Source organism: Rathayibacter sp. VKM Ac-2762, assembly GCF_009866585.1.
Taxonomy (GTDB): domain Bacteria; phylum Actinomycetota; class Actinomycetes; order Actinomycetales; family Microbacteriaceae; genus Rathayibacter.
This window is the reverse complement of the sequence record NZ_CP047419.1, coordinates 2,146,309-2,258,009: the sequence shown is the minus strand read 5'-3', so window position 1 is coordinate 2,258,009 and position 111,701 is coordinate 2,146,309. Positions and strand designations below refer to the sequence as shown.

Sequence of the window (111,701 nt, the reverse complement as noted above, 5' to 3'; positions counted from 1 at the left end):
TGTCCGGCTTCGTCGCGAGCATCTCCAACACCGGCAACACCGCCGCCTCCGGCTCGCTCGTCATGGAGGAGAAGTCGACCGGCGCCAGCCCCATCACCTGCCTCAGCACCGACGGCGGCTCGATCAGCACCAACACCGCGACCTGCGCGACCATCAACAAGTTCGGCGGATCGACCACGATGGTCCCCGGCCAGACCGTCACCACCGCGATCACGCTGAAGAACACCGGCACCGTCAACGCCAACACCTTCACGCTGACCCCCGGCGCCACCTGCTCGCAGAGCAACAACGTCGCGGCCGGCGCCTCCGGCTCCGCCACCGACTTCTGCGGCAAGCTCAACGTCGTGATCACCTCCGGCGGGACCACCGTCTTCACCGGCACTGCCGCGACCCTCGCCGGCTCGGCCGTCAAGACCCTCAACACCGCCCCGGTCACCCCCGGCACCTCCACCCCCTTCTCCATCGCCGTGACCCTCGACTCGTCGGCCACCAACGCCTACCAGGGCCTGTCCGCCTCGCTCCCGCTCACCTGGACCTTCGCGAGCTGATCCCCTCCCCACCCGGCCCGGAGCGCCCCCGCGCGACGGGCCGGGGGAGGAGCGTCCCGCAGCGCTCCTCCTGCACCGCCCCGAGAACCCCCCCTCTCCCCCCGAGAACCGCGCCGCACGGCGCACGCCCCCGAGAACCCCTCTCCCCCCGAGATCCCCCCACCCCCACCACCCACACCCTGAACCGCGAGCGGGGCCGGCCCCCCACGGCCCCGCTCGCACCACGCCGGAGGAGGCGGACACGATGACCCTCGTCGACACCGCCGACCTCCGCCTCCCCGAGTCGCCCGCGACGCCCGAGTCGACCGCCCCGACGGCCCGCCCCCGCACCGACCGCCCCCGCCGGTCCCTCCTCCGCACCGCCCTGATCGGGACGACGACCGCTCTGCTGGCCGTCCTGGTCGCGGCGGCGCTCCTGTTCCACGCGTCCGGCGGACGCTGGTTCATCGTGCAGACGCCCTCCATGGGCACGGCCGCCCCGGTCGGCACCCTCGTCCTCACCGAGCCGACGGCCCTCGAGGACGTCCGGGTCGGCGACGCGGTCAGCTTCCACCCCACCACCACGCCCGACGAGACCTACACCCACCGGGTCGTCGAGATCGCCGACGACGGCACGCTCCGCACCCAGGGCGACATCAACGGAGCCGTCGATCCGTGGGCCACCGGCCAGGACCAGCTCATCGGAGTCGTCACCACGGCGCTGCCGGTGCTCGGCTGGCTCGTGCGCGGCCTGCCGCTGCTGATCATCGGCGCCGTCCTCGTGCAGCTGCTCACCCGCTTCATCGCCTCGCCCACCCAGCGGGCGTCGATGCGGATCCTCGGCCTCTCGCTCGTCGCGTCCGTCACCGTCTTCGTGCTCCGCCCGCTCGTCGGCATCGTCGTCCTCGAGGCCACGGTCGACAGCGGCACGACGAACGCCACGCTCGTCTCGACGGGCGTCCTCCCCATCCGCGTGAGCGCCGAGGGAGCCGACCCCGTCGACCTGGTCTCCGGACAGGTCGGCCGCCTGCAGATCCCGGCGCACGACGGAGACGCCTACGCCCTCTCCTCCGCTCTGCACCTGCCGTTCTGGGGCTGGGTCCTCTTCGTCCTGCTCTGCGCGATCCCGGTGCTCTACACGGTCTTCGTCGGCCTCCCCGGCGAGCCGGAGCGGACCGCCGAGCGCGGCCGCCGCGCCGCCCGCGAGGAGGAGACGGCATGAGCCGGCACCGCCTCTCCGCCGCCTCGCCGGCCGCGCGGCTGCGCACCCTCCTCGCCCGCCCGAGGTCTGTCGTCGCCGCCCTCGCCGCCGCCGCCCTGGCCGCCGTGCTGCTCACCGCCCCTGCCACCTCCGGCGCGTACACCGCCTCGATCCTGAACTCGACCAACACGGTCGGCAGCGCCGCCGCGTTCTTCACCTGCGACGGCGCCCTCGCCGCCGACCGCGGGGCCGCGCTCTTCGCCTACACGCTCGCGCAGCCGAGCGGATCGACGACCGCGCCCGACACGGACTCCGGCCAGTACCCGGGCACCTACCGCTCCACCAGCCTCTTCCCGACCGCGATGGTCAGCTCCGCCGCGACGCCCAAGGCCTGCCCGCGCGACGCGGGCGGCTCGTGGACGCCGAACGGCACCAACCAGTACCTGAGCACGCCGCTGGAGATCAGGAACCCCGGCACCTTCAGCACCGAGATCTGGTTCAAGACCACGAACGCCGGCGGCAAGCTCTTCAGCTTCAGCGCGGGCGCCACCGCTCCCGGCGGCCAGTACGACCGCCACACCTACATCGGTGCCGACGGCAAGCTCGTCTTCGGCGTCTACAACGGCGCCGCGCAGACCATCACGAGCACCCGAGCCGTCAACGACGGGCTCTGGCACCACGTCGTCTCCACGCTCTCGCCGACGGCGGGCATCGCGCTCTGGGTCGACGGCGTGAAGGTCGCCTCGAACAGCACGTACCGCACGGCCGAGAACACGACGGGCACCTGGAAGATCGGATACGACAGCCTGGGCGGCCAGTGGCCGAACGTCGGCTCCTCGTACTTCGGCGGGAGCCTGCGCTACGCCGCGGTGTACTCGACGGTCCTCACGCCGGAGCAGATCCAGACGCACTACGCGGCAGGACGCTGAGCGAACGGCCCGGTCGGCGGCGCCTCCGCAGCCCTAGGGTGAGCGGATGAGCACCCCCGCCCTCTCGCGCCGCGCCCGCTTCCACCAGCGGTTCCTCGTGGAGGAGCGCGTGATGGCCCCGGAGGCGCGCCGCGGCCTCGACCGGGCCGGCTTCGGCCTCATCGGCGTCGGCGTCGTCCTCTTCGCGGCCTTCACCGCGCAGGTCGCGAGCGGCACCGGCCTCACCGTCCTCGATCCGGTCGTCGCCGAGTGGTTCCGCGAGAAGCGCTCCGCCGAGGGCACGGTCGTGATGGACGCGCTCGCCACCGTCTTCGGGCCGGTCTACCTGCCGGTCATCATCCTGGCGGTGCTCGTGCTCTGGTTCGTCCTCGCGCGGCACCTCTGGCGGCCGATCCTCCTGGCCGGCGGCATGCTCGTCGGGATGGTCAGCGTGCAGCTGGCCGCTCACCTCGTGATGCGGATGCGCCCGCCGGTCGAGTACATGCTGCTCGGGCCCGACGGGACCTTCTCGTTCCCCTCCGGCCACGTCACCGGCGTGAGCGACTTCTTCCTGATCACCACGTTCCTCCTCGCCTCCCGCCGCTCCTCCCGGAGCTGCATGATCGGGGGCTTCGCGCTCTCGCTCGGGATGATCGCCGGCCAGATCGTCGCGCGGCTCTACCTCGGCCACCACTGGCTGACCGACACGCTCGCCTCGGTGTCGCTCGCCCTGATCGTGCTCGGCTCGGTGATCGTGATCGACACCCGCCGGACCGCGGTCGTGCGGGGCCACGCGGACTGACCGGCGCGGCGCCTCCCTCTGCGGCGAGGAGCCGACCACGGGAGCAGGCCCTGTCGTCAGCCCCGGTCGGCCGGATCCTCCTCGGTGACGATCGGCACCGGCTCCGTCACGCCGATCGTGCTGACGATCGGGACGATCCCGGTGCGGGTGAACGGCTCCTCGGCGGCCGGCGCCGGCTCGTCGGGCAGCGGTGCGGGGTCGACCGCGGCCGGCGCCGACGGGTCGGACGCCGTGAGGCCGGATCCGCTGCCCGGCGCCGTGACGACCTGCGCGGTGTCCGCCTGCCCGGCCTCGGCGCCGTCGGGGTAGAGGACGTCGGCGGCGAGGGCCTGCTCGATCCCGCGGTCCCGGCGGGTCCGGGCGCGGACCGGCGCCACCGCCCGCACGATCGGGGTGCGCAGGCGGCGGTAGGCGATCCGGCCGAGCGTGACTCCGCCGGCGAGGCCCAGCGCGATCATGCCCGCCTGGAGCAGGAGCTCGATCCCGGCGCTCGGGCCGGCGTTCGAGGTGAGGCCGAGGACGCCGCGGTAGAGGGTGAGGCCGGGCAGGAGGGGGACGATCGCGCACGCGGTCGTCACCACGGCGGGCACCCGCATCCGCTCGGCCAGCATTTCGCCGAGCAGGCCGATCGCCAGCGCCGGGAGGGCGTTGGCCATGAGCGGCGCGAAGCCCGAGGTGGTCAGCGAGTCGGAGACGAGGAACGCGCCGGCTCCGGTGAGGGCGGCGATGAGCGCGGGCCGCGGCGGGGTGTGCGACGAGAGCGCCCAGGCGCCGGCCGCGACCCCGGCGCCGAGCACCTGCACAGCGGCCGGCCAGGGGCGGGCGTAGGAGTCGACCAGCACCAGCTCGACCCCGAGCGAGCGCGCGCCGTCGAGCACCACGGCGATGCCGACGACGATGCCCAGCGTCAGCAGCCCGACCTCGAGCAGCCGGCCGCCCGCGGTGATCGGGAACCCGTTGATCGCGTCGTCCGCCGCTCCCACGAACGAGAGCCCGGCGAGGAGCACGACCACCCCCGACGCGACGACGAGCGCGGGCGGCAGCACCGCCAGCTCCACGGGCAGCCGCGGCACGACCGCGAGCAGCACCACCGCCACTCCGGTCGCCAGCGCGGCGCCCGCGATCTGCTGGAAGAAGGCGGGCAGACCCCAGCGGGCGAGGAGCTGGTTGACCAGGTCGATCGCGGCGGCCGTCGCGGCGGCGAGGAGCACGACGAGGGGTCCGCCCCCGAGCAGGAGCGCGACGCCCGCCGCCATGAGCGCGAGCGTGAGGGTGACGACTCCGCGGCGGTAGCGGTGCGGCTGGACGAGGATCGCGTCGAGCCGATCGTGCGCGGCCTCGAACTGGTGGCGGGCCTCCTCGCGGGCCTCGGCGGAGTCGACGGCGTCGGCGACGCGCACCTCCGGCGAGCCCTCGGTGATGGCGGTGACGAGCGCCGTCACGCGGGCGAGCCGCTCGTAGTCGGCGCTGCGGGAGGGGACGACGCGCAGCACGCTCACGCTGGGGGAGTCGTCGCCTCCGTCGTGCACGACCAGGATCGACGTGAAGGTGAGGTCGACCTGGCACTCGATGCCGTAGGCGCGGCACACCCGCTGGATCGTCTCGGTCACCTCGGCGGCCGCGGACCCCAGCGAGAGCAGCGTCTCGCCCAGTCGCACGGCCAGCTCGAGCACCCCGCGGACCGTCTGCTCGGCGAGGAGCGCGCGCTGCGCTCGACGGCTCACCGGGGCCGCGGGCCGCTGCCCGCCGAGCTTGCCGACGACCTGCTGCAGAAGACGAGGAGAGCGCACCGTCCAGGGTAGGCACGCGGGGGCCGGTCCGGGGACGGGTTGCGCCGGCGGCTTCTGCGCGGATGCCCGGGCAGCAGTCCTCAGAAGCAGGCGAGCACCCGGGTCGTCAGCCAGAGGGCGGCCTCGAGCTCGGTGTGCAGCTCCCGGCCGAGGGCGAGCCAGTGCTCCTCCGCCTCGGCGCTCCTCCAGCCCTCGAACACGTCGCATCCGGCAGCCCAGAGCTCCTGCCAGCGGAGCAGCGGTCCGTGCAGGGCCTCCGGGACGCCGATCGCACCCGGGTCGTCGATCGGGCCGTCGACCGCCCAGAGCGGATACTCCGCGCAGTGGTCCGGGTACAGGCGGAGGTCGGCGAGCCGCCCCTCCCGATCGGCCCGCGCGCGGGCGAGGGTGTCCTCCTCCGTCGCGAACGGCGGGACGATCCACTCGACCTGCGTGACGGGATCGACGACTCGGCGTTCCACGGCTCCTCCTCCGCTCCTCGATGCGCGCACGACGGTAGCAGGGCCGTTCCGCGCCGCATCGGAGGGGGCCTGCCTACACTGGCGAGCGACTGCGTCGGCGAACGGGCGGGCGGGGTGAGGGGTGGGAGCGCATGAGGGTTCACGAGCGCGCGGTGCGGCACGGGCGGCTCCGGCGGCGGTCCGGGGTGCGGACAGTGGTGGTCGGGATCGCGGCGGTGGTCGGCGTCCTCGCCGTCAGCGCCACCTCGCTCGTGGCGATCGCGACGGTGAGCATCAGCCGGAACGTCGCCGACAACGCGGTCGATCTGGGCGTCGCTCCTCCCACCGCCGGGAACGTGCAGATGGGCGCGGTCGAGGGCGGCTTCGACGTCCTGGTGGTCGGCACCGACAACGACGCCACGCAGGGCGACTCCTTCGGCGTCCGCGACGACACGCTGAACGATGTGAACATCCTGCTCCACGTCTCGGCCGACCACCGCAGCGCGACGGTGATCAGCTTCCCGCGCGACCTGATCCTGGACCGTCCCGCCTGCACCGACCCCGAGACGGGCGTCGTCACCGAGGCCGCCGCCGGTGTCCCGCTCAACTCCGCGTTCCAGTACGGCGGGCTCGCCTGCGTCAACGACACCCTGCAGCAGTTCACCGGCCTGACGGTGCCCTACGCCGGCTGGGTGTCCTTCAACGGCGTCATCGAGATGAGCAACGCCGTCGGCGGCGTCCCGATCTGCCTCACGGGTCCGATCCTCGACACCGACTCGGGCCTCGACCTGCCCGCCGGCACCTCCACCGTCTCCGGGTCGATGGCCCTCTCGTTCCTCCGCAGCCGCCACGGCGTCGGCGACCAGAGCGACCTCAGCCGCATCTCGTCGCAGCAGCAGTACCTGGCCTCGCTGATGCGCACCGTCCGCTCGGCCGACACCCTCTCGAACATCCCCGCCCTCTACGGACTCGCGCAGGCGACCTCGTCGAACGTGCACCTGTCGACGTCGCTCACGAGCCCGGCGACGATGATCTCGCTCGCCCTCGCGCTGAAGGACGTCGACCTCTCGAAGATGGTCTTCGTGCAGTACCCGGCGCTCGACGACCCGGACTACCCGGGCAAGGTCGTGCCCAACGCCGAGGTCGGGGCCGAGCTGATGAACCGCGTCCTCACCGACCAGCCGGTGACCCTCGCATCCGACGCTCCGGCGGAGGAGGCGCCCGCAGCGGAGGCGCCCGCGGCGGAGGCGCCCGCGGAGGGCGGCGCGGCTCCGACGGATCCCGCTCCCGTCGCCGTCGACGCTCCGGGCCAGACCGCGGCGGAGGAGACCTGCGCGGTGCCGTCCGACTGACCCGACAGGTCTCGCGACGACGAAGGCGCCCGGGCGGTGTGCCCGGGCGCCTTCGTCGTGCGCGGTGCGCGGCCGTCTACGCGCGGCGGCGGCGCACCGTCAGGGCGAGACCGCCGAGGATGCCGAAGGCGGCCAGGGCGAGCGGCGCGGTCGTCGAGACGCCGGTCGAGGCGAGGACGGGGCGGTGGCCGCCCGTCTGCGCCGCGGGTCCGGAGCCGGCCGGGTGCACTGCGGACCCGGCGCCGACAGGGTGCGCCGTGACCGCGGCGACCGCGGCGGAGCAGTCGGCCTCTCCGGCGATCGGGTCCTCCTCCGTCAGGGTGTAGTCGTAGGAGGTGCTCGCCACGAGACCGCTCGACGTGCCGCGGGCGATGACGCAGTAGATCTCGCTCGCCGGGTCCTGCAGCGGGTACTGGCCGAGGGAGATCAGGCTCCAGCCGAGCGCGTCGACGCCGACCTCGAGGCTCGAGCCGCCGCCCGTGAGCGTCTGGCGCGCACCCGAGGTCGAGAAGACGCCGATCGACACGGTCTCGTCAGCGCCGAAGCCGAGGAGAGCGCCACCGCTGGTGGGCTGTCCGTCCGCCGGGGCGGGCTCGGGCGAAGCCCCCTGGGGCCAGATCCGGATCGCGGTGCGTGAGGGGACCTGCTCCAGCGACGACGTCACGGAGCGTCCGCTGGTCTCTCCCGTGGCGGTGACGGTGAAGGTGCCCAGCTGGTCCGCCATGGTGTCGGCGTCGAGCAGGACGAAGGCCTCGCCCGAGAGCGGGGTCGGCGCGGGGGGCACGAGGGCGGAGGTGCTGCCGTCGGGCGCGGTGAGCGTGACGGACACGTCCTCGCCGCGGTCGAATCCGCGGAACGAGGCGACGACGCCGTAGATCCGGAACTCACCGACCTGGACATCCGCACCGGCCGGGAGCACCCCGCCGTCCTCCCGGTTCTGGAAGACGACGCTCGTGTCGGGCTGCGTCACGGTCAGCTCGACGGCATCGGAGGCGACACGGGCGCCCGAGGCGTCGAGTCCCTCCGCGACGACGGAGATCGTCTCGCCGGGGAGCGGGAGGTGGGGGTCCACCGCGACGCCGTCCGCGTCGGTGGGGAGCCAGTCCTGGAGGCGGAGCTCGCCGGAGGAGGTGATCACGCTGGTGGTGACGGCCTCCTCCGAGTCGCCGTCGCGGAGCACGACGACGGCGACGGTGCCGGGCTGGAAACCGGTCCCGGACACGTCCAGGCCGCCGGCCCAGCCCTCCGCCGACGGGATCGCGGAGAACGCCGAGCCCGCTTCGTAGGTGGTGCGGTCGAGGGCGATCGCCAGGGGCGACTGCGCGCTCTCGACGGGCGCGATGGTCGGAGCCGGAGTGGGCGCCGGAGTCGAGGCCGGCTGCGGCGTCGCCGTGGGCTCCGGAGTCGCGGTCGGCTCCGCGGTGGGAGCCGGCTCGGCCGGTGCAGGACTCGAGGCGGCGTCCGGGACGACCTCGGTGGCCAGAGCGACGGACGGGAACGCGAGCGCCCCCAGCAGTGCCGCAGTGGTGATGACGGTGACGCCGTGGCGTCGTCGCGCAGAGCGCACGATTCCTGCTTCCTCCGAGCCGCTGATCGCGGTCGGCTTCCCCATGAGCGGGGGACGCTCGCCCCCTGTCGCTGAGTGTGTCCTATGCGGAACCTCAGCCGGTGCCGGATCCTGCAACGATCCGATCACGCCGCGCGGCGCGAGGTGACGGTCCGGTCACGGGCGCGCGCGGCGACCCGGACAAGCTGGTGGGCGACGCTCCCCGGGGGTGCTCAGACCGGCGGCACGACCAGCAGCACCACGCCGATCGCGGCGCTCACCGCGGCGACCACGCACCAGCGCTCCGCTCGGGTCCCCGCGGGTCCGCGCGTCCGCGCCACGGCGCCGAGACCGATCGCGAGCACGGCGATGCCGACCTGCAGCGCCACGGTGGTGCGGATCAGCGTCCAGGCCTCGAAGGCGCTCGCTCCGGATGCTCCGGTGGCGAGCAGCGGTACTCCGCCGACGCCCGTCGGGATCAGCAGCAGGCCGGATCCGATCGCCAGCGCCGCGACCAGGTGGGCGAGCACGTCGTCCAGCGCGGTCCGTGGCGGCGCGCCGGCCGGCCCGAGCGCGGCGGCACCGGGCCTCATCGCGACAGTGCGGAGGTGCATGGGGCGAGCGTAGGACCGGACCGCACCGGAGCGGACCCCCTGCGGAGGCCCCTGTCCGGTGGGCATTCCGGAGGAGGATCGGCGCTGAGCGAGTAGTCGAGGGCCCCGGTCCTCCGGTCGCCCGTCGACGCCGTCCGGGCGGCTCGCTTCACGCCCGTCAGTCGCTGCTCCCGGTCCAGGTCCCTTCGATCACCTGGATCAGGTCGTGCCGCTCATCGGGGCCCAGATCCGGTTCGAACTCGACGACGAGCCGGTCCGACCGGTAGACGTCCCTCGTGTTGTACACCGTCGCCTGCCGCGCGAGATCGAGGGAGTGGTAGCGGTGGATCGACGCCCCGGGCCCGTCGACGCCCTCCACGCACCCACGACGATCTCCGCAGGCCTCCCTGCTCGGAGCGGCAGCGCGCTCGAGTCCGTCCAGCTCCGCGCGGGTGACGTCCCGGATCGTGATCCTCGATCTCGAGTCGTCGAGGAGGAGCCCCGCTCCGAAGACGGCGGCTCCGCCGACGACGGCCCCGACGACGAGACCCGCCGCCCCGAAGACGACGGCGGTCCGGCCGACCGTTCCCGTGGCTCTGCTCGTCGCTGTCATGGAGGTCCTCTCTTCGGCCGGCTGCTCGGGCGGACGGCGGAGTGCCACCGCATCTGGAGAACCTCCCAGCGCTCATCGGCGGAGTCAAGAGCGCACACCTCGATGGCAGGAGATGTGGCGCGATCGTCGACGCAGAGGGTGCAGCAGCAGGCTCCGCATCCGCCCGGCGCCTCCGCCTCAGGCGCCGTCTCCGGCAGGATCAGGGGATGCGCCTGCAGACCCTCACCACCGGATCCGGACCACGACACGTCGGGCTGGTGCACGGGCTCGGTGCGTCGGCGGCGACCTGGGGGCCGTTCGTCGAGCGGCTCGTCGCGAACGGCCGCTACACGGTCACGGCCGTCGACCTGCGCGGACACGGCGCGAGCCCGCGGGCGGGGTCGTACCGGATCGACGACATGGCCGCCGATCTGGTCGAGTCGCTGCCGGCGGGACTCGACAGCGTGGTCGGCCACTCGCTCGGCGGCGCGGTGCTGCAGCGCGCCGTCGCAGGACTCGCGCCCGGCCGGGCCGTCTACCTCGATCCCGGGTTCGCCCTGGCGCTCCCGACGAGCGGCCTCGCCGGACGGCTGTTCTGGGCGGCGCCGCTCCTGTCGCTCGGCATCGCCCAGCTCGGGCAGGCGCGGGCGAGCGCCGCGGTCCGCGCCGCCTACAGCCCCGAGACCCGCGCGCTCCTCGACGACGCGAAGAAGCGGTTCGACGCGCGGATGGCCGTCGGCGTGTTCCGGGACGTCGCCTTCCACCCGGTCCCGGTCGAGGCGCCGACGGTCCCGTCGACGATCGTGCTCTCCGACCAGTCCCCGGCGGTGCTGCCGGATGCCCTGGCCGCGCGGCTCGAGCAGCGGGGCTGGCAGGTGCGTCGGCTCCCGGGCGTGCACCACGACATGCAGCTCGAGGACCCTGACCGGACGTTCGCCGCGATCGCGGACGTGCTCTAGCCGCGCACCCCTCCGCGGGTCGGGCGCCGGGGAACGGGGATTCCGGGTGCATCCGTGCTCGCGGATCGAGACGGCGGGCGATCCCGGAGGCCCGCCCGCCGTGCTCCTGCGCCCGCGGTCAGCGGACGGTCGTCGCGGCGGTGTCGGCGTTGCTCCGGATCGACGGGTCCGGTGTCCTGACCGAGAACGCGGCGGCGAAGGCGGTCGCGGTGCCGGTGCCGGTGGCCGTGACGGTGATCCGCTCGGTGACGGTCCGCCCGTTCGCGAGACTCGAGCGCGGGAAGATCACGATGCTCCCGATGCGGCTGTACGAGCCCGTGGCAGAGACGAACTGCACCGTCGGGGGGAGGACCACCTTCGAGAAGACGGACGTCGACGCGGAGGGTCCGGCGTTCTTCGTGATGATTGTGTACGTGAACGTCCTCCCCTTCGCGGCCGTGGTCGGAGCGGAGACGTCGACGCGCAGGTCGGCCCTCGTGGTCGCCTTCTGCGGAGAGACGGTCAGCGTGCTCGCCGCCTCGACGGTGCCCGCCGAGTTCACCGCGCGGAGGGTGAAGCCGTACGTCCCCGCGGTGGTCGGAGTACCGGTGAGGCGACCCGAGCCGTCGAGGGCGAGCCCAGGAGGCAGAGTGCCCGACGCGACGGTGACGACCGGCGCCGGGGATCCGGTCGCCGTGTACGTGAAGTCGTAGGCGGAGCCGACCACGCCGGCCGCGGCCGTCCCCGAGAGGGTCGGAGCGGTCGCCGCCGGTCCGACGGCGAGGGTGTGGGGCGTGCCGGTGGTGGTGCCGAAGGTGGTGCGGGCGGACACGGTGAAGGAGGACGCTCCCTCGACGGTCGGGGTGCCGGAGAGGACGCCCGCGGAGGTGAGGGTCAGGCCGGCCGGGAGGGACCCGGAGGCGAGCTCGAACGTCGACGCGCCGCCGGTGGCGAAGGTGTAGGAGAAGGGCGCTCCGAGAGGCGCCGTCGCCGGAGGGGCGTCGGCCGTGAAGACGGGCCGAGCGCCGAGGGCGAGGCTGTGGAAGCTGCCGCCGGACACGGCGGTGGCGCCGGTGAGTCCCGCCGGCACGGAGGCCTCTCCGAAGCCGTCGTAGCCCCAGGCGGTGACGGTGCCGTCGCGGCGCACAGCGAGGCTGTGGTACCCGCCGGCGGCGACGGCGGTGACGTCCGCGAGGCCGTCGGGGACGTCGGACTGGCCGTCGCTGTCGCTGCCCCAGGCGACGACGGTCCCGTCCGCGCGCAGCGCGAGGCTGTGGGAGGCTCCGGCGGAGACGGCGGTGACGCCGGTGAGTCCCGCGGGCACGTCGGTCTGCCCGAAGGCGTCGTATCCCCATGCGGTGACGGTGCCGTCGCGGTGCAGCGCGAGGTCGTGGAATCGGCCGGCGGCGATGGCGACGACTCCGCTGAGCCCGTCCGGCACGGTCGCCTGTCCGGAGAAGTCGTATCCCCAGGCGGTGACGGTCCCGTCGCCGTGCAGGGCGAGGTTGTGGTAGCCGCCGGCAGCGATGGCGGTGACGTCGGCGAGCCCGTCCGGCACCGTGGCCTGCCCGTCGCCGTCGTCGCCCCAGGCGGTGACGGTCCCGTCCCTCCGCAGGGCGAGGCTGTGGTTCACGCCGGCGTCGACGGCGACGACGTCGTCCAGACCGGTCGGCACGGTGGCCTGCCCGCTGCTGTCCTCGCCCCAGGCGGCGACGGTGCCGTCGCTGCGCAGGGCGAGGCTGTGGGAGCCGCCCGCGGCGATCGCCGTCGCGTCGGTGAGCCCAGCCGGCGCAGCGACCTGCCCGCTGGAGTCGTCACCCCAGCCGACGACACCGGTCGCAGCGGGAGCCGCGGCGACCGCGGACAGGGGAGCCGTGGTCCCGAGGAGGAGCGCGACGGTCGCCGTCAGCGCGAGCAGGCCGAGCGCCGGCCGGGGCCTCGTCCTCCGCTCAGGGGTCGAGCGGGCCGTGCCGGCGTCCGGGTCGGTCGGGCGGGAGGCGGAGGGAGAGCGCATGCTGGAGCCTTCGATCGGGTCGACCGTGGGCGGCCGTCTCCGAACAGTGGCACCCGGTCCCACCGCCGACAACAGCCTCTAGAGGACATGTCCGCAACAGGGCTGGGGCCGGTGCGCGGAGGATGCGTCGGCCTCGGCTCGGGCCCGCGGAGCATCCCCCACCGGCGCCGGGGCCGGTCCCGACGGATCGCGCGCAAGCGTCTCGCGCGGACCGATCGCGGCGAGACGTTCTCCTCCCGGCCACCCGTGCCGGACGCCCCGGCCCCTACCGTGGCCGCATGACAGCAGCGGAGTCAGGACGTCCCGGAGCCCGAGAGCGCAGCTCGAGCCGGATCCTCGCGGCCGGCGCTCTGATGCTCGCCTCGGCCGGGCTGCAGCAGCTCGCCGCCGTTCAGCGCTGGGCCGTCGCCGGGCCGATCCTGGGCGAGCAGGCGATCGAGGACCACCGGTACGACTACTCGTGGCCCTCCGATCCGTGGGAGAACGTCGGATCGGCAGGGCAGCTGCTCGGGATCGGGCACCTCCTCGTCGCTCTCGCCGTCCTCGGCGCGGTCGGTCCGGGACGGCCGCGCCCGGTCGCGGTGATGCGGATCGTGGTCGCCGCGTCGTTCGGCTGCCTCGCCCTGCACGCGGTCCTGTCCGGGATCCTCGGCGCACCGACGATCCTGCAGGCGATGCTCCCGGCGGTCCTGCTGGGACTGGCCGCACCCGCCGGCCTGCTCGTCCTCGCGGTCCTCGTGGCGAGGACGTCACCCCTCCGCGCCGTCTCCTTCGTCCTCCTGATCGGATCGACGCTGCCCGGCTACCTCGTCGCGACGTTCGCGATCGCTCCCGCGCTCGTCGGCTACCAGTCGTACGACACCACGCCCTGGACGGAGTCGGTGGTCGCCGCCGCCGTGGCGCTCGCCGGGGCGGCGCTGCTGCTCGAAGCGCTGATCCGCTCGATCGCGCAGCGCGCGGGGGCCATGCCGCGTCGCGACCGGTCGCCGGGAGCCGCGGCCTCCTGAAGGCGGGCTCACCAGCCCGCTATGGCGGCAGTGCCCGGGCGCGAGGAAGGGCCGCCCCGGGGGACGGCCCTTCCCGCGACTCCGTCGGCCCTGCGCTCCTCGGCAGGAGCGCGGTCGCCGGGGTCGGGTCAGCGCTGGACGAGCGGAACGGCGATGTCCGTGACGTTCGCCCCGATGGCGCCGAGCGGAGTCGCCGTGCCGTTCAGCAGTCCGATCTCGTAGAGCGACCCGTTGACGGCGGCGAGGCCGACCGAGCCGATGGAGCTGCCGTTGCGGAGGACGGAGTAGATGTCGAAGCCGGTCGCACCCACTGCGTCGAGGCCGAGCTTCCCGGTCGGCGCCAGGGTGCCGGCGTTGGCCGGGGACTGGATGGCGATCTGGTCGAGGGCCGTGTCGAGGACGAACAGGGTGGTCGCGCTGTTCGCGTCGAGGTCGTTGTTCGTGTACGCGGCCCCGGCGACACCGGTGGCCACGGCGGGCGCGGCGTAGCTGAGCGTGCCGTCGGCGACCGTCGCGGCGCCCGCGGTGGCGAACGGCTGACGGAGGTTCTGGCCCGTGTCGCTGACCACGCGGAGCGCGTTCGCGGCGGGGTTGAAGTCGACGCCGAAGGAGGTGCCGCTCAGTGCCACGGTGAGACGGGTCACCTGGGTGGCCGCGCCGGTGGACGGGTTGATGGAGTAGACGCCGGCGCTCGCCGCGTTGTCGCCGACGCCGTAGAGGGCGCCGTCCTGGACCCGGTAGTCGATGCCGATGAGCGCGGTGTCGCCGCCGGTGAGGCCGGTGACGGCGACGCGGTTCGTGACCTTGCCGGGCTTGGTCGGGTTGAACTGCACGAGCTTCGTGCCGCCGTCGGAGAGTCCGACGACCCGCAGCTTCGCCGCCACGGAGCGGACCGCGTTGATCAGGTTCCTGTCCGACGCGCTGCTGGAGTCGCTGGTCGCCGCGGCGGGAGCGACGCTGCTCGCACCGGCGAGCACGGGTGCCACCGCCATCACGCCCGCGACGGCGACAGCTGCGATACCGACTCTGATGTTCCTGGTCATCGTGCACTCCTCGAGACTTGCGGTCGCCCGAGATCGGCGGCTCGGAGGGGGATACCGTCCGGAGCGCGCGAGCGTTCATCCGATCCGGAAACCGATCTCCGCGACGACGACCGGATGTCGGAGCCCGACGCGCACGGAACGCCACCGCCACGACGACGGAAGCCGCCGTCGGACTCGTCGCCGTACTTCCGGGAGCCGTGCAGACGGCGGGTACGGCCGAAGCCGCGACGATCCGCCGGCGACGGGCGCTGCTCTGCGGCCGAGCGAGAGGAGCGGCGCCTGGAGGGTGACACGGAGAGGCCCGTGACGGCACTGGTCGTCACGGGCCTCTTCGTGTCGAAGACGCTCGAGCCCGGTCACCGGGTCCGAGCGTCAGCGGCGGGGATCAGTGCCTGATGCTGATGGCGGTGCTGCGGCCCTCGTTGCCGGCGGCGTCGAACGCGCGGGCGGTGATGCTGAAGGTGCCGGACGGGTAAGCGGAGGTGGAGACGGTCAGGCGCCAGGTCCCGTTGGACGCCCTGGTCGCGTCGCCGAGCCTGGTCGAGCCGCTCCAGAAGCTGACCCGGGTCGTGGCGACGTCGTCGGTCGAGGAGGCGACGAAGGTCACGCTCGAGCCCACGGTCGTCCCTGTCGTGGGAGACGTGATGACGACGGACGGGGCGGTCGTGTCCGCACCGGGCGTCGGGGTCGGCGTGGGCGTGCCTCCGGAGTCACCGGAGAGGCCCCAGGCCTCCCAGGTGGTCCTCGCGATCGTCGCCTGACCGGACACGCTGGGGTGGAAGTAGTCCACGGTCGAGACGGCGCTCGCCGGGACGGCCATGCGCGAGAGCGCTCCTCCATCCCATCTGCAGTCGTTCGTCGTCGCGGCGCAGGCGTCGGAGAGCGCCCTGTTGTAGGCGGTCGCGCGGCTCGCCGCTTCTGCGAGCAGGGCTGTGTACTGGGTACCGGTCTGCTGCACTCCGGCCTCGTTCACGCCGCGGAACTTCCCGCACAGGTCCGCCGCCTGCCAGATCACGGCGCCCTTCGTCGCCTTGACGGTGTTCCACTCCGCGGCGATGTTCGGAACCGAGCCGACGAGCACGGTGGCGTCGGGCCAGGCGGAGGCGATCTTCGACATCACGCCCTTCGCGGAGGAGGTGAAGCCCGCGACGGAGGTCATGTCGTACGTCTGGCAGAGGTCGTTCCCGCCGATGAGGAGCGTGACGTAGTCCGGTTCCGCGCCGGCCGCGACGGCCTCGTCGATCTTGGCGCCCACGCCGCCGATGAAGCTGCCCGACCTCGCCGCGTTGACCGTCGTCAGGCTCGTGGTCGAGCTCGAGGCCTCGAGACGCGCAGCGATCGAGTCGACCGCCGGGTTCGTTCCGGTCGACCAGTTGCTCGCGACGCAGTCACCTGTCCCGTTGCAGGTTCCCGCCCCGCGCGAGATCGAGTCGCCCAGGGCGAGCAGGGTCTGCGTCCCGGCGGCCTGCGCCGGCCCGGCGACGAGGAGGCTGCCGAAGAGTGCGGCGGCGCCCAGACCAGCGCCGAGTGCGGCACGCCAGCGGCGATGAGTGGTGGATCGTCGTGATGTGACGGTCATGGTGGAGTCCCCCCGGGATTCGATGATGGAGCACGTAGGAGAGCGCGTGACTGCGATGCCCCCTGATGGGAGGCAAGTGCAGGGGAGTGCGCTCGTCAACCACGAGGGGTCCGTTGACTCTGACGGGGGTGACGGAAGCGGCGACGGAGAGGGAGTGGCGGGGGTCCGTCACTCCGGCGAGCCGTCGGCGAACCGTCGGAGCGCGGCGGCGTAGCGGTCCGGGTCCCGGTGGTCGCTGTCGGTCAGGATCAGCACCGTGCCGGAGACGGCGCGCGTGTACTCGCCGCGGCAGGGGAGGGTGACCACCGTCGTCAGTCCGGCCTCCCAGGCGGGGACGAGGGAGCCGAGGCAGCGCCGCTCGGGGGCGGCGTCCAGAGGGACGTCCCGTGTGTCCATCCGGGCGGACCGCAGCTCGTCGTGCCAGGCGCGGAAGGGAGCTCCGAGGGAGTCGTCGCCGAAGCGCTCCCGCCAGCCGGGGCCGCGCGCGAGGTCGAGGAGGCGTGCGCGCTCGGGCGATCCGTGGGGATGAGGTCGGATCGTGCCGGAGAAGGCTCCAGGGAGGCTGGGCTCGCGTCGGCCGACGCGCCACTCCTCCGTGCTCCCAGCGGCGTCGCCGGTGATCCTCCGCGCCGGCGGTCCAGGACGGCGCCGAGCGCCTCCCGAATGTCGGTGCCCCCGACCTACACTCGGACGCGTTCGAACACACGTTCGATGAGACGAGGAGGGGGCCGACCATGGGCGTGACCGTCGTGGAGCGCATCGCGACCCCGGCCTCGGACGCCGTCGCCGTCATGTTCCTCGTCACCAGCGAGGCGGTGGCGGCCGGATTCCCGTCGCCGGCGCAGGACTACTTCGACGGGTCCCTCGACCTCAACGACCACCTGATCCGCGACAGGACGTCGACGTTCATCGTCCGCGTCTCGGGCGAGAGCATGGTCGGCGCGGGCATCAGCGACGGCGACGAGCTCGTGGTCGACCGGTCGATCACGCCGACGCACGGGAGCGTGGTCATCGCGATCCTCGACGGCGAGCTGACCGTGAAGCGCCTCGAGCTGCACCCCGGGGGAGTGGTGCTGCGGGCCGAGAACCCGGAGTACCCGCCGATCCACGTCGCCGAGCTGAGCGACCTCCAGGTGTGGGGCGTGGTCACCGTCTGCCTCCACCGGCTGCACCGTGCGCTCTGAGCGGCGCATCGCCCTGGTCGACGTGAACTCGTTCTACGTCTCCTGCGAGCGGTTGTTCGATCCGAGGCTCGCAGGCCGGCCGGTCGTCGTCCTCTCGAACAACGACGGCTGCGTGGTCGCCCGCTCCGACGAGGTGAAGAGGCTCGGGATCGAGAACGGCACGCCCTGGTTCCAGATCGAACCCCTGATCCGCTCGGGCCGCCTCCCGAAGGTGATCGCCCGATCGAGCAACTACGAGCTGTACGGCGAGCTGTCCGCGCGCGTGATGGAGCTGCTGGGCCGCTACTCCGCCTGGCAGGAGGTGTACTCGATCGACGAGTCCTTCCTCGGCGTCGACGGCGACGTGGCGGAGCGGGCGAAGATCGGCCGGGCGATGCGGGCGGCCGTCGCGAAGAACGTCGGCCTGCCCGTCTGCGTCGGATTCGGGCCGAGCAAGACTCTCGCGAAGTTCGTCAACAAGGGCGGAGCGAAGAAGCACCCGCGCCTGGGGGGCGTCTGCGACACCGACTGGTACACGCCCGAGCAGCTCGACGTGCTCATGGCCTCGCAGCACGTCACCGAGCTGTGGGGAGTCGCCGGCCGCACAGGGAAGCGCCTCGCGGAGCTGTCCATCCACACCGTCCGCGACCTCCGCGACGCGGACCCCGCGCTGATCCGCAAGAAGTTCTCGGTCGTCCTGCAGCGCTCCGTCTACGAGCTGCGCGGCGTCGACTGCATCCCCCTCGAGGCCGCTCGCACCGTCCGTGACCAGCTGATCTTCTCCCGGTCGTTCGCCACTCCCGTGACGACGATCGCGGACATGGAGCAGGTGCTCTCCGTCTACGCGCAGCGCGCCGCCCACCGCCTCCGAGCGCAGGAGTCGGTCACCAGGACGATGAGCGTGTTCGCGTCGACGTCGCCGTTCGCGGACGCGCCCTACGAGTCCGCCGGCGGCCTGGCCGGCTTCCCCGTCCCCACGGACGACCCGGTGGCGATGGTGAGGGCCGCGATCGGCACCCTGCGCCCGCGGCTGCGGGAGGGCGCGCGCTACGTGCGGGCCGGCGTCATCCTCACGAACCTGTCGCCGCGGAACTCCCACGCGCTGCTCGAGATCTTCGACACCGCCTTCGACACGAAGGGCCTCGGCGCCACCATCGACGCCGTGACGAAGCGCCACGGCCGGTCCGCGGTCGGCCTCGGGCTGGCGGGCATCCGCACGGGGCCGGTGTGGACGATGAAGCGCGACGCCCTCTCGCTCCGGGCGACGACGCACTGGGGCGAGCTGGCCACGGCCCACGCGCGGTGAGCCCGCCGGCGGGGAGATCGGGTCATCCGACGCGTAGGCGCCCGGGGCGCTCTCGGGCAGGCTCGTCGCCATCGACGAGTGTCGGTGCGAGGACGGCGGGAGGACCCATGGCCGAGAGCTGGCAGGACGCGTCGGTGCGGGGCGTCGCGATGATCGAGAACGAGCTGGTCGTGCGCGACTTCCTCGAGGTGTGGAGCGCTCGCGACAGCCGCCAGCTCATCCCGTTCCTGCATCCGGAGGTCGTCTACAGCGCGTCGAGCTCGCAGGAGATCGCGGGGCGGGCGCGGGTCCTCGAGATGTGCGACGAGGTCCACCGGGCGTTCACCGAGATCCGGATCGCCCTCGTCACGATCGCCGTCGCCGGCAGCGTCGTCCTCACCGAGCACGCCCTGCACCTCCGCTCGGACACGGGGGAGGGCCACTGGCTCCGCTGCTTCGGGAGCTACGAGCTCCGCGGCGAGCAGATCGTCACCTGGCGGCAGCTCCATGGGTGAGGGCCGCGCGTGACGGCGGTGACCGGCCCCGCGCGCCTCAGGCTCGCCCTGGTGCTGCTGGCCATCGCCTCGGGCGCGACCGACGCGTTCGCGTTCCTCCTGCTCGGCGGCATCTTCACCGCGAACATGACGGGCAACCTGGTGCTGCTGGGGCTGTACCCCCGCTCCGCCTGGCTGACGACCGCGGCCGGAGCGGTCACGGCGATCGTCTTCTTCGCCGGAGCGGTCTACGCCGGGTTCCGCACGACCCGGGCGCGCACGCCGTCGACCGGCGACGGGAGACGTCCGCTCCGCGCGATCGCGCTCGTGGGGGTCGTCCTGCAGCTCGCCGTCGCGGTCGCCTGGCCGACGGTGCAGGGCGGCACGTCGCTGCTCGTGGACTGCGCGTTCATCGCGACCAGCGCGGCGGCGCTGGGACTGCAGACCGTGCTCGCGAAGCGGATCTCCGGCGCCGCCGGCCTGACGACGACGTTCGTCACGGGCACGCTCACGAGCCTGATGCAGGAGCTCGCCGAGCGCTCGTCCGGGTCGAGGACCCTCCAGGCGCTCATCGTCGCGAGCCTCGCGGGCGGGGCGGTCGTCGGAGCGGCGACCGTGACGCTCGCTCCGGCCTGGGCCCCGACGCCGGCCCTGGTGCTCTCGGCGGTCGCCGTCGTGCTTCTCTTCGCGCACCGCGCGCGAGCCGTGCCCGCGGGAGCGGAGCCCGGGGCCCCGCGTCCCGCGTGACCGGGATCAGGCGTCGAGCGCCCACTTCGGCCGGACCCAGTGGCAGGTGTAGCCGCCGGGGTGCTTGCGCAGGTAGTCCTGGTGCTCCTCCTCGGCGTCCCAGAACTCGCCGGCGGGCTCGACCTCGGTGACGACCGGTCCGGGCCAGCGGCCCGACGCGTCGATCTCGGTGATCGTCTGACGCGCGACCCTCTCCTGCTCAGGCGTGAGGAAGAGGATCACGGAGCGGTAGGCCGTGCCGATGTCGTTGCCCTGACGGTTCTTCGTCGTCGGGTCGTGCACCTGGAAGAAGAACTCGAGCAGGTCGCGGTAGGAGAGCTGCTCGGGATCGAACTCGATCTCGACCGCCTCCGCGTGGTCGCCGTGGTGGCGGTAGGTCGCGTTCGGCGTGCTGCCGCCGGCGTACCCGGCGCGGGTGCTGAAGACGCCCGGCATGTCGCGGATGAGCTCCTGGAGCCCCCAGAAGCATCCGCCCGCGAGGATCGCGCGCTCCTCGGCCATCAGACGCCTGCCTTCGTGTCGTGCGCGGACTCGCGCGGAGAGATCATCATGCGGGCAAGTCCATCACGACCGGGGACGTCGCGGCGAGCGTCGGACGACTCTCGGAGCAGACCGTCGGCGGGGGAGCCGAGCGTGTCCCGCCCGAGCGCTCCGTCACTGCGATCGGTACGCCGCCGGAGATGCACCGGTGGGAACGAGTCATCTGACCGGGTCGCTCCGGGTGCCCCCGTTCCTACGCTCGTCGGTACAACCGAGGAGAGAGCGGAGCGGACCATGGAGCAGCCGAACGTCGAGACGCGCAGTGCACGGCGGGTGATCGAGACCCTGACCGCCAACGGCGTGAAGTACGTCTTCGGGATCCCGGGAGCGAAGATCGACGCGGTCTTCGACGTCCTCGCCGACGAGGGGCCGGAGCTGATCGTCTGCCGGCACGAGCAGAACGCCGCCTTCATGGCTGCCGCGGTGGGACGGCTGACGGGCAGCCCGGGCGTCGTCCTCGTGACCTCCGGCCCCGGCACGACCAACCTCGCCACCGGCCTGCTCACGGCCAACACGGAGCAGGACCCGGTCGTCGCGCTCGCCGGGGCCGTGCAGCTCTCCGACCGCCTCAAGCGCACGCACCAGTCGATGGATGCGGCCGCCTTCCTCTCCACCGTGACGAAGTACACGGTCGAGTCGACGGATCCGGACGACGTCTCGGAGGCGGTCAGCAACGCCTTCCGCGCCGCCGTCACCGAGCCCCGAGGCGCCGCAGCGGTCGTCCTCTCGGCCAGCGTGATGGCCGCGCCGACCTCGCAGGTCATCACCCGGGCGGCCACGGGGTCGACGAGCGGTCCGGCGCGCGCCGAGGACCTCACCCACGCCGCCGACCTGATCAACACCGCGGAGCGGCCCGTCCTCCTCGTGGGACTCCGCGCGTCGGAGCCGGCGACCGTGGCGGCACTGCGGGTCCTGATCAGCGAGTCGGAGCTGCCGGTGATCGAGACGTTCCAGGCGGCCGGCCTCGTCTCCCGCGAGCTCGAGGACCACTACCTGGGCCGCGTCGGCCTGTTCAAGAACCAGCCCGCCGACCTCGCCCTCGCCGAGTCCGATCTCGTCGTCGCGATCGGCTACGACGCTGTCGAGTACGACCCGGTGATCTGGAACAGCGACGTCGACCGCCGGATCGTCCACATCGACTCCGTCGACGCCCCGCTGGACAACCACTACCTGCCGGCGCTGGAGCTGAAGGGCGATCTCGCGCAGACCGTCGCGGCCCTCACGCCGCTCGTCTCCGGCCTGCAGCTCGACGAGGACGCGGCCGACCGGGTCGCCCGGCACCGGAGCGAGCTGGAGCGGATCGACGACGCGGCGCGCACGGCCGAGGCTGCTCCCGGGACCGTCGATCCCGCCCGCCTCGTGCTCCTGATGCGCGACCTGCTCTCGGACGACGCCACCGTGGCCTGCGACATCGGCTCGAACTACATCTTCATGGCCCGGCACTTCCGGGTGTACGAGCCCAAGCATCTGCTCTTCTCGAACGGGCAGCAGACCCTCGGCGTCTCCTTCCCGTGGGGCATGGCGGCGAGCCTCCTGCGCCCCGGGACCCCGGTGGTCTCCGTCTCGGGCGACGGAGGCTTCCTGTTCTCCGCGACGGAGATCGAGACGGCGACGCGGCTCGGCCTCTCGTTCACGCACGTGATCATGCGGGACGACACCTACGACATGGTCGGCTTCCAGCAGCTGCTGAAGTACGGCCGCAAGTCCGGGGTCCAGCTCGGCGACTACGACATCGAGAAGTTCGCGGCGGCGTTCGGCGCCACGGGCAGGCGGGTGAGCGGCCTCGCCGAGTTCGAGGAGGCCTTCCGCGCCTCCCTCGCCGAGCCGGGCGTCTCGATCATCGACGTCGCGGTGGACTACAGCCGCAACGTCGACATCGCCGCCCACCTGGTCGAGGACGCCTTCGAATGAGCACGCACACGGTCGACTCGACCGACGACTACGCGATCTACCAGAGCTCGACCATGGCCGCGCTGCTGGCCGGGGTCTACGACGGGGACCTGACGATCCGCGAGCTGCTCACCCACGGCGATCTCGGCCTGGGCACCTTCAACCACCTGGACGGCGAGATGGTGATCGTCGACGGCGTCTGCTACCACCTGCGCAGCGACGGCTCCGTCCAGGTCGCGGACGGCGACGACCGGACGCCCTTCGCCGCCGTGCTGCCCTTCCACGCGACCACGACGTTCACGGTGGAGGAGCCGACCGGTCTCGCCGGCCTCACCCGGCTGATCGACGACGCGGTCGACGGCGGGAACATCCCCGTCGCCCTGCGGATCGACGGCCGGTTCACCGAGGTCCGAACCCGGACCGTGGGCGCGCAGACCGAGCCGTACCCGCCCCTGATCGAGGCGACCGCCCACCAGAGCGTCACCGGCATCGCCGACACCCGCGGCACGATCGCGGGCTTCCGCACTCCGCAGTTCGAGCAGGCCGTGTCGGTCCCCGGGTATCACCTGCACTACGTCGACGACGCCCGCGAGAAGGGCGGGCACGTCCTCGACGTGACCGTGGCCGAGGTGACGGTCTCGCTCACTACCGTCGCCGGACTGCACCTCGCGCTTCCGGAGACGGACCAGTTCCGCCGGGCGGACCTGGCGATGAAGGACATCGCGGCGCAGGAGGCGCGAGCGGAGGGGTGAGGCGGGCGGGACCTCCGGGGAGACGGGCCGGCCGTGACCCGTCTCCCCGGAGGCCGGTCAGGGCGCGAGCTCCTCGCGGACGATCGCCGCTCCCGCGCTCAGCGCGCTGAGCTTCCCCCAGGCGAGGTCGCGGGGCAGCGGCGCCATGCCGCAGTTCGTGCTCGGGAGGAGCAGGTCCGCGTCGACGAACCGGAGGGCGCGGCGCAGGGTGTCGGCGACCTCCTCGGGCGTCTCGACGGTCCCGCTCGCCACGTCGATCGCTCCGAGCATGACCTTCTTGCCGCGGACGAGCTCGATCAGCTCCATCGGCACGTGGGAGTGGTGGCTCTCCAGCGAGACGATGTCGAGCGAGGACTGCTGGAGGAGCGGCAACGACTCCTCGTACTGCCGCCACTCCGACCCGAGGGTCGCCTTCCAGTCGGTGTTCGCTTTGATCCCGTAGCCGTAGCAGATGTGCACCGCGGTCTCGATGCGGAGTCCCTCCGCCGCCCTCTCCAGCGCGGCCACGCCCCAGTCGTGCACCTCGTCGAAGAAGACGGTGAAGGCGGGCTCGTCGAACTGGACGATGTCGACTCCGGCGTCCTGGAGGGCTCGCGCCTCCTCGTTGAGGATGCTCGCGAACTCCCATGCCAGCTTCTCGCGACTCCCGTAGTGCCGGTCGGAGAGAGTGTCGATCATCGTCATCGGGCCGGGCAGCGCCCACTTGATGGGCTGATCGGTCTGCTCGCGCAGGAACCGGGCGTCGTCGGCGAACACGGGCCTCTCGAGCCCCACGGCGCCGACGACGGTCGGCACGCTCGCGTCGTACCGGTCGCGGATGCGCACCGTCTCGCGCCGCTCGAAGTCGACACCCGTGAGGTGCTCGATGAACGTCGTGACGAAGTGCTGCCGGGTCTGCTCCCCGTCGCTGACGATGTCCAGGCCCCGGTGGTGCTGCTCGTGGACGGCGGCGCGCAGGGCGTCCTGCTTGCCCTCGGCCAGGGCGTCGCCGGTCAGCCGCCACGGGGACCACAGGGTCTCCGGCTGCGCGAGCCACGACGGCTTCGGCAGGCTGCCGGCGATCGAGGTGGGCAGGAGCGGGAGGGACGTCGAGGATCCGCGGGCGCTCATCGGACCGCTCCCGCGTACCCGGCGGCCCACTGCCGCAGCCGCTCCCCGTGCGGCTTCATGAGGTGCTCCTCCGCGAACCGCCCCTGCTCGACCGCGAGCCGGCCGCGCTCCTCGCGGTCGTAGGAGACCGCGGGCCGCACGTAGTCCTGCTGCTCCAGGTCCGGCCGGTAGACGTCAGCGGCGGCCGAGCGCGCGCCGTAGATCTCGGGCCGGTAGATCCTCTGGAACGTCTCCATCGTGCTGATCGTGGCGATGAGCTGGAGGTCCGAGTAGTCCTCCAGCAGGTCGCCGCCGCAGTAGAACGCGAGCGGCGCCGTGCTGCCGGGCGGCATGAAGAAGCGGACCCCGAGGCCCATCTCCGCGAAGTACCGGTCGGTCAGCGAGAGCTCGTCCTGCCGGTACTCGACGCCGAGGATCGGATGGAGGGTCCCGGTGCGCCGGTACGTCCTGCTCGTCGAGACGCTGATGCAGATGACGGGCGGCGTCGACGAGAGCTCCGCGTACTGCGCGGAGTCCCGGAAGTGCTGGAAGAGCGCGCCGTGCAGGACGCCGAAGTCGTCGGGGACGGTGAAGCCGGCCTGCGCGGCGTTGACCGCCGGCAGCCGCACGCTGAAGTCGTGGTCGCGGAGGTAGGAGGAGAAGTTGTTCCCCAGTGTCCCCGGCTGACATCGGCCGGTGCGGCGGTCGAGGATCCGGGTGCGCAGGACCTCCAGCAGGGGGAACTCCCGGTCCTCGCCGTCCGTGGTGAGCCGCAGCCCGACGGAGACGATGTCGAGCCCGACCGTGTAGCGGCCGCGGCTCGGATCGTCGCCCGGCACGAGATCGTTCAACCGGTCGTCGATCATCCGCAGCGCGGTCCGGAGGTTCTCCCGGCGGCGCTCGCCGCGGGCCAGATTCGCGAAGTTGGTGGTGATCCGGGAGCTCCGGGCCGGCGAGTAGTCCTCGTCGAAGGGAGTGAGGGTGGTGCTGAAGGCGGGTTCGTTCGTCATGATCGGCCGATCGGTAGGAGGGACAGGGGCGGGGGCGGGTCCCCTACGTCCCGAAGAGGTTGGCGCGGGTCCCGCCGGGAGCGAGCTCGTCGCGGAGGATCCCGCGGCGGCGCAGGACGGGGACGAGGTCGTCGAGCATCCGGTGCAGGGTGACCGGGTGCAGGTCCCCGGAGAGGAGGAGCCCGTCGCTGCCGCCGTCGTCGCCGAGCTCCTCGACGAAGTCGGCGAACTCCTCCGCGGTGCCGACGAAGCCGGCGCGCTCGGCGACGCGGCCCTTGCACGCCTTCCTGGTCAGCAGCTCCCGCAGCGGAGCATCCTCCGTGCCGCCGTACAGGCCGGCGATGGTGCCGTGCGAGACGTGCTCGCCGAACACCGACCGCGGGACGGGGAGGTCCAGGTCCAGCCCGGTGAGGTCGGTCTCCAGGTCGCTCGACCAGCCGAGCGCGATCCGCCGCAGCGCGTCCTCGTCGGGGTGGCGCGACGCCTCGACGACGCGCGCGGCCTCCTCCGGGCTCGACACGATCTCGGGCTTCACGACGAAGAGCACGCGCAGGTCGTCCGCCGTCCGCCCGTGCTGCTCGGCCGCGGCGAGCACGCGCGCCCGGTAGTCGCGCACCGCCCGGGCCTCCAGAGGGGCGAGCGCGAGCTGCACGTCCGACTGCGTGCCGGCGAAGGCCAGGCCGCGGGGGGAGCCGCCGGGGGAGACGACGATCGGGTCGCCGTTCGCGAAGGGGACGGCGTTCAGGGGGCCGTCCACGCGGAAGTGCTCCCCGCGGTGCCGGAACGCGTCGACCCGGGTGCCGTCGGCGTAGCGGCCCGACCCGGGGTCGGCGACCAGCGCGCCCTCGCCCCAGCTGTGCCAGAGCCGGCGGACGACCGCCATCCACTCGTCGGCCCGGTCGTAGGCCGCGTCGTGCGACAGCGGCTCCAGGCCCACGTGACGGGCGCTGCCGACGTCGGTGACCAGGTTGATCCCGAAGCGGTCGGAGCTGAGGTGCTGCAGCGTCGCCGCCTGCCGGGCAGCGAGGTACGGGGGCGTGATGCCGGCGTTGATCGTCGGGGCCAGCCCGATCCGCTCGGTCGCCGCGAACAGGTACGGCGCCAGGAGGAGCGGATCGTGCTTCGGCCCGCCGTACGCTCCCCGCACCCGCAGGTCGAGCGTCTCCGGGGAGCCGAGCGAGACGGCGTCCTCCATCACGATCAGCTCGAAGCCGGCCTGCTCCAGCTCGCGGGCCGACTGCTGGTAGAGGCCGGGCTTCGTCCAGTCGTGGTTCCACTCCCGGTAGGGGTGCCCCCATCCCTGCGGTCCGAAGCCCCGGGAGAAGAACCAGCCGAAGTGCTGACGGCGCGCCACGCTCACACCTCCGCGAGCGCGGGGAGGGCGCGTGCGCGCACCGCGGCGAGCCCGCGCTCGAGGTCGCGGAGGAGGTCGTCGACGTCCTCGATCCCGATCGACAGCCGGAGGAGCCCGGGGTGGATGCCGGCGGCGGCCCGCTCGGCGGAGGTGCGGCCGGCGTGGGTGGTCGACGCGGGGTGCAGCACCAGCGAGCGCACGTCGCCGAGGTGGGTCATGTGGCTGAACAGCTCGACGGCGTCGATGAAGGCGGCCGCGCCCGCCTCGCCTCCGGCCACGGTGAAGGAGAAGACAGAGCCCTGCCCGCGGGGGAGCAGGCGCTGCGCGAGGGCGAACGACGGGCTCGACCCCAGGCCGGAGTAGTCGACCGACACGACCTCGGGCCGCCCCTCGAGGAAGCGGGCGACGGCGAGGGCGTTCGCGGAGTGCCGCTCGACCCGCAGCGACAGCGTCTCGACGCCCTGCCGCAGCAGGAAGGAGTTCAGCGGTGACGGCGTCGGTCCGAGGCGGGAGACCACGATGTCCCGCGTGTACGAGACGAAGGCGCGCCGGCCGTGCTGCTCGGTCCAGCTGCGCCCGCCGAACGACCGCTCCTCCTGGTTGAGGTGCGGGAAGAGCGCGGGGCGCGCCGCCCAGTCGAACGTGCCGGCGTCGACGATCACGCCGCCGAGGGCGGAGCCGTGCCCGGCGAGGAACTTGCTGGTCGAGTGCACGACCACGTCGGCCCCGTGCTCGATCGGGCGGAGGAGGTACGGGGTCGCGAGCGTGTTGTCGACCACGAACGGCAGCCCGTGCCGGTGCGCGATCGCGGCCAGTGCCGGGAGGTCCAGCAGATCGTTCTTCGGGTTCGGGATCGGCTCGCCGAAGAGGACCCGGGTGTCGGGCCCGATCCGCCGCTCCCACTCGCCGAGGTCCGACGCGTCGTCGACGAAGTCCACGCCGATCCCGAGCCGACCGAAGTTCTGCACCAGCAGCCCGCGGTTGCCCTCGTACAAGCGGCGCGACGAGAGCACCCGGTCGCCGGCCTGAAGGATCCCCAGGAGAGCGGAGGCGGTGGCCGCCTGGCCGCTCGCCACCAGGATCGCCTCGGCGCCGCCTTCGAGATCGGCGAGCCGACGCTCGACCTCCTCGGTGGTCGGGTTCCCGTTGCGGGTGTAGAGGTAGCCCTCGTCCTCGCCGGCGAACCGCTCGCGGGCGTGCTCGAAGCTGTCGAACACGAAGCCGGCGCTGAGGTGCACGGGCGTGACGCGCGCTCCGTGGGCGCCGTCGGGCGCGGCACCGGCGTGCACCTGGCGCGTGGAGAAGCCGGCCGCCGCGGAGGCACGGGGTGCGGGCGCGGAGGTCATGGTCGCAGTGGTCGCCGCAGCGGTGGTCGCGGTGGTCGCCGGTGCAGTGATCGTCACGGTGTGCTCCTGTCCAGACGCCCGGAAGGCGGATGCCGGGAGCCTGTCAGGCCGAGGGGAGTGCGCGCCGGATCGTGACGGAGTGTGACTGCGAGGGCGCGCCGTCGCGGGTCGTGGACGTCGACCGCTCGGAGTCCGCGGGTCGTGACTCAGCTGTGCGTCGTGTTCGCCCGGATCTCCTCGACGGACAGCTCCGGCGCACCGCCTGCCGCGGCCGCCGGGTCCATCCAGACGAAGTCCCAGTGGTGGCCGTCGAGGTCGTCGAAGCTCTTCGAGTACATGAACCCGTGGTCCTGCTCGCCGGCCGGGGTCGCGCCCGCGGCGAGGGCCTTCCCGTGGAGGGTGTCGACCTCCTCCCTGCTGTCGGCGCTGAGGGCGAGCTGCACCTCGGTCGAGGTGGTGGCGTCGATGATCGGCTTGCTGGTGAACTCGGCGAAGAACTCCCTCGTGAGCAGCATCGCGGTGATGGTGTCGCTGATCACCACGCTGACGGCGTTCTCGTCGCTGAAGCCCTCGTCGATCGAGTAGCCGAGCGACTCGTAGAAGGCCCTCGCCCGGGCGAGATCGGCGACGGCCAGGTTGACGAAGAGCATGGTGGGCATCGGTGCACCGTTCCTGTCGGGACGCCGGTGGCGCGCCGCCGCCGGTCGTGACTGCATGATGATGACCGGCCGGCGGCGGTGTCAAGGAAGCGCTGCCGAGTAGGCGGTGGATGCCCGGCGCGGGGCGTCCGGAGGAGGACTCGGCGCACGGATGCCGCGGATCTGCTGGACTGACCTCGAGCACCGCAGCACGAGCAGGAGGGAGCGGACGTGATCCGGATCCTCGTCGCCACCGTCCTCGCGGCCGCCCTCCTCGCGGCCGGCTGGACCGCGATCGGACCCTCGCATCCGGTCTTCGCCGCGGTCGCGCAGATGGTCCTCACCAGCTGGGCGGCACTGACCTTCGGCGGGCGCACGCGTCCGCTCGAGCAGTCCTGGTTCGACGTGGGTCGCCGCGAGCCGGCGCTGCTGCGAGCGCTCGGGGTCGGCGTCTTCGGCCGGCTGCTCGACGTCGTCGGGTGGAACCGCCTCGTCACCCGCGAGCGCGGCTTCGACGGCACGCGCGCGGGACTGACCGCTCTCGATCAGCACACCCGCCGCTCCGAGGCGGTGCACCTCGCGTGCACGGCCGTCGGAGTCGCGCTCGCCCTCGCCGCGACGGTCACGGGTGCGACGGGCGGCGCGGCCTGGCTGCTCGGGTCGACGATCGCCGTCCAGCTCTACCCCGCGCTGCTGCAGCGGCTGGTGCGGGCGCGCATCCAGCGGGCGGGGCGGGCGGCGCGCGGTGCGCTTCACGTCGCGGACTCGGGAGACAGCGCCCCTGGCGGCGGACCGACCACGGCTCTGGAAGGGCGGTGATCACGGGGTCACCGACGCGCCGCGATCGTCACCGGGATCGGCCAGGGGATGGCGGCGCGCGAGGACATCGCGAGCCACGTCGGGCGGATCGCGTCGGTCGTGCTCCGCCGCCGTCAGCAGGAGAGCGAGGGCCGTGTCGGCGGGGACCCCCTGCGCTGCGCTGATGAAGCCGACGGCCTGCAGCACGGCGATCGTCCCCGGCGTGAGCGGGGCGCGGGACGCCGCTCAGCGACGGACCTCGGCGTCGTCCGTGTCCTCGGTCAGAGCGTCGGCCAGGAGGCGTGGAGGGAGGGCATGGGCGGGCCGGTCAGTACCCGAAGCCGTGCTCGAGCTCGACGTCGAAGGTGATGTCGTCCTCGCTCGGCTGCACGGGGAACACTCCCGTGAGCGTCCTGGTGCGTTCGCGGATGCGGGCGACCTCGGCCGTGTTGTCCGGCTCCGGGAGATCGGAGGGAGTGGTCTCGGCGACCAGGGCGGCGCCGGCGTTGAGCAGGAACACCGCCTGCACGGTGCCGCCGTCGCCGCCGATGCCGGTGTACTCCACGCGGTCCGCCGTGCTGCTCACGGCGAGGGCGACGCCGTACTCGATCAGAGCGTCCGCCGCGTCGTCTCCGACCAGCATCGTCTTGTTCGCGAAGAGGAGATGCTTCATGCCCCCAGCGTGCGCAGCGCCGAGGCCGACGGGGGAGAGACTTGACAGCTCCTGGGGCGGTCGACAGACGCGACCGCGGCACCCGGTGACGCCCGGTCGCGCCCGGTCGTCCTCGGCGTCGCCGAGACGGCACCCGTGGCGTCGGCCGTCCTCTGAGCAGGTGCAGATGAGCGCCTTCAGGCCGATCGCTCGGCGGTCAGGCCGACGAGCGACCCTCGGGACGCGAGGAGTCGGGCTCGGGCAGGACGAGCAGCCCTGGCGGGGCGTAGGAGTTCCCGAGGAGCAGTCGCACCCACTCCGCGCTGATCACGGGTGGTCGCCCGCCGTGGTACTTGAACCGCAGCGCGATGGCCGGATGCAGCCAGAGCGACGTCCGTCCGCTGCCGGCGCTGACGGACTCCCTCCAGCTGAAGTAGAACGACTCGTCCTTGGTGAGCTTGGATCCGATCACGATCTGCAGATGCGCGAGGGTGCGGTCGTCGAAGTCGGCGTCGAAGGAGGAGTCGTAGGACAGGCGTCCCATGGGGGCCTTTCGTCAGCAGCACGCGGTCGTGGGGGACGACTTCTCAGAAGGGATCGGACCCGCCTTCGTCGTTCCAGCGGTCGAGGTCCTTCTCCTCCCCGGCGCTGGATGCGGCACCGCGCCATGCGACGGCGGCCGCATCCGCCCAGGCCGTGGAGGAGGAGGGGTCGGTGTCGAAGGAGGCCCGGAATCGGATCTCGCGGTCGGCCCCCTCGCTCGCCTGCGCGAGCAGGTCGTGCCGTGTGGATGTCCCGACCGTCGCCGGCTGGGCGCTTCGATCAGCGTCGCCGTCGGCACGAGCCGGGATCGCGAGGGGTGCGGTCATGCTCGGACTGTACGCCGAAGGAGGTGCCCGGAACGGGATCGGTCGATATCGAGGAGTCGACGGTGAGGACCCGCCCCGAATGCCTCCGAACGCCTCTACCGGTGCGTCGGTGGAGGGCGTACGGTGGGGCGCCGCACCGCGCCGCGGAGGTGCACGAACCCTCTGCCGGACGACCTGGACCTCGTTGTCGGACGGAGAGGGCTTCTCCTCGCCGAACCGAGCAGCCATGTCCCGAGCAGACGACAGCACCGCCCGATCCCGCGCGGCGCTCGACGAGGTGATCGCCGCCTTCTCGCTCCCCGGGGCTGTGGATCCCGGCCTCGCGGCTCTCGTCGTCGCGAACGCCACCCGCCTCCGCGACCGGACCATCCCGGCGCCGGAGGAACGGAGGCGCCGGCGGATGCCGACGCCCCTCGATCGACGCGCAGCCGCGTTCACCGAGCCGGACCCGCCACCCGTCCCTCCGGCGGCGCTGTGAGGGGTGGCGCCTCGCGATCCGCGTCACAGGAACGTGGATCGACGTACCCGTGCTGATGTCGGCCGCCGAGACACCCGGCCGAGAGCAGGGCGACGTGACAGGCGGTGTCAGCGGGACATGCGCCGACGCCCGCGCCGCTTCTCCCCTCTGAGGATCAGGGCGGCGAGGAACGCGGCGAGGACTGCGCCGATGGTGTTCATGAACCAGTCGTTCGTGTCGCAGGAGCGGCCGATCGCCGGAACGCCCGCCTGGACCAGCTCGATCAGGGCGGACAGGCCGGAGACGGCGGCGGCGACGAGCAGGGGCCGGCCGACCGCGACCGCGAGCAGCAGGGCCCCGGGGAGCAGGAGCGCGATGTTCGCGAGGGTGTCGATGCCGTCGAACGGCACCGAGAACTGCACGGTGCAGAAGACCCGCGGCGTCCCGTCGGGCGGATACACGGTCAGCGCGATCCCCACGACGAAGGCGAGCGCGGCGAGGACGAGAAGAGACCTTTCCGCGCCGCGCCGGTGCAGCAGCCAGGCGATCGCCGTGACCACCGCGACCGCGATCCAGAAGGCGATCGGGACGAGCGCGGCGTGGTCGACGAGGAACGTGCTGATCACGGTGCTCCGCTTCGAGGTGTCGGGGTGGCGGGAGAGGAAGAGGTCTTCCGTTGACGGACGGCCCGCTCACTCCAGGTCGGCCTGTGCCGACGGCCGGCAGGCCTTCGGCGCGAGTCAGCTCCGGAGGGGAGAGCCTGCTGCGTCGAAGCGGTAGCCGCCGAAGGCGCCGCTGAGCAGCGGGCGCGCCGTCGCGATCGCGGCCTGAACCCGGGGGAGGGCGAGGGAGGCCCGATGCGCCTCGGCGCTCTCCCACAGCTCGACGACGAAGACGGTGTCGGGCTGCTCGTCGTCGACCCCGACCTCGTAGAGCAGGCAGCCGGCGTCGACGAGGTCGTCGTTGTGCTCGGTGAGGACGGCGACGAGCTCGTCGCGTCTGCCGGGGACGGCCCCGAGGGTGCCGACGTTCACGAAGGTCATGCCGCGAGGGTACCGCCGAGGACACCGGCGGCGGGTGGCCGTCTCGCCGGTCGGAGTGCGGTCGGGACGTCACGCTGGACGGAGTCGCCGTGCTCCCGCCTGCGAACCGCAGACCGGTCGCGCTCGGCCCGACGCCACGCCCGCTCGGGAGGATCGCGTCGCGAGAGAGGATCCCCGGTGGTCTCCGCGATCCCCGTCGGGTCCCACCGGCCAGGCATGGGCGTGCTCGGACCGACGGAGTGCGCCCGATCAGCCGGCGGGCCTGCTGAACAGATTGACGACGTTCCCGTCCGGGTCGCGGACGAGGGTGGAGCGGTTGCCCCACGGCATGGTGCTCGGCGGGAGCACCACGTCCTCGCTCCGGGGTGCGAGCTCGGCGAAGGCGCGGTCGACGTCGGCCACCTCGAACTCGAGCAGGACGGAGCGGTTCGACGCGGGGACGACGGCGCCGTCGAGCATCGCGACCGTCGAGGTGCGGGCGATCGCGAGGGTCGCACCCGCTCCCGTGAACTGCGCGAAGACCGGCGCCGGGCGCTCGGCCGGTCGGCCGACGACCTGCTCGTAGAAGGCGACGAGGCCGTCGAGGTCGTCGGTGACGATGCGGATGGAGGTGAACGACATGGGGCTCCTTCAGGGGCGGGGATGAGGTGATGGCACCAGGCTCGCCGGTCGTCGCGACACCGTCCTGTCGGTGTTTCCGCAGATCGTCCGCGACTCCGCGAGGTCCGCGGCGGCCGTCCCCGGAGCGGGTCAGTCGTCGACGACGGACCGCAGCCGTCCGTACTGGAGCGCGAGGTCCTCGGCTCGCAGGGTGCGCAGCGGAGGCCGCTCGTCGGTCACCTCGACCGACAGCATCCGGTCGCCGCGGAACGCCCGGACCCCCTCCCGCAGCCGGCACCACGCGATCAGGTACCAGTGCTCCTCCTTCCCGATCGAGCCGAGCGGTTCGACGTCGCGGACCGACTCCGCGCCGCTGCTGTCGCGGTAGCGCAGCCGGACGACACGATCCGCTCGGAGGGCCGTCCCGAACTCCGCCGGGACGACCGCCTCCTCCTCGCTCTCGAGGAAGTGCACCCGGGACGCGACCGCGCCGGCGCGGGCGGCCACGTCGTCCGGCAGGACCGCGAGCGTCTTCCGGGCAGCGGTCCTGGCTGCCTGCCGGAACGGACTGCGCTGCAGCGCGCTGAGGCCGATCAGCACCGCGACGGCCTCCTCCACCGTGAACCCGGCCGGACCGAGGGTCGCGGACGCGTCGATGACGTAGCCGCCCGTGCGGCCGGGCTCCGCCCAGATCGGCAGACCCGCCTGCTGCAGCGCGGACAGGTCCCGCTCGATGGTCCGCACCGACACCTCGAACCGCTCGGCGAGACGGCGCGCGCTCCGCGGCCGGGGCGAGACCGCCCGCAGCTCCTCGACGATCCCGTAGAGACGATCGGTGCGGTTCACCCGACCATCATCCGCCCGGGGCCGCCGCGAGCGGCCGCAGCGCTGGGCTCAGTACTGCGCCTGCTCGTGAACCTCGACCGAGCCGTAGAGGGGGGCGCGTCGGGCGTACCGCACGGCGTCGTCCCGGGTCGGGCAGTCGAGCAGGTAGTAGCCGACGAGGGCTGACCGCTCCTCCGCTCGGGACGGGGCCGGAGTGCCGCCTTCTCTTCGCGCCGCGGTCAGATCCGTCTCGACGGAGACGTCCCCGGAGGCGTCGGCGAAGCGTCCGGAGTCGACGAGGACGCCGTCCGCCTTCAGCGACGCGTCGTAGTCCGCCCAGGCCGCGTAGTCCTCGGGCGCATCGCCCCCGGCGTAGCTGCCGTCCGACCGCATCACGAGCATGATCCTCATCGCGCCTCCTGGTCCATCCGACCACCGTTCCCCCGGCGGCCGCCTCCGCGGTCGGATCGCCCCCGGGAACCGGCGCGCCGAGCCTCCGACCATTCTGGGTCGAGGCGACCGTGCGGGGAAGGGATCGCTACGGAGCGGGATCGTCTGCGTCGAGGGCCTGCTGGAGGAGCCGGAGCGCCTTCGGCCCGACTCCGTGGAGGGTTGCGAGACGGTCGAGGCCCACCCGCCTCACGTCGTCCACATCGCGCACGCCCGCGTCCTCGAGCGCACGGGTGGCCGGGGCGCCGACGGCGGGAAGCGGTCGCGGATCCATACGTCCGACACTACGAACCGGACGACCGTGCCGACAGCCGATCATTCGGCGACTTCTGGCGGCGGGTGATTCCGGCGGCTGCCGTCACGACAGCAGCGGCGGCGAAGGCCACCGTCGTGCGCCTCGTGGTCGTGGTCCCGGGTGGATGGAGGGCCCCCGGGGGAGGTCGTCCGCTCAGGCCGCGGGAGTCGGACGCGGAGGCGCCGTGCTGCCGCGTTCGACGATCTCAGGGCCGAGGAGGCGCACGACGTACGCCTCCTCGGTGTCGGTCGCGCCTTCGATCCGGCGGACGAGCTGACGCACCGCCATGCTCCCGAGCCGGTCGGGTGCGCTCTCCACGAAGGAGTAGGGGAGCGAGAAGGTGCGCGCGAACTCCTCCGAGAACCGGCCGAGCACGGAGACGTCCTCCGGGCTCCTCGTGCTCCGCGCTCCCAGAACGCTCGGAAGTGCCGCTGCGGCCGCCTCGTTGTTGACGAGCAGGCCCGTCGCCCGAGGGTGCGCGTCGAGCAGGTCTCCGAGCGCCCGGCCGACGTCCGGCTGGGTGGAGGGCGCGAACGACGTGTGCAGCCGGATGCCGTGGGCGTCGGCGGCCTCGAGAGCGGCGTCCTGCAGGCGCCAGACGTAGGCACCGCCGCGATCGACGACGTGCTGGGGCGGGGACACGAGCACGAGCTCCCGATGCCCGAGGGCGTGGAAGTGCTCGATCATCGCGCGACCGGCCTCCTCGAAGTCGAGGTCGAAGACGTCGACGCCGGAGCAGTCCCTCGGCAGGCCGACGAGGGCGCCCGGCTGCCGGGCGTTGCGCAGGATGTCCAGCCGCGGATCGTCCACGGCGACGTTGAGCAGGACGATCCCGTCGACCATGCGCGAGTCGCTGATGCGTCGCAGGGCGCTCGTGCCGTCGGCGTCGGTGACCAGCAGGATGTCGTATCCGAGCTCGCGGGCCATGTTCGAGACGCCGAGGGTGTACTGCAGCATCGCGGGGGCGAACTCGTCCTCGAGGAACTGCGCCAGCAGGCCGATGACCCGGGTCTGCGAGGTCGCCAGCGATCGCGCGCCCGCGTTGGGTGTGAACTCCAGGCGACGAGCCGCGGCGAGCACTCGCCGGCGCACCTCGGCCGAGATCGGGCGGTTGCCCGAGAACGCGTAGGACGCGGTGCTGCGGGAGACGCCCGCTTCGCGGGCGACGTCTGCGATGGTGGCCACTGTCGTTCTCCTCGGAGGCTGTCGGACGGCGAGGACCGGTCGGACTGCTGCCGGCTCTCCGCTCAGGTGCAGGAGAGCACGCGGCGGTCGCACCTCATGCTCCTGCATCCAGGGGCCGCTGCCGGTCCGGGTGGGGGGCGCCCCGCCTGCGCCCAGCCTGCCGTGGCATGCCCCGCACACGCTCGAGGCGCCCCGTACGGATACGGGGCGCCTCGAGGTCCGGGTCAGTTCAGGGTGAACTGGACGGTGGTGGTGTTCCCGGCGACGTCGTGGACGACCATGGTGTTGGCACCCTTGACCGCGCCGAAGACGCCCGGCTTGATGAAGTTCACGTCGGACCACGCGTTGTCGGTGAGATCCTTCACGCGACCGTTGATGACCGCCCTGTCGATCCTGCCCGCGTCGTACAGCTTGAAGCTCACCTGGTCGTAGACGCCCTTCTCACCGGTGGTGAAGGAGGGCTCGGTCTTGACCGTGGCCGTCGGCGCCGTGCTGTCCAGCGTCACCGCGAAGGTCTTCGTGGGCGCGATGTTGCCCGCGAGATCCTCCGCGTTGTACTTGACGGTGTAGTTCCCGTCGGGCAGCTGCACCGTGGCCGAGTGCGATCCGGTCCTCGCTCCACCGGCGACCGGGGACTGCGTGCTCTTGACGAGCTTGCCGTCCTTGTAGATGTTGGCCACGATGCGCTTCAGTCCGCGGTCGTCCGTCGCGTCGACCTGGACGGCCAGTGCGGAGAAGGGGCCCGCCGTGGTGGGCGACACCAGCGTGACCGCCGGCTTGGTCGTGTCGGCGACGGCGACCGGCGTGAGCGTCCAGAACCGGTCGGCGGTCTGGGCGTCGGTCGCGGTGCTGGTGGTGGCTCCGTCGGTTCCGAGCACGATGGTCCCGTTCCGGTTGTTCCCCGAGGAGTCCTGGAGCGCGGCTCCGGACGCCTCGTCGAACGCGTACTGCGCGACGGTGCCCGCCGCGGCCCGGCCGCCGGCCAGAGCGGCCACGTCGGCCGCGGACAGCGCCCGGTCGTAGACGGCGAAGTCGTCGATCGCGCCGTCGTAGGCCGGGTCCCCGTACTGCGACTTGCCCAGGTAGTTCCGGTTGGTGTTCCCGAGAGCCGACGGCTTCACCGTCATGTTCGGGTTCGTGGCGACGACCGTGCCGTTGAGGTACATCGTGCCCTGCGTGCCCGAGACGGTGACGACCACGTTCGACCACTGGTTGAGCGGGAAGTTCTGACCGCCGTAGGTCAGTCGCTGCTCGCCCCCGGCGCCGGTGTTCGTGATGGCGAACCGCGGTCCGGCGCCCCCGGCGTTGAGGGTGAGGAACATGTTGACGTTCTGGCCCGTGCCGAAGTCGAAGACGCGGGAGTAGTTCGTCAGCGACGCCGGCTTGATCCAGGTCGAGACCGACCAGTCGCCGGTGAGTCCGCTGACGATTCCGCTGGGGAGCGACCCGTACGACGCCGTCTTGCAGAAGTCCAGTGCTGTGCCGAACCTGCCCGGCTGGCGGGCTCCGCTGACCTGGCAGTTGGAGGTCGGTGCGCCGTCGGACCACTGGATGACCGCAGCGCCCGCGTCCTTGCTCAGGTTGAGGACGCCGAGCGTCTTGCCCGTCGCGTAGTTCGCGAGGCGGACCTTCCCCTTCCCGTCGGGGATGAGCTGCCAGAGCTGCTCGTCTCCGCCGTTCGCGTCGGCGATCACCGCGGCTGCTCCGTTGGACGTCGCGGCGCCGGCGATGGTCAGGGCGCGTCCGCTGGGCGTGTGGATGACGCGGTAGAGGCCCTGGCCCGCTGCCGTGATCCTCCACGCCTGTCCGGTCGCGGTCGCGGAGTCGGCCTGGACGACCGGCGTCCCGTTCGCGGTCGCGCCGCCCTGCGTGGCGAGCTGCAGACCGGAGTTCGCGTTGCCCACGGTGTAGTCGCCCGCCAGGCTGGTCGGGCTCTTCTCCGGGGTGACGATCACCTGGTAGCCGTAGGTCGGGTTCATCACGATGGGCACCGTGATCGATCCGTCGGCGGCGACCTCGTAGGTCGTGTTCGAGATGGTGACCGGGCCGTCGGTCTTCACCGTGCGGCCGTAGGAGGCGGTGAAGTCCACCTGGACGTCGACCTTCGAGCCGAGCGACAGCTCGTCGAGCCCGTTGACCTTGATGGACGTGGCTCCGGTGTTGCCGCCGGCGATGACGCGCACTTCGTCGCCCTCGTCGCTGACGGAGGCGGCGCCGTCGAGCGGGCTCTCGTTCGACGGCGGCGTGGTGGTCACCATCTGGCCGGTCATCTGGGCGTACCAGGTGTAGAGCCAGTACGCGCCGTTGGGGTCGCCGTTCCGTCCGGTGAGGAGGTCGCCCAGGGCGCCCGACTGGTTCCAGAACGGGAGCTCGGCGCGGGTGATCCCGTAGCGCTCGAGCTTCGCGATGTACCCGACCAGCGGGCCGGACAGGCCGACCTCGGCGGGTGCCGCGTACTCGGTGATGTCGATGGGCGGCTCGGGGAGGTCGAGGTCGTCGAGGATCGCCCGGACCTTCTCGACGTCGCCCTTGATCTTCGAGGAGCGGATCAGCTCGTGCCACTCGAGGACGTCCGGGAGGGTGTCGGTCGCCTTCGCGTGCTCGTAGAACGCGCGCATGTTCGTGATGTTGTCGGAGTAGGCGGGGCCCTGGATCGGCATCTCGGGGTCGAGGGTGCGGATCAGACGGTAGGTCTCGGTCCAGAGATCGAAGAAGGAGCCGTTCGACGCCTGCCAGGTGATGTCGGGCTCGTTCCAGATGGCATAGGCGACGATGTTCGTCTTGCCGGACGCCTGGGTGTCCTCGACCATCTTCTCGACGGCCGGGAGCCAGGAGGCCTTGTCGTATCGATAGGGCCAGCCGGGCAGGTAGTCCACCAGGCGGACGACGACGCCCGCACCGGCCGACTTCGCGGTGTCGGCGACCGACAGGGCGTCACCGGTCGGCTGCTGTGTGCCCCCCTCTGGCTTCTGCACGAAGGTGTGCGGCTTGATGGGGAGGATCTTGTCGAGGGACGGGACGCCGGCGCTCGCCAGTCCGTACAGGGAGCCGCTGGCCATGTGGGTGACGGGACGGAAGGGCTGGTCGGCCTCCACGACGAGCGTGGCTGCGGCTCCGGGTGCCGCCTCCGCGGGAGCGCCCACGGCGAGGACGCTCCCCGCTGCGACGACCGCCGCTGAGACGACTGCTGCGAGGACACGACGCCCGCGGGTCCGACGGCGCAGTCGCCGCTCATCCGCATCCGTGGGAGGCGTCTCGCGTAGAGCGATGGATCTGTTCATCTGCTGTATCTCCATTGATCGAGCGATTGGTCGAACCTGTCCGCACAGTGCTGCATAGATCATCGAACCGGTTCGATGTGGATTAAAGCACTAAGTGGCCGAGGTATCAATACTTCGGAGCACTTCGGGCCTTGCGCGCCTGATGCGACATGATGCGTTCGTATCTTTCCCACGCTTGTAAGCCAGAAGTTGCGAAAGCTTATGAGCAGGACCGTCGAGTGACGCGGGAAAGAGCTGTCAACGGCGTCTTGTCCTGGGCGCGCGTCCCACGGGGGAGGACCGTGCGGGAGCGGATCCTGGCTGGGCCGTATCGTCCAAGGTCTCGGCCCGGACCGTTCACCGGGGCGGGGTCGAGGGAGAAGCCCCTCCGCCGCGACGAGCGGCAGAGCAGCGACCCTCAAGCGGTTCGGACCTCTACCGTTGCACCCGTGCCCCTCCTTCTCGCCGACCTGCTGCCGTGAGAGCGCTCGTCGCCTGGCTCGAGCACCGCCAGATCCCGCTCTACCTCGCCGCGATCGCCGCCGGCGCCGCTCTCGGACTGCTGCTGCCCGCCGCGCACCACCTCGAGGTCGCGATCGAACCGGTGCTCGCGCTGCTGCTGTTCGCCACGTTCCTCGGGGTCCCGTTCGCCGCGATCGGACGGTCTCTGCGCGACGGCCGCTTCCTCGCCGCGGTCGGGGTGCTGAACTTCGTCGTCGTGCCGCTCGTCGCCTACGGGCTGTCCCGATTCGTCGCCGACACTCCGCTGCTGCTGTTCGGGGTCCTCCTGGTGCTCCTGACGCCGTGCATCGACTACGTGATCGTGTTCGCCGGGCTCGCCGGAGGGGCGTCCGACCGGCTGCTCGCCGCCGCACCGCTGCTGATGCTCGCGCAGATCCTCCTCCTCCCCGTGTATCTGCTGCTCTTCATCGGTCCTGCGGGGGTGGCGGTGGTCGACGCCGGTCCGTTCGCGCGGGCGTTCCTGCTGCTGATCGTGGTGCCGTTGTCTGCGGCCGGGCTGGTGCAGGCCCTGGCGCGCCGACACGTGTCCGGCCGGATCGTCGAGTCCACGATGCTCGGGCTCATGGTGCCGCTCATGACGGCCACGCTCTTCACCGTCGTCGCCTCCCAGTCCGGCGCCGTGGGCGCCTCGGCCGGCCGGCTTCTCGTTCTCGTCCCGCTCTACGCGGGATTCCTCGTGGTCATGACCGCTCTGGGGCTGGGTGCTGGACGCGTCTTCCGACTCGACGTGCCCGCGACGCGCGCCCTCGTGTTCAGCGGCGCGACCCGCAACTCGCTCGTCGTGCTGCCCCTCGCACTCGCGCTCCCGGCACCGCTGTCGCTCGCGCCCGTCGTCGTCGTCACGCAGACCCTCGTGGAACTCGTCGGCATGGTCGTCCTCGTCCGACTGCTCCCTCGGCTCGCCCGAGACCGAGCAGCGCGGGCCGGCCCGGTCTGAGGCGGACTCACCAGCGCCCGAGACGACTCGGGCCTGCAGAAGGGCCGCCCGGGGAGTCGCCCGGGAGGTGTTCGCTGGTCAGTCCTTCTCCGGTCTGCCCGCAGTCCCCGCGTCAGCGGGCTCATCGGCCGGGGCGACAGGAGCTGCGGACTCGACCGCGGTGGGCTGGACCTCGGCTGATCTCGCATTCCTGGCGGCGAGGCGCTTCTTCTGGGACTTGCCGGTGCTGAACGGGCTCACCCACAGCCAGGAGAAGCGCCGCAGCGACTGGAAGATGAACAGCGACGCCCAGAGGGAGAACACCGTCAGGGCGACCGGGAAGACCGTCGCCGGGACCGGCGGGACATTCGTCTCGCCGAGCAGGGGGATGAACGCGACGACGACAGCGATCACGAAGAGGTGCAGGAGGTAGATCTGGAAGCTCTGCTGCCCCATGGTGACGAAGATCTTCAGTGCGCGGACCTTGACGAGGTACTGGGAGCCGGCGATGCCCGCGATGATCGCGACCGAACTGGCGATCAGGATGACGCCCGGGATGCGGTTGGCGTCGAAGGCGACGATCACCGCGATGATGCCGAGGTAGGCCACCGCGAGCGCGAGCGCCTGCCAGAGCTTCACGCGAGCGGCGAAGCGGTAGAACGTGCGGGGGATGAACATCGCCACGAGGAAGAAGATGAAGTTCTGGAGCACCCGGTCCCAGCCGATGTTGTCGGTGTCCAGCAGGCCGGTGGTCGTCGCCGCGACGGCCAGCAGCCCGGCCACCGAGAGCTGGATCCATCGGGGCACCTTGCGGATCAGCCAGGCGAGGATGCTGAAGATCGCGAGAGCCCAGATGAACCAGTAGCTGCTCGACGGCAGGATGGGGAGCACCAGCACGTTGAGCGGGTCCGTCGGCGAGGTCGCCTCCGACCGTGAGAACGGGACGATGAGGTAGAAGACGACCCGGATGAACGACCACAGCAGGTAGAGGTACACCAGCGCGAGCACTCGGCGGCGCCACAGTTCGGCGAACGTCCACGTCAGCATCCGGGCGGCCGTGAGGCCCGCGATGAAGAAGAACACGGGCATGGGGAAGTAGAGGAGCACGGTCCGGAGCTTCGGGACGTACCCCGCGAGGTCGAAGAATCCGAGGAACAACGACGAGTGGTAGAGCACGACGAGGCTGATCGCGATGCCCTTGGCGAAGTCGATCCACTCCCGCGACTCGGGGCGCTTCACCACGGCGCCGGTCGTGCTCGACCCGGTCATCCGCCGCTCCTCGCGTGGGCGCACACGGCGCGATCACTGTTCACCGATTGCTGCGGATCCATTGCGCCCCCAAGATGTCGAATTCGAACCGGATGCGAATGAGCCCCCGGTTCATTCCCCGTACGGGTCCTGAGAGTACGGGAAAGTTTCCGATCACGGACGAGTCGATGGAGTATCGAGGCGGCAAGGGAAGTCCGGACGCCTCGCAGCCGCCTGTCCGCGGCCATCGCCCGTCTGATCCCGGGGTCGCTCGGTGGATCGGGACGGGCGGCGGAGGATCGCAGACGAATGGACCGTCGAGAGACCCGCAGATGGCGCTTTCGTCCAGCCCCGGGGGTCGCGGACCCGAAGAACGAGACGAAACCGGCGTGCGGCCAGGACACCTCGACCTCTCCGGCATACTCCATGACGTGAACGACGCCACCACCGCCCCCAGTCTCGACGGCCGCGAGTTCGTGATGACCTCCTCGACCAACAGTGCGGTCGACCCGGAGTCGCCGTCGCGGTTCCACTACTCCGAGCGCGACGGAGTGGTCTGGGGCGACTACGTCGGCGACACCGTGACCTTCGGCCGGTTCGTGGGCACGCGCACCGGCGACGCGCTGCAGGTCTCGTTCGTGCACCAGCTGCTCGACGGCGGGACCGTGGTCAGCGGCACCGGCGGCAGCCGCGTCGAGCTCGACGGCGAGGGCCTGCTGCGGCTCGTCGAGGAGTTCGAGATCGACGGCGACGACCACGTCAGCATCTGCGTCGAGGTCTGACGCTCAGCGCGCCGCGTCGCGGCCGTTCCCCGCGGTGGTGAACCGCGTCATGCCGAGCCGGTTCGTCGATCCGGAGCGGTCGGGGATGTCGGAGGGCAGCAGGTAGGCCTTGCGCACCACCTCGTCGAGCACGACGACCGAGACCACCGACTTCACCTCGGGCCGGGCCGCGACCACGCCGGTGACGAAGTCGTGCACGCCGCCGATGTCGAGCGAGCGGACCAGGAGCATCGCGTCGTGCTCGCCGGTCGTGATGCAGCAGTACTCGACGTCGGGCATCTGGAGGATGCCCTCGCGGAACCGGTGCCACGACTGCGGGTGCACCGTCACGAACACCAGGGCGCAGACGTCGAGCCCCACCTTCCCCGGATCGACCAGGGCCGAGAACCCGGTGATGACGCCGGATGCGGTGAGCTGCTCGACCCGGTTGTAGACGCTCGCCCGCGAGACGTTCACCCGCTCGGCCAGGGCGGACATCGAGATGCGCCCGTTCTCGCGCAGGACGGCGAGGATGCGCAGATTGAGGTCGTCGAGCCCGCCCGCGCTTTGTCCAGCGACCGCACCGGCGGCCGGATCGGTGATCGACATAATCCACTCCTTCATCGCTGCGGGCGGCAGTTCGTCCACGATAGCGGCCCTCTGGAAACGGAGTGCGTCGCGATGTGCCATCGTTTCGCAACACGTCCAGCCGAACCCTCGCCAGGAGGCCTCCATGGTTGTCCGCTCCACCCGCACCCCGCGCTCCGCCCCGACGCGAGTGGTGATCGCCGCTGCGGCGGTCTCGCTCGCCCTTCTCGTGGCGGGCTGCTCCTCGGGCCGCGTCGACACCGCCGACGGCAGCAGCGCGACGCTCACCATCAACAAGGCGTTCGACCTCAAGACCGCCGACCCGGGCCGCATGTACGAGCCGACCGGCCAAATGGTCGACAAGGCGCTCTACGAGACCCTCCTCACCTTCGAGGGCGGCGACGTCTCGCAGGTCGTCGACGGCCTCGCGAGCCTCGAGCAGTCCGACGACGCGAAGACCTTCACCCTCACCCTGAACGGCGAGCACACCTTCTCGGACGGCACCGCGATGACCGCCGACGACGTGGTGTTCTCGCTGCAGCGCGTGATCGGCCTCAAGGGCAACCCCTCGTTCCTCCTCGACGGCGTCACCGTCACGAAGAAGGACGACACCACGGTGGTGCTGACGACCGAGAACCCGACGCCCGCCCTGCCGGCGATCCTGGCGAACCCGGCGCTCGGCATCCTGAACTCGAAGGTCGTGAAGGAGAACGGCGGCACCACCGACGAGACCGACACCGCCGAGACGTTCCTCAACACCACCTCCGCCGGCTCCGGCCCGTACGTGCTCGACACGCTCGACCTCGCCTCGCAGGTCGTGCTGACCGCGAACGAGAACTACGACGGCGACGCCCCGGGCTACGGCCGCGTGGTCATCCAGAACGTCGAGGGCGCGACCCAGAAGATCAACGTCGAGGGTGGCAGCGCCGATGTGGCGCTGGACCTCTCGGGCACTCAGGCGGAGGCGCTCGGCGACTCGGTCGCGGTGACCAGCGACCCGTCGGCGAACGTGATCTTCCTGCTGCTCAACCAGAACCCGAGCGTCTCGGCGATCACGTCGAACCCCGACTTCGTGAAGGCCGTGAAGGAGGCCGTCGACTACGACGACCTCGTCTCGATCGCCGGCAACGGCACCGCCCAGGCGTCCGGCGTCATCCCGAGCATGCTGCTCGGTGCCCTGCCCGAGAGCGGCGCGCTCACCCAGGACCTCGACGCCGCGAAGGCGGACCTCGCGAAGAGCGGCTACGCCGGCGAGTCCGTGACGCTCAACTTCCCGAGCGACATCAGCCTGAACGGCATCGACTTCCCGACCATCGCGCAGCGCATCCAGTCGCAGCTGAAGGACGCCGGCATCACCGTCGAGCTCGCCCCGGCCCCCGTCGCCACCGAGCTCGACGCCTACCGCAACGGCACCGAGACCATGGGCCTCTGGTACTGGGGCCCGGACTACCCGGACCCGAGCGACTACCTCGTCTTCACCCCGGGCGACGTCGTGGGCCTCCGCTCCGGCTGGACCGACGGTGCGGCCCCCGCGATCTCGGCGCTTGCCGACGCCGCGGCCACCGGCGGCAGCGACGACGAGCGCCAGTCGCGCTTCGAGGAGCTGCAGACCGCGCTGAACGCCGACGGCCCCTTCATCCCGCTGCTCCAGCCCGGCAACAACATCGCCGCGGCGAAGGACGTCTCGGGTGTCGTCTACAACGCGGTGTGGACCATCGACATCGCGGCCCTCGCCGCGCAGTAGCCCGTGTCCACCACCACGACGGCCGTCCGGACCCCGCGTCAGCGCGGGGGCCGGGCGGCCCACCCGTTCCTCCGCTACGCGCTCCGCCGCGTGCTCACCTCGCTGCTGCTGGTGGTGGGCGTGACCCTCGTCACCTTCATCCTGACCAACCTCGTGCCGGGCGACCCCGTGGCGGCCGCCCTCGGCCAGCGCGCTGCGGAGGATCCGGAGATCGTCGCGCAGTTCCGCGCCCAGTACGGTCTCGACCAGCCCCTCGTCGTGCAGTACTTCACCTACCTCGGCAACCTGCTGCACGGCGACCTCGGCGTCTCCACCACCACGCACAACCCGGTGGTCGCCGACCTGGCGAAGGCGCTGCCGGCCACCCTCGAGATCGCCTTCGGCGCCATCGTGCTCAGCGTGATCATCGGCGTGCTGTTCGGCACCGTCGCCGCCTACCGGCGCGGCAGGGCCTCCGACCACGTGCTGCGCGTCGTGTCGCTGGCCGGCCTCAGCGTGCCGACCTTCTGGCTCGCGCTGGTCCTCTACTACGTCCTCTACTTCCAGCTGCGGATCGCGCCGGGATCCGGCCGGCTGAGCAGCGACTTCACCACGCCGCCGACCGTGACGGGCCTCTACACGGTCGACGCCCTGCTCGCCGGCCAGCTCGATACCTTCCTCGACGCGGCGTCGCACCTCTTCCTCCCCGTGCTCGTCCTGACCCTCTACACGGTGGGCCTGCTGACCCGGTTCGTGCGCACCGCGGTGCTCGAGATCCTCGACCAGGACTACGTGCGGGCCGCCCGCGCGAAGGGGCTGCCGAACCGCGCGGTCACCTTCTCCTACGTGCTGCGCGGGGCGAGCATCCCGATCCTCACCGTCGTGGGCCTCGCCTTCGGCAGCCTGCTCAGCGGCACCGTGCTCGTCGAGGCGGTCTTCGGCTGGCCCGGGATCGGCTCCTACGCCTACCAGGCCGCGTCGCACCTCGACCTGCGCGGCATCATGGGCGTCGGTCTGCTCATCGGCGTGATGTACCTGCTCGTGAACCTGATCGTCGACCTGCTGTACGGCGTGCTCGACCCGAGAGTGAGGCTGGCCTCGTGACGGATCCGCGAACCACCCGGTCCGACCCGCGCGACGGCGCTCCGGCCGGTCCGCGCGACGGCGTCGGTGCCGGAGTGCTCGACCCGGTCGCCGCCCCCGGCCTCCGCCTGCGCCGCCCCCGCCTGCGCCTGGGCCGCTGGTCGGCGCCGCTCGGACTCCTCGGCGCTGCCGTCGGCGTGCTCTGGATCCTCATCGCCGTGCTCGCCCCCGTCATCGCCCCGCACGATCCGCTCGCGCAGGACCTGCCCCTCCTCCAGGCGCCCGGCGAGGGCACGCTGATGGGGACCGACGCGCTCGGCCGGGACGTGTTCTCGCGCGTGATCTGGGGTGCCCGGGTCACCATCCCGCTCGCCCTGCTGCTCGTCGTGATGTCGGTGCTGATCGGCGCGATCGTCGGATCCGTCGCCGGATTCTTCGGCCGTGCGGTCGACGAGGTCGCGATGCGCATCACCGACCTCGTGATGGCGTTCCCCACGGTCATCCTGGCGATGGTGATCGCGGCCGCGCTCGGAGCGTCGCTCCTGAACGCGGTGCTCGCGGCGCTGATCGTGTCGTGGCCGTCCTACGCCCGGCTGACCCGCGGTCTCGTGCTCGGCCTCCGCTCGTCGAACTACGTCGTGTCCGGACAGCTGCTCGGCTTCTCGCCGCTGCGCTCCCTCGTCCGCGACATCGCGCCCAACATCGTCGGCCCGGTGCTCGTCCTGGCGAGCCTCGACATCGGCACGGCCATCCTCCTGCTGTCGGGCCTGTCGTTCCTCGGGCTCGGTGCGAAGCCACCGACCGCGGAGTGGGGCTCGATGGTGTCGGACGCCATCCAGAACTTCGACGCGTGGTGGATCGGGGTCTTCCCGGGCCTGGCCATCCTCACCGTCGTCATCGCGTTCAACTTCGTCGGCGACGCCCTGCGCGACGCCCTGGACCCGCGGTCGCAGACGATCCGCGGAGGAGGCGCCACGCTGTGAGCGACGCACTGACCATCAGCGGGCTGCGCATCCGCACCCGCAGCCACGCCGTCGTCGACGGCATCGATCTGGCGCTGCGCCGCGGCGGCATCCACGGTCTCGCCGGCGAGTCGGGCTCGGGCAAGACCATGACCGCCCTGGCGGTGCTCGGACTGCTGCCCGGATCGATGACGGCCAGCGGCAGCATCCGCCTCGCCGACGACACCGGCGACGGCACGACGGAGCTCGTCGGCGCGTCCCGGCAGGTGCTCGGCGCGGTGCGCGGACGCCGGGTCGCCATGGTCTTCCAGGACCCGTCGACGAGCCTGCACCCGCAGCTCACCGTGGGCCGCCAGCTCACCGACCACCTGCGCCACCACCTCGGTCTCGGCAAGGAGGCCGCGCGGTCCAGGGCCGAGGCCCTGCTCGAGCGGGTGCGGGTCCCGGACGCCCGGGCCTCCGTCGGGCGCTATCCCCACCAGTTCTCCGGTGGTCAGCGGCAGCGTATCGCGATCGCGGTGGCGCTCGCGTGCGAGCCCTCCGTGCTGCTCGCCGACGAGCCGACGACCGCGCTCGACGTGACCGTGCAGGCCGGAGTGCTGCAGCTGCTGCGGGAGCTGGTCGACGACGGCGGGCTGAGCATCCTGCTCGTCACCCACGATCTCGGCGTGATGAGCGCTGTGGCCGACGAGGTGACGGTGATGCGCCAGGGGCTCGTCGTCGAGTCGGCTCCGCGGGAGCGGCTCTTCACCGCGCCCGAGGACGAGTACACGCGGGCGCTGCTCGCGGCTCTGCCCGGCTCGAGCTTCGAGGAGAGCCCGGAGGAGCTGGTCGCCGAGCTCGTCGAGGGGCACGAGAGGGCCGCCGCCGCGGACGATCCGGGCGCGACCGCGGAAGGCGACGTCGAGAGGGGTGCGCGATGAGCGCGGGAGTGGTTCTCGAGGCCGATGGCATCGTCGTCGAGTACGGGCGGCGACCGCCGCTGCGTGCCGTCGACGGGGTCGGCTTCCAGGTGGCGGCCGGCGAGGTCGTGGCGCTGGTCGGCGAGAGCGGCTGCGGAAAGTCGAGCCTCGCGCGCGCCGTGGTCGGCATCGAGAAGCGCCGCGGTGGCGACGTGCGCCTGAACGGCGTCGACGTCCCCGCGCTCGGACTCCGTCGGCGCAGTCCGGCGATGACCGGCGTGCAGATGGTCTTCCAGGATCCGAACTCCTCGCTCAACCCCCGTCGCCGCATCGGCGAGCAGATCGGCGACGGCGTCCGGGCGGCTCTCGCCCGGGGAGCCGAGGGCTCGGACCCGGCCGACTGGCTGCGCCGCGTCGGGCTCGACCCGGCGATGGCGAGCCGGTTCCCGCACGAGTTCTCCGGCGGGCAGAAGCAGCGCATCGCCATCGCGCGGGCCCTCGCGGCGCGGCCGCGGATGCTCGTGGCCGACGAGCCGATCTCGGCCCTCGACGCCTCGACCCAGACGAGCGTCGCCGCGCTGATGCGCTCGCTCAGCGTCGAGGCCGGCGCGGGCATGCTGTTCATCTCGCACGACCTCTCGGTGGTCCGGCGCATCGCCGACCGGGTGCTCGTGATGTACCGCGGCCGGGTCGTGGAGTCGGGGGACACCGAGACGGTGTGGCAGAGCCCGCTGCATCCGTACACGCGAGCGCTGCTCGCGGCGATCCCGCTGCCGGACGGCCTGGGGCGGCTGCCGCTGGCTCCACTCGACGCCGACCGGGCGGCCTGGCTCGAGGAGCTGCCCGACGCGCTGGAGCGGACGGGCGCGTGAGCGCGGTGGAGGAGGCCCGGGCCGAGGAGTCCGCTCTCTGGAGCATGCCGAGGGCCGTGAACCGCAGTCCGCTCCCCGGGGACGGCGCGTTCATGACCGCCGGCTGGGCCGATCCGGAGCCGGTGATCGACCCCGACGAGCCGGTGCTCGCCTACACCGCGGAGCGCCGGTCGCGACTGGCGCAGGCGCTGCCCGCCGAGCTGCTGATCATCCCCGCCGGCCTGCCGCGGGTGCGCTCGAACGACAGCGACCACCGCTTCCGCCCGGGCACCGACCACGTGTGGCTGACGGGCAACGGAGTCGCCGAGAGCGTGCTCGTCGTCGACACGACGGGAGGGGAGGCCGGCTCGATCCTGTACCTGCGGGCTCCCTCCGGCCGCGACGGCGACGAGTTCTGGCAGAACGACGCCCTCGGCGACCTCTGGGTCGGACCGCGGCCGTCGCTCGCCGAGACGCAGGCGGCGCTGGGCGTCGAGACCCGGCCGCTGGCCGACTTCACCCGCGACGTGGAGCGGGCCGCGCGGCGGGCCCGGCGCATCCGCGTGCTGCCCACCCTCGACGAGAGCGTCGACGAGCTGGTGCGGAGCATCTGCGGGCCGGAGCTCGGACCGCATCTCGTGCTCAAGGCGACGCTCGACGAGCTGCGCCTGATCAAGAACGACTGGGAGATCGGACGGCTGCAGCTCGCCGTCGACGGCACGACGCGGGGATTCGACGACTGCCTCGAGGCGTGGCAGGTCGCCCGCGCGATGCCCCGCGGCGAGCGCTACCTCGAGGGCACCTTCGCCCGCCGCGCCCTGGTCGAGGGACAGGGGCCGGCCTACGGATCGGTCGTCGCCTCGGGAGCGCACGCCACGACCCTCCACTACACGCGGAACACCGGGCCCCTCGCCGACGGCGACCTCGTCCTGATGGACATGGGCGTCGAGCTGCCCTCGCTCTACGCCGCCGACATCACCCGCACCTTCCCGGTCAGCGGAGAGTTCACTCCGCTGCAGCGCGACGTGTACTCGATCGTGCTGCGCGCGCAGCAGACCGGCATCGACTCCCTGCGCGCGGGAGTGCGCTTCCAGGACTACCAGGACGCGTGCGGGCGAGCCCTCACCGAGGGGCTGATCGACCTCGGCCTGATCCGCTGCTCGGTCGACGAGGCCATGGCCCCGTCCGCGTCGTACCACCGCCGGTGGAGCATCTCCCGCGCCGGGCACATGCTCGGGATGGACGTGCACGACTGCAACCACGCTCCGCACGAGACGTACCTCGGCGGAGTGCTCGCGGCCGGCCACACGCTCACCGTGGAACCGGGCCTCTACTTCCAGCCCGGCGACCTGACGGTCCCCGCCGAGCTGCGGGGCCTGGGCATCCGGATCGAGGACGACCTCGTCGTGACGGAGACGTCGTCGATCCTGCTCTCGGCGGCGATGCCGCGCACGCCCGACGCGGTGGAGGAGTGGATGGCGAGGTTGGCGGGCTGAGAGGTCGGGCGCGCAACGCGAGGGGCTGACGCGTCGAGGCCTGCCGCGAGGCGACCTGCGGCCGAGCCCGCGCCGACGTCGCCGCTTGGACCACCGGACACCGCTGCGTGCCGGGCACGGTCGCCCGCCGCATCGACCGGCTCGATACCGGCATTCGCGGACGCACGCGGAAGATCGAGGGCAGCTCGCACGATTTCGACGGAACCCGCCCCTCCACAGTCGCTCACAGCGACGTGCAGGGACACCACAGCGCCACCGACGCCGAGGGGGCCCGTACCGCGGTCGCCGAGAAGGCCGCCGCGAGCTGAACGGCTGCGAGCTTCCTACCTGGACACCCAGGCAGGAAGCTCGTGAGGGGCGGGCCCCTCACACTCTCTAATGATCTCGGCTGGCCTAGTGCCGGCTGTCAGGCTGGTTCTGGCTCGCTCGGCCGTGACTCATCACACTCTTGACCGCAGTGTCTTGCTGGGGACCTGTCCGTCCGAGCGGCCAGTGCCGGCGTGACGCTGCGATGGCTTGATAGAAGATTGTCCGCGACTTCTGTCGCGTGACTCGTTAGACAGATGCCTCCGCAGCGCATCCACCCGGATGACCCTTGAGGAGAAGAGGCCGCATGATCGTCGCCCACCACTACGACCACGTCGTCGGAGTCGACACCCACGCCCGCACCCACACCTACGCGATCGTCGCCACCAAGACTGGCGAGATTCTCGGAACGAAAGCGTTCCCGGTCACGGCGACGGCGATCGACAGAGCGATCGCCTGGGTGCGAGGTGTCGCGGGCGGTCTGGTCCTGTTCGCGATGGAGGGCACGGGCTCCTACGGCGTATCGCTGGGTCGGGCGCTGCAACGCGACGGAATGGTGTTTTGCGAGGTCCGGCCGCCGAAGAAGTCGAGCCGCGCCCGCGGCAAGACCGACGAGATCGACGCGATCGCTGCCGCGACCTCCGCGATGGGCATCGAGCTAGACGCGATGACCCGACCAAAAGCCGACGGGCTGCGCAACGCTCTGCGTGTCGCGATCGACGCTCGCCGCGATATGGAAACACGTCGCACGAGCGCCCGAAATCAGCTCAATGCGCTTGTCCGGACTGCAGACTTCGGGCTCGACACGAGGCGTGCGCTCACTGACCGTGGTGTGCAAGAGCTTGCTGACCTGGACCCTCGGCATGCGGATGTTGCTGTACGCATCATTCGCGCGGAAGCAGTCCGCTTGGCTTCAACCGTGATGGACCTCGGCCAGCAGATGCGCGAGAATCGCGACGCGTCAGCCGAGCTCGTCGAGTTGCTCGCGCCTGGCATGCAGCAGATCTACGGCGTTGGGCCGGTCACCGCCGCCGCGGCTGTGGCGGCCTACTCGCACCCGGGCCGAATTCGAAGTGAAGCGGCGTTCGCGGCCCTCGCAGGTGTGAGTCCCATCCCCGCATCGTCGGGGAACACGACACGGCATCGGTTGAATCGAGGCGGCGACCGACAACTGAATCGTGCGCTCGATGTGATCGCTCGAGTGCGCATGGTCTCCGATACACGCACTCGCGCTTACGTCGACCGTCGCACCATGGAAGGGCGCACTACACGCGAGATCCGGCGATGCGTGAAGCGCTACATCGCCCGGGAACTCTTCAAAGCGCTGGAAGCGCGGATGGTTCAGCGGCTGTAACCGTTCTCAACGCGGCACGTGATTGGGTCCGCCCCTGAGCCGACACAGACGAAGTACCTCGCGAGGTTCCCATCAGCGGGGGACGATCGTCGTTGATGTCGGCGATCTTTGACCCGGTCGCTACCAGGCGTAGATCCGGTCGATGATCTCAGGTCGCGGGTGCGCGGCCGGTCCGGGGTGGCTGACGATGACAGGTAGGCCGTCCGGGCCCTCTCCTTCGACCAGGGTGAATCCGTCGAGATCGCGGCGCGAGACGCGGTGCGAGTGCTCCCGCAGCAGCTGTTCGCAGCGATCGAGCTCGCCCCGGTCGGACGCCGTCCAGATCAGGTACTGGATCCCGACACCGCCGAGGGGGTGCTGGTCGCGCTCGCTGACCGCACGGAGATAGAGCTGGTCGTTGTCCGGGCTGACGAGGAGAGCTGCCGTGGCGGTCTGAACTGTGGTTCGCGCCGAGAGCAGCTTCTCGTAAAAGCTGACAGAGGCGCCCAGGTCGGTCGTGAAGACGACAGCGGAGGTGAGTTTCACGCGGTGACGCTCCAGCCGGCGGTTGCAGTCGGGCTCAGCGGCCGGATCGGGTGAGGGGGGATCACCGCGAGGGCTGTGTGAGTCGTCATGACCAGTGCATGGCTGATGCGCTCTCCAGCTCGGGAGAGCGCTGGCGCGTCCGTGCCGAGCACGAGGAGGCTCGCGTCGCTCGCCGACGCGAGGAGGCTCTGCACGGTGTCTCCGTGCGTGAAGCGCAGCTCCACTCGGAGGTGGGGGAAGCGTTCGCGGACCGGGGCGAGAGCGTCGAGGGTTCTGAGTCGTCGGTTCTCCGGGATGAAGTCGACTCGGGCTACGGGGATGTCGGCGGAGTCCTCCTCGACTGGCGAGAGCTGCCAGCTGCGGACCACGAGAAGGGTCTCCGAGCAGCGATCAGCCTCCGCGGCGGCGAATTCGAGCGCGGCGAGTGAGGCGGAGGATCCGTCGACACCGACTGCAATGTGGGCTGCACCGTGCTTCGCATCGACGGGAACGATGACCGCGGCGGTCGCGCCGCGCTGCGTGAGGGTCATCCCGAGGGAGTGCTCGAACCGCCGGGGGTGCTCGTTGCGTGCGTCGGTTCCGAGGACGAGGAGGGTCCCGTCGAGCAGGCAGCGGCGTTCGAGCTGTTCGACCGGGTCGCCGCGCAGCAGCTCCGCGGTGAAGCGGATGCCCGTGCGGTCCTGCTGCAGCGTCGCGGCGAGGTCCTCGAGTGCGGCTCTCGGGATCGGACGCTCGTTGTCGGGGGCTGCGACGTGGCAGAGGATGACGTGGTGGTCGAGCAGGTACTCGCGGGCGATGGCCCAGTCGAGGGCGGTGTGGGCGGTGGTGGTGCCGGTCCAGGCGACGAGGGTGGTCATCGGAGTGTCCTTCGGTGGTCGGCGGATCAGTGGGTGGAGAGCGCGTCGACGGCGGCGGTGGCTCGTGCGGTGTAGCCGAGGAGCGCGCCCCAGGCGCGGGCCCGGTCGAGTTCGGTGTGCTCGAGGTCGTTGCGGGTGTCGACGAGGAAGCTCATCGGAGTGATGACGGGGCGCAGGCCGTGGCCCGCGAGGCGGTGGTCGATATGACCTGCGGCGGCCCCGCTGAGGATCCGGGGGATGTCTGTGCGGGTGTCGAACGACGCGGCCATCCCGGTGAACGGCGGCAGGGCGTCGAGCCACTCGCGGATGCCGATGCCGCCCGCATCGCTGTCCAGTCGCAGGCCGCGGCGTGTGCCGGCTGCCCACCTCGAGGCCTCGGCACGGGTACGCGGGGTCGAGAGGGTGCGCACGTGCGTGGGTCCCCCGACCACGAGCAGATCGACTCCCTCGAGACCGGGAGCGGCATGGACACCGACCACGTCGACCTCGACGGTGTCGGCCAGCCCGCGACCGATCGCCTCGGCGATGCAGTGGGTGTTGCCGAACTGGGATTCGTAGACGACGAGCGCGCGCACGGGGTGCCTTTCCGATGAGGGGCGGCGAGGGCCGTCACCTCCACACTGCGCGCGCGCTGAGCAGGGGAGTAGGGCCGTTGGTCCTCGACTGCCACAAGCTCCGTGATCCTGATGCAGCGACGTACGCTCGCCCGATGACGAGCCCGCATCGCACGCCCCTCCACTTCACCTGGCATCAGAAGCACAGCCGGTCGCTGACCTTCGGCGAACGCGCAGCGGACGTGCTGCGCAACTCGATGGCCAGCTGGCGCTTCGTGTTCGGGTTCCTCGTGTTCATGCTCGTCTGGGCGGTCGTCAACTCGTTCGGGGAGGGGTGGGATGAGTACCCGTTCATCCTGCTGAACCTGTTCTTGAGCATGCTCGCGGGGCTGCAGGGGGCGATCCTGCTGATCGCGGCGAAGCGTCAGGACGGCATCGCCTCGGCGCTCTCGCAGCACGATTTCGAGACCGACGTGACCGCGAGAGCCGACATCGAGGTGCTGCTCGAGATCAACCGCGAGCAGGCCGTGCTGTTGGGTGAGATGCGGGCGATCCTGGATCGAATCGACGAGCGTGCGGTCCCCGCGGTGCGGTGACCGGCCTCCCGTTAAGGGACCGTCCTCAGCGGGCGACTGCGGATACGACGTCGATCCCGACGACGTATCGGGTGGCGGTGCTGTACAGGCGGATCAGTGCGCGCCGGGAGGCGGCATCGGACGGTGACTTCTCGACGACGTGTGAGCCGGTGCCGTTGACGTGAATGCGATCGCGGGTCAGGACGATCACCGTGCAATCGGGCACTCCGCTCCAGTCGTTGCCTGTAGCGGGGGAGACGACGATAAAGGCGCCGGGGTGGGACACCTGGAGGGTGATGAGCACGAGCTCGAAGAGGGCGTCGGCGGGTTCCAAGAGAGCGATCGCGACAGCGTTACCGGCAGCGAGAGCAGCGATCACGTGCTCGGTGAGTAGCAGCGTCGGGCAGGACGGTTCGCAAATCAGGGCGACCACTCCCAGCGGTTCGCATTCCTCGACGCGCACACTGCGCGAGGTGACGGTGACCGTCGTGGCCAGATCGGTCCGGTCCGAGTACGCGTCCAGCTGGTCCCTGACGGCCGACGTCTCCGTGCGCCGGCTCTCGAGGGCACGCCCTGTGGCCCGCAGCGCCAAGGTGCGGGAGACTCCGGCGGCTTGCGCGCGCAGAAGCGGACGAGTCGGCTCGGTACGGCGATCGGCGGCCGCCGTTCGAGCGCGACGAGGGCTCCATCGAGTCGGAGCGGGGTAGGGGGCGGTCAGCAGCATCGGCGGACTTTCTCATCGGCGGCCGCAGGTGTCGACTGCGGATGCAGGTCATTCCTGGGACCTCCGAACGATCAGCCGAAGGGTGGGGCTCGGTGTAGGGCCGGAAGTCCCATTCTTGTGAGGGCCGTCACGTCCGATCCGCCTCTGACACCCCGGGACGTTCGGCCCTGTCCCCACGTAACAGCGCGGGCGACTCTGGAGGGAGCCGGATCCGGCTGCCAGCAAGGGATGCCTGATGAATGCACAGCTTGTCGTCGGATGGGACGGGTCCGCTTCGGCGCGACGCGCACTCGAATGGGCCCTGACGCAGAAGGCCGAGTCGATCCTCCTCGTCGAGGTCGTCGACGGTCTCGACCGCTTCAGCGGCGACGACCTCAGCGCCGACCCGCGCGCGAACGGAGGCGTCTCAGTCGAGACCGCGGCCGCCGACGCGGAACGGGCGAATCCCGGTGCCGTGGTGCACACCCGCGTGCTCACCGGGCACCCGGTCGAGCAGCTCGCGAGCCTGTCCAGGCCGGGCACTCTGCTCGTCGTCGGCGACCGCCGGCGCACCCTCCTGCCGATGCGGGGCGGCTGGAGCGTCGGCGCCCGCCTCGTCCGCAAGGCTGCCGGTCCCGTCGCAATCATCACCGAGGACACGGCCGGCGACGGGACCGGCGTGCTCGTCGGGATCGACGACTCCGACGACGCCCGCGGGGCGCTCGAGTTCGCCGCTTCCTGGGCGGTCCGCACGCAGCAGAGGCTGCACGTCCTGCACGCCTGGCGCACCCCGTTCCTCTGGAACGACAGCGTCCCGCCCGCCACTCTCCTCGAGGACATCACGACCCAGCACGCCGAGGTCCTCGCCGATGCTGTCGCCGAGGCCCACCGGCTGCACCCCGGCCTCGTCGTAGAGGGGCACGAGGTCGACGGAGTCGTCGCCCGATCCCTCATCGAAGCCGCGCCTGGGCGTGCGCTTCTCGTGGTGGGTGACGGAGGTGTTTCCGGTCTCGAGCGGATGCTGATCGGCTCCGTGGGCCACGACATCCTCGTGAACCTCGCCGTCCCCACCGTCATCGTCGGCCGGCACAGCCCCGCCCCCGGGCCGAAGCCGGCGCCCAAGCCGGTCGTCGAGTCGCCTGCTCTGCAGCAGACGCCCATCCACACCATCGTCGCGTGGGGCGGCGACGTCCCGTCCCGCTCCGCGGTCGAGTGGGCTCTGACGCGCGAGTCGTCGGGGAGCCCGGAAGTGGTGATGATCGCGGACGAGTCCGCGATCGTTCCCGATTCGATCGTCGCCGCCGAGCAGGTCGCGTTGGATGATCGGGAGCTCTCCCGGATGCTCGAGCAGGTCAGCGCCCTCGCACCCGACGTCGCCCTCTACGGACGTGTCGTCCGTGGGTTCGTTCTGCACACCCTCGCCGGCCTGACCCGCCCCGACAGTCTCCTGGTCGTGGGCACGGAGGACCGCGAAGGGCCGCGCCTGCGCTTCGGGCTCTCCGTCGGCGCCCACCTCCCGGCGCTGGCTCGCGGACCGATCGCGATCGTCCCGGAGACCTTCGACTCAGCCCTGAGTGGCGTCGCGGTCGGAGTCGACGGGTCGACGACGTCGAACGCGGCGATCGTCGTCGCGGCCGCGGAGGCGGCACGACGCGGACAGACGCTGCACCTGGTGCACGCGTGGACCGAGCCGCTCCTCTACGACAGCACCTTCCTCCTCGATGGCGAGTTCCTCCGCTCGGTGGAGGCCGACCACCGCGCGATCCTGCACGCTGCGGAGCAGACCGCGCTGATGAGCGGCTTCGACGTCCGGATCGAGACACACCTGGTCAGCGGCGACCCGGCCCACGCCCTCGCCCACCTCTCGCCCCCGGCAGCGACGATCGTGATCGGCACCCGCGGGCTCTCGGGCTGGCGCCGCCTGGTACTCGGTTCCGTCAGCCGCGACCTGATCCTCAACCTCGACGTCCCCCTCATCGTCGTCGGCCACCCCGACGCCCAGCCTCACGAGGACGCCGCCCTCGACCAGCACGAGGCGGTCTCCGCATGAGCATCCTCGATCTCCTCGAGACCGCCCCGCCGGCCCGATGGCCGTCCCGGACACCGCAGCCCCTCTCCGAGCGCTCGCTCGACGAGCTCGACGCGTGGTGGCGGGCCGCGAACTACCTCTCGATCGGGCAGATCTACCTCCTCGACAATCCGCTTCTGCGCGAACCGCTCGAAGCGCGGCACATCAAGCCGCGCCTGCTCGGTCACTGGGGGACGACTCCGGGGCTGAACTTCGTCTACGCGCACCTCAACCGCGTGATCCGCGACCGCGATCTCAACGCGATCTTCGTCACCGGCCCCGGGCACGGCGGCCCGGGGATGGTCGCGAACACCTACCTCGACGGCACCTACAGCGAGGTCTACGACGACATCGACCGCAGCGTCGACGGCGTTCGGAAGCTGTTCCGGCAGTTCTCGTTCCCCGGCGGGATCCCGAGCCACGTCGCTCCTGAGACCCCGGGGTCGATCCACGAGGGCGGCGAGCTCGGCTACTCGCTCTCGCACGCCTACGGCGCCGTGTTCGACAACCCCGACCTGCTGGTCGCCGCGCTCGTCGGCGACGGCGAGGCGGAGACCGGGCCGCTGGCGACGAGCTGGCACGGCAACAAGTTCGTCGACCCGCTGCACGACGGGGTCGTCCTGCCGATCCTGCATCTCAACGGGTACAAGATCGCCAACCCGACAGTGCTCGCCCGGATCCCGGAGCGCGAGCTCGAGCAGCTCATGCGCGGCTACGGACACACTCCCTACCTCGTCTCCGGAGGCTTCGACGGCGAAGACCCCCGCGACGTGCACCGCCGTCTCGCCACCGCGATGGACCTGGCGCTGAACCAGATCGCCGACATCAAGGCCGACGCCCTGTCCGGGCGCCTCGACGGCCGACCCGCCTGGCCGATGATCATCCTCCGCACCCCGAAGGGCTGGACCTGCCCCGCGGTCATCGACGGGCTGCCTGCCGAGGGCAGCTGGCGCTCCCACCAGGTCCCCCTCGCGAACGTCCGCGACAACCCCGAGCACATCACGGTCCTCGAGCAGTGGATGCACTCGTACCGACCCGAGGAGCTCTTCGACGAGGCCGGCGCACCGGTGCCCCTGGTCACCGCGCTCGCCCCGGACGGTGCGCGCCGCATGAGCGCGAATCCTGTCGCGAACGGCGGCCTGATACGCCGACCGCTCCGACTTCCGGATTTCTGCGACTACGCGGTCGACGTGCCCTCGCCCGGAGCGACGACCAGCTCGGCGACGACCGTGCTCGGCACGTGGCTGCGCGACGTCATCGTCGCCAACCCGCACGACTTCCGCATCTTCGGACCCGACGAGACGGCCTCCAACCGCCTCCAGGCCGTCTTCGAGGTCACCGACAAGCAGTGGGACGCCGAGGTGCGTGTGGCCGACTTCGACAATCACCTCGCCCGCTCGGGCCGGGTCGTCGAGATGCTGAGCGAGCACCAGTGCCAGGGCTGGCTCGAGGGCTACCTCCTCACCGGCCGGCACGGGCTGATCAACTCTTACGAGGCGTTCGTCCACATCGTCGACTCGATGGTCAACCAGCACGCGAAGTGGCTGAAGTCCTCGCGCGAGATCGCCTGGCGCCGGCCTGTCTCGTCGCTGAACTACCTGCTCAGCTCGCACGTCTGGCGGCAGGACCACAACGGCACCTCGCACCAGGACCCGGGCTTCATCGACCACGTGATGAACAAAAAGGCCGACATCGTCCGGGTCTACCTCCCGTTCGACGCGAACACGCTGCTCTCGACCTACGACCACTGCCTCCGCTCCGTCGACTACATCAACGTGGTCGTCGCCGGCAAGCAGCAGGAGGCGAACTGGCTCTCCATGCCGCAGGCGATCGAGCACTGCGCCCGCGGCCTGGGCGTCTTCGACTGGGCCGGCTCCGAGATCGCGGGGGAGGAGCCCGACGTGGTCCTCGCCTGCGCCGGCGACGTCCCGACCCTCGAGGTCCTCGCCGCCGCAGCGCTGCTGCGCGCCGAGGTTCCGACGCTGAAGGTGCGGGTCGTCAACGTCGTCGACCTGATGCGCCTGCAGAGCGAGGGCGAGCACCCGCACGGGCTGAGCGACGCCGACTACGACGCCGTCTTCACCACCGACAAGCCCGTGATCTTCGCCTACCACGGCTATCCCTGGCTGATCCACCGGCTCATCTACCGCCGGCACGGCCACGCGAACCTCCACGTGCGGGGCTTCATCGAGGAGGGCACCACGACCACTCCGTTCGACATGGTGATGCTGAACGACCTCGACCGCTACCGGCTCGTCCTCGACGTGCTTGATCGCGTCCCCGGTCTCGCCGCGCGCGAGGTGAGCTTCCGGCAGCGGATGCAGGACGCGCGCCTCGAGGCCCGCGCTTACACTCGCGAGCACGGCGAAGACATCCCCTCCGTCGCCCAGTGGAGCTGGACCGGAAGCGGACCGCAGGGCGCGACCTACCACCGCGCCGACGTCCACCCGCACGAGCATGAGGCGGCCGAGCGGGCGGCACGGCTGCAGTGACCGTGCACGGATGAATCACGGCGGCGCGGTGGCCTCCTCGAGGACCCCGCGACTCGACGCGGCGGGCCGGCAACGCCCGGCTCGCCGACGACCACCACGACGGAATCGAGAAGCACGACCCTCATCAGAACCCAGGCCGTTGTCACCGTGACGGTGCCTGGTCACGACGTCGCACGCGCCGCCGAAAGTCTGCGGCAAGCACTGATCCCCTACCCGGACGCGCGAATCGTGGCCCTGACACAGAAAACGAACTGGATGAGCTCGTTCCTCGGAACGACAGCACTGATCGCCGCAGTCGACTACACGCCGACGACCTAGTCGCCACCGATGAGGGTGTCGGGCTGAGAAGCCCTCCGCTTGTCTGCACGATTCCCCGCATCACCCGCACAACCCAGATTCGCACCGCCGGCGGGCAGCGCGACGAGCGGTCTATCCGCCGCCGCGGCGGCCCTGCTCTAAGCGGGAACGACGACGGTGGGTGCGGCCAGATTCATCAGAACGTCGTGCGTCGTCGCGCCGATCGTTCCATCGGCGCCCTGCCCGCTCGAGGCCGCCAGCACCACGAGAACACTCGTCGGAGAGGCGTCCGCGAGGGCCACTGCGGCAAGCTGCCGCGCGCCGCGCAACCGCACGGTCAGGCCCGGTGCCGTCGCCATCGCCAACTCGCGAGCAGCGGCGAGTAGCACGTCGGAGCGAGTGACCACCTCGATATCGAGGCCGGTGACGGCCGTGCTCTCGTCGCCGTGGACGAGGAACAGCTCTTCACCGAGCGCTGCAGCTTCTCCTGCAGCGAAGCGGACCGCCGCGTCGCTCGAGCGGGTGCCGCTGACGCCGACCGTGACCCCGCGGCGCCTTCGCCCGGAGGACTCAGGGATGATCGCGACCGGGCACAGAGCACCCCCCACCAGGCGAAGGCTGCGAGAACCGAACACGCGACCGCGCAGGAACCCCGTCTTGTGGCTGCCCACCACGATGATCGCCGCCTGAGTGGACGCCGTGATCAGTTCGGTCATCGCGTCACCCTCGACGGCGAGCCCCCGAACGGTCCCGATCCCCGGACGCGAACGCGCGGCCGCCACAGCCCGATCGAGAAAGCCTGTGGTGACGTCCTCGGAATCGGCCGCCAGCACGGTCGAGTCAAGACGGTCCGAGGCGTGCAGCAGGACAAGATCGAGGCCGAGGCGCACAGCGCGCTCGATCCCCCACTCCATCGCCGCGTCGCTCGGACCCGAGCCGTCGATACCGACGAGAACCAGATCTGGCATCACGTCACCTCCTCCTTCGAGCATGGGCGGGACGCCCGCGGCATCCCAGTGCCGAACGTCCCGCGAGGTCCGACCGGGCGCGATCCGAGGCTGAGAGAGTGGCAACCCGGTTAGCGGCGACGCCACAAAGGGGCGAAGGTGGGGAGGTCAGGTCAGCCGACCTATGGCGGAGCGGAGTCCTCATGCCACAGCTCGACCCCTCGCCCCAGTCCGGGCGCGACGGCGACCATCGCGAAGATGGAGTATCCGGTCACCTCCGAGCGCTCCTGCGCGCCAACCAGGCGATCGTCGAAGACATCGACCTCCCGGCGGTTCTGCATCGCATCGTGGAGGCCGCCGTCGAACTCGTCGACGCCGAGCGCGGCGCCGTCGGCGTCATCGGCACCGACGGGTCCCTCATCGAATTCATCCACGTCGGCATGGATCCAGCTCAGATCGACGCGATCGGGCACCTTCCCGAGGGCCACGGCCTGCTCGGCGCGCTGATCAGCGACCCCCGCCCCATCCGGGTCGAGGACCTCGCCTCGGACCCCCGCGCACACGGGTTCCCGACCGGGCATCCTCCGATGCGATCCTTCTTGGGCGTCCCCATCCGAGTGCGAGATCAGGTGTTCGGAAACCTCTACCTCACCGACGCCCGCGCCGGATCGTTCTCCTCCAACGACGAGCACCTCGTAGTCGCCCTCGCGGCGACCGCCGGAGTCGCGATCGATAACGCGCGCCTCTACACCGAGACCCGTCTGCGTCAACGCTGGGCTCAAGCGGCCGCCGAGATGACGTCGGCGATCCTCGCGGCCGACAGCGACGACGTCATCGGCCTCGTCGCCACGCGCATCCTCGATCTCGGCGACGCCGATCTGGTGGGCATCGTGTTCCCGACGGAGGACCCCGAGCAGCTGCGCATCGGTGTCGCCCGCGGAGTCGGAGCCGAGGCTTTCGAAGGTCGGACGATCACCGCTCGCGACTCGATCTCGGGCAGTGTCCTCACCGGCGGTCAGCCTCGGGTGCTCGATCGGATCCCGCCAGCGACCAGCGGCGGCATGCCCACCTCAGGAGGCCCCGTCCTCGCCGTCCCTCTCCTGGCGGCCTCTCGTTCGCTGGGCGTGCTCGTTGTGACGCGCCGCCCCGGACGCTCCGTCTTCAGCACCGCCGACGTCGACATGGTGTCCGACTTCGCCGCCTACGTCAGCGTCGCGATGGAACTCTCGACCGCACGGGCCGACCAGCAGCGGATGGCGCTGCTCGAGGACCGGGGACGCATCGCGCGGGACCTGCATGACCACGTGATCCAGGAGCTGTTCGCCACCGGCCTCGACCTGCACCAGGCCGCGGGTTCGCTGCCGCCGGGACGGGCGGCGACGAGGATCGAGCGCGCGGTCGAGAGCCTGGACGAGAGCATCTCGCACATCCGCACGGTCATCTTCGCCCTGAACGCGAACAATGACGACACCGGCACCGTCCGGCACCAGATCCTCGACCTCGCCAACGAACTCGCCTCCGTCCTCGTCCGCACTCCGAACATCAGCTTCGCCGGCGCCGTCGACCTGCTCGTCGTCGACGACCTCGCGGCCGACGTCCTCGCTGTGGCCCGCGAGGCGCTCACCAACATCGCCCGGCACGCGGAGGCGAACATTGTCACGCTGCACCTGACGGCGGCGGACGGCATGATCGTGCTCGAGATCAGCGACGACGGCCGCGGGTTCACCGACGACGGCCGGCGCAGCGGCCTCGCGAATCTGCAGCACCGCGCCGAGGTGCGCGGAGGGACGTTCACCGTCACGAGCCGTCCCGGCGACACTCGAGTGCGCTGGAGCGTCCCCTTCCCCTCCACGACGTCCCCGGAGATCCCATGACTCGCGTGTTCCTCCTCGACGACCACGAGATCGTCCGGCGCGGTCTCGCGGAGCTCCTCGGCTCCGAGCCCGACCTCGAGATCGTCGGCCAGACCGGCACCGCCGCATCGGGGCTCCGCGAGATCCTCGCGCTGCGGCCGGACGTCGCCGTGCTGGACGTGCGCCTGCCGGATGGGAGCGGGATCGACGTGTGCCGCGATGTCCGCTCCCGGGATCCGCGCATCCGCTGCTTGATCCTCACCGCCTACGACGATGACAAGGCGCTCTACGCCGCCGTCATCGCGGGCGCCTCCGGATACGTGCTCAAGGACATCCGCGGCCGAGGGCTCATCGACGCTGTCCGCGCGGCCGCCGCCGGCGACATACTCCTCGAACCGGCGATCGTCGCCGCCGTCACGGCACGCCTGCGCGGAGAGCACGCGGTCGACCCGCGCCTCGCGGGCCTTAGCGAGCGCGAGCGGCAGATCCTCGCGCTGATCGCCGATGGCATGACGAACAGGCAGATCGGAGTGGAGCTGTCCCTCGCGGAGAAGACCATCAAGAACTACGTCTCCAGCGTCCTGAGCAAGCTCGGCCTCGAGCGGCGCACTCAGGCGGCTGTCCTGCAGACAGAACTGCGCCCTCCCGCCCCGCAGTAGCGGGTAGGGAGAGCGCAGTGGTGGCGCCGTCCGACTGAGGTCAGGCGGCAGGCTCGGACTCGGTGGTCTTGTCGGTGGGGAGGACGATGTCGTTGATGCGCACGTTCACCGCGGTGACTTCGAGGCCGACGATGGTCTCGACGGCGAGGATGATCGCGGAGCGGACGTCGGAGGCGACCTTCTGCAGGCTCATCGGGTACTCGGCGATGAACGTCACGTCGATGCTCACCGTCTGCTCGGTCACGGTGACGCTGACGCCCTGGTGGTGATTGACGTTGTTCAGGGCGCCTCGAACGACTCCGAAGGCCCGCGTGGCGGCGCCGCCGAGCTCGTGCACCCCGGTGACCTCGGAAGCGGCGAGGCCGGCGACGGTCGCGACGACGTCCTGGTCGATGGTCGTCGTCCCGAGCTCGCCGTCGGTGCCGGTGGTCGAGACGATCGGGTCGGTGGTGGTGGTGGCAGCCATGACGGCTCCTTCTCCGCCCGTCACCGGGCATTACGGAGGCGGCTCACGATCGCGTGTCTGCGATCCTGTCGCCGCTCCTGTCATCGACGCTACGCGGCACGTCCGGCCCGTCGTAGGGCCGAACGTCCCGGCTTGAACGGGAGCGGATCAGGCTTGGAGAGCACTGGAATCCGCCGCAGTCGCGTCGGTGTCGTCGAGGATGAGCACCGTCCCGAGCGGGTCGACGGAGAAGGCGGCGGGGGAGAGCGGTGCGGTGGTCACGGTGAGCTCCTTAGAACAGTGATCGGTCAGGGAATGAGAGCGCCGGCGTCGTCGAGCCGGCCGATCGGGAGGCGGTGCTCGAAGGAACGGCCGCGGAGGCCGTCGGCGTGGACCGCGATCCAGGTGAACCACTCCGTCGGCACCCACGGCGGCAGAACGAGAGCAGCCTGGTCGGCGAGCTCGGAGTCGTCGGGCAGGGCCTCGACGCGTCCTGTGACGACGACGCTCCACGTCCTGCCGGCCGTCCTCGCATCGACCTCGAACACGACGTGGTGATCGTGCGCCATCGCCCTGAACTTCGCGCCGACGTCGGTGCGGAAGACGAGGGTCCGGTCGATGCAGGCGTAGTCGACGGGGAAGATGTCCGGACGCCCGTCCGAGATCACACCGAGGTGCCCGAACGTCCGGCTCGCCAGGAGGTCCCACCCTTCGGAGTCGGTGAGCTCGACGACCGCTCCCTGCGGCGACCAGCCGTACTCGCTCACCTCGTGGGAGTCGGCGAGGGGCTGCTCCGTCTTGACTGGTCGCCCGTCTGCGGCCGCACGAGGATCTTCACCGCGGTCTCCTTGTGGTCGATGAGGGTGTCGAATCCGCCGTCGATCAGGCGGTCCAGCGGGATGCGCGCGGTGATGAAGGGCTCGAGGTCGACCTTCCCTGACTGGACGAGGGCGATCGTCGCGGGGTGGTCGTCGACGTAGGCGATCGTGCCGCGGAGGTCGATCTCCTTCAGCACCAGCTTCTGCATGTCGATGCTCGCCCGGCTGCCCCAGATCGAGACGTTGACGATGACTCCGGCCGGCTTGACGGCGTCGAGGAGCTGGTCGAGGACGGCGTTGACGCTCGTGCACTCGAAGGCGACGTCCACGCCGTTCCCGTCGGTGAGCTCGTGCACTCGGGCGAGGAGGTCCTCGGTCATCGGGTCGATGACGACGTCGGCGACTCCGGTCTCGCGCGCCATCGCCTGGCGGGCGGCGCCGGGCTCGGAGATGATCACGCGGACGCCCTCGGCGGTGAGGACCGCGGCGAGGAGGAGCCCGATGGGCCCCGCGCCTCCGATGAGGGCGGTGTCGCCGCGCTGGGCGCCGCTGCGGGTGAAGGCGTGGTGCCCGACGGCGAGCGGCTCGATCAGGGCGGCCTGGTCGAGCGGGATGTCGCCGATCGGATGCACCCAGCGGCGGTCGACGACGACCTTCTCGCTGAGCCCGCCTCCGCCGCCCGCGAGGCCGATGAAGCCCATGCTGGTGCAGAGGTTGTAGTGCCCGGCGAGGCACGGGGCGCAGTGCCCGCAGACGAAGTAGGGCTCGACGACGACGTTCGCGCCGACCTCGAGATCGGTAACCCCGTCGCCGAGGGCGGTGATCGTGCCGCTGAACTCGTGCCCCATCGTGACCGGTACCTGCTCGTGCGTCAGCGGGTGAGGGTGCCCGGCGGGCGGGATGAAGATCGGGCCCTCGAGGTACTCGTGCAGGTCGGTGCCGCAGATGCCGCACCAGGCGACGTCGATGGCGACGGCTCCGGGGCGCAGAGCCGGCTCGGTGATGTCGTCGATGCGGATGTCGTGCGGGCCGTGGAAGCGTGCGGCTTTCATGGGGTTCTCGATTCGAGTCGTGGCGTGGAGAGAGCGGGGGAGCGGGGCGCGCTCAGTAGGAGGTGACGACGAGGTCGTTCTGCAGATGGGTGATGCTGGGGGAGGACCAGGCGGCGCGCTCGGCGGCGCGGCGCTCGGGCCAGCTGCTGACGGTCCCGCTGAGGGTGAGGCGCGTGCCGTCGAGGTGCGCCTTGATCCGATGAGCGTCGACGGTCGCGTCGCGCACGAGAGCCTCACTGATGCGCTGCAGTGCGTCACTCGCGGAGGGTCGCGCGCGCAGGGTGATCATCGAGGTGATGTCCTCGATGCCGTTCACCCGGGCGAGGGCCTTGCGGGCGCTCTCTCGTTCGTAGTCCCAGTGCACCTCCCCCACGAGGACCACGGAGCGGCCGTGGATCTCGGCCTTCACGCTCTCGGGAACGAACGCATCACCCGTCAGGGCGCTCTGGACGCTCTCGGCGAAGTCGGTCTCGCTGATCGTCAGGGACCGCTCGGAGTGCACCGCCAGGTCGTCGACCAGGGTGCGGACGCCGTGCACGCGCAGCGCGGCCCGGCAGGCGGAGACCCGTTCGACGTAGGTTCTGACCTCGCCGGAGAGCGTCACGGTTCCGTGCTCGACGGCGACGCCGATCTGGGCGGCGTGGACGTCGGAGGTCCAGTTGAGCTCGTCCTGAACGGCGAGCTGGATCATCTGATCGGTGCGTGCGGGGGCGTCAGCAGTCATGGCGATCCGGTTCTTCTCCGCCCGTGAACGGGCATCGCGGAGGCGGCTCACGATCGTGCGGATGCGCTCGTGCCGCCGCTCCTGCCTTTGACGCTAGGCACCCGAGCGGTGTGGTCCCAGGGCCGAAGGTCCCGGGACGTTCGCCTCTACCTCCGACCCCTCCGCCCGCGCAGACTCGCCCCAAGACCTCATCGCCACACCTTGTGGCACCGGGGCGGAAGCGAGTGTCATGAACGCGCCCATCGTCGTCGGACTCTCCGACTCCTCCCACAGCCGCGCCGCGCTCGACTGGGCGCTGCACCGCGCGAAATACTCCGGCACCCCGGTCCTGGCCGTGTTCGTCTCGGACACGAACGCCGCCGCCGGCCACCCCGGCGCAGCCACGATCCAGGCCGCCCACGGCGAGGTCGTCCTCGCCCGCGACGCGTTCGGCGCCTCCTCGAAGGCGCCCGATATCGCCGTCACCACGGCGCTGCGCCGCGGCCGCCCCGTCGACATGCTCACCGAGGACGCGCGCGGTGCCCGGATGATCGTCGTCGGCACCCACGACGACCACGACGGAGCCGAGATGAGCACGCGGCACTCGCCCGCCGTGGATCTCGCCGCCCGCTCCACCGCCCCGGTCGCCGTTATCCCGCTTGCCGAGTCAGGCCACCACGGCGGCATCCTCGTCGGTATCGACGGATCACCGGCCGCACGCGCCGCCGTGCTCTTCGCCGCCCGTGACGCCGTCGACCTCGACGAGCAGCTCACCATCGTCCACGTGTGGACGCCGCTGCAGGCCTGGGTCCCCGGCTTCGTTCCCGACCAGGGCTTCTACGACCTGCTCCGCACCGCCAGCCTCGACATGCTCGCTCTCGAGGTCGCCGCCGTCCACGAGCAGTTCCCGGGACTGCTCGTCCACACTGCGTCCGAGACCGGGGACCCCGCGACCGTCCTCACCCGCCTCGGGAAGGACGCCCTCGAGATCGTCGCCGGCGCCACCTCCCGGCACGGCCTCCAGCGCCTGCTGCTCGGCTCCGTCGCCCACGACACCCTTCGCGGCGCCAGCCGGCCCGTGATCGTCGTCCCCGACCCCGCCGTCTCCGACCCCGCCTGATGGCTCCCACCCGCACCGCGAAGGACACCATGACCACCGACTTCAACACGACCCTGCGCGAGATCACCGCCGAGGAGTGCTGGCGCCTTGCGCGGACCACCGACATCGGCCGTCTCGCGGTCATCGATCACCGCCCGTCCACCCGCGGCCCGAGCGCCACCATCGTGCCCGTCAACTTCCTCGTCCACGACGGAGCGATCTACTTCCGCAGCGGCCCGGGCAGCAAGATGATCGACATCACCCAGCATCCGCGCGTCGCGTTCGAGTTCGACGGACACCGGGGCCGGCGACACTGGAGCGTCGTCCTTCACGGCGACGCCCACCGGCTGAATTCCGACATCCACATCGAGAACTCCGGAATCCAGCAGCTCGAGGCGTTCCACGACGACGACAAGAACAACTTCGTCCGTATCGACGTCGAGTCGATCACCGGTCGGTCCTTCTTCCGCTGGCCCGTCTACCGGCTCCGCCGGGCACTGCGCACCTTCAAGGCGCGCCGCCCCGACGCGACCAGCCTGCGCACCACGAAGTAGACCCGCGACCGCGTGGCGGTCCAGCGACGGCGACGCTCGAGATCTTCGACGTCGCCGTTTCCTGTGCCCGCGAACGCGTCAGGGTCAGATCGTCTTCACGACGGTCAAAAGGATCGCCGAGTCCTCGACCGCAAGCAGAGAGTGCAGGCCGTCGGGGACGATCACGGGATCCCCGACCGATCCGTTCCAGGACACGTCGCCCTAGACGAGGAGCACGCGTCCGGTGAGGACCTGCAGGGTGGCCTCGCCGGGGTTCTGATGCTCGGCGAGCCTCTCCTCAGCGCGCAGCGCGATCACGGTCTGACGGAGCTGATGCTCGTGGCCGCCGAACACGGTCTTCGCGCTCCTCCCGCTCGACGCAACCCGGGCGAGCTCGAGTTCGGTGCGGGCGAGAGCGATGAGGGATGTCTTCTGCACGGGTCTACGGCCTTCCAGTGACGGTCGAGTGCGGGACTGGCCGAGAGGCGAGCAGCCGGCGCTCGACCGCTTTGCCCGTCTCGGTGAGCAGGAAGATCGCCGCCGCGATGCCCGCCGTGTACGCCCACTCGCGAACCCCCAGCGGCGCGGAGTGGAACCACGGGTGCATGAAAGGCGCGTACACGAACACCAGCTGCAGAAGCAGGAGGGTGGCGCCCGAGATCCAGGTCGCACGGTTGCCGCGCAGTACTGCGAGCCGGAGGCTCGAGGCCCGCAGGAACCGGCAGCTGAAGAGGAACGCGAGCTGGCCGAGGGTGAGCATCGTGACGGCGGTGGTCTGCGCCTGGGCGCTGGTCGCGCCGATGCCGATCTCGTAGAAGAAGACACCGATGGCCGCCGCCGTGATCAGCGCGGTCACCCAGACGATGCGTCCGACGTAGCTGCGGTCGAGGATCCCCCGCCCGGGGCGCGTGGGCGGCCTCTGCATGATGCCCGGCTCGGCCGGCTCGGTCGCGAGGGCCAGCGACAGGGTGATCGCGGTGATCAGGTTGACCCAGAGGATCTGCGTCGCCTGCAGCGGCAGGGTGAATCCGATGAGGACCGCGAGGAGCAGGACGAGCGCCTGCGCCGAGGTGGTGGGCAGCAGGAAGAGGATCGACTTCTGCAGGTTGTCCCGGATCCGGCGCCCCTCCTTCACCGCGTGCCCGATCGTCGCGAAGTCGTCGTCCGCGAGGACGATGTCGGCCGCCTCCTTCGTCGTCTCGGTGCCCTTGATGCCCATCGCGACGCCGATGTCGGCCCGGCGGAGCGCGGGTGCGTCGTTGACGCCGTCGCCGGTCATCGCGACGACCTCGCCGCGGGACTGCAGCGCGGCGACGATGCGCAGCTTGTGCTCGGGGCTGGTGCGGGCGTACACGTCGACGGTCGGCGCGGCGTCGGCGAGCTGCTCGTCGGTCATCGCCTCGACGGCGTCTCCGGTGAGCACGGCGGAGCCGGTCTCGGCGATGCCCATCTCGCGGGCGATGGCGAGGGCGGTGCCGGCGTGGTCGCCGGTGATCATCTTCACGCGGATGCCGGCCGCGTGCATGGCCGCGATCGCGGCGACGGCCTCGGGGCGCGGCGGGTCGAGGATCCCGGCGACGCCGAGGAAGACCAGGCCGGCGTCGAACTCCGACGCGTCGAGCGTCGTCCTCTCGTCGGTCGTGTGCGAATGGGCCGCGGCCAGGACGCGCAAGCCCTGAGCGCTGAGCTCGTCGACGATCCTCGCCCACCGGGCCCGGTCGATCGGTGCGGTGCTGCCGTCGGGGCGCAGCTCGTGGCTGCAGCGCTCGAGGACCACCCCGGGAGCACCCTTCAGGAGGATGCGGATCGTGCCGGCGGCGTTTCGGGTGCGGACGGCCATGGACTTCGTCTCGGCGGCGAACGGGACGACGGCGAGCCGCTCGGCTCCGTCGTCGTCGAATCCGGCCTTGCGGGCGAGGGTCCGCAGCGCGCCCTCAGTCGGGTCGCCGACGATCTGCCAGCCGCCCTCGCCGTCGACCAGGTGCGCGTCGTTGCAGAACGCGAACGCCTCGATCAGGGCGGTCAGCTCGCTGTGGCCCGCAACGCTCGAAGTGATCGCGCCTTCGGGCGCGTAGCCCGTGCCGGCGACGTCGTGGCTGCCGGCGCCGGCGACGACCGTGCGGACGGTCATCTCGTTGCGGGTCAGGGTGCCGGTCTTGTCCGTGCAGATCGTGGTCACGGAGCCGAGGGTCTCGACCGCCGTCAGCTTCCGGACGATCGCGTGGTGCGACGCCATCTGTCGCACCCCGAGGGCGAGGGTGATCGTGATCAGCGCGGGGAGCCCTTCCGGGATCGCCGCAACCGCGAAACCGATGGTTGCGGGCACGAGTTCGGCGAAGTCTCGGTCGTGGAGGAGGCGGCCGACGAGGAGCATGATGCCGGCGACGGCGATGATCAGGAGTGAGATCCGCTTGCTGAAGGAGTCGAGCTGGCGGGTGAGCGGTGTCGTGGTGCTCTTCGTGCCGGTGACGAGCGCGTGGATGCGCCCGATCTCGGTGTCGAGGCCGGTGGCGGTGATGACGGCGGTGCCGTCGCCCGCGGTGACGTGGGTGCCCGAGAAGACCATGTCGGAGCGATCGCCGATTCCGCTGGCCGCGGGTACCGGCGCGGTGTTCTTCTCGGTCGGCAGCGACTCTCCGGTGAGAGCGGATTCGTCGACGCGAAGGGTGCTCGCGCCGAGGAGTCGAGCGTCGGCGGGGATCCTGTCGCCCGGTTCGACCCGGACGACGTCGCCGGCGACGAGGTCGGCCGCGTCGATGTTGACCCAGGCCCCTTCGCGCCTGGCCTTCGCCGAGAGCGAGAGCATCGCTCGGATCCCGTCGAGGGCTCGCTGGGTGCGGCCGGCCTGCACGACTCCGACGATCGCGTTGATGACCGTCACCGCGAGGATCACGATCGCGTCGACCCAGTCGCCGACGACGAAGGTGACGATCGCCGAGGCGAGGAGGACGTAGATGAGGATGTCGTGGAACTGCCGGAGGAAGGTCAGGACCGGGTTCGGGGCGCGTTCGGGCGGCAGCGCGTTCGGACCGTGCGCGGCCAGCCTCCTGGCCGCCGCCGTCGTCGACAGGCCACCGGCGCCCGTGCCCAGTGCGGTCAGCACCTCGTCCGCGGTCCGTGCGTGGGCCGCCGTCTCGGGCACGAGCGCCGGTGCCGCCATCAGAGGAGCCAGGGGAGGCGCTGGACGAGGGGAAGCTTCTTCCAGTGGTCCCCGAGCCCCCAGGTGTCGCCCGCCGAGAGCACGGCGACCGCGATGAGCGCGAGCGCGTAGACGATGTGGTAGTCGACCAGCGGATTCGTCGATGCGGCGTTCGCGCCGAACGGCCACTCGGCCAGGTACATCAGCACCATCATGAAGCTCCCGACCGCGGCGCTGACCCTCAGGCCGATGCCGAGCATGACGGCGACTCCGACGCCGAGCATGCCGAGCTGGAAGAGGACGTCGCTCGCGGGGCTCGCGATCGCTGTGAAGAACGGCTTCAGCGGCCCGACGACGCCGTCGCCGAAAAGGAAGCCCTGGCTCGGCGTGCCGCCGGCCACCCACGCGCGGGCGGCGGGGGTCGAGAACCCGAGACCGAACGTCTTGTCGAGGAACGCCCAGAGGAAGATGAAGCCGGTCGCCAGACGAAGCACGGCGAGGACCCGTCGACCGAGTCGGCTGGTCACCGGAGTGCTCGCGGCGAGCGGCGAGGCTCCGCGCAGAGAGGTCGGGCGGCGGTCGAGATCTGTGGGTGCGGTCATGGGAGGGCCTCCGGTTCGTGACCACGGTGCGCGGCCTCACGATCAGATTCCGGTACCGCATCCAGACCAGACAGAGGCGAAGGTCCCTGGTCAAGGTCCCTGCGCGGTGCTTGGCTCAGGAGATGACCTCCTCGACCGATCCAGCTGCCGGCGCGCACCGCGACGAGCCGCACGACGGCGCGATCCAGGCGCGCCTGAACTGGCTGCGCGCCGGCGTCCTCGGGGCGAACGACGGCATCGTGTCCGTCGCAGCCCTCGTCGTCGGAGTCGCCGGCGCCACCACCCAGACCCCGGTCCTCCTGACAGCAGGTGTCGCCGGACTCGTCGGCGGCGCGATCTCCATGGGCCTCGGCGAGTACGTCTCCGTCAGCAGCCAGAGCGACAGCCAGCGCGCATTGATCGCGAAGGAACGACGCGAACTCGCAGACGACCCCGCGGCAGAGCTCCTCGAACTCGCCGGGCTCTACGAAGCCAGAGGCCTGACGGCAGGCACGGCACGACAAGTGGCAGCCGAGCTGACCGAGCACGACGCCCTCGCCGCGCATCTGGAGACCGAACTCGGGCTCTCCGAGGACAGCGTCGCCAGCCCGCTTCAAGCCGCTGGCGCGTCCGCGCTCGCCTTCACCATCGGCGCGATCTTGCCGCTGCTCGCGATCCTGCTCACCCACGCGGAATGGCGCGTCCCGTCCACCTTCGCCATCGTGCTCCTCGCGCTCGCGCTCACCGGATACACCAGCGCCCGCATCGGCGATAGCCCACCGCTGCGCCCCACCTTGCGGGTCGTGGCCGGCGGCGCGCTTGCTCTCACCGCGACGTACGCCATCGGATCGCTGCTGGGCGCTTCCGGCGTCGTCTGACGCCCCAGAACGGGAACCGCTTCGGCCGCCCTTCATCTAACCGGGTCGTGGTCGCGGAGAAGCTGTCGATTGCAGCCGATGCGCGCGCCCGCGATCGCAGGGCCGAGGAGGCCGCCCGCCTCGTCGGGCAGAGCCGCGCGACTCTCTACCGCCACCAGGCCGATGCCGCTCGACGCGCGGCGATAGAGCATCCGAACTCTCCCCGGTAAACCACCCCGCGGTCATGTGCAGACGCGCCCGACTTGACTCGAACCCATAGAAGGGTCCCCGGTAGTCCCGTTCCGGGAGGCGCCGCCTGCGCTCGTGTACTGCCGCCGTATCACCCTGAAGAGTTCGAGAAGCCGTCTCCTTCTGTGACTTCGTCGCAGCGAAGACGACGCCATGATCATGCTCGGCGGCGCCGCGTGGACATGATGACCAGCCCGCCGAGTCCGATCAGGGCGATCGATGTGGCGAGGAGCAGGAGTCCTTCCACTCCGGTGGACGCGAGTCCGCCACTGTCAGCTGCTGGTCGCGGCGAGTGGTCGGTCGGAAGATCGCCGTTCACCGGGCCGCTCGTCGTGGAGGGGGAGGGGCTGGCCGCGGGGTCGGTAGTGGGGGTCGGCGCTGGGTCGGAGGGCCCACCGCCGGGGGTCTCCGAGAGGTTGTCGGACAGCGGCGGCGCCTTCAGGGGTGTGAGGAACAACGCCGCTACAGGCTGCGAGACGGCCTCAGCGAGACCCGTTCCCCCGATGGTCCTGAAGTTGACGGAGCCGTTCGATGGGTCGACGGCGGTCGATTGGAGGTACCAGCGCTGGTTGTCGTCGTCGTCCGCGCACGGCTCGAGTGTGACGATCTGGTTGAAGCTGAGAACTCCCCGGCCTGTCGCGCAGTTCCCGGTGGCCGTGTCCAGGAGGCGGACGATCGGGGTTCCGCTCGGAGAGACGCTCGCCGGTTCGGCGACCGTTCTCCACTCGACGATCGACGAGTCGGGCAGCAGGTCTTGCGGAATATCTGCGCGAACGGACTGGTCGGCTCGAACGAGCACCCACTCGAACTGACTGTCCACGAAGCCGATGGTGAATTCCGGTATGACGACCGGGGTGATGGTCACGGACCCGTTCGTCCCGGAGTCGTTGGAGCCGACGGTGAACGAGGAGCTCAACGCGCCGTCCGCGACGAAGCTGGTGCCTCCGGTTCCGCCGCCGAGACGGCTCGCGCCACCGCCGATGAAACCTCCGCCTCCGCCTCCGCCGAGGCCGTTGTCACTGTACGGATCCTCTCCTTCTCCGTCGGGGGCCGTAGCGCCGGTCAAGTAGCTGTTCGTTGCGAGCGTGCTGTCGCTGTTCGAAGGGATGCAGCCGTTCATCACGCAGGAGTTCCCTCCGTCTCGCGCCGCGTCAGCATCGAAAGCCGACGCGGCGGCGCCGGCGCCGCCACCGCCGCCGGCGACGACCAGCGGAAGGAGGCACTCGTCATCCAGAGCGATGGAGGACAGGCCACCTCCTCCCGCGCCCGCCTGCCGCCCGAGATCGGTGTCGCTGGTCCAGGTGCCACCGCCGCCACCACCGCCGATGCCTCCCGCTGCTCCTCGCTCTCGCTGGCTGCCGTCGACGAATCCACCGGCGCCTCCGACACCGGCGAAGAGCTGTGTGCCCGCGCTGACGGGAAGGACCGCGTTCACCACTCCGCCCCGTCCTCCGTACCGGTAGCTCTCATCGAAGATGACGTCCTCGCCTGCGCGCGAACCACCCGCGGCACCCGAGACCGTGACACTGATGCCGTTGTAGCCCTGCGGCTGGACGTAAGGGTCGTCGGTGTTGCACTGCGCCGGCGCCGTGTACGTCACGGGGCTCGCGTCGCCGATCGCGGAGCTGTTCGAGAGGGTGGAAGCGGACGCGGACGGCGGTGCTGCGGCGCTTGCCGCCTCCTCGACAGCGTCCGCTGCGCGGGAGTCCGCGGACGCGTCCGGGTACAGGGGTGTGTCGGGCGGTCCGACAGGCAGGTCCTGCACGAGCATCAAGCGTCCGCCGAAGCTCGCGGTCGGATCCATGCCGTCCTCGGCGAAGGTCAGGCGCTCCGGGCCGGAGTAGGGGTTGCTGGTGAAGACGAGAACCTGTGCGCTGTCGGAGTCGACGACGACCGGCGGAATGGTGTTCGACGTGTCGATTCCATTGGAGATCGGCTGGTACTGGAGGGCGGGGACGTTCTCGATCTCCGCCCACTGCGAGACGCCGTCCTCGACTCGGGGAATCGTGATCAGGGACGGCGGATTCTTGATGCGCGAGGGACGGGTCATGACGAGGGAGGCGAAGTCGTCGTCCGTGGGGACGCGCCAGCCGGTCAGACCGAGCTGCTCGGCACCGACAGAAAGGCTCAGCGGTGGAAAGTTCGGCAGAACGGAGGCGCGCAGCACAGCTTCGCTCCGAGCGCTCGACGTCGCTGCCCACTCCGGGGCGTAGCAGGTGACGGAGGCCATGCAGTACGAGTTCTGAGCGGAGCCCGCGAGCGTGACCGTCTCCGTGGTCCACAGACGGATGGTTCCCGAGACGTCTCCGTTGCTCGGGTCCGTCAGCTTCTCCTGGAGCAGGTCGACGCTCGTGCCGGCCGGGAGGGTGGGTAGATTGCGATTCCCGAGGAGGGACCACTCCTGGATCGCCGGTACCCAGCTGTTGTCGTAGTACTGCTCGAGCAGTGCGGGGCGCGTCTGAACCTGAGGAGAGTGGACGACCTCGGCGAACGCTTGAAGATGAAGAGTGGCGATGTTCCCGTAGTAGGCGACCTGCGACTGCAAGGTGTTCGCGTCCTCAGCGGACAGGAGTGTCGCGGAGGGGCTCGAGCTGCCGACCGCCTTCACCGACCACAGCACGTCTCGGTACGCTTCGAACAGTCCGCCCGTGATGTCGTCTCCGACGAGCACGGCACTGAGCGCGTTGAAGTTGGCCTGACCGTTCTCGGCGACCTCCTTGAGACTGTCGATCTCCTCCTGCGTCAGCGACTCGGTCACACCCGATGCTTCGGCGTCGTCGCGGTGGAGCTCGGTGATCTCGCACACCTGCTGGATGTCGTCCTCGACCTTCTGCAACGCCGTGTTCGCTGCAGTCGACTTCGTGACGAAGGTCTGCCACTTCGCGTCCTGATCGATCTCGGTCGCGAGGGCACTCACATCGGTCTGGATGGTTCTGCCGAGGTCCGCGATCTCCGCCTGCACCTGAGTGACCTGCGCTTTGAGGTCCGCGAGGTCCTGCAGCTCCTCCGCCTCGATCTTCGTGGGCTTCGTCGGGCCGGTCAGCTCGCTGACCACCCACCCGAAGGCGACGTCACCGACCTTCCCGAGAGCGCTCCCCACGACACTCTTCAGCAGATCCTTCGCGGTGGAGGAGAACAGCGATTCGCCGACCTCGGCTGCGGCAGGCGGGCTTCCCAGGTCGGGCGGCGGACTTCCCACCCCGAGCTCCCCGACGCTCCGCTGAATCGCCGGGCAGTCGATGGAGCCCGTGGCCGAGCCGCCCACCGAGTCCTGAGCGAAGACAGCGTCGACGCCTGACACGGCGAATCCGGATCCCAGGAGCGCGATAGCCGCGACGACGCCGGCTGTACGGTTCCAGCGGCGCTTCGCTCGATGGGCTGGGAAGAACGGCACAGGGGCCTCCGAATCCGAGGCGATCTACACTGCGCCGTCAGCCCACTCTGTCCTATGGTCTGCGCGCACTGCCGCCCCCCAAGCAGGGCTGGCGGTCTCACCGTCTCGACGTGCGTCGAGCCGACTCCGAACCGTCGCGCTCGACGAGAACGACACGACGCGCCCCTGCTTGCCGGTGATCAGCCGAACCGCCTCACACCGAGGCTGGTCAGTGGCCCGGCTCGCGCTCGGCATCGCGTTCCGCCTGCGAGACGCCGGTCCGGCACCAGTGAGGCAGCGGAGTCGATCCTGCCGTCACACGCGTCAGGGGAGCGGGCGGTGGTCGAGACATCGAGAACCGGACGAGATGCGATAGCCGATGCGGACTACGGGAGCTGCGGGGGTGCGATCAGTTCGAGGAATCCACCGAGGGCACCTTCGAGGTAGATGATGCGTGTGCCGGCTCGGGCGCCACCGGTCATCCGGTGAGGTGTCCCGACCGGTCTCCAGCCGTGTCCAGCGCAGAGCTCGAGGACACGATCGAGGTCCGAGACCGTGAGCGCGATGTGCACCGTGCCGACCTGTGCGGGCGAGCCGGCGGACTCGAGCTGTCGGGGCGGGTCGTACTGCAGCAGCTCCATCCGGTGGGGGCCGAGGGTCACCGTCGCTGCGCGGATCACGGCTCCACGGACGCCCGTGGTCGCCGCCGTGACGTCGACGTCGAGCGTGAAGGTGCGCTCGAGCACGAACCCGAGACCGGAGCACCACAGCACCAGCGCGTCATCGAGGTCGGCCACGGTGAGACCGGAGTGAGCGACGTCGGAGACGAGGGGTGATGCCATGACATCAGTATCGAGCTCCGACACGCCTGCCTGAGGATGTGCGGCGCTCCTCACCCTCCCTGGGTGAGGCCGGTGATCAGGTTGATGGCGACGGCGACGACGAAGGTGCCGAAGAAGTAGGACAGCAGGGCGTGGGCCAGGGCTACGCGGCGTGAGGGGGTGGAGGACTGGGTGATGCTGCTCGCGCTGTAGGCCATCCCGATCGAGAACGCGGTGTAGGCGAAGTCGCTGTAGGACGGTTCCTCGTCCTGGTCGAAGTCGAAGCGGTGGCGGTCGTCGAGGTAGTACATGCGCGCGTACTTGAAGGCGTAGACGGTGTTGACGAGCGCCCAGGCCGCGACGACCCCGACGACCGCGAGGATCGCGGCCGCGGATCCGACGGCGTCCTTCTGCTGGCTGCGGAGGAGTGCGACGACCACGAGGACGAGGCTGAAGAAGGTGGCGGCGATGATGAGCGAGTCGACCAGCTTCCGGGACCGGTCCTCGTGGCGGGCGAGGTCGCGGGTGCGTTCCGGGCCGGCCGGCCACGCCGTCGACCAGGCCCAGACGAGGAACACCGCCGCGGCGATCGCCCAGCCGAGCAGAGGCGACAGATCGGGGACACCGAGGAGCGCGGCGATCGCCGCGACGGCGACGCCGACGAGTGCGGCGACACCGGCCTTGACGGACAGGTGGGACATGACGGTTCCTTTCTGATCGGTGGTTCGTCGTCCGGTCGCGCAGTGCAGTGATGCTCCGCGCGGAGCTCATCCGGGCCGGGCTGGCGAGAGGGGGACGTAGAGGCCGGCGCGCTCGGCGCGAACGGCGGCGAGCGTGCGGGACGTGGCGTCCAGCTTGACCAGGATGTGCTCGAGGTGAGCGGCGACCGTGCAGGGAGCGACTCCCAGCGCCCGGGCGATCTCGAGATTGGAGCACCCCTCGATCACGTGACCCAGCACCTCGAGCTCCCGCGGTGTCAGGCCCCGCAGGCGCGTCGCGGGCGAGAGCACGACGACTCCGCGGGTCACTGCGGCGAGTTCTCTCTCGCAGGCCAGCACCGTCACCCGCACGTAGCCGTCCGGCGACTGCCGGCTTCCGCGGGGCCACAGGAACGAGGCGTAGTCCTGCCCCTCGGCGATGACGTCCCTCGCGGCGTCGATCAGAGCCGAATCGGCGGTGAGCAGCTCGTCCGGGGAGAGACCCGGGAGGGAGGTGACGCCGTGGTCGGGGAGGAGGACCACCCCTGCTCCGGCTCCGCCGACGACCGAGGCCGACGCGGCGAGCGAGCGGACGGGGTCGATGCCCGAGGCGAGCGTCGGCACGAGTCGGGAGAGGCGTCGGCGGATCGCCGGCGACGGCGGTTCCGCGCTTCGGAACAGCACCGTCATGAAGCCCACGTGCCGGCCGCCGTCCTCGAACAGAGCGACGGACAGGGTCTCGTGGAAGCCCGCGGGGAGCAGGCACTCCGCCCAGGTCTGCAGGTCCCTCGGGGAGTAGGGGACGTCCGACAGGCTGATGGGGGGCCGTTCGCGATCCGCACCGGTCCTCTCGATGTCGAGCGCCATCTGCGGACCGCTCAGGTAGCGGATGCAGGACTCGTCGAGGTCGGTGCTCGCGACCGAGCGGTATCCCGTGCCGTTCGGCTCGGCCAGCGCCAGCCACGCGCCGTCGAAGGGGATGTGGTGGTGCAGCTCGTCCAGCATCGCCTGCGCCCGCTCGTGGACCGGGCCCGGGCGCGCGGCCGTCTCGGCGAGGTGGCGCGCGGCAGTGCGTGACACGGGACTCGACCACCTCAGGACCAGGGGCAGGGGAAACGAAGGGATTGTCCGAAGACCGTTGCTACCGGGATACCACCGAGAGTCCCTTCACGGGGACCCCCTCGACGGCAGACCGCATCGGCAGTCCTGCCGATGGCGCCTCCCGGTCCGTGGGCGTGAGATCGAGGTGTCGCCGGGTCGACCGACGCGCGGCGGCTTCGACGGAACGTCGCGAACGGGAGGGGAACGAGCATGAGAGCAGTGGTGTACGAGGGGCCGCGCGCAGTCGCGGTGAGAGACGTCCCGGATGCGCGGATCGAGCGCTCCACCGACGTGCTGGTGCGCATCACGACCACGAACATCTGCGGGTCCGACCTGCACATGTACGAGGGGCGCACCAGCTTCGAGACCGGGCGGTGGTTCGGTCACGAGAACATGGGCGAGGTGATCGAGGTCGGCGACGGCGTCGACAAGGTGAAGGTGGGGGATCACGTCGTCCTGCCGTTCAACGTGGCGTGCGGGCACTGCAAGAACTGCGAGCGCGGGCTGACCAACTACTGCCTCACCGCTCAGCCCGTCCCGGAAGGGGCCGGTGCGGCGTACGGGTTCGCCGACATGGGGCCGTGGGCCGGAGGCCAGGCCGAGCTGCTGCGGGTGCCGTGGGGCGACTTCAACTGCCTCCGCCTGGGAGAGGACGCGGAGGAGAAGTCCGCCGACTACGTGATGCTCGCCGACATCTTCCCGACCGGCTACCACGCGACCGAGATGGCGGGGGTGAAGCCAGGAGACCAGACCGTCATCTACGGCGCCGGCCCCGTCGGACTCATGGCCGCGCTGTCGGCCACCATCAAGGGTGCGAGCCGGGTCATGGTCGTGGATCGGCATCCGGATCGACTTCGACTGGCGGAGTCCATCGGGGCGATCGCGATCGACGACTCGAAGGTCGATCCTGTGGAGGCCGTGCTCGAGCACACGATGGGGCTCGGCGCCGACAACGGCTGCGAGTGCGTCGGCTATCAGGCGCACGACCCCGGCGGCGACGAGCAGCCGGACCTCACGCTGAACCGCCTCGTCCAGTCGGTGCGCTTCACCGGGCGGATCGGCACCGTCGGCGTCTTCGTGCCGCAGGACCCCGGTGGTCCCGACGAGCTCGCGAAGGAGGGGCGGATCGCCTTCGACATCGGCCTGCACTGGTTCAAGGGCCAGACCATGGGAACCGGACAGGCCCCCGTCAAGAAGTACAACCGCCGGCTCCGCGACCTGATCGCCGCGGGAAAGGCGACGCCGTCGTTCATCGTCAGTCACGAGCTGCCGCTCGAGCAGGCACCGGACGCCTACGAGCACTTCGACAACCGGGACGACGGGTGGACCAAGGTCGTCCTCAAGCCGGGAAAGGCGGCGTGATCATGGCCGGAAGAGCAGCTGCGGCAGTCGGAGTCGGCATCGCAGGGGTCGCGGTGGGCCTCGTCGCCCGTTCCCTCGTGAAGAAGGAACGGGAGTCCGACGGGGACGGGGCCCACCCGGAAGGGTGGAAGGCGGTCACCGTCCTGGGCGAGGCCCGGGACTTCGAGAGCGGCGGGTATCCCGAGCCGCTGGCGCGTCTGGCGGAGTCGCTCGAGATCCGGATCGATCCGGCCCCCGGTGACAAGGGCTTCGAGGTGCACGCCCGGGTCCGCGAGGGTGCCGATGCCGGGGTGGACGACGATCCGGAGAAGGCGCTGCGCGAGGCTCTGCGCGACGCCAAGCAGATCTTCGAGACGGGTGAGGTCCTGCGGGCGACCCCGAGACCGCACGGAGAACGACCGCGCACCCTGCTCGGTGGCGCGGTCGACGAAGCAGAGGACGAGGCGAAAGGCGGAGGTGTGCTGTGAAGGCTCTGTGCTGGACCGGAGTGAACGAGCTCTCGGTCGAGACCGTCGAGGATCCCGGGATCCTCAATGCTCAGGACGCGATCGTCAAGGTGACCCTGAGCACGAGCTGCGGCTCGGATCTCCACCTCCTCGGCGGGTACGTCCCGACCATGCGGGCGGGCGACGTGCTCGGTCACGAGTTCATCGGTGAGATCGTCGAGGTCGGATCGGCCGTCACGAAGCACCGGGTGGGCGATCGTGTGGTGGTCTGCTCGTTCATCAGCTGCGGGAAGTGCTGGTACTGCCGCAACGAGCTCTACTCCCTGTGCGACAACGGCAACCCGAACGCGGGGATCCCCGAGATGCTCTGGGGCCAGGCGCCCGGCGGCTGCTATGGCTACTCCCACGCGCTGGGCGGATGGGCCGGCAGTCACGCCGAGTACATCCGCGTGCCGTACGCCGACCAGGGCGCCTTCGCCGTTCCCGAGGGGATCAGCGACGAGCGGGCGCTCTTCGCCTCCGACGCCGCCCCGACCGGATGGATGGGCGCGGATCTGGGTGGTGTGAAGCCCGGCGACACGGTCGCGGTGTGGGGTGCCGGCGGCGTCGGCCAGATGGCGGCGCGCGCGTCGCTGCTGCTCGGCGCCGAGCGGGTCATCGTGATCGACCGCTTCCAGGAGCGGCTGGCCCAGGTCGAGCAGGTCATCGGCGCGGAGACCATGAACTACGAGACCAGCGAGGTGACGGCCGAGCTCCGCGAGCTGACGGGCGGACGCGGCCCCGACGTGTGCATCGAGGCGGTCGGCATGGAGGCGCACCGCGACGGTCCCGACTTCGCCTACGACCAGGTGAAGCAGCAGCTGCGGCTGCAGACGGACAGGCCCACCGCCGTCCGCGAGGCGATCTTCGCCGCGCGCAAGGGCGGAAGCCTCTTCGTGCTGGGCGTCTTCGGCGGCTTCGTCGACAAGTTCCCTCTGGGGGCGGTGATGAACAAGGGCCTCACGCTCCGGTCCGCTCAGCAGCACGGGCACCGGTACATCCCGATGCTCCTCGAGAGGATGGCGCGAGACGAGATCGTCACCGAGCACCTCGCCACGCACGTCATGCCGCTCGAGGACGGCCCCGCCGGCTACGCCATGTTCAAGGAGAAGACCGACGGATGCGTGCGGGCGGTCTTCCGACCCTGACCGTCGAGGGAGCCGCTCCTCCTCCGCCTTCCTTACCGTTATTTCCGTGGATTCGGGGCAGTTGTAGGCTCCGGAACGCGCCAGGGGTCCCGGGTATGGCTGACCGCCTTCAGCCGCCTGATGGCACGCCGTGATGAGCCGCTCGGGACCCCGCAACGGCAGGACCGCTCATTGAGAAACGCGACCAGATCGCCCAGTAAGGACATGCCGGAGGTCGTTCACGGCGCACCGCACCCCTCAACGGAAGGACCCTGCGTGCCCCAACTCTGGGCCGGTATCGACGCCGGCAAGACCGAACACCACTGCGTCGTCATCGACGGCAACGGAACCAAACTGCTCTCGCAACGCGGGCGTACTGCGGAAGATGCTGCCCGTCTCGTCGGATGGAGTCGTGCGTCGCTGTATCGCCACCAGGCGGACGCCACTCGCCGCGCAGCTGCGGAAGAACAGGCAGCGTCCCAGTAGGGCGCGTTCACTGGCGACCTTTCACTGGGCGGGCCGGTGGAAACGACGAAGGCGGGCAACCCCGAGGGGCAGCCCGCCTTCGTTGTGATCGGCGCTCAGCAGCGCTTCTTGCTGTCGTCTTACGGAGCGAGGATGTAGGACATGCCCACGACGTCCTGCACGGTCCGGGTGTTGTAGTTGCCGGGCCCAGCTGCGCCGTTCATCTCGGTGATGTTGATGTAGAGGCCGTCGGCGCGCTGCTCGATCGAGTCGACCCAGGCGACGTGGCCGTAGGTGGAGTCGGCGCCTTGCACGCCGGGCTCGAAGACGACGATGCTGCGGGCCTGAGCATCGAGGACCGTGGTCCAGCCGTTGGCTGCGGCGCTGGTGTCCCAGTCGAGGGCGTTGCCGTAGATCGCGGGCCGCAGTCCGGTCGCTTCGAAGAACTTCTCCTTTGCGCCCCAGGTGCATTGACCGGCGGCGCCGCTGTTGCCGGTCTCCGTGACTCCGGTTGCGCGGCCGGAGTCGGCGACGGCGGTGGTGGTCTGGGTGGTGGTGTCCGCGAACGCGGGCGCGGATCCGATGACCGGTACCGCGATGGTGAGCGATGCTGCAAGCAGGCCCGCGGCTAGGCGAGGGCGACGGAGGCTTCGTCCGTGGTGGTTCTGGTGGTCGGCCGAGCTGGTGTCGAATTCGTTGCTCGTGCTGGTGCGCATGATGTACTCCTTCGTCTCTTCTTGCTTCCCTTGAACACCTTCAACGCTGCCACTCATGCGTCGTCCATAATGAGATTGGAGGAACCGGACACCGCGAATCCACCTGGCACACAGGGAAATGTCGAGATCGTCGCAGCATCACTGCAGCCTCCGAGACGGAGCGCCTGATCTACTCGGCGTTTTCGTCAAGGAGCTGCGGCACCGTGCGGACGTCGACGCGCTCCTTACGGAGCGTCTCGGTCGCCGATCGCATGGCGATGATGCGGTCGATCATGACGTGCACGCGCTCGACCGGAACGGCCCGGGTGGTGACGACCGGCTCCTCGGCGTGGAGGACGAGCGCGATCGGTTCCGGCGCCGCGCCCGGGGTCGGGTCCTCCGCACCGTCGAAGGGCTCGTGGTCGAGAAGTTCTCGTTCGATCACGAGTTCTTCGTGACGGAGCGTGACGGTGATCGTCCGCTCCTCGGTGACGACGACCTTGCGGACCCGCAGGCGCTCCGTCGGGGTCCAGACGGTCGTGACGTCGAGGTGCTCCTCGGCGCGGATGACGGTGACCGGCTCCGTTGCGGCGGCCTGCGGATTGGAGCCGCTCATCGCTCGGGGTGTCCGGCGCTCTCGCGGAGCTCGCGGCCGTCGGCGACGTCCTCGGCGTGCTTCTCCGCCTTCTTCTCGCTCTGCCGGGTGTCGCGGGGCGGGAGCTGGATGTGCTCCTCGGCTTCGATGCCGGCCTGCAGCTGGCGGCCGCGCTCGAGCTCGGCGTCGAACTCCGCCCCGAAGAGCAGGGCGAGGTTCGTGATCCAGAGCCAGAGGAGGAAGACGATCACGCCGCCGAGCGCGCCGTACGTCTTGTTGTAGTTGCTGAAGTTGGCGACGTAGAACGCGAAGCCGGCCGACGCCAGTGCCCACACCACGAGCGCGAGGAGCGAGCCCATGCTCGTCCAGCGGAACTTCGGCTGCCGGACGTTGGGGGACCAGTGGTAGAGGACCGCGACGATCACGACCATGATCGCGATCAGCACCGGCCACTTGGCGATGCTCCACACCGTCAGGGCGACCTCGCCGAGGCCGATCGCGTCGCCGATGGTCTGCGCGATCGAACCGCTGAGCACGAGGATCAGCCCGGCGATCACGAGCAGGAGGACCGTCACGAGGGTGACGGCGAGCATCGTGGGGCGCAGCTTCCAGATCGGGCGGCCCTCGTCGATCTCGTAGACGCGGTTCATGCCGCGCCCGAACGCGCCGACATAGCCGGAGGCGGACCAGAGGGCGCCGAGGACACCGGTGACGAAGGCCAGACCGGCGGCGGGGCTGGAGGTGAGCTCCTGGATCGGGCCGCGGACCGTGTCGAGAACGCCGCCCGAGACGAACCCGCCGGCGATCTCGAGCACAGTGTCGGTCGTGGTCTCGGCCTGGCCGAAGAGGCCGAGGATCGAGACGATCGCGAGCAGCCCGGGGAACAGCGCGAGGACGGCGTAGTAGGTCAGCCCCGCCGCGATGTCGGTGCACTGGTCGGCGCCGAACTCGCGGAGCGTCTTCTTGAGGACGTAGCCCCACGAGCGCTTGGTGACGTCCGTCGGTCCGTCGGGCTTGCGGGAGTCGTCGGGGTCGGGCGCGGTGCGGTCGCGCTCGGTGCTGGTCTGGGCCACGGTCGTCCTCGATCTGCTCGCGCGGGAAGCGCTGGGGGTGGAACGGAGGGCGCCGGCAGCAGGAGGCGGAGGGCCTTCTGCTGCCGGCGGAGGTGTGTCAGAGCGAGTCGCGGTCGCGGCGCGGGGTCACGCCGTCGTCCTCGAACTCGATCTCCTCGTGGCGGACGTCCTCGGTGACCTGCTGCTGCTCGGTCACGGTCTCGGTACCGAGGGACACGCGCTCGACGGGCACGGTCTCCTTCGCTGTGACGACCCGCTCCTCGCCGAGGACGACCTCGTGCTCCTCCTCGCTGAGCTCCGGCCCCGAGGTCGCCGCGTCGACGTTCGCGTCGGTGATCGGCTCACGGACGACGCGGACCTCGTCATGGGCGACGGGGACCGTGACGGTCTGCTGCTCGGTCACGACGTGCTTGCGCAGGCGGGCGCGTCCTGCCGCGACGCGCTCGGTCCCGACGTGCAGCTGCTCCTCGGAGCGGGTCATCGCGTCGTCCGTCGTGGGGCCGGAGGTGTCGTGGCCGACGCTCGTGTCGACGCCGGTCGTGCCGACGCCGGTGCTGTCGGCACCCGGAGTGACTCCGCCGAAGCCCGCCGCGCTGTCGACGTTGTCGGTCTCGGGAACGGAGGCTGCGCCGGAGAGGTTGTAGTAGCGGTACAGCTCGGCCTCCTCGTCCTCGGTGAGGGATCCGTCGGCGTCGATGCGCGGCGCGTCCTTCACGAAGCTCTTGTCGTAGGCGACTGTGAGGCGGTCGCCCGCGAGGTCCGCGCCCTCGAGCGGCACGAAGGACTCCGAGGTGCCGAAGAGGCCGGTGCGGACGGTCGCCCACACGGGGGCGCCGCTTTCGTCGGAGAGGTAGACCTGCTCGACGGAGCCGATCTTGTCGCCGTCGGAACCGTAGACGGTCGAGCCGTAGATGCTGTCGATGCTGGTGGTGTCGATCATGGGACTTCCTTCATCTCGAGAGTGTCGGGGTCATCGAGAACGACCAGGAGGACCGAGGGAGCGGAGACGCTCGGCCGGTGGCTCACGGTGCCGTGCTCGATATCGACGGTATGACCGCTGGGTGAAATTGGGAGGACGCTTGACAGTTCCCTGGATTGATCGACATCCTTCGCTGCACCCAAGTAGGGGGCAGAAGACGATGGACCGTGGTCGAGTGGGAAGGTCGAGCGACGTGATGTTTCCCACGCTTCGATCGCGTCGTCAAAACTTCTCCTAGGAGCGCCAACGTCTCGCGGAGACGTCTCCTGTGACGCAGTTCGCAGACTCCGAGGGCGTCAGGCGCTCCACTCGGAGAAGCTGCTGTGGAGATCGAAATCGACCGGTGAGGTGAGGTCGTCGTGATCCTCGTGGCTGTCGTCGGCCAGGTCGACGTGTTCGATGAACACGGGCATTCCCGGCGTGATGAGCGCCGAGACGGGGCGCTGGTTCGCGCTGGGGATCTCGATCATGCTGCCGCCCGCGCGGGCAGCGTCCTCGATCGTGCGTTCGAACTCTCCGAGGTCTGTCTCCTCGGGGAGGTAGAAGTGCCTGGTGCCGATGGTCAGTTCGAGTAGTCGCATGAGTTCCCCTCCCCGTTCTGCCGTCTGCTTCACGGTAGGCATGCGGCATCGCCGCTGAGCAGGGCCTTGCTCGGAGAGGGGGGCACGTGAGACGGGACGACTAGGGGAGGGCGGGCTCGGCGTTGCGGTCGTCGCCGAGATTCAGGCCGCCGGCGCTGTTCGCGGCGTTGACCAGGTGCTCGATCCAATCCCGGTTGATGCTCGGGGTACGGCCGCCGGCGTACTCGAAGTGGATGGGAACGCCGTTGTCGATCCAGATCGCATGTCGGCCTTCGCCGGAGTCGTGTCCGGGGCGCCAGCAGACGAAGAACGGCTCGCTGCGGCGCAGCTTCACACCGATCACCACTTGAAGATGGAACAGAGTCCGGTCCTCGAGAGAGAAGGTCTCGCTGCCGTAGTGAAGGTGCCCCATGCTCCGCAGTCTTCCCTGTTCTCGGCCGCGCCGATACGACCGGAGCACACGACAACGGCGCCGGATACCGCCATAGCTTCTGCGTCGAGGTGCCGTACTGGGCGCAGGGAGGCCGGGGTCACGGGTGGTAGATCGTCCACTCCGTCTCGGGCAGTTCCTGCACGTCATCGACGATCCGCACTCGCCAGCCGGCGTCGGTGCGTTCCTCGAGTTCGCCGCGCAGGATCTCCGGCGTCCACCCGTCTCGGGTGCTGACGTATCGGACGAAGCGCAGGTGCTGGCCGGGCTGAGGGTTCACGGGGCCGCCTTTGGACATGACCCTATTTTCTACGCGGCAGGCGTCAGGAACCTGGGATCGCGGGGTACTGCTCTCGGCCGCGTTGTGCGTCGCGGCCGAGAGCAGGTCGGCACCGATGACCCCTCGTCGGTCTGCCGCTCGCGGCGTCAGCGAAGTCCCCACTTCTCGACCGCATCGCACCATTAGACACGACGTGCCAACATCGCGACACTCACACGTCGCCGCGAGTAGTGGGGACTGCCGAAGCGGACGTTTCGTCGCCGTCTCCGTCGTGCTGGGAGCAGGGGTGGTGTTCCTCGTGCGTCTCGCGGCTTGATGTTCTAGGAGTGCACTGCGGCCGCTTGCTCGGTGGTCGTCGTGACGACGGCGACGCCGGCTTCTTTCGCTTCATAGGCGACGGCGGGTGGGACGTCTGGGAGGGTGACGATGGTGTCGAGGTCGCGGAACGTTCCGAAGCGGTGGGCGGCGGTGCGGGTGAACTTCTCGGGTGTGGAGACGAGGACGACGCGGCGGGAGGATTCGATGGCGGCTCTCTTGACCTGCGCGTCGCCCCAGCTCGCGACGGTGAGGCCGGTATCGGGGTCGGCGGCGCAGGCGCCGAGGATCGCGAAGTCGAAGCGCATCGCTCGGATCGCTTCTGCGGCGCCTGCGCCGGTGAAGGCGAGGTCGTCGTGCCCGACGGGTCCTCCTGGGACGATGACCTCGTTGCCGGGGGTTCTCGCGAGTGCGGCTGCGGCGTAGAGGGAGAGCGCGAATGCGGTGATGCCGAGGCCGGCGAGTTCTTCGGCGACGGCCAGTGCTGTGGTGCCGTTGTCGATGAGGACGCTGTCACCGGGCGCGATCATGGCGGCGGCCGTCCGCGCGAGCTCGGTCTTCTCGGTCGCGTCCTCGCTGCGCCGGATCGCGAACGGATACTCCGATCCCCGGGTGGTGACCGGCGCGGCTCCACCCCGGACGCGCCGGAGCGCGCCCTGCTCGGCAAGCTCGGTCAGGTCACGACGGATGCTGATAGCAGAGGCGCCGGTGAGGGTGACGAGCTCGCTCACGGATCGCTCTCCGGAGTCGACCGCCCGAATGATCACTCTTTGACGTTCTGATCGTTGCACATGATCACTCTAGTTCGTACCGTGCATCCCATGACGAGGACAAGCAGGGCCGGGCTGGCAGCTCCGGCGGGTGTGGGCATCATGTTCGCGAGCAACGGGGCGCTGTTCGCAGCGCTCCTGCCCTGGTATCCGCTGCTCACGCAGCGGCTGGGGCTGAGCGCGGCGGAGTTCGGGATCGTGGTCGCGTCGTTCGCGGTCGGGGCGATCGCGTCCTCCGCACTGCCTGCCCCGCTGATCGCGCGCTTCGGTGCGACGCCGGTGGTCATTGCGGGGACGGTGCTGGTCGGGCTGGCGGTCGCGGGGGCTGCGTGGGCGACGTCGGGGTGGATGCTCGCCGTGGCGATCTTCCTCATCGGGTTCTTCGACGCGATCGTGGACGTGGCGCAGAACCTCGCCGGCATCCGCGTGCAGGAGCTCGCGGGCCGCTCGATCCTCTCCTCGATGCACGCCCTGTGGAGCTTAGGCGGTGTCGCCAGCGGCGCGATCGCCACCCTCGCCGCGGCGAACGGAACGGATATTCGGCTCTTCCTCGCGGCGGCCGCGGTCGCGGGCGTCGTCCTGGTGATCATTGGTGATCGACTCGTGGGTCACGCGGCCGACCCTTCCGCAGCGGAGACCACCGGGAGCACGCGCAGCGGAGGAGCGCGGAAGGTCGTGTTCCTGGCGGCTCTGCCGCTGATCGCGATCGCGATCGGCGGGACGATGCTCGAGGACGTCGCGAACAACTGGGCGGCCATGTCCGCGGTGCAGATCGGCGGGATGCCGGTCGCCCTCGCCGGCCTCGCGTTCACGGTCACGATCGGCAGCCAGTGCATCGGCCGCTTCTCCGGCGACCTCCTCATCGGCCGTTTCGGCCGCGCCGCCGTCGCCCGCGTGGGCGGCTTCCTCATCGCTACCGGCGCGCTGCTCGTCGTCACCGCCCACGAGCAGGTCGCCACGCTGCTACTGGGCCTCGCCCTCGCCGGCTACGGATCCGCGACCCTCGTTCCCAGCGCGATGACCGCCGCCGCCGCGCTCCCTGGCGTCAGCGCCGGAGCCGGCGTCACCCTCGTCAGCTGGCTGATGCGCATCGGCTTCCTCGTCACCAGCCCCGTCATCGGCACCCTCACCGACGCGACGAACCTGCGGTGGGGACTGTGCGTGCTCGTCGTCGTCGGCGTCACCGTCTCCCTCCTCGCCCAGAACCTCGCCGCCGCCCCAGCGCCCGTCCGCTCACCGCGCCCCTTGGAGAACCACCGTGACCGCTGACACCTCCCGCCACTCACTGACCGCCTGGCGCAACGCGGTCATGGTCATGTTCGCCCTGGGAGGCGTGACCGTCTCTACCTGGGGACCCCGACTGCCCAGCATCCGCGACTCCCTCGGCATCGGCGACGCCGTGATCGGCATCGCCCTCGCCGGAGTCACCGTCGGCTCGATCACTGGCCTCAGCGTCTCCGCGCTGCTGCTCGCCCGCTTCGGACCCGTCCGCGCGATCCTCGGCGCGCTCCTCGTCATCGCCGCCGGCATCGCCGTCGTCGGCCTCGGCGCCGGCGTCGCCCAGTCCCTGCCCGCCACCATCGCCGGGTTCATCGCGGTCGGCGCGGGCGTCGGCGCGCTCGACGTGATGATCAACGTCCAGGGCGCCGCCGTAGAGACGGCGATCAAGAAGACCCTGATGCCCCTGCTGCACGCGGCCTGGTCCGCCGGCGCGATTCTCGGCTCCGTCATCGGCGCCGCCGCCTCCGCGCTCGGGGTGCGCTTCGAGTGGCAGTTCTGCGCGGAAGCGGTGCTCATCGCCGCCGCCGGCCTCCTCTCCGTCCGCTACCTCCCCAAGGACGCGACGGTCGGCGCAGCCGACGTCGAGGCGCACGCGCCCGGCTGGCGGCAGCGCTTGCGTACGCTCGCCGACTGGCGGCTGCTGCTGATCGGCGTCGTCATGCTCGGCGCCGAGCTCGGAGAGGGCACCGCGAACAGCTGGCTGTCCCTCTCCGCCCGCGACGGCCACGGCCAGACCGAGACCGTCGCCGCGCTCTTCTTCACCCTCTTCGCCGTCGGTGAGACCATCGCCCGCGTCGTCGGCGGTCCGGTCGTCGACCGGATCGGCCGCGTCCAGACGATCCGCATCACCACCGCCGTCGGCGTCCTCGGCCTGGTCCTGTTCATCCTCGGCGGACCCACCTGGCTGATCCTGACCGGCACTGTCCTCTGGGCGATCGGCGTGTCGATGGGGTTCCCGCTGGGCATGTCCGCCGCCGCCGACAGCGGCCCCAACCCCGCCGCCCGCGTCAGCGTCGTCGCCTCCGTCGGCTACCTCGCCAACCTCGCCGGCCCACCCGTCATCGGCGCCCTCTCCGAAACCTTCGGACTGCTCAACGCCTTCTGGCTCGTCGTCGCCCTCCTCGCCGCAGCCTTCCTCGCCGCCGGCGCCTACGCACCCCGCCGCACCGCCGCCCCGACCGTCTGACCACCGAAAGGCCGACCGCCATGCCTCGACCTCTCCGCCCGACCACCGACGACGCCCGACGCCTCGGCATCCACCTCCGCCGCGCCCGCATCGAACGTGGCATCCGCCAGGAAGACCTCGCCCGCTACGCCGACGTCGGCACCGCCACCCTCCGCCGCATCGAAAGCGGCGGCCAGGACAACCCCAGCCTCTTCGTCATCTTCCGACTCCTCGACCAGCTCGACCTCCCCATGGCGACCCTCGACACGATCCTCCGCCCCGGCAGCGGAACCAATCACGAGACGCTGCAGAACACCCCCGAGGGCGCCGGTCGGCTCGGGCCGTCGACAGGTTGGTCAGAGCTAGCCACGTCCGATCGGTAGGGGAGGACCGGGCTAACGCCCGTCTCGGCCGTCTGCCGACAGTCACCCGCGTCCCACAAGGGGATCTTCTTACGGGAGGCCGACTGCGCAGCCGAAACCGACAATCTGGAATCCGCACGGCCGGTGTTGACGGCAGCGCCTGGTTTCGGTGGTCTAGCCGAATGCCCCCTGCATCGCCAGATCCGTCAGCGCTGACACCGCCGCACCTGCCGCGCTGGACACGGCGGCAACACTGAGCTTGTCGGCAACCGCGCGCAACCTGCCGGCGCGTTTAACAACCTCCCCCGTCTCCGGCTGAGGCTTAGACACCGCCTCCCGCAGCTCGGCGAGAGCGTCTTCGACCTCCGTGGTGTCCACGTCAGCGCTGTCGGCAGCGCGTTGCACGGCAGCCAGAAGCGCTAGAACGTCCTCAACGCTCAATCCGGCTGACGCCCGCGCACCCGCGCCAATTGCAGTAGGTCCAGACGGCTTCACGACCGTGGTCGTGTAGATGTCACCCACATGCCCAATGCGCTGCAACATTGCCGCGTCGACCGCCTCACGGCTCGGGAGCTCCGCCAACGGAGTCGCAACAGTCAGGTCAGCGATCAGGTCAACGAGCTTCGTGCGAATTTGCCCGAGGAGATCGGCGAACACTGATCCAGGGAGAACGTAGGACAAGTTGACGATCGACTGGAACGCTCTTAGCTCGCGGTTCCATAGCGCCTGGGCCGCCGCCAGACCAGCAGGCTTGAACTGCACCGACTTGTTCCCCGCCAGCTGCTCGAGCTCCTCCACCGGCTGCATCAGAAGCAGGTACTCTGTCACGTACTCCCGAGCGGCGGCCGGCACGTCGAACCGGGTGACAGTCTGCCCCGTCGTCCACGTGTTCCCACTGATGGAATCCATCGTCATCGGTGCGCCCGGGACCTTGCGGTACTCAGGCAGCGACAGATCGTCCGGGTAGCCGTTCAGCTCTAGGCGCGCCCAGTCCCGCAACGAGCGGGAGCCCGTCTCCGCGCCAAGAAGCAGGCACTTCCGCAGCAGGCCCGCCAAAGGCTCGCCCTCGTCGAGCGCGCGCTCCCGAAGTGACCGCAGTAAGGAATCCGTCATAGCCCGGAGCGTACGTGCCACCTCCGACAGGTGTCCCGTAAGAGGATCGTTGGCCGGTCGCTAACCTCGTGGCCGCGCCTTATTCGCCAGCCACCCGCCGAGTATGATTGCCGCGAAAATCAGCAGCGTGCCCACCGGCGTGACCCAGTCGAGCGCCGGCTCTCCGAGCGCGGCCGCGATCAGCGGGCACGCGACCGCGGCGCAGCTCAATGCCACGACGGTCCACCAGGACCGCAACGTCCACCGCTTGTCCGGCGACTGGTTCTCGTTCGCGTCGTCTCGACCGGTTCCGAGCTCATGTGCCACGACCGCAGCCTGGCATACCCAGCGCCTGGGTCTCCATTGCTCAGCGGCAAGGTGCGGTAGTCCCACAGGGGGATCGTCCACCGGTCGCCGGGATCAAGTTTGCGTCAGCCACTCCTCCTAGGGTTTTACGTCTCCCAGGTGAACTTGATTGCCCCCGCGTTCTGCGCCGCAGTAACGACGATGAGAACGATCCCGGCGGTGACTAGTGCAGTGGCTACCAGCCAGAGCCAGCCGCGTGCTCGAGGTCCCGAACGCAAGCGCCACCATCCCTGCGCGCCGCAACCGAGTGCCGCGACAGAGACGTACACGACGCCTCCCCACCGAGCGAACTCGGTCATTTGAACGCCGAGCAGGGCCCCGCCCCACACGACCACGATCACCACCCCGGCCAAGCCGGCCGAGAGTAGCCACAGAGCAGACGCAGCAAACTGGCGCCAGTCTTCGGGTACTGCCTCGTTCTCGGGGTGTTCTCGGTGGAACTGCTCGCGGTAGCGCTCGACCGAAGGGAGCAGGTCGCGTAATTGCTGGGGAAGATCAGTGGTGGGGAGTGCGAGGAACTTGGGGAGATCACGGGCGAGCAGGCCGGCTCCTGCTAGCAGGCGCGCGGCGCGGTCGCGCTCGAAGTCTGAAGTCTGACCATCGAGAGCGAGCCCCCATCGCCCGGCCTGGTCGGGTGCGCCGATCTCGCGGTATCTCGTGATCAGAGCGAGTCTCGTGGGCTGTTCCGACGGGAACCGCCGCACGTGAGCGCAGAGGAGATCGAGGGCGGCTGCGCGGCGACCTTCTCTCCACAGCTCATCGGCTCGCTCGATCGCCGCCGCTCCGTCCACGCGCTCATCGTCGCACCTTCCATTAGTCAGGCGAACTGCTGTTCCGTATGGGGATCGTTCACCGGTCGCGTATCCAGCTACGGGCAGCGGTAGGTCTTCGCAAAGTCGGTTGCCGTGAACTGCCTTCCCTCGGTCATCGAGTTGAGCGACGGGCAGATGTCGTTGGTGTGTGCCGCTAGGAAGGGGGTGGCTGGTTGTGGGACGCAGCCGTAGTCCTGGTCGGGCTGGTCGAGGATGCGCAGCTGACCTGTTTCCCCGGCGGCGAGGTGAAGATCGGACCAGGAGCAGGACCAGGTAAGTGAGGCTCCGGTGTCGTTGGTGATGCTGACGTAGTGCGAAGGGCCATGCACTCCGAACAGCAGATCACCCACCCACAGAACCGCGGCTGCCAGGACGGCTAGAGCGCCCAGCACGATCGACAGTCTCACCAACCGTCGTTGGCGGGGTGGTGTCTGCCGGTCCGCCGAGAGGTCGCTCGGATCCCAGCTGTCCAGGCGTTTAACCACGACGCATCCACCCCTCAATGCAGCGAGAAGCGGCCTCGACCGCCGGCGAGCTCTTCTCCTTGAGTCCGCCCATGGGAGAACAGTAGGCGTGATGCGGCTCACGCCACGAGGAGTAACCGCCTCGCGACCGAGAGCGTTCCGTTAGGGGATCGCTCAGCGGGCCATCGAGCCGGCGGGTGCTGCTGCCAGATCCATCACCTTTGCTTCGAGCTCGAGCTGGCGTACTGGCGCAGCGAGCCCGTGGTCACGGGTGGTAGATCGACCACTCCGTCTCGGGCAGTTCCTGCACGTCATCGACGATCCGCACTCGCCAGCCGGCGTCGGTGCGTTCCTCGAGTTCGCCGCGCAGGATCTCCGGCGTCCACCCGTCTCGGGTGCTGACGTATCGGACGAAGCGCAGGTGCTGGCCGGGCTGAGGGTTCACGGGGCCGCCTTTGGACATGACCCTATTCTCTGCGCGGCAGGTGTCGGGAACCTGGGGTTGCGGAGTACTGCTCTCGGCCGCGCTGTGCGTCGCAGCCGAGAGCAGGCCGGCACCGACGACCCCTCGTCGGTCTGCCGCTCGCGGCGTCATCGAAGTCCCCACTTCTCGACCGCATCGCACCATTAGACACGACGTGCCAACACCGCGACACTCACGCACCGCCGCGAGCAGCGAAGGTCAGCTGCTGGAGCGGCCGCTCCGGGATTGCCTACACCTCGCGAGGGTGCATACACTTAATCGAATCGATTCGATCCTCCCTCTGAGGTGAGGGAGCCCAGCACAAGGGAAGATCTCATGACCGAGCACTTCGACCTGGTCATCTTCGATTGCGACGGGGTCCTCGTTGATAGCGAGATCCTCGCCGTCGAGGTGGACAAGCGCATCCTCGCCGAGTTCGGGTGGCACCTGACGACGGAGGAAGTCGTCGAGAAGTTCATGGGTAAGTCTTCCGCCGCCTTCACCGCTCACCTCGAGGAGCACCTCGGCTACCGGCTGCCTTCCGATTGGGACGAGCGGTACAAGCCTTGGTTCTTCGACGCCTTCGAGTCGAGCCTGCAGCCGGTGGAGGGTATCGAGGCCGCGCTGACAGAGATCTCCGCCCGAACCTGTGTCGCGTCGAGCGGCAGTCACGAGAAGTTGCGTAAGACGCTGGGGCTGACGAATCTTTATTCTCGCTTCGAGGGGAGGATCTTCAGCGCATCGGAAGTCGCTCACGGCAAGCCGGAGCCCGACCTCTTCCTGCATGCGGCAGCACGGATGGGCGTCCCCGCGGACCGGTGCGTTGTCGTCGAGGACAGTAAGTACGGCGTACGCGCTGCACGCGCTGCAGGCATGTATGCGTTCGGCTACGCGGGTGGTCTCACTCCACCGGAATGGCTGGAGAACGAGGGCGCGACGGTGTTCACCACCATGGCGGACCTCCCCGAGCTCCTTCGTTCACGCGGCCCGGAGTAGTATCCGGAGCTCCCGGACCCGGCGCTGAGAGCTCAACGGGCGCGCCTGTTTTCGTGTCTCGATAGCCGATGGGTAACCGGACACATGACCTGGCAGACACTGCTTCTTCCCGCGGACGCCAGAAGCCCCGTCCGCAGTGCGGACGGGGCTCTCGGTGTGTGGCTGGTGGTCACTCGGTGTCGGAGCGCTCTCCGGCGATGATGTTCGTGTGGATCTGGCCGAGTCCGTCGGCGCGGGTGACGATCTCGTCGCCGGGCTGAAGGTAGACGCCGGCGTCGTGGGCGTCGCGGACGTAGACCTGGAGTGCGGAGTCGACGATGGAGTCGGCGTTGGTGCCGAAGCTGGCGGCGTATTCCATGAAGCCGAGGATGCGCTGGCGGGTGTCGGGTGCGCGGTAGACGACACCCTCGGGGGTGCCGCTTTGGAGGATGGTGCCCTGAGCGATGACGCCGGCGTTCGGGGTGAGGGGGGTGGCCTGGCCGTCGCTGTCCCAGGTGTGGTCGCCGCTGGCGAGGGTCTTCTCGATCATCGTGTTCGCGTCCCAGACCATGTTCTTGGGGAGGGCGCGCTGGCGGAGGTCGCCGTTGACGAAGAGGTCGAGCTGGAGGTCCTGGTAGTAGCTCTGCCAGTCGGCGGGGATGACGAACAGGTCGCCGGTGCTGAGGAAGCCGGGCTGGCTCTTGGCGTTGGTGAAGCCGATGCCGCCGGTGAGGTCGTCGGGTTCGATCTGGCTGGCGAGCAGCTCTCGGTCGGTCCAGTCGTTGGAGAGGATCAGCCCCATGTGGTCAGGGATTCCGGTCTCGGCGGTGATGTCGTTCAGAGGGACGAGGCCGAGTTCGACCTCGTAGTCGAGGAGGCCGTCGCCGGCGAGGAGAGGCTCATCGGAGTCGGTGAGGGCGCCGATCTTGGGGAAGAGGAAGGGCTCCTCGGTGGTCGATTCGGCCTGGTGCTCGATGTAGTTGGTGCCGGTGCCAACGTGGTGGGTGTGCGTCTCGAGCGCGGTCAGCACGTCGGAGGCGTCGACCGTGACCGGCGCGAGCGTGGTGTCGTCGGCGATTCCGGCGATGGTGGCGTAGCCGAGGGTGTTGAAGGCCTCGATCGGCTCGGTGAAGGCGGTGCCGGCGGCTGCGTTGATGTCGACGCCGTTGATCGTGCCGTTTTCGTAGCTGGTCACGGCGAGGAGCGTGGGGCCGGAGCCGGTGTCGATGCGAGCGAAGGTGAGCGCGGTCGCCGTGTCGGCGACGTTGACGCCCTCGGTGGCGTCGGCGGCGATGGTCTCGGAGTAGACGAGGGGGAACTCGGCCGGCATGGCACGGACGACGCCGTAGGAGCCGAGTCCGGCGATGATGAGGCCGGCGGTGATGAGGCCGGTGATGGTGAGCCCCTTGCGGTGGCGGCGGGCGAAGGACGAGGTCGGGGCGGGGGTCTGGGTGCGAGCGTTCATGGCGGTTCTCCTTGGTGTGGGTCGGTGTTTCTTGCTGCGACCACAAGTTAGGAGTGCGCCATGGTGCGGAAGATCACCCGCTCGGTCCGCTCTGCCCGTACCGCCGTAGGGGTCTGAGGAACCCCTTCACGTGCAACGGGTGTGTCTGCGTCAGGACGAGGTGCCGGGGGTGACCAGGCCGGTGTCGTAGGCGAGCATGACGGCGTGGATCCGGTCGCGGAGCTGCAGCTTGGACATGATCCGGCTGACGTGCGTCTTGGCGGTCTGCTCGGCCATGAACAGGGCCTTGCCGATCTCGGCGTTGGAGCGGCCGGTGGCGATGAGAAGGAACACCTCCCTCTCCCGGTCGGTGAGGCCGTTAAACACGCTGGTGGAGGTGAGGTTCGCGGGCTTGCGTTGAATGAAGTCCTCGATGAGGCGCCGGGTGACCTTCGGGGCGAGGAGCGAGTCGCCGGCGGCGACGACGCGGACGGCGTTCGCGAGCTCGGCCGCGTCGGCGTCTTTGAGAAGGAAGCCGCTCGCACCCGCCTCCAGCGCCGCGTACACGTACTCGTCGATGTCGAACGTGGTCAGCATGACCACGTTCGGGACGTTCGCCGGCCCGGTGGGCTGGGTGAGGCGCCGGGTCGCTTCGATGCCGTCCATCTTCGGCATGCGCACGTCCATCAGCACGACGTCGGGGCCGAGGACCCTGTTGCGGGACAGCGCCTCCTCCCCGTCTGCGGCTTCTCCGACGACGGTGATGTCCGGTTCGGCGCCGAGGATGGCGCTGAGACCGGCACGGTACATGGGCTGGTCATCGACCACGAGCACGCGGATGGTCATGGGGTCCCTCTCTCGGGCGTGATGGTGACGGGGATGCGCGCATCGACGAGGAAGCCCCCGTCGGACGCGGGGCCGGCTTTGAGCCGGCCGCCGAGGAGCTCGACGCGCTCTCGCATGCCGCGAAGGCCCTCTCCACCCCGGTCCGGGGACGTTCCACCGGCTGAGTCCGTCGATGGCAGTCGCGGCGCGTTGTGCACGAGCACGCCGAGGCGGCCATCCCCGGCAGTGATGGACACCCGAGTGGCGGCACCGGGCGCGTGTCGGACGACGTTGCTCAGCGCCTCCTGCACGATGCGATACACCGTGAGCTGTACGACCGGGCTCGTCCGGGCGAGCTGAGGATCGATGTCCATGTCCACGGTCAGTCCGGCACGGACGGTGGCGTCGACGAGGTCGGGGACGTCGACGAGCTGCGGCTGCGGTGCCCGGTCTGCGTCCCGCTCGGAGCGGAGCGCGCCGAGGAGCTGGCGCATCTCTCCCAGCGCGGTCCGCGCGGACAGGGCGATGTCTCCGAACTCCGCATCGACCGTCGACCGGTCCGCGTCGCGGAGGCGGATCGGCGCGGATAGGGCCTGCATGTGGATCAGCGACATGCTGTGCGCGACGACATCGTGCAGCTCGCGAGCGATCCGCGCACGCTCCTCGACGTGCAGCCGACGGGCCTGCTCGAGCTCGACGTCCCTCCGGGCACGGGCGAGGTCCTCGCGGATGCGGCGCCGCTGCCCGAGCGCGATGGCGGTGGCGAGGATGGCGGCGGTGCAGGTGGCGTGGATGGTGAGGTTCGTACCCCACTGGTCCGGGATCGCATACCGGGCAGGAGAGGTGGCGATGACGATCACGAGGACCACGATGCTCGCCCACCACGTGGCGACCGAGACCGTCCATCGCTCGCGGATGCCGAGCAGCAGAATCAGGCCGCCGAGGGAGATGAGCCCGGTCACCGGCACCGGCCACGGCTCACCGTCGGAGTCCCGGGTCGCGAGGGCGAGAGCGGCCACCGCGGCCAGCTGCAGCACAGCACCCGATCGAGGGCGGGTGACCGCGAGGATCAGGGATCCGCACTGGATGGTGGCGAGGACGAACGCGACGACCAGGTCGAGCTCGTACACGGCACTGGTGATGGGGACCGCCGCCGTGTACAGCGCGGTGCCCCCGAGCGCGACGAGACACCAAGCCCAGAACGGGAGCGGTGCCCGGACGCTCGACGCAGAACGAGAGGCTGCGCGGTCGGTCATCGAATGCCGTCGGGCCGGGGTGCGTCGCGGTCCTGGTCGGTCATGTCGGTCCCCTCTGCCGGCCGAAGTTCGATCCGCACGGTCGTGCTCGAGATCTGCCCGCTCGATTTCCATCCGGGTCCGGCTCAGTCAAGCACGCGACCGAGGGCCCGCTCGTGGTGTCGGTGGCCGATCGTCTCGAAGCCGACGATGGACACGGCGGGCGCCGCGGTGATGACCAGCAGGCACGCCCCGATGGGGGCGCCGGTGACGGCGAGGATCACCGCCACTCCGAGGACGGCGACGGTGGCGGAGAGCAGCCAGAGGTGCAGCGCGGAGACGGTTCGTAGCATCCCCGCGTAGAGCCATGAGACCACGGCGGCGAAGACGAGCACGGGGAGGACGATCGCCAGCACGGCGCCGAGGATGCCGATCTCGCTGTCGCCCTCGATGACGTACGCAGCGACGTGCAGACCTGCTCCTGTGGAGGTGATGGATCCGTAGACCAGGAAGTGGAGGTAGCCCCATGCCCGCATCCGGTCGCGGTGTCGCTCGAGGACGGCGCCGGAGGGGAGGAGGAAGTAGATCCACCACAGCCCGAACGCGAGCCCCACACCGGCGATCACGACGAGGATCGCTTCCGCGCTCAGACCCTGCCGTTCGATCAGCACGCTGACGGCCGCGACGGTGCCGAAGATCACCTCGCCCAGCGCGATGATGGTCAGCAGCCCGTGGCGTTCAGCGACATGACGGGCGTGCCACGGGGTGCCGGCGGTCTTCCGCTCGGCGAGCACCGGCCCCGCCGTCTCGACCACCAGCAGGCCCACGGCCAGAGCGACGAACTGCGCGCTCGATTGCGAGGTGAGCGTGAGAACGATCCAGCCCACCTGGGCGGCGCCGACGAAGAGCACGTAGGTGAGCGCCGTCCGTCGACGTTCCGGGTCCTGCTTCACGACACGCAGCCACTGGGCGATCATCGCGAGTCGCATGAGCACGTAGCCGCTGAGGGAGACGGAGTTGCCGGTCGAGTCACCGGAATCGAAGGATGCGAACCAGGCGGGCAGTCCGAGCGCCAGGACGACGACGCCGACCATATGGATCAGCGTCGTCAGCCGGTAGACCCAGTCGTCCGTGTCGTACGCCGACGCGAACCAGGAGAAGCTCATCCACGCCCAGCTGATGCTCGCGACCGCGAACCCCATCGACAGGAGCCCCGACTGCCAATGGCCGTCGGCGACGGCATGGGCGAACTGATCACCGGCGATGCCGAACGAGACGACGAAGGCCAGGTCGAACAGCAGCTCGAGCGGCGTCGCCGATCTGTGCGGATCGGCGGTGTCCCGTCCGGACATCCGCACCGGTCGGTGCGCGCTGCCGCTCCTCACCTCGCCGGGGATCCCCTCCGCTGGGTCTTCACCCCGTGGCGGGGTGCGCTGGAGGGTCGGCACATCTCCACAGGGGATCTCAGGCAGCTCGCGCATCACGTCGTCCGCTTCCTGTGCCGCGTATCAGCGGGTCGCGGCGGTCGCAGCGGCGATAACCGGGAACGTCACGCCGGTGAGCTCCTCGGACACCGTCCAGAGGCGCTGCTGGATCACGTGGTCGTGGGAGGCGGTGCTGGATGCGACGAGCTTGGGGTGGCCGCGGACCTCGCCGCGGCCACTGGGGCCGTAGTACTGGGCACCGAGGACACCGAGGTCCGTCGCCGCGCGGACAGTGGGAAGGGCGCTCATCTCGGGCACCTGCGTGAGCAGCGGCGCGAGCCACCCGACGGGCACCCGCAATGCCGCGGGGGTGTTCCGGGTGAGCTCGGTGTTGGACACGCCCGGGTGGGCGGCGACGGCGATGGTGGTGCCGTGTGCAGCGAGCCGGCGCTGCAACTCGTAGGTGAACATCAGATTGGCGAGCTTGGCCTGGCCGTAGGCGGCGGCGCGGCTGTAGGAGTGCTCCCACTGGAGGTCGTCGAAGTGGATGGCGGCCTGTATGCGGTGCCCGGTGCTGCTGACCGTCACGACGCGGGATCCCCGCACGGGCAGGAGCCGGTCGAGCAGCAGCCCGGTGAGGGCGAAGTGGCCGAGGTGGTTGGTGCCGAACTGCAGCTCGAAGCCGTCGGCGGTGGTCCTCTTCGGCGTGTACATCACGCCGGCGTTGTTGATGAGCAGGTCGATGCGAGGGAAGGCTTCCCGCAGGTCGGCCGCCGCGTCGCGGACCGAGTCCAGCGAGGTGAGGTCCAGGGCCTGCACGCGGACGTCGCCTGCGATGCGGGCCGCGGCCTGCTCGCCCTTCTCGACGTCGCGAACGGCGAGAACGACCTCCGCGCCGTGCTCGGCGAGCATGCGGGCGGTCTCGAAGCCAAGACCGGTATTAGCGCCGGTGACGATCGCCACGCGTCCCTGCTGGTCGGGGATGCTCTGCTCGTTCCAGGTGTCGTTCATGATGCTCCTTCAAAGTACCGATGGTCTGTTGATGTCCGCAACGTTAGGAGACCGGTGGTGCGTTGTCAAGAGACAGCCGGTCTCTAGTAGCATCGGCGTATGACATTCCAACGTGCGCGCAGCGAAGAGCAACGCGAGATCCGACGGACGGCGATCCTGGACACCGCCGCTGCGATGCTCGACGAGATGCCTGTCGCGGACATCTCCCTCAACGAGCTGAGCCGCCGCGTGGGATTGGCGAAGTCGAACGTGCTCCGCTACTTCGAGTCCCGCGAGGCGGTGCTGCTCGAGCTGCTGGACGACCACTTCGGCAGGTGGCTGCAGGAGCTCGACGACCAGCTGCAGACCAGCGTGGAAGCGCAGGCTGACCTGACGTCTCGGGCGCACCGGCTGGCCGACGTCCTCAGCCGATCCCTCGCAGACCAGTCCACGATGCTCGACCTCTTCGGTGCGCAAGGCGGAGTCCTCGAGCACAACGTCTCCACGGAGGTCGTCCGACGGCACAAGCGCTCCTCGCTGGGTCGGCTCGCGACCATGACGGACCTCGTAACTCGCCACCTTCCCGAGCTCGGTGAGGACGCGCAGTTCTTCTGTTTCATGACATTGGTGTCGGCAGGAGCGCTGGCAACCTACGTGCCGCCCCCGGCGAGCCTTCTCGCCGCATACGCGGACGAACCCGAGCTCGGCGTACTGAACCTCGACCTGCGGCAGGCGCTCCGGGACTCGATCACGTCGACGCTCCTCGGCACCCTGCCGCGATCCTGATCTGGATAGACACGCGCGCGAAAATCGGAGTGCGCTCAGACGAGAGTGTCCGGTTGGGGATGGTTCTCCGGTACACGCGCACGCAGCAGAACCGGCCGCGGGATCCCGCGGCTCGCAGTGTCCCGACAACCCCGTCCGATGAAGAGTCCCGCTGAGGCACCCCACCCGGGACGGTACTCGTGGCGACCCGACGAAGGCGAGCTGCTCAGAGGCGCCGCTGCCTGTGTGCTCCGTCCGTCCGTGACGGCGACGTGTTCCGGCGGAACGACGCCCTCGGCGACCTGCGGAAAGACGCCCTCGGCGACCTCCGGGTCGGGCCGCGGCCGTCGCTCGCCGAGACCGAGACGGCGCTCGGCATCGAAAGCGATCCCGGCGACCCTCCCTCCGCCCGGCCGCCCGGCCGCTCGAGCAGCGGGGGAGCGCCCCCGGTCTCGTGGTGAACGTTCACGCGCAGGATACGCGCCGCACTTGTCCCGACCCCTCCCGCCCGCCTACCGTGGTGCGTGAACGTTCACGCCGACGACGCCGCGAAAGGGTCCCCATGACCGACTCCACCCCGACCACTCCCGCACCCGGCTGGGCCGTGCTCGGCCCCGGCAGCATCGCGCGCCGGTTCCTCTCCCAGCTGCCGGCGAGCGACCGCGGCGCCCGGCTCGTCGCGGCGGGCAGCTCCGACCCGGGGCGAGCCGCGGCCTTCGCCGCCGAGGCCGTCGAGCACGGCTTCGCGGACGCGACCGCCGGCGATTACGCCGCGGTCCTCGCCGATCCGCGGGTCACCGCGGTCTACATCTCCACCGTGCACACGGGTCACGCCGCGCTCGTCCTGCAGGCGCTCGAGGCCGGCAAGGCCGTGCTCTGCGAGAAGCCGCTCGCCGTCAACCACGGCACGGCGATGGCCCTGGTCGATGCCGCGCGCAGCGCCGGTCTGCCGCTGGTCGAGGCGTACATGTACCGCTTCCACCCGCAGACGGCCGCGCTGCTCGAACTCGTCCGCGACGGCGCGATCGGCGAGGTCGTGCACATCGACGCCTCCTTCTCCTTCCGCACCCCGTCCCGCGAGGGCCGCCTGTACGACGTCGCGACGGCCGGAGGAGGCGTCCTCGACGTCGGCGGGTACACCGTCACCGCCGCGGCGGCCGTGGTGCAGGCCGCGAGCGGTGCCGCCGTCGCGGAGCCCGTCGAGTTCGACGCGAGGGGCAGCCTCGGCCCGACCGGCGTCGACGAGTGGAGCGTCGCCCGCGCGACCTACCGCGGCGGCATCACCGCGACCCTCCGCACCGGAGTGGCGCTCGACGACGTGAACGCCCTCACGATCCACGGGACGCGCGGCCGGCTGCACGTGGCCGACCCGTGGTTCGGTGCGTCCGACGCGGGCATCGAGATCAGCGTCGTGGGGGAGGAGCCGCGCATCCTCACGTTCGAGGGGGAGAGCCCCTACGCGCTCGAGGCGGACGCGACGACCGACGCCCTGGCGGCCGGATCCGTCGAGGCGCCGCAGATGACGCTCGAGGAGACGCTCGCGACGGCCCGCACGCTCGACCGCTGGCGCGCCGCGATCGGCCTGCGCTTCCCGTTCGAGGCCGAGACCGCGGACATCCCGACGGTGTCCGGACGGCCGCTGAGCGTCGCGTCGGACACCCCGATGCTCTTCGGCGAGATCCCCGGTGTCGGCAAGCGGATGTCGCGGCTCGTGATGGGCGTCGACAACCAGCCGGATCTGGCGCACGCCTCGGCGATCTTCGACGCGTTCGTCGAGCAGGGCGGCACCGCCTTCGACACCGGCTACATCTACGGCGACGGCGAGATGGAGGGCCGCCTCGGCCGGTGGATCCGCAACCGCGGCATCCGCGAGGACGTCGTCGTGATCACCAAGGGCGCGCACACCCCCTACTGCGACCCGGAGTCGCTCTCCCGGCAGCTGCTCGAGAGCCTCGAGCGGCAGGGCACCGACTACGCCGACATCTACCTGATGCACCGCGACAACCTCGAGGTGCCGGTGGGCGAGTTCGTCGACGTGATGGACGAGCACCAGCGCGCCGGGCGGATCCGCGCCTACGGCGTCTCGAACTGGACGCCGGCGCGCTTCGACGAGGCGCAGGAGTACGCCCGCACTCACGGGCGGGCCGGGTTCCAGGCGCTGAGCGACCACTTCGGCCTAGCCGAGGCGTACGACGTGCCGTGGGAGGGCTGCGTCCACGTCACCGACCGGGCGTCAAAGGAGTGGCTGGTCGAGCGGCAGATCCCACTGCTGCCGTGGTCCTCGCAGGCCCGCGGCTTCTTCACCGGCCGCGCCCGCCCGGACGACACCAGCGACGCCGAGCTGGTGCGCTGCTACTACGGGCCGGACAACTTCGAGCGCCTGCGCCGGGCCGAGCAGCTGGCGGCCGAGCACGGCGTCGGAGCGACGGCGATCGCGCTGGCCTACGTGCTCGCGCAGCCGTTCCCCACCTTCCCGCTCTTCGGGCCGCGCACGATCACCGAGCTGCGCTCGTCGATGCGCGGTCTGTCGATCGAGCTGACCCCGGAGCAGACGGCATGGCTCGACCTCCGCGCCTGAGCGGTGCCGAGGCCGGCGGCCGCGCGACGATCCACGACGTCGCGGCCGCCGCCGGGGTCTCCCGACAGACCGTCACCCGGGCGATGAACGGCATGCCGGGCATCAGCGAGGAGACGAAGCGGCGGGTCCTCGACGCCGCGGAGCAGCTGTCCTACCGCCCGTCGCGGTTCGGCCGCGGCCTGGTCACCGGCGGCGAGCACCAGCTCGGGCTCGTCGTCGACGACCTGCGGAATCCGTGGTCGCCGGAGCTCGCCTCGGCCGTCGTCCGGGTCGCGGCGGCGCGGGGCTGGAACGTGTCGCTCGCGGACGTGGGCCTCGCCGCCGACTCCGACCGGATGATCCAGGCGCTGGGCGCGCAGACCGACGCGGTGATCGGCACCTTCGGCGATCGTGCTGCGGAGTGGATCGAGCGGCTCGGCTCCGTGCCCGTCGTCGAGCTCGACCCGACCGGCGACCCGCTGCGCGCCGCGGTGCTGCTCGACCACTCCGAGGCCGTTGAGGCGCTGGCCGAGCACCTGGCGGGAGCGGGCGTGAGGCGCCCGGTGGTCGTCGACGTCTCGCGAGATGCCCGGCCGAGCCGGCGAGCGGAGCTTCTGATCCGGGCCTTCGCCGCGCGCGGACTCGAGGCCTCCGTCGTCCGCGCCGAGGGCCCCACCGCCCAGGCGGCCGCGGACGCGACCGAGCGGATCATCGCCCGCCCACGGGTCGCCGACGCGATCGTCGCGTTCAACGACCTCTGCGCGCTCGGCGTGCTCTCCGCCTGCCGTCGGGCGGGCGTCGACGTGCCCGGCGACATCCGGGTGGTCGGCATCGACGGCCTCTCGATCGGGCGGCTCCTCGCACCGACGCTGACCACCCTCGCCGTCGACCTCGACGAGCTCGCGCGGCACGCCCTCGACCTCGCGGTCGCCATGATCGCCGGCGAGCTCACCCCGGGAGGCCCGAACGTCCACCGCACCGTCCGCCACCAGCTGGTGCTCCGCGAGTCCGCCTGATCGCCCGCCGATCGCGCGGACGGACTCGCCCGCGTGCGCGGCGCGGATCTCCTCGCCAGCGGCTCGATACTCAGCTGGGCGATCCGGTCACCGGTCCGCGAGCTCGTCCAGCGCCGCGAGGATCTTCCTGCGGTCGCGGTGCAGCTTCCACCAGCTGACCGTGTGGCGAGCGGTGATCAGGCCGAGCTCCACCATGTCGGGGAGGCCCTCCTCTACTCGCCGCCCGCTCGCTCCCCGAACTCCACGAGCTTCGCGAACAGGTCCTCGATCAGCCAGCGGGTGTCGAACGCCTCGCAGACCCGGATCGTGTGCGGCCCTGCGTCGGGCAGGAGCTCGCCGCCCGCGGAGAACCGCGGTGCGCGGCGCTCCCGCCAGCGTCCGCCGGCGGGGTTCATCACGGCGCCGATGGCCGGGCTGTCGCCCAGCGACCGGAAGTCGAGCGGCCCGTACGGGATGGTCTCGTTGAACGCGATCAGCTGGTCCACGAGGTAGTCCCCGAGCGGGCTCGTGCCGCGCAGCCGGGTCCGCAGCTCGGCGTGCCCGACTCCGACTCCGGAGTACACGGGCATCGGGATCTGCCAGAGGGCGATGCCCGACTCGAGGACGCGGTTCGCGGCGTCGACGTCGTTGATCAGATTGAACTCGGGGCTGTAGGCGGGGATCTCGTCGTAGGGCGGGCCGCCGACCCAGACGACCACGATGTCGCGGGAGGCGATCGACGGCTCGAGCAGCAGGGCGGCGGCGACGTCGGTCAGCGGCCCGAGCACGGCGATCCACAGGCGGCCCTCGTCGCGCAGCGCCTCGGCCACGATCAGGCGGGCGCCGTCCGACGCCTCGGCGGGCAGGGCCGACTCGGCGCCGTCGACGACGGTCACCGTCGAACCCGCCAACTCCACGATGCGATCGATCTCGGCGCGTGACTCCGCCATGCTCCCCGGCCGGCCGAAGTGCGCGGCGACGAGGCCGCGGACGTCGAGGGTCTCGGTCAGCAGCGCCTGGACGATCGCGAACTGGTCGTCGGCCTCGTTCGCCGCGTCGGTGCTGACGATCAGGCGGTGCGGGGGAGGCGGGGTCATGCGGACTCGCGCTGCACGAGGGTCGTCGCGAGGATCGGCTGCCGGTCGACCGGGCGGCCCTGCACGACGGCGACGACGGTCTCGGCGGCGACGCGGCCCATGTCCTCCAGGGGCTGCCGGATGGTCGTGAGGGTCGGATCCGAGGTGGTCGCGATGACGACGTCGTCGAAGCCGATGACGGAGACGTCGGCGGGGACGCGGCGGCCGGACGCCTGCAGCACGCGGATCGCGCCGTTGGCCATCAGGTCGGAGGAGGCGAAGACGCCGTCGAGGTCGGGGTGGCGCTGCAGGAGGCGGGCCATCGCGGCCGATCCGCTCTCGAGGGTGAAGGCGCCGTGCACGATCGGGCTGGAGTCGAGGCCGAGCTCGGTCAGCTCGTCGCGCCAGCCGCGGATGCGGTCGCGGGCGGGCTCCATGTCGTGCGGGCCGGCGATGATGCCCAGGCGACGACGGCCGGAGTCGGCGAGCGCGCGGGCGGCGAGGCGGCCGCCTCCGTAGTTGTCGGAGTCGATGACGATCGCGTCCTCGGGCAGGGCGACCCGCGGGCGGCCGACCCAGGCGATCGGCACGGGGGAGTCGGCCAGCGCCTGGGCGAGGTGGGTGATCTCGTGCTGGAGGATCACGATCGCGCCGTCGACGGCCCGCGAGCGGAGGAAGCGGGGGATGCGGTCGCTGTCGTCGTGGTCGGCGGGCAGCAGCACGGGCTGCACCTCGCCGGCGTAGAGGCCCTTCGCGGCGCCCTTCAGCACCGAGGTGAAGAACGTCCCGGTGAGGCTGTCGAGCTCGTTGAAGGCGACGATCAGGGCGATGGCCCCGGCCCGCCCGCCGCGGAGCATCCGGGCGGCGCTGTTCGCCTCGTAGCCGAGGGACTTCGCGGCGCGCTCGACCGCGGCGGTCATCCGGACGTCGACATTGGTGCCGCCTGCGAGCACCCGGGCGGCGGTGGCGCGCGAGACGCCCGCGGCCTGGGCGACGTCCACCAGCGTGGGTCGAGTCATGCTGCTTCCTTCTGCGAGGGGAGGTTCCGGCTTCCGTGCCTCCCCGCGGAGCACGGTGGGGAGAGCGTCGAGGTGAAGACTCGCACGGGGCGGCGTGCGGCCGTCCGGAACTGCTCGATTTGCGAAACTTCCCTTTGATACTAGGCGGAGATCGTTATCTCGCGGAGACCGGTTCTCGCTTGCATCGTGCTCGCGGGCGGGTTAGGTTGGCCGCCAAGAGATCGTTCTCTGAGGCCCGCCCTCACCGAAACCCTGCGAATCCCCAACGAAGAGGAATTGTCGTGAAAAGAAGCCTGACGGCCGTAGCCGCCGCAGCAGCAGTAGTCGCGCTCACCCTGACCGGGTGCTCGTCCGGAGGGGGAGGAGGCGCCTCGGACGACCCGAACGCCGAAGCCACCTTCTGGTCCTTCACCGGCATCAACGCCAAGGACAGCGTCGACGAGTACCTCGCGAAGATGCCCGACGCGAAGATCAAGCTCTCCGAGGTCGGCAGCACGACCGAGACCGCCACCGCCCTCACCGCGGCCCTCGCCGGCGGCAAGGTGCCCGACCTGGTCATGATCCAGAACGACGACCTGCCCCAGTTCGTCGCCAACAGCTCGAACTTCCTCGACCTGCGCACCCTCGGCGGCGACGACGTCGCCTCCACCTACCTCCCGTGGGCCGCCTCCGCCGCGACCGCCGATGACGGCTCCGTCGTGGGCGTCCCGACCGACGTCGGCGGACTGGGCTTCGCCTACCGCGCCGACCTCTTCGAGCAGGCCGGCCTGCCGACCGAGCCCGACCAGGTCGCCGAGCTCTGGAAGGACTGGCCGTCCTTCATCGAGACCGGCAAGAAGTACACCGAGGCGACCGGCAAGCCGTTCGTCGACAACATCGAGACCAGCGTCTTCTTCTCGACCGTCAACCAGGTCTCGGAGAAGTACTACTCGCCCGACGGCGAGCTGGTCTACGACACCAACCCGCAGGTGAAGGACGCGTTCCAGGTCGCCGTGGACACCAAGGACGCCGGCATCAGCGCCGGCATCGCCGCCTGGTCCTCGGGCTGGGCCCCGGGCCGCGCGAACGGCGCCTTCGCCGTGACGATCGCCCCCTCGTGGATCCTCGCCGGCATCAAGACCGACGCCCCCGACACCGCCGGCAACTGGCGCGTCACCAGCGTCCCCGGCATCGGCGGCAACTGGGGCGGCAGCGTCATCGCCATCCCCGCCCGCGCCGAGCACCCCGAGGCCGCCTGGCAGTACATCAAGACGATGATGTCGGCCGAGGGCCAGACCGACCACTTCAAGGCCTCGGGCACGCTGCCCGCCGCCACCGAGGCGGTCGCCAGCGAAGAGGTCCAGTCGTACACCGACCCGTTCTTCGGCGACTCGAAGATCGGCGAGGTCATGGCCACCTCCGTCGAGCAGTTCCCGTCCTTCTACAACGGACCGGACACCACCCCGATCAACGGGGCGCTCCTCAACACCCTCGTCGAGCTGGAGGCCGGCAACGTGACCTCCGACAAGGCGTGGTCGACCGCACTCGACACGGCCAAGCAGGCCATCGGCGGCTGATCGCCCCACCCACCCGAGCGGCCCGGCGCCTCGTGCGCCGGGCCCCTCCCCCCTTTCTCGACGGAGGTACTCCCGTGTCAACGGTGACAGCAGCACCACCCCGCAAGCAGCGCAAGCAGCCCAGCGCGCCGGTCCAGAAGGCCGCGCGGATCCGCAACTCCCTCTCGGAGCGGATCGCCCCCTACGCGTACGTCGCGCCCTTCTTCATCATCTTCATCGTCTTCGGGCTCTTCCCGCTCCTGTTCACGTTCTACGTCTCGCTCTTCGACTGGAACCCGATCGGCGAGCAGACCTTCGTCGGCATCGCGAACTTCCAGCAGCTCTTCGCCGACTCCCGGTTCTGGAACGCGCTGGTCAACACCTTCGGCATCTTCATCATCTCGACGGTGCCCCAGCTGCTGTTCGCCCTCTTCCTCGCGCACCTGCTGAACCACGCCCGCCTCCGCTGGGCGAACTTCTTCCGCATGGCGCTGCTGGTGCCGTACATCACCTCCGTCGCGGCGACCGCGATCGTGTTCGCGCAGATCTTCGACAAGAACTTCGGCCTGATCAACTGGTTCCTCGGCATCTTCGGACTGCCGTCGATCAACTTCCTCGCCACGAACTACGGCTCCTGGATCGTCATCTCGACGATGGTCTTCTGGCGCTGGTTCGGCTACAACACGCTCCTCTACCTGGCGGGCCTGCAGTCGCTGCCCCGCGAGATGTTCGAGGCGGCCTCCGTCGACGGCGCGTCCAGCTGGCAGCAGTTCCGCCACCTGACCATCCCGGCGCTGCGCCCGATCATCGTCTTCACCGTGATCATGTCGACCATCGGCGGTCTGCAGATCTTCACGGAGGCGCTCCTGGTGGCTCCCGAATCGGGCCTCACCTGCGGCGCCGGCCGGCAGTGCCAGACGCTGGCGCTCTTCCTCTACGAGCAGGGCTTCGGCCAGTTCAAGTTCGGCTACGGATCCGCCATCGGCGTCGTGCTGTTCGTGATCGTGGTGCTCGTCTCCCTCCTCAACTTCTACCTCTCCACCCGCACCCGGAAGGAGGCCGTCTGATGTCGGATGTGATCGACCAGGCCGTCCCGCAGACGCTGGCCCCCACGGTCCAGAAGGCACAGCTGCCGAAGCGGCGCGGGAAGGGCGGCGGAGTCGGCTGGCCGACCTACGTCTTCCTCGTGATCGCGGTGCTCGTCTCGATCTTCCCGCTCTACTACATGTTCGTCGTCGCGTCGGTCGGAGCGACCGCCGTCACGTCGATCCCGCCGCGCCTGTACCCGGGCACGAACTTCATGGCGATCGCCGAGAAGGTGTTCGACACCGTCCCGTTCATCGCCTCGATGCTGAACAGCCTCATCGTGTCGCTGAGCATCGCCGTCATCTCGGCGATCCTCTGCGCGATGGCCGGCTTCGCCTTCGCGAAGCTGCAGTTCCCGGGTCGCAACGTGCTGTTCCTGATCGTGCTGCTGACGATGACGGTGCCGGCGCAGCTGAGCATCATCCCGCAGTACCTGATCGTCTCGGCGCTCGACTGGGTCGACACCCTCCAGGCGATCATCGTGCCGGGCCTGGCCAGCGCCTTCGGCATCTTCTGGATGAGGCAGCACATGTCCACGACGGTCAGCGACGAGCTGATCCAGGCGGCCCGCATCGACGGCGCCAACTCGTGGCAGCTGTTCTGGCGCATCGCCTTCCCGGTGGTCCGCCCCGCGGCGTTCGTCCTCGGACTGATCACGTTCACCGCGGTCTGGAACGACTTCATGTGGCCGTTCATCGTCCTCAAGTCGCCGGAGCTGTTCACGGTGCAGATCGCGCTGAAGCAGCTGCAGGCCAACCGCTCGATCGACGTCGCCCTGGCGATGGGCGGATCGTTCATGGCCACCCTCCCGCTGCTGATCGCGTTCTTCTTCGTCGGCCGCCGGATGGTGTCCGGGATCATGGACGGGGCGTTCAAGGGCTGATGCACGACGCTTCCCCAGCACTGCCCGGGACGGACGCCGTGCGTCCTCCCGGGCGGGACTGGCGGGACCGCGCTCTGCCTCCGGCCGAGCGCGCCCGCCTCCTGACCCAGGAACTCACCCTCGAGGAGAAGGCGGCGCAGCTCGGCTCCGTCTGGCTCACCGACTCCGCCGACGACTTCGCCCCGAAGCTCGAGGACGGGCCCGCCGCGGGCGACGACCTCTTCACCGGTGGCCTCGGCCAGCTGACCCGCGTGTTCGGCACCGAGCCGGTCACCGTCCCGGAGGGCGTCCGCCGGCTCCGCGAGCTGCAGGAGCGCGTGGTCGCCGGCAGCCGCCTCGGCATTCCGGCCATCGCGCACGAGGAGTGCCTCACCGGCCTGGCCGCGTACGGCGCGACCGCGTTCCCCACTCCGCTCGCCTGGGCGGCCACCTTCCACGAGGAGCTCGTGGGCGAGATGGCGGAGGCGATCGGCTCGGACATGCGCGCCCTCGGCATCCACCAGGGCCTCGCCCCGGTCGTCGACGTCGTGAAGGACTACCGCTGGGGCCGCGTCGAGGAGACCCTCGGCGAGGACCCGTACCTCGTCTCGCAGCTCGGCGCCGCCTACGTGGCGGGGCTGGAGGGGACCGGCGTCGTCGCGACACTGAAGCACTTCGCCGGGTACGCGGCCTCCCGCGGCGCCCGCAACCACGGACCCGTGAGCATGGGGCCGCGCGAGCTCGCCGACACGGTGCTGCCTCCGTTCGAGGCCGCCCTGCGGCACGGCGGAGCCCGCAGCGTGATGACGTCGTACACCGACATCGACGGCGTGCCCAGCAGCGCCAGCCGGCACCTGCTGACGACGCTGCTCCGCGATCGCTGGGGCTTCGACGGCACGGTCGTCGCCGACTACTGGGCGGTGCCGTTCCTCCAGGCCATGCACCACGTCGCGGTCGACGCGGCCG

The 111,701-nt window shown here is 70.6% G+C and carries 112 protein-coding genes and 2 pseudogenes (2 of these 114 only partly in view); 49 read left to right on the top strand and 65 right to left on the bottom strand.

Annotation, left to right across the window (positions count from 1 at the left end):
* From GTU71_RS10655 to GTU71_RS10640, 4 genes are all read left to right on the top strand, one after another.
* Positions 1 to 548, top strand: the 3' portion of a protein-coding gene (locus tag GTU71_RS10655; RefSeq protein WP_104224276.1) for a hypothetical protein. The gene continues 106 nt to the left of window position 1, outside the view; the window shows 548 of its 654 coding nt (coding positions 107–654); its start codon lies beyond the left edge, outside the window; the stop codon is at positions 546 to 548.
* Between the two features lie 244 nt (positions 549 to 792).
* On the top strand, positions 793 to 1,749 hold the full coding sequence (locus GTU71_RS10650; RefSeq protein ID WP_159940019.1) for a S26 family signal peptidase: 957 nt from the start codon (positions 793 to 795) through the stop codon (positions 1,747 to 1,749).
* Positions 1,746 to 2,657, top strand: a complete 912-nt coding sequence (locus tag GTU71_RS16560) for a LamG domain-containing protein (RefSeq protein ID WP_104247132.1) — start codon at positions 1,746 to 1,748, stop codon at positions 2,655 to 2,657. The genes GTU71_RS10650 and GTU71_RS16560 overlap by 4 nt, the downstream gene beginning before the upstream one ends.
* Before the next feature lie 46 nt (positions 2,658 to 2,703).
* Complete coding sequence (locus GTU71_RS10640; RefSeq protein ID WP_159940017.1) at positions 2,704 to 3,438, top strand: phosphatase PAP2 family protein; 735 nt, start codon at positions 2,704 to 2,706, stop codon at positions 3,436 to 3,438.
* A gap of 56 nt (positions 3,439 to 3,494) precedes the next feature.
* On the opposite strand, the gene GTU71_RS10635 is transcribed toward GTU71_RS10640, so the two are convergent.
* Entirely contained in the window at positions 3,495 to 5,228 is a 1,734-nt protein-coding gene (locus GTU71_RS10635) for a threonine/serine exporter family protein (protein ID WP_159940015.1), read from the bottom strand.
* 80 nt (positions 5,229 to 5,308) lie between these two features.
* Entirely contained in the window at positions 5,309 to 5,689 is a 381-nt protein-coding gene (locus GTU71_RS10630; protein WP_159940013.1) for a hypothetical protein, read from the bottom strand.
* Between the two features lie 131 nt (positions 5,690 to 5,820).
* Here GTU71_RS10630 and GTU71_RS10625 point away from each other — a divergent pair, with 131 nt between their 5' ends.
* Entirely contained in the window at positions 5,821 to 7,020 is a 1,200-nt protein-coding gene (locus tag GTU71_RS10625; protein WP_159940011.1) for an LCP family protein, read from the top strand.
* A 76-nt stretch (positions 7,021 to 7,096) separates the two neighbouring features.
* On the opposite strand, the gene GTU71_RS10620 is transcribed toward GTU71_RS10625, so the two are convergent.
* The 3 genes from GTU71_RS10620 to GTU71_RS10610 form a co-directional block, all read right to left on the bottom strand.
* Positions 7,097 to 8,587, bottom strand: coding sequence for a hypothetical protein (locus GTU71_RS10620; protein ID WP_159940009.1), 1,491 nt, complete (start codon positions 8,585 to 8,587; stop codon positions 7,097 to 7,099).
* A gap of 212 nt (positions 8,588 to 8,799) precedes the next feature.
* A complete protein-coding gene (locus GTU71_RS10615) occupies positions 8,800 to 9,180 on the bottom strand; it encodes a hypothetical protein (RefSeq protein WP_159940007.1) in 381 nt (126 codons plus the stop codon).
* Between the two features lie 157 nt (positions 9,181 to 9,337).
* A complete protein-coding gene (locus tag GTU71_RS10610) occupies positions 9,338 to 9,772 on the bottom strand; it encodes a hypothetical protein (RefSeq protein ID WP_104226555.1) in 435 nt (144 codons plus the stop codon).
* Positions 9,773 to 9,978: 206 nt separating this feature from the next.
* Between GTU71_RS10610 and GTU71_RS10605 the strand changes: the two genes are divergently transcribed.
* Positions 9,979 to 10,710 (top strand): alpha/beta hydrolase, encoded by a 732-nt coding sequence (locus tag GTU71_RS10605; RefSeq protein ID WP_159940005.1) that lies wholly within the window; start codon positions 9,979 to 9,981, stop codon positions 10,708 to 10,710.
* Between the two features lie 118 nt (positions 10,711 to 10,828).
* On the opposite strand, the gene GTU71_RS10600 is transcribed toward GTU71_RS10605, so the two are convergent.
* A complete protein-coding gene (locus GTU71_RS10600) occupies positions 10,829 to 12,703 on the bottom strand; it encodes a DUF11 domain-containing protein (protein WP_159940003.1) in 1,875 nt (624 codons plus the stop codon).
* 278 nt (positions 12,704 to 12,981) lie between these two features.
* Here GTU71_RS10600 and GTU71_RS10595 point away from each other — a divergent pair, with 278 nt between their 5' ends.
* Positions 12,982 to 13,710, top strand: a complete 729-nt coding sequence (locus GTU71_RS10595; protein ID WP_159940001.1) for a hypothetical protein — start codon at positions 12,982 to 12,984, stop codon at positions 13,708 to 13,710.
* Positions 13,711 to 13,838: 128 nt separating this feature from the next.
* On the opposite strand, the gene GTU71_RS10590 is transcribed toward GTU71_RS10595, so the two are convergent.
* The 3 genes from GTU71_RS10590 to GTU71_RS10580 all read right to left on the bottom strand — a co-directional run bounded on the left by GTU71_RS10590 (position 13,839) and on the right by GTU71_RS10580 (position 16,728).
* Positions 13,839 to 14,753: a DUF4394 domain-containing protein gene (locus tag GTU71_RS10590; RefSeq protein WP_208543578.1), complete on the bottom strand. Its 915-nt coding sequence runs from the start codon at positions 14,751 to 14,753 to the stop codon at positions 13,839 to 13,841.
* A gap of 385 nt (positions 14,754 to 15,138) precedes the next feature.
* A complete protein-coding gene (locus GTU71_RS10585) occupies positions 15,139 to 16,332 on the bottom strand; it encodes an SGNH/GDSL hydrolase family protein (protein ID WP_159939999.1) in 1,194 nt (397 codons plus the stop codon).
* A gap of 168 nt (positions 16,333 to 16,500) precedes the next feature.
* Positions 16,501 to 16,728, bottom strand: a complete 228-nt coding sequence (locus tag GTU71_RS10580; protein WP_159939997.1) for a hypothetical protein — start codon at positions 16,726 to 16,728, stop codon at positions 16,501 to 16,503.
* Positions 16,729 to 17,123: 395 nt separating this feature from the next.
* On the opposite strand from GTU71_RS10580, the gene umuD reads away from it, so the two are divergent.
* The 4 genes from umuD (at position 17,124) to GTU71_RS10560 (ending at position 20,021) form a co-directional block, all read left to right on the top strand.
* Complete coding sequence (gene umuD, locus GTU71_RS10575) at positions 17,124 to 17,516, top strand: translesion error-prone DNA polymerase V autoproteolytic subunit (protein WP_244230689.1); 393 nt, start codon at positions 17,124 to 17,126, stop codon at positions 17,514 to 17,516.
* Positions 17,506 to 18,801, top strand: a complete 1,296-nt coding sequence (locus tag GTU71_RS10570) for a Y-family DNA polymerase (protein ID WP_159939995.1) — start codon at positions 17,506 to 17,508, stop codon at positions 18,799 to 18,801. Before umuD ends, GTU71_RS10570 begins: the two co-directional genes overlap by 11 nt.
* Before the next feature lie 107 nt (positions 18,802 to 18,908).
* A complete protein-coding gene (locus GTU71_RS10565) occupies positions 18,909 to 19,295 on the top strand; it encodes a nuclear transport factor 2 family protein (protein WP_104247117.1) in 387 nt (128 codons plus the stop codon).
* 9 nt (positions 19,296 to 19,304) lie between these two features.
* Positions 19,305 to 20,021, top strand: coding sequence for a YoaK family protein (locus tag GTU71_RS10560; RefSeq protein ID WP_104274393.1), 717 nt, complete (start codon positions 19,305 to 19,307; stop codon positions 20,019 to 20,021).
* 6 nt (positions 20,022 to 20,027) lie between these two features.
* Here GTU71_RS10560 and msrA read toward each other — a convergent pair whose 3' ends face one another.
* Positions 20,028 to 20,522 (bottom strand): peptide-methionine (S)-S-oxide reductase MsrA, encoded by a 495-nt coding sequence (msrA, locus tag GTU71_RS10555; protein WP_104317869.1) that lies wholly within the window; start codon positions 20,520 to 20,522, stop codon positions 20,028 to 20,030.
* Between the two features lie 273 nt (positions 20,523 to 20,795).
* Between msrA and alsS the strand changes: the two genes are divergently transcribed.
* Together alsS and budA are read left to right on the top strand one after the other, a co-directional pair.
* Positions 20,796 to 22,472, top strand: a complete 1,677-nt coding sequence (gene alsS, locus GTU71_RS10550; RefSeq protein WP_159939993.1) for an acetolactate synthase AlsS — start codon at positions 20,796 to 20,798, stop codon at positions 22,470 to 22,472.
* Positions 22,469 to 23,203: an acetolactate decarboxylase gene (gene budA, locus GTU71_RS10545; RefSeq protein WP_104223295.1), complete on the top strand. Its 735-nt coding sequence runs from the start codon at positions 22,469 to 22,471 to the stop codon at positions 23,201 to 23,203. Before alsS ends, budA begins: the two co-directional genes overlap by 4 nt.
* Positions 23,204 to 23,260: 57 nt before the next feature.
* Here the strand turns inward: budA and GTU71_RS10540 are convergent, their stop codons facing one another.
* The 5 genes from GTU71_RS10540 to GTU71_RS10520 all read right to left on the bottom strand — a co-directional run bounded on the left by GTU71_RS10540 (position 23,261) and on the right by GTU71_RS10520 (position 28,661).
* Entirely contained in the window at positions 23,261 to 24,313 is a 1,053-nt protein-coding gene (locus GTU71_RS10540) for a methionine synthase (protein ID WP_159939991.1), read from the bottom strand.
* Entirely contained in the window at positions 24,310 to 25,302 is a 993-nt protein-coding gene (locus GTU71_RS10535; protein WP_159939989.1) for a putative oxygenase MesX, read from the bottom strand. The genes GTU71_RS10540 and GTU71_RS10535 overlap by 4 nt, the downstream gene beginning before the upstream one ends.
* A 43-nt stretch (positions 25,303 to 25,345) precedes the next feature.
* Positions 25,346 to 26,656, bottom strand: a complete 1,311-nt coding sequence (locus GTU71_RS10530) for an LLM class flavin-dependent oxidoreductase (protein ID WP_159939987.1) — start codon at positions 26,654 to 26,656, stop codon at positions 25,346 to 25,348.
* Positions 26,657 to 26,658: 2 nt separating this feature from the next.
* Entirely contained in the window at positions 26,659 to 28,002 is a 1,344-nt protein-coding gene (locus tag GTU71_RS10525) for a PLP-dependent transferase (protein ID WP_159941200.1), read from the bottom strand.
* Between the two features lie 206 nt (positions 28,003 to 28,208).
* A complete protein-coding gene (locus tag GTU71_RS10520; protein WP_159939985.1) occupies positions 28,209 to 28,661 on the bottom strand; it encodes a VOC family protein in 453 nt (150 codons plus the stop codon).
* A 210-nt stretch (positions 28,662 to 28,871) separates the two neighbouring features.
* On the opposite strand from GTU71_RS10520, the gene GTU71_RS10515 reads away from it, so the two are divergent.
* A complete protein-coding gene (locus GTU71_RS10515) occupies positions 28,872 to 29,459 on the top strand; it encodes a hypothetical protein (protein ID WP_159939983.1) in 588 nt (195 codons plus the stop codon).
* Here GTU71_RS10515 and GTU71_RS10510 read toward each other — a convergent pair whose 3' ends face one another.
* From GTU71_RS10510 to GTU71_RS10495, 4 genes are all read right to left on the bottom strand, one after another.
* Entirely contained in the window at positions 29,460 to 29,645 is a 186-nt protein-coding gene (locus GTU71_RS10510) for a hypothetical protein (protein ID WP_159939981.1), read from the bottom strand. It abuts the gene before it with no gap.
* Between the two features lie 121 nt (positions 29,646 to 29,766).
* Positions 29,767 to 30,111 (bottom strand): hypothetical protein, encoded by a 345-nt coding sequence (locus tag GTU71_RS10505; protein WP_159939978.1) that lies wholly within the window; start codon positions 30,109 to 30,111, stop codon positions 29,767 to 29,769.
* A gap of 196 nt (positions 30,112 to 30,307) precedes the next feature.
* Positions 30,308 to 30,634, bottom strand: coding sequence for an ATP-dependent DNA ligase (locus GTU71_RS10500; RefSeq protein ID WP_104283984.1), 327 nt, complete (start codon positions 30,632 to 30,634; stop codon positions 30,308 to 30,310).
* Between the two features lie 43 nt (positions 30,635 to 30,677).
* On the bottom strand, positions 30,678 to 30,959 hold the full coding sequence (locus tag GTU71_RS10495) for a hypothetical protein (protein WP_104283983.1): 282 nt from the start codon (positions 30,957 to 30,959) through the stop codon (positions 30,678 to 30,680).
* 226 nt (positions 30,960 to 31,185) lie between these two features.
* On the opposite strand from GTU71_RS10495, the gene GTU71_RS10490 reads away from it, so the two are divergent.
* The gene (locus GTU71_RS10490; RefSeq protein ID WP_159939976.1) at positions 31,186 to 31,437 is read left to right on the top strand and encodes a hypothetical protein; all 252 of its coding nucleotides are present in this window, start codon (positions 31,186 to 31,188) and stop codon (positions 31,435 to 31,437) included.
* A 107-nt stretch (positions 31,438 to 31,544) separates the two neighbouring features.
* Here the strand turns inward: GTU71_RS10490 and GTU71_RS10485 are convergent, their stop codons facing one another.
* The 8 genes from GTU71_RS10485 to GTU71_RS10450 form a co-directional block, all read right to left on the bottom strand.
* A complete protein-coding gene (locus tag GTU71_RS10485) occupies positions 31,545 to 32,042 on the bottom strand; it encodes a VanZ family protein (RefSeq protein ID WP_104268970.1) in 498 nt (165 codons plus the stop codon).
* Positions 32,043 to 32,156: 114 nt separating this feature from the next.
* Entirely contained in the window at positions 32,157 to 32,459 is a 303-nt protein-coding gene (locus GTU71_RS10480; protein ID WP_104226533.1) for a putative quinol monooxygenase, read from the bottom strand.
* A gap of 249 nt (positions 32,460 to 32,708) precedes the next feature.
* Positions 32,709 to 33,080 carry a VOC family protein gene (locus GTU71_RS10475; protein ID WP_104268969.1) on the bottom strand — a complete coding sequence of 124 codons (372 nt, stop codon included), beginning with the start codon at positions 33,078 to 33,080 and terminating at the stop codon, positions 32,709 to 32,711.
* Positions 33,081 to 33,209: 129 nt separating this feature from the next.
* Positions 33,210 to 33,905, bottom strand: a complete 696-nt coding sequence (locus tag GTU71_RS10470) for a YafY family protein (RefSeq protein ID WP_159939974.1) — start codon at positions 33,903 to 33,905, stop codon at positions 33,210 to 33,212.
* A 48-nt stretch (positions 33,906 to 33,953) separates the two neighbouring features.
* Positions 33,954 to 34,295 (bottom strand): YciI family protein, encoded by a 342-nt coding sequence (locus GTU71_RS10465; protein WP_159939972.1) that lies wholly within the window; start codon positions 34,293 to 34,295, stop codon positions 33,954 to 33,956.
* Between the two features lie 127 nt (positions 34,296 to 34,422).
* Entirely contained in the window at positions 34,423 to 34,608 is a 186-nt protein-coding gene (locus GTU71_RS10460; RefSeq protein ID WP_159939970.1) for a DNA-binding protein, read from the bottom strand.
* 174 nt (positions 34,609 to 34,782) lie between these two features.
* Positions 34,783 to 35,814, bottom strand: coding sequence for a LacI family DNA-binding transcriptional regulator (locus GTU71_RS10455; protein ID WP_208543577.1), 1,032 nt, complete (start codon positions 35,812 to 35,814; stop codon positions 34,783 to 34,785).
* Positions 35,815 to 36,038: 224 nt separating this feature from the next.
* On the bottom strand, positions 36,039 to 38,957 hold the full coding sequence (locus tag GTU71_RS10450; protein WP_208543576.1) for a LamG-like jellyroll fold domain-containing protein: 2,919 nt from the start codon (positions 38,955 to 38,957) through the stop codon (positions 36,039 to 36,041).
* 595 nt (positions 38,958 to 39,552) lie between these two features.
* Between GTU71_RS10450 and GTU71_RS10445 the strand changes: the two genes are divergently transcribed.
* Positions 39,553 to 40,533 (top strand): bile acid:sodium symporter, encoded by a 981-nt coding sequence (locus GTU71_RS10445; protein WP_159939964.1) that lies wholly within the window; start codon positions 39,553 to 39,555, stop codon positions 40,531 to 40,533.
* Positions 40,534 to 40,611: 78 nt separating this feature from the next.
* Here the strand turns inward: GTU71_RS10445 and GTU71_RS10440 are convergent, their stop codons facing one another.
* Complete coding sequence (locus tag GTU71_RS10440) at positions 40,612 to 41,781, bottom strand: acyltransferase (RefSeq protein WP_159939962.1); 1,170 nt, start codon at positions 41,779 to 41,781, stop codon at positions 40,612 to 40,614.
* A gap of 410 nt (positions 41,782 to 42,191) precedes the next feature.
* On the opposite strand from GTU71_RS10440, the gene GTU71_RS10435 reads away from it, so the two are divergent.
* A complete protein-coding gene (locus tag GTU71_RS10435) occupies positions 42,192 to 42,542 on the top strand; it encodes a hypothetical protein (protein ID WP_244229563.1) in 351 nt (116 codons plus the stop codon).
* A 3-nt stretch (positions 42,543 to 42,545) separates the two neighbouring features.
* Here GTU71_RS10435 and GTU71_RS10430 read toward each other — a convergent pair whose 3' ends face one another.
* Positions 42,546 to 43,130: an Lrp/AsnC family transcriptional regulator gene (locus tag GTU71_RS10430; protein ID WP_104223259.1), complete on the bottom strand. Its 585-nt coding sequence runs from the start codon at positions 43,128 to 43,130 to the stop codon at positions 42,546 to 42,548.
* A 124-nt stretch (positions 43,131 to 43,254) separates the two neighbouring features.
* Here GTU71_RS10430 and GTU71_RS10425 point away from each other — a divergent pair, with 124 nt between their 5' ends.
* The 8 genes from GTU71_RS10425 (at position 43,255) to GTU71_RS10390 (ending at position 51,786) form a co-directional block, all read left to right on the top strand.
* Positions 43,255 to 44,853, top strand: coding sequence for an ABC transporter substrate-binding protein (locus GTU71_RS10425; RefSeq protein ID WP_104291804.1), 1,599 nt, complete (start codon positions 43,255 to 43,257; stop codon positions 44,851 to 44,853).
* A gap of 3 nt (positions 44,854 to 44,856) precedes the next feature.
* On the top strand, positions 44,857 to 45,936 hold the full coding sequence (locus GTU71_RS10420; protein WP_104223257.1) for an ABC transporter permease: 1,080 nt from the start codon (positions 44,857 to 44,859) through the stop codon (positions 45,934 to 45,936).
* The gene (locus GTU71_RS10415) at positions 45,933 to 46,898 is read left to right on the top strand and encodes an ABC transporter permease (protein WP_244230527.1); all 966 of its coding nucleotides are present in this window, start codon (positions 45,933 to 45,935) and stop codon (positions 46,896 to 46,898) included. The genes GTU71_RS10420 and GTU71_RS10415 overlap by 4 nt, the downstream gene beginning before the upstream one ends.
* Positions 46,895 to 47,800: an ABC transporter ATP-binding protein gene (locus GTU71_RS10410; protein ID WP_159939960.1), complete on the top strand. Its 906-nt coding sequence runs from the start codon at positions 46,895 to 46,897 to the stop codon at positions 47,798 to 47,800. The genes GTU71_RS10415 and GTU71_RS10410 overlap by 4 nt, the downstream gene beginning before the upstream one ends.
* Positions 47,797 to 48,651: an ATP-binding cassette domain-containing protein gene (locus tag GTU71_RS10405; RefSeq protein ID WP_159939958.1), complete on the top strand. Its 855-nt coding sequence runs from the start codon at positions 47,797 to 47,799 to the stop codon at positions 48,649 to 48,651. Before GTU71_RS10410 ends, GTU71_RS10405 begins: the two co-directional genes overlap by 4 nt.
* Positions 48,648 to 50,126, top strand: a complete 1,479-nt coding sequence (locus tag GTU71_RS10400; RefSeq protein WP_208543575.1) for an aminopeptidase P family protein — start codon at positions 48,648 to 48,650, stop codon at positions 50,124 to 50,126. The genes GTU71_RS10405 and GTU71_RS10400 overlap by 4 nt, the downstream gene beginning before the upstream one ends.
* A 107-nt stretch (positions 50,127 to 50,233) precedes the next feature.
* The gene (locus tag GTU71_RS10395) at positions 50,234 to 50,434 is read left to right on the top strand and encodes a hypothetical protein (RefSeq protein WP_159939956.1); all 201 of its coding nucleotides are present in this window, start codon (positions 50,234 to 50,236) and stop codon (positions 50,432 to 50,434) included.
* 305 nt (positions 50,435 to 50,739) lie between these two features.
* On the top strand, positions 50,740 to 51,786 hold the full coding sequence (locus GTU71_RS10390) for an IS110 family transposase (RefSeq protein WP_159939954.1): 1,047 nt from the start codon (positions 50,740 to 50,742) through the stop codon (positions 51,784 to 51,786).
* A gap of 120 nt (positions 51,787 to 51,906) precedes the next feature.
* Here GTU71_RS10390 and GTU71_RS10385 read toward each other — a convergent pair whose 3' ends face one another.
* From GTU71_RS10385 to GTU71_RS10375, 3 genes are read right to left on the bottom strand one after another with little or no spacing between them, the layout of a single operon-like run.
* A complete protein-coding gene (locus GTU71_RS10385) occupies positions 51,907 to 52,311 on the bottom strand; it encodes a hypothetical protein (protein WP_159939952.1) in 405 nt (134 codons plus the stop codon).
* The gene (locus tag GTU71_RS10380; protein WP_159939950.1) at positions 52,308 to 53,168 is read right to left on the bottom strand and encodes a universal stress protein; all 861 of its coding nucleotides are present in this window, start codon (positions 53,166 to 53,168) and stop codon (positions 52,308 to 52,310) included. Before GTU71_RS10380 ends, GTU71_RS10385 begins: the two co-directional genes overlap by 4 nt.
* Positions 53,169 to 53,194: 26 nt before the next feature.
* Positions 53,195 to 53,743, bottom strand: a complete 549-nt coding sequence (locus tag GTU71_RS10375) for a flavodoxin (protein ID WP_159939948.1) — start codon at positions 53,741 to 53,743, stop codon at positions 53,195 to 53,197.
* A 134-nt stretch (positions 53,744 to 53,877) separates the two neighbouring features.
* Between GTU71_RS10375 and GTU71_RS10370 the strand changes: the two genes are divergently transcribed.
* Positions 53,878 to 54,318, top strand: coding sequence for a DUF1003 domain-containing protein (locus GTU71_RS10370; protein ID WP_244230526.1), 441 nt, complete (start codon positions 53,878 to 53,880; stop codon positions 54,316 to 54,318).
* A 25-nt stretch (positions 54,319 to 54,343) separates the two neighbouring features.
* Here GTU71_RS10370 and GTU71_RS10365 read toward each other — a convergent pair whose 3' ends face one another.
* Positions 54,344 to 55,021: an aldehyde dehydrogenase family protein gene (locus GTU71_RS10365; RefSeq protein WP_159939946.1), complete on the bottom strand. Its 678-nt coding sequence runs from the start codon at positions 55,019 to 55,021 to the stop codon at positions 54,344 to 54,346.
* 235 nt (positions 55,022 to 55,256) lie between these two features.
* Between GTU71_RS10365 and GTU71_RS10360 the strand changes: the two genes are divergently transcribed.
* On the top strand, positions 55,257 to 57,050 hold the full coding sequence (locus GTU71_RS10360) for a universal stress protein (protein ID WP_159939944.1): 1,794 nt from the start codon (positions 55,257 to 55,259) through the stop codon (positions 57,048 to 57,050).
* Positions 57,047 to 59,560, top strand: a complete 2,514-nt coding sequence (locus GTU71_RS10355) for a phosphoketolase family protein (RefSeq protein WP_159939942.1) — start codon at positions 57,047 to 57,049, stop codon at positions 59,558 to 59,560. Before GTU71_RS10360 ends, GTU71_RS10355 begins: the two co-directional genes overlap by 4 nt.
* Before the next feature lie 455 nt (positions 59,561 to 60,015).
* Here GTU71_RS10355 and GTU71_RS10350 read toward each other — a convergent pair whose 3' ends face one another.
* Entirely contained in the window at positions 60,016 to 60,825 is an 810-nt protein-coding gene (locus GTU71_RS10350) for a universal stress protein (RefSeq protein WP_159939940.1), read from the bottom strand.
* A 182-nt stretch (positions 60,826 to 61,007) separates the two neighbouring features.
* Here GTU71_RS10350 and GTU71_RS10345 point away from each other — a divergent pair, with 182 nt between their 5' ends.
* Together GTU71_RS10345 and GTU71_RS10340 are read left to right on the top strand one after the other, a co-directional pair.
* Positions 61,008 to 62,678 (top strand): GAF domain-containing protein, encoded by a 1,671-nt coding sequence (locus GTU71_RS10345; protein WP_159939938.1) that lies wholly within the window; start codon positions 61,008 to 61,010, stop codon positions 62,676 to 62,678.
* The gene (locus tag GTU71_RS10340; RefSeq protein WP_159939936.1) at positions 62,675 to 63,316 is read left to right on the top strand and encodes a response regulator transcription factor; all 642 of its coding nucleotides are present in this window, start codon (positions 62,675 to 62,677) and stop codon (positions 63,314 to 63,316) included. The genes GTU71_RS10345 and GTU71_RS10340 overlap by 4 nt, the downstream gene beginning before the upstream one ends.
* A 40-nt stretch (positions 63,317 to 63,356) precedes the next feature.
* Here the strand turns inward: GTU71_RS10340 and GTU71_RS10335 are convergent, their stop codons facing one another.
* The 4 genes from GTU71_RS10335 to GTU71_RS10320 all read right to left on the bottom strand — a co-directional run bounded on the left by GTU71_RS10335 (position 63,357) and on the right by GTU71_RS10320 (position 66,355).
* Positions 63,357 to 63,782, bottom strand: coding sequence for an Asp23/Gls24 family envelope stress response protein (locus tag GTU71_RS10335; protein ID WP_159939934.1), 426 nt, complete (start codon positions 63,780 to 63,782; stop codon positions 63,357 to 63,359).
* Positions 63,783 to 64,069: 287 nt separating this feature from the next.
* Positions 64,070 to 64,528, bottom strand: coding sequence for a pyridoxamine 5'-phosphate oxidase family protein (locus GTU71_RS10330; protein ID WP_159939932.1), 459 nt, complete (start codon positions 64,526 to 64,528; stop codon positions 64,070 to 64,072).
* Positions 64,525 to 65,631, bottom strand: a complete 1,107-nt coding sequence (locus GTU71_RS10325; protein ID WP_159939930.1) for a 2,3-butanediol dehydrogenase — start codon at positions 65,629 to 65,631, stop codon at positions 64,525 to 64,527. Before GTU71_RS10325 ends, GTU71_RS10330 begins: the two co-directional genes overlap by 4 nt.
* A 52-nt stretch (positions 65,632 to 65,683) precedes the next feature.
* The gene (locus GTU71_RS10320) at positions 65,684 to 66,355 is read right to left on the bottom strand and encodes a BON domain-containing protein (RefSeq protein ID WP_159939929.1); all 672 of its coding nucleotides are present in this window, start codon (positions 66,353 to 66,355) and stop codon (positions 65,684 to 65,686) included.
* Positions 66,356 to 66,584: 229 nt separating this feature from the next.
* Between GTU71_RS10320 and GTU71_RS10315 the strand changes: the two genes are divergently transcribed.
* Both GTU71_RS10315 and GTU71_RS10310 read left to right on the top strand, forming a co-directional pair.
* Positions 66,585 to 67,454, top strand: a complete 870-nt coding sequence (locus GTU71_RS10315; protein ID WP_159939927.1) for a universal stress protein — start codon at positions 66,585 to 66,587, stop codon at positions 67,452 to 67,454.
* A complete protein-coding gene (locus GTU71_RS10310) occupies positions 67,454 to 67,987 on the top strand; it encodes a pyridoxamine 5'-phosphate oxidase family protein (protein WP_159939925.1) in 534 nt (177 codons plus the stop codon). The genes GTU71_RS10315 and GTU71_RS10310 overlap by 1 nt, the downstream gene beginning before the upstream one ends.
* 84 nt (positions 67,988 to 68,071) lie before the next feature.
* On the opposite strand, the pseudogene GTU71_RS10305 reads toward GTU71_RS10310, so the two are convergent.
* The 3 genes and pseudogenes from GTU71_RS10305 to GTU71_RS10295 all read right to left on the bottom strand — a co-directional run bounded on the left by GTU71_RS10305 (position 68,072) and on the right by GTU71_RS10295 (position 71,707).
* A pseudogene (locus GTU71_RS10305) lies at positions 68,072 to 68,404 on the bottom strand (cupin domain-containing protein).
* A 4-nt stretch (positions 68,405 to 68,408) separates the two neighbouring features.
* The gene (locus GTU71_RS10300; protein WP_159939923.1) at positions 68,409 to 71,126 is read right to left on the bottom strand and encodes an HAD-IC family P-type ATPase; all 2,718 of its coding nucleotides are present in this window, start codon (positions 71,124 to 71,126) and stop codon (positions 68,409 to 68,411) included.
* Positions 71,126 to 71,707: a DoxX family protein gene (locus tag GTU71_RS10295; RefSeq protein ID WP_167305252.1), complete on the bottom strand. Its 582-nt coding sequence runs from the start codon at positions 71,705 to 71,707 to the stop codon at positions 71,126 to 71,128. Before GTU71_RS10295 ends, GTU71_RS10300 begins: the two co-directional genes overlap by 1 nt.
* Before the next feature lie 122 nt (positions 71,708 to 71,829).
* Between GTU71_RS10295 and GTU71_RS10290 the strand changes: the two genes are divergently transcribed.
* The gene (locus tag GTU71_RS10290; RefSeq protein ID WP_159939921.1) at positions 71,830 to 72,564 is read left to right on the top strand and encodes a VIT family protein; all 735 of its coding nucleotides are present in this window, start codon (positions 71,830 to 71,832) and stop codon (positions 72,562 to 72,564) included.
* Between the two features lie 5 nt (positions 72,565 to 72,569).
* Positions 72,570 to 72,773: pseudogene (locus GTU71_RS16465) on the top strand (recombinase family protein); the annotation flags it as partial.
* 176 nt (positions 72,774 to 72,949) lie between these two features.
* Here the strand turns inward: GTU71_RS16465 and GTU71_RS10280 are convergent.
* From GTU71_RS10280 to GTU71_RS10265, 4 genes are all read right to left on the bottom strand, one after another.
* On the bottom strand, positions 72,950 to 76,186 hold the full coding sequence (locus GTU71_RS10280) for a glycine-rich protein (RefSeq protein WP_159939917.1): 3,237 nt from the start codon (positions 76,184 to 76,186) through the stop codon (positions 72,950 to 72,952).
* A 365-nt stretch (positions 76,187 to 76,551) separates the two neighbouring features.
* A complete protein-coding gene (locus tag GTU71_RS10275; RefSeq protein ID WP_159939915.1) occupies positions 76,552 to 77,007 on the bottom strand; it encodes a VOC family protein in 456 nt (151 codons plus the stop codon).
* A gap of 50 nt (positions 77,008 to 77,057) precedes the next feature.
* Positions 77,058 to 77,687, bottom strand: a complete 630-nt coding sequence (locus GTU71_RS10270) for a DUF1345 domain-containing protein (RefSeq protein WP_159939913.1) — start codon at positions 77,685 to 77,687, stop codon at positions 77,058 to 77,060.
* Positions 77,688 to 77,753: 66 nt separating this feature from the next.
* Entirely contained in the window at positions 77,754 to 78,764 is a 1,011-nt protein-coding gene (locus GTU71_RS10265) for a LuxR C-terminal-related transcriptional regulator (protein WP_208543574.1), read from the bottom strand.
* Between the two features lie 231 nt (positions 78,765 to 78,995).
* Between GTU71_RS10265 and GTU71_RS10260 the strand changes: the two genes are divergently transcribed.
* From GTU71_RS10260 to GTU71_RS10245, 4 genes are all read left to right on the top strand, one after another.
* On the top strand, positions 78,996 to 80,147 hold the full coding sequence (locus GTU71_RS10260) for a glutathione-independent formaldehyde dehydrogenase (protein WP_159939911.1): 1,152 nt from the start codon (positions 78,996 to 78,998) through the stop codon (positions 80,145 to 80,147).
* A 2-nt stretch (positions 80,148 to 80,149) separates the two neighbouring features.
* Positions 80,150 to 80,614, top strand: a complete 465-nt coding sequence (locus GTU71_RS10255) for a hypothetical protein (protein WP_159939909.1) — start codon at positions 80,150 to 80,152, stop codon at positions 80,612 to 80,614.
* Complete coding sequence (locus GTU71_RS10250; protein ID WP_159939907.1) at positions 80,611 to 81,780, top strand: zinc-dependent alcohol dehydrogenase; 1,170 nt, start codon at positions 80,611 to 80,613, stop codon at positions 81,778 to 81,780. The genes GTU71_RS10255 and GTU71_RS10250 overlap by 4 nt, the downstream gene beginning before the upstream one ends.
* 255 nt (positions 81,781 to 82,035) lie before the next feature.
* Positions 82,036 to 82,245: a transposase gene (locus GTU71_RS10245; protein ID WP_159939905.1), complete on the top strand. Its 210-nt coding sequence runs from the start codon at positions 82,036 to 82,038 to the stop codon at positions 82,243 to 82,245.
* A gap of 119 nt (positions 82,246 to 82,364) precedes the next feature.
* Here the strand turns inward: GTU71_RS10245 and GTU71_RS10240 are convergent, their stop codons facing one another.
* The 8 genes from GTU71_RS10240 to GTU71_RS10205 form a co-directional block, all read right to left on the bottom strand.
* Positions 82,365 to 82,940, bottom strand: a complete 576-nt coding sequence (locus GTU71_RS10240; RefSeq protein WP_208543573.1) for a CHAP domain-containing protein — start codon at positions 82,938 to 82,940, stop codon at positions 82,365 to 82,367.
* A 169-nt stretch (positions 82,941 to 83,109) separates the two neighbouring features.
* Positions 83,110 to 83,535: a YsnF/AvaK domain-containing protein gene (locus GTU71_RS10235; protein ID WP_159939901.1), complete on the bottom strand. Its 426-nt coding sequence runs from the start codon at positions 83,533 to 83,535 to the stop codon at positions 83,110 to 83,112.
* Complete coding sequence (locus tag GTU71_RS10230; protein ID WP_159939899.1) at positions 83,532 to 84,587, bottom strand: YihY/virulence factor BrkB family protein; 1,056 nt, start codon at positions 84,585 to 84,587, stop codon at positions 83,532 to 83,534. The genes GTU71_RS10235 and GTU71_RS10230 overlap by 4 nt, the downstream gene beginning before the upstream one ends.
* A 97-nt stretch (positions 84,588 to 84,684) precedes the next feature.
* Complete coding sequence (locus GTU71_RS10225; protein WP_159939897.1) at positions 84,685 to 85,527, bottom strand: PRC and DUF2382 domain-containing protein; 843 nt, start codon at positions 85,525 to 85,527, stop codon at positions 84,685 to 84,687.
* Positions 85,528 to 85,862: 335 nt separating this feature from the next.
* Positions 85,863 to 86,180 carry a hypothetical protein gene (locus GTU71_RS10220; RefSeq protein ID WP_159939895.1) on the bottom strand — a complete coding sequence of 106 codons (318 nt, stop codon included), beginning with the start codon at positions 86,178 to 86,180 and terminating at the stop codon, positions 85,863 to 85,865.
* A gap of 67 nt (positions 86,181 to 86,247) precedes the next feature.
* Positions 86,248 to 86,559 (bottom strand): hypothetical protein, encoded by a 312-nt coding sequence (locus GTU71_RS10215; protein WP_159939893.1) that lies wholly within the window; start codon positions 86,557 to 86,559, stop codon positions 86,248 to 86,250.
* Positions 86,560 to 86,677: 118 nt separating this feature from the next.
* A complete protein-coding gene (locus GTU71_RS10210; RefSeq protein WP_159939891.1) occupies positions 86,678 to 86,875 on the bottom strand; it encodes a hypothetical protein in 198 nt (65 codons plus the stop codon).
* Positions 86,876 to 87,177: 302 nt separating this feature from the next.
* Entirely contained in the window at positions 87,178 to 87,939 is a 762-nt protein-coding gene (locus tag GTU71_RS10205) for a DeoR/GlpR family DNA-binding transcription regulator (protein ID WP_279631246.1), read from the bottom strand.
* Positions 87,940 to 87,993: 54 nt separating this feature from the next.
* Here GTU71_RS10205 and GTU71_RS10200 point away from each other — a divergent pair, with 54 nt between their 5' ends.
* Genes GTU71_RS10200 through GTU71_RS10190 form a run of 3 tightly spaced genes read left to right on the top strand, consistent with a single transcriptional unit; the run spans position 87,994 to position 90,771 of the window.
* A complete protein-coding gene (locus tag GTU71_RS10200) occupies positions 87,994 to 89,211 on the top strand; it encodes an MFS transporter (protein ID WP_208543571.1) in 1,218 nt (405 codons plus the stop codon).
* A complete protein-coding gene (locus tag GTU71_RS10195; protein ID WP_244230525.1) occupies positions 89,201 to 90,409 on the top strand; it encodes an MFS transporter in 1,209 nt (402 codons plus the stop codon). Before GTU71_RS10200 ends, GTU71_RS10195 begins: the two co-directional genes overlap by 11 nt.
* 20 nt (positions 90,410 to 90,429) lie before the next feature.
* The gene (locus tag GTU71_RS10190; protein WP_159939887.1) at positions 90,430 to 90,771 is read left to right on the top strand and encodes a helix-turn-helix transcriptional regulator; all 342 of its coding nucleotides are present in this window, start codon (positions 90,430 to 90,432) and stop codon (positions 90,769 to 90,771) included.
* Positions 90,772 to 90,924: 153 nt separating this feature from the next.
* Here GTU71_RS10190 and GTU71_RS10185 read toward each other — a convergent pair whose 3' ends face one another.
* The 5 genes from GTU71_RS10185 to GTU71_RS10165 all read right to left on the bottom strand — a co-directional run bounded on the left by GTU71_RS10185 (position 90,925) and on the right by GTU71_RS10165 (position 93,947).
* Positions 90,925 to 91,863: a hypothetical protein gene (locus tag GTU71_RS10185; protein ID WP_159939885.1), complete on the bottom strand. Its 939-nt coding sequence runs from the start codon at positions 91,861 to 91,863 to the stop codon at positions 90,925 to 90,927.
* Positions 91,864 to 91,923: 60 nt separating this feature from the next.
* On the bottom strand, positions 91,924 to 92,169 hold the full coding sequence (locus tag GTU71_RS10180; protein WP_159939883.1) for a hypothetical protein: 246 nt from the start codon (positions 92,167 to 92,169) through the stop codon (positions 91,924 to 91,926).
* A 125-nt stretch (positions 92,170 to 92,294) separates the two neighbouring features.
* Positions 92,295 to 92,999, bottom strand: coding sequence for a hypothetical protein (locus GTU71_RS10175; protein WP_159939881.1), 705 nt, complete (start codon positions 92,997 to 92,999; stop codon positions 92,295 to 92,297).
* A 77-nt stretch (positions 93,000 to 93,076) separates the two neighbouring features.
* Positions 93,077 to 93,427, bottom strand: a complete 351-nt coding sequence (locus tag GTU71_RS10170) for a hypothetical protein (RefSeq protein ID WP_159939879.1) — start codon at positions 93,425 to 93,427, stop codon at positions 93,077 to 93,079.
* A gap of 322 nt (positions 93,428 to 93,749) precedes the next feature.
* Entirely contained in the window at positions 93,750 to 93,947 is a 198-nt protein-coding gene (locus GTU71_RS10165) for a hypothetical protein (protein WP_159939876.1), read from the bottom strand.
* A gap of 336 nt (positions 93,948 to 94,283) precedes the next feature.
* Here GTU71_RS10165 and GTU71_RS10160 point away from each other — a divergent pair, with 336 nt between their 5' ends.
* A complete protein-coding gene (locus tag GTU71_RS10160; protein WP_159939874.1) occupies positions 94,284 to 94,943 on the top strand; it encodes an HAD family hydrolase in 660 nt (219 codons plus the stop codon).
* A gap of 169 nt (positions 94,944 to 95,112) precedes the next feature.
* On the opposite strand, the gene GTU71_RS10155 is transcribed toward GTU71_RS10160, so the two are convergent.
* From GTU71_RS10155 to GTU71_RS10135, 5 genes are all read right to left on the bottom strand, one after another.
* Positions 95,113 to 96,387, bottom strand: a complete 1,275-nt coding sequence (locus tag GTU71_RS10155) for a fumarylacetoacetate hydrolase family protein (protein ID WP_159939872.1) — start codon at positions 96,385 to 96,387, stop codon at positions 95,113 to 95,115.
* Between the two features lie 150 nt (positions 96,388 to 96,537).
* A complete protein-coding gene (locus GTU71_RS10150) occupies positions 96,538 to 97,212 on the bottom strand; it encodes a response regulator transcription factor (protein ID WP_159939870.1) in 675 nt (224 codons plus the stop codon).
* A complete protein-coding gene (locus tag GTU71_RS10145; RefSeq protein ID WP_159939868.1) occupies positions 97,209 to 98,447 on the bottom strand; it encodes a sensor histidine kinase in 1,239 nt (412 codons plus the stop codon). The genes GTU71_RS10150 and GTU71_RS10145 overlap by 4 nt, the downstream gene beginning before the upstream one ends.
* Before the next feature lie 125 nt (positions 98,448 to 98,572).
* Positions 98,573 to 99,778, bottom strand: a complete 1,206-nt coding sequence (locus GTU71_RS10140; protein ID WP_159939866.1) for a low temperature requirement protein A — start codon at positions 99,776 to 99,778, stop codon at positions 98,573 to 98,575.
* 156 nt (positions 99,779 to 99,934) lie between these two features.
* Positions 99,935 to 100,861 (bottom strand): SDR family NAD(P)-dependent oxidoreductase, encoded by a 927-nt coding sequence (locus GTU71_RS10135; protein ID WP_159939864.1) that lies wholly within the window; start codon positions 100,859 to 100,861, stop codon positions 99,935 to 99,937.
* A gap of 99 nt (positions 100,862 to 100,960) precedes the next feature.
* On the opposite strand from GTU71_RS10135, the gene GTU71_RS10130 reads away from it, so the two are divergent.
* The 3 genes from GTU71_RS10130 to GTU71_RS10120 all read left to right on the top strand — a co-directional run bounded on the left by GTU71_RS10130 (position 100,961) and on the right by GTU71_RS10120 (position 105,178).
* Positions 100,961 to 101,626 carry a TetR family transcriptional regulator gene (locus GTU71_RS10130; protein WP_159939862.1) on the top strand — a complete coding sequence of 222 codons (666 nt, stop codon included), beginning with the start codon at positions 100,961 to 100,963 and terminating at the stop codon, positions 101,624 to 101,626.
* Positions 101,627 to 102,167: 541 nt separating this feature from the next.
* Positions 102,168 to 104,183 carry an aldo/keto reductase gene (locus GTU71_RS10125; protein WP_159939860.1) on the top strand — a complete coding sequence of 672 codons (2,016 nt, stop codon included), beginning with the start codon at positions 102,168 to 102,170 and terminating at the stop codon, positions 104,181 to 104,183.
* The gene (locus GTU71_RS10120; RefSeq protein WP_159939858.1) at positions 104,162 to 105,178 is read left to right on the top strand and encodes a LacI family DNA-binding transcriptional regulator; all 1,017 of its coding nucleotides are present in this window, start codon (positions 104,162 to 104,164) and stop codon (positions 105,176 to 105,178) included. The genes GTU71_RS10125 and GTU71_RS10120 overlap by 22 nt, the downstream gene beginning before the upstream one ends.
* A 212-nt stretch (positions 105,179 to 105,390) precedes the next feature.
* On the opposite strand, the gene GTU71_RS10115 is transcribed toward GTU71_RS10120, so the two are convergent.
* Both GTU71_RS10115 and GTU71_RS10110 read right to left on the bottom strand, forming a co-directional pair.
* Positions 105,391 to 106,254 carry a nucleoside hydrolase gene (locus tag GTU71_RS10115; RefSeq protein ID WP_159939856.1) on the bottom strand — a complete coding sequence of 288 codons (864 nt, stop codon included), beginning with the start codon at positions 106,252 to 106,254 and terminating at the stop codon, positions 105,391 to 105,393.
* Complete coding sequence (locus tag GTU71_RS10110; RefSeq protein ID WP_104224675.1) at positions 106,251 to 107,252, bottom strand: LacI family DNA-binding transcriptional regulator; 1,002 nt, start codon at positions 107,250 to 107,252, stop codon at positions 106,251 to 106,253. The genes GTU71_RS10115 and GTU71_RS10110 overlap by 4 nt, the downstream gene beginning before the upstream one ends.
* A 281-nt stretch (positions 107,253 to 107,533) precedes the next feature.
* Here GTU71_RS10110 and GTU71_RS10105 point away from each other — a divergent pair, with 281 nt between their 5' ends.
* The 4 genes from GTU71_RS10105 to GTU71_RS10090 all read left to right on the top strand — a co-directional run.
* Entirely contained in the window at positions 107,534 to 108,808 is a 1,275-nt protein-coding gene (locus GTU71_RS10105) for an extracellular solute-binding protein (protein WP_104226495.1), read from the top strand.
* A gap of 83 nt (positions 108,809 to 108,891) precedes the next feature.
* The gene (locus tag GTU71_RS10100; protein WP_104224677.1) at positions 108,892 to 109,854 is read left to right on the top strand and encodes a sugar ABC transporter permease; all 963 of its coding nucleotides are present in this window, start codon (positions 108,892 to 108,894) and stop codon (positions 109,852 to 109,854) included.
* A complete protein-coding gene (locus GTU71_RS10095; protein WP_104224678.1) occupies positions 109,854 to 110,756 on the top strand; it encodes a carbohydrate ABC transporter permease in 903 nt (300 codons plus the stop codon). Before GTU71_RS10100 ends, GTU71_RS10095 begins: the two co-directional genes overlap by 1 nt.
* A protein-coding gene (locus GTU71_RS10090; protein WP_159939854.1) for a glycoside hydrolase family 3 N-terminal domain-containing protein crosses the window boundary here: on the top strand, positions 110,756 to 111,701 show its start. The gene runs 1,376 nt beyond the window's last position; the window shows 946 of its 2,322 coding nt (coding positions 1–946); its start codon is at positions 110,756 to 110,758; its stop codon lies beyond the right edge, outside the window. Before GTU71_RS10095 ends, GTU71_RS10090 begins: the two co-directional genes overlap by 1 nt.

Bases quoted from the DNA above. Each gene is read 5' to 3' on its own strand.
- GTU71_RS10495 (WP_104283983.1), bottom strand. From the start codon at position 30,959: ATGACCGCACCCCTCGCGATCCCGGCTCGTGCCGACGGCGACGCTGAT.
- GTU71_RS10625 (WP_159940011.1), top strand. From the start codon at position 5,821: ATGAGGGTTCACGAGCGCGCGGTGCGGCACGGGCGGCTCCGGCGGCGG.
- GTU71_RS10235 (WP_159939901.1), bottom strand. From the start codon at position 83,535: ATGAGCGGCTCCAATCCGCAGGCCGCCGCAACGGAGCCGGTCACCGTC.
- GTU71_RS10405 (WP_159939958.1), top strand. From the start codon at position 47,797: ATGAGCGCGGGAGTGGTTCTCGAGGCCGATGGCATCGTCGTCGAGTAC.
- GTU71_RS10185 (WP_159939885.1), bottom strand. From the start codon at position 91,863: ATGACGGATTCCTTACTGCGGTCACTTCGGGAGCGCGCGCTCGACGAG.
- GTU71_RS10640 (WP_159940017.1), top strand. From the start codon at position 2,704: ATGAGCACCCCCGCCCTCTCGCGCCGCGCCCGCTTCCACCAGCGGTTC.
- GTU71_RS10140 (WP_159939866.1), bottom strand. From the start codon at position 99,778: ATGTCCGGACGGGACACCGCCGATCCGCACAGATCGGCGACGCCGCTC.
- GTU71_RS10240 (WP_208543573.1), bottom strand. From the start codon at position 82,940: ATGCGCACCAGCACGAGCAACGAATTCGACACCAGCTCGGCCGACCAC.
- GTU71_RS10325 (WP_159939930.1), bottom strand. From the start codon at position 65,631: ATGAAAGCCGCACGCTTCCACGGCCCGCACGACATCCGCATCGACGAC.
- GTU71_RS10390 (WP_159939954.1), top strand. From the start codon at position 50,740: ATGATCGTCGCCCACCACTACGACCACGTCGTCGGAGTCGACACCCAC.
- GTU71_RS10225 (WP_159939897.1), bottom strand. From the start codon at position 85,527: ATGATCGACACCACCAGCATCGACAGCATCTACGGCTCGACCGTCTAC.
- GTU71_RS10520 (WP_159939985.1), bottom strand. From the start codon at position 28,661: ATGCCCACCATGCTCTTCGTCAACCTGGCCGTCGCCGATCTCGCCCGG.
- GTU71_RS16560 (WP_104247132.1), top strand. From the start codon at position 1,746: ATGAGCCGGCACCGCCTCTCCGCCGCCTCGCCGGCCGCGCGGCTGCGC.
- GTU71_RS10190 (WP_159939887.1), top strand. From the start codon at position 90,430: ATGCCTCGACCTCTCCGCCCGACCACCGACGACGCCCGACGCCTCGGC.
- GTU71_RS10585 (WP_159939999.1), bottom strand. From the start codon at position 16,332: ATGACCGTCACATCACGACGATCCACCACTCATCGCCGCTGGCGTGCC.
- GTU71_RS10115 (WP_159939856.1), bottom strand. From the start codon at position 106,254: ATGACCCCGCCTCCCCCGCACCGCCTGATCGTCAGCACCGACGCGGCG.
- GTU71_RS10130 (WP_159939862.1), top strand. From the start codon at position 100,961: ATGACATTCCAACGTGCGCGCAGCGAAGAGCAACGCGAGATCCGACGG.
- GTU71_RS10320 (WP_159939929.1), bottom strand. From the start codon at position 66,355: ATGACTGCTGACGCCCCCGCACGCACCGATCAGATGATCCAGCTCGCC.
- GTU71_RS10525 (WP_159941200.1), bottom strand. From the start codon at position 28,002: ATGACCTCCGCGCCCGCACCCCGTGCCTCCGCGGCGGCCGGCTTCTCC.
- budA (WP_104223295.1), top strand. From the start codon at position 22,469: ATGAGCACGCACACGGTCGACTCGACCGACGACTACGCGATCTACCAG.
- GTU71_RS10120 (WP_159939858.1), top strand. From the start codon at position 104,162: ATGGCTCGACCTCCGCGCCTGAGCGGTGCCGAGGCCGGCGGCCGCGCG.
- GTU71_RS10535 (WP_159939989.1), bottom strand. From the start codon at position 25,302: ATGACGAACGAACCCGCCTTCAGCACCACCCTCACTCCCTTCGACGAG.
- GTU71_RS10210 (WP_159939891.1), bottom strand. From the start codon at position 86,875: ATGTCCAAAGGCGGCCCCGTGAACCCTCAGCCCGGCCAGCACCTGCGC.
- GTU71_RS10425 (WP_104291804.1), top strand. From the start codon at position 43,255: ATGGTTGTCCGCTCCACCCGCACCCCGCGCTCCGCCCCGACGCGAGTG.
- GTU71_RS10095 (WP_104224678.1), top strand. From the start codon at position 109,854: ATGTCGGATGTGATCGACCAGGCCGTCCCGCAGACGCTGGCCCCCACG.
- GTU71_RS10540 (WP_159939991.1), bottom strand. From the start codon at position 24,313: ATGAGCGCCCGCGGATCCTCGACGTCCCTCCCGCTCCTGCCCACCTCG.
- GTU71_RS10315 (WP_159939927.1), top strand. From the start codon at position 66,585: ATGAACGCGCCCATCGTCGTCGGACTCTCCGACTCCTCCCACAGCCGC.
- GTU71_RS10295 (WP_167305252.1), bottom strand. From the start codon at position 71,707: ATGACCGCACCCACAGATCTCGACCGCCGCCCGACCTCTCTGCGCGGA.
- GTU71_RS10260 (WP_159939911.1), top strand. From the start codon at position 78,996: ATGAGAGCAGTGGTGTACGAGGGGCCGCGCGCAGTCGCGGTGAGAGAC.
- GTU71_RS10505 (WP_159939978.1), bottom strand. From the start codon at position 30,111: ATGAAGCATCTCCTCTTCGCGAACAAGACGATGCTGGTCGGAGACGAC.
- GTU71_RS10255 (WP_159939909.1), top strand. From the start codon at position 80,150: ATGGCCGGAAGAGCAGCTGCGGCAGTCGGAGTCGGCATCGCAGGGGTC.
- GTU71_RS10145 (WP_159939868.1), bottom strand. From the start codon at position 98,447: ATGACCGACCGCGCAGCCTCTCGTTCTGCGTCGAGCGTCCGGGCACCG.
- GTU71_RS10380 (WP_159939950.1), bottom strand. From the start codon at position 53,168: ATGACCACCCTCGTCGCCTGGACCGGCACCACCACCGCCCACACCGCC.
- GTU71_RS10160 (WP_159939874.1), top strand. From the start codon at position 94,284: ATGACCGAGCACTTCGACCTGGTCATCTTCGATTGCGACGGGGTCCTC.
- GTU71_RS10650 (WP_159940019.1), top strand. From the start codon at position 793: ATGACCCTCGTCGACACCGCCGACCTCCGCCTCCCCGAGTCGCCCGCG.
- GTU71_RS10200 (WP_208543571.1), top strand. From the start codon at position 87,994: ATGACGAGGACAAGCAGGGCCGGGCTGGCAGCTCCGGCGGGTGTGGGC.
- GTU71_RS10440 (WP_159939962.1), bottom strand. From the start codon at position 41,781: ATGACCGGGTCGAGCACGACCGGCGCCGTGGTGAAGCGCCCCGAGTCG.
- GTU71_RS10595 (WP_159940001.1), top strand. From the start codon at position 12,982: ATGACAGCAGCGGAGTCAGGACGTCCCGGAGCCCGAGAGCGCAGCTCG.
- GTU71_RS10110 (WP_104224675.1), bottom strand. From the start codon at position 107,252: ATGACTCGACCCACGCTGGTGGACGTCGCCCAGGCCGCGGGCGTCTCG.
- GTU71_RS10565 (WP_104247117.1), top strand. From the start codon at position 18,909: ATGGCCGAGAGCTGGCAGGACGCGTCGGTGCGGGGCGTCGCGATGATC.
- GTU71_RS10150 (WP_159939870.1), bottom strand. From the start codon at position 97,212: ATGACCATCCGCGTGCTCGTGGTCGATGACCAGCCCATGTACCGTGCC.
- GTU71_RS10350 (WP_159939940.1), bottom strand. From the start codon at position 60,825: ATGCCAGATCTGGTTCTCGTCGGTATCGACGGCTCGGGTCCGAGCGAC.
- GTU71_RS10270 (WP_159939913.1), bottom strand. From the start codon at position 77,687: ATGTCCCACCTGTCCGTCAAGGCCGGTGTCGCCGCACTCGTCGGCGTC.
- GTU71_RS10365 (WP_159939946.1), bottom strand. From the start codon at position 55,021: ATGCTGCTGACCGCCCCCTACCCCGCTCCGACTCGATGGAGCCCTCGT.
- umuD (WP_244230689.1), top strand. From the start codon at position 17,124: ATGTTCCTCGTCACCAGCGAGGCGGTGGCGGCCGGATTCCCGTCGCCG.
- GTU71_RS10290 (WP_159939921.1), top strand. From the start codon at position 71,830: ATGACCTCCTCGACCGATCCAGCTGCCGGCGCGCACCGCGACGAGCCG.
- GTU71_RS10300 (WP_159939923.1), bottom strand. From the start codon at position 71,126: ATGGCGGCACCGGCGCTCGTGCCCGAGACGGCGGCCCACGCACGGACC.
- GTU71_RS10125 (WP_159939860.1), top strand. From the start codon at position 102,168: ATGACCGACTCCACCCCGACCACTCCCGCACCCGGCTGGGCCGTGCTC.
- GTU71_RS10475 (WP_104268969.1), bottom strand. From the start codon at position 33,080: ATGTCGTTCACCTCCATCCGCATCGTCACCGACGACCTCGACGGCCTC.
- GTU71_RS10605 (WP_159940005.1), top strand. From the start codon at position 9,979: ATGCGCCTGCAGACCCTCACCACCGGATCCGGACCACGACACGTCGGG.
- GTU71_RS10355 (WP_159939942.1), top strand. From the start codon at position 57,047: ATGAGCATCCTCGATCTCCTCGAGACCGCCCCGCCGGCCCGATGGCCG.
- GTU71_RS10340 (WP_159939936.1), top strand. From the start codon at position 62,675: ATGACTCGCGTGTTCCTCCTCGACGACCACGAGATCGTCCGGCGCGGT.
- alsS (WP_159939993.1), top strand. From the start codon at position 20,796: ATGGAGCAGCCGAACGTCGAGACGCGCAGTGCACGGCGGGTGATCGAG.
- GTU71_RS10600 (WP_159940003.1), bottom strand. From the start codon at position 12,703: ATGCGCTCTCCCTCCGCCTCCCGCCCGACCGACCCGGACGCCGGCACG.
- GTU71_RS10135 (WP_159939864.1), bottom strand. From the start codon at position 100,861: ATGAACGACACCTGGAACGAGCAGAGCATCCCCGACCAGCAGGGACGC.
- GTU71_RS10335 (WP_159939934.1), bottom strand. From the start codon at position 63,782: ATGGCTGCCACCACCACCACCGACCCGATCGTCTCGACCACCGGCACC.
- GTU71_RS10590 (WP_208543578.1), bottom strand. From the start codon at position 14,753: ATGACCAGGAACATCAGAGTCGGTATCGCAGCTGTCGCCGTCGCGGGC.
- GTU71_RS10580 (WP_159939997.1), bottom strand. From the start codon at position 16,728: ATGGACACACGGGACGTCCCTCTGGACGCCGCCCCCGAGCGGCGCTGC.
- GTU71_RS10465 (WP_159939972.1), bottom strand. From the start codon at position 34,295: ATGAGGATCATGCTCGTGATGCGGTCGGACGGCAGCTACGCCGGGGGC.
- GTU71_RS10370 (WP_244230526.1), top strand. From the start codon at position 53,878: ATGACGAGCCCGCATCGCACGCCCCTCCACTTCACCTGGCATCAGAAG.
- GTU71_RS10155 (WP_159939872.1), bottom strand. From the start codon at position 96,387: ATGAACGCTCGCACCCAGACCCCCGCCCCGACCTCGTCCTTCGCCCGC.
- GTU71_RS10165 (WP_159939876.1), bottom strand. From the start codon at position 93,947: ATGTCCAAAGGCGGCCCCGTGAACCCTCAGCCCGGCCAGCACCTGCGC.
- GTU71_RS10345 (WP_159939938.1), top strand. From the start codon at position 61,008: ATGCCACAGCTCGACCCCTCGCCCCAGTCCGGGCGCGACGGCGACCAT.
- msrA (WP_104317869.1), bottom strand. From the start codon at position 20,522: ATGGCCGAGGAGCGCGCGATCCTCGCGGGCGGATGCTTCTGGGGGCTC.
- GTU71_RS10460 (WP_159939970.1), bottom strand. From the start codon at position 34,608: ATGGATCCGCGACCGCTTCCCGCCGTCGGCGCCCCGGCCACCCGTGCG.
- GTU71_RS10310 (WP_159939925.1), top strand. From the start codon at position 67,454: ATGGCTCCCACCCGCACCGCGAAGGACACCATGACCACCGACTTCAAC.
- GTU71_RS10610 (WP_104226555.1), bottom strand. From the start codon at position 9,772: ATGACAGCGACGAGCAGAGCCACGGGAACGGTCGGCCGGACCGCCGTC.
- GTU71_RS10275 (WP_159939915.1), bottom strand. From the start codon at position 77,007: ATGGCATCACCCCTCGTCTCCGACGTCGCTCACTCCGGTCTCACCGTG.
- GTU71_RS10500 (WP_104283984.1), bottom strand. From the start codon at position 30,634: ATGGGACGCCTGTCCTACGACTCCTCCTTCGACGCCGACTTCGACGAC.
- GTU71_RS10615 (WP_159940007.1), bottom strand. From the start codon at position 9,180: ATGCACCTCCGCACTGTCGCGATGAGGCCCGGTGCCGCCGCGCTCGGG.
- GTU71_RS10430 (WP_104223259.1), bottom strand. From the start codon at position 43,130: ATGTCGATCACCGATCCGGCCGCCGGTGCGGTCGCTGGACAAAGCGCG.
- GTU71_RS10490 (WP_159939976.1), top strand. From the start codon at position 31,186: ATGTCCCGAGCAGACGACAGCACCGCCCGATCCCGCGCGGCGCTCGAC.
- GTU71_RS10360 (WP_159939944.1), top strand. From the start codon at position 55,257: ATGAATGCACAGCTTGTCGTCGGATGGGACGGGTCCGCTTCGGCGCGA.
- GTU71_RS10480 (WP_104226533.1), bottom strand. From the start codon at position 32,459: ATGACCTTCGTGAACGTCGGCACCCTCGGGGCCGTCCCCGGCAGACGC.
- GTU71_RS10215 (WP_159939893.1), bottom strand. From the start codon at position 86,559: ATGGGGCACCTTCACTACGGCAGCGAGACCTTCTCTCTCGAGGACCGG.